103 protein-coding genes (2 of these 103 running past the window's edge) are annotated in these 112,716 nt (G+C 67.7%); 45 read left to right on the forward strand and 58 right to left on the reverse strand.

Going from position 1 to position 112,716, the window contains the following annotated elements; genetic code table 11:
• Nucleotides 1-142, forward strand: the end of a protein-coding gene (locus LCM32_RS03160) for a helix-turn-helix domain-containing protein (RefSeq protein WP_224819594.1). 1,178 nt of this gene lie to the left of the window's left edge; only the last 142 of its 1,320 coding nucleotides appear in the window; its start codon lies off the left edge, out of view; it ends in the stop codon at nt 140-142.
• Nucleotides 143-190: 48 nt separating this feature from the next.
• Here the strand turns inward: LCM32_RS03160 and LCM32_RS03165 are convergent, their stop codons facing one another.
• On the reverse strand, nt 191-1,102 hold the full coding sequence (locus tag LCM32_RS03165) for a hypothetical protein (protein ID WP_224819595.1): 912 nt from the start codon (nt 1,100-1,102) through the stop codon (nt 191-193).
• Between the two features lie 347 nt (nt 1,103-1,449).
• On the opposite strand from LCM32_RS03165, the gene LCM32_RS03170 reads away from it, so the two are divergent.
• The 4 genes from LCM32_RS03170 (at nt 1,450) to LCM32_RS03185 (ending at nt 6,187) form a co-directional block, all read left to right on the forward strand.
• On the forward strand, nt 1,450-1,818 hold the full coding sequence (locus LCM32_RS03170; protein WP_224819596.1) for a response regulator transcription factor: 369 nt from the start codon (nt 1,450-1,452) through the stop codon (nt 1,816-1,818).
• A gap of 10 nt (nt 1,819-1,828) precedes the next feature.
• Nucleotides 1,829-2,296: a hypothetical protein gene (locus tag LCM32_RS03175; RefSeq protein WP_224819597.1), complete on the forward strand. Its 468-nt coding sequence runs from the start codon at nt 1,829-1,831 to the stop codon at nt 2,294-2,296.
• Complete coding sequence (locus tag LCM32_RS03180) at nt 2,297-4,978, forward strand: ATP-binding protein (RefSeq protein WP_224819598.1); 2,682 nt, start codon at nt 2,297-2,299, stop codon at nt 4,976-4,978.
• 72 nt (nt 4,979-5,050) lie between these two features.
• Entirely contained in the window at nt 5,051-6,187 is a 1,137-nt protein-coding gene (locus LCM32_RS03185) for a FliM/FliN family flagellar motor switch protein (protein ID WP_224819599.1), read from the forward strand.
• 141 nt (nt 6,188-6,328) lie between these two features.
• On the opposite strand, the gene LCM32_RS03190 is transcribed toward LCM32_RS03185, so the two are convergent.
• From LCM32_RS03190 to LCM32_RS03205, 4 genes are all read right to left on the reverse strand, one after another.
• Nucleotides 6,329-6,748 carry a TIGR01244 family sulfur transferase gene (locus LCM32_RS03190; RefSeq protein ID WP_224819600.1) on the reverse strand — a complete coding sequence of 140 codons (420 nt, stop codon included), beginning with the start codon at nt 6,746-6,748 and terminating at the stop codon, nt 6,329-6,331.
• 10 nt (nt 6,749-6,758) lie between these two features.
• Nucleotides 6,759-7,193, reverse strand: coding sequence for a DUF6691 family protein (locus tag LCM32_RS03195; protein ID WP_224819601.1), 435 nt, complete (start codon nt 7,191-7,193; stop codon nt 6,759-6,761).
• The gene (locus LCM32_RS03200; RefSeq protein ID WP_224819602.1) at nt 7,193-7,618 is read right to left on the reverse strand and encodes a YeeE/YedE family protein; all 426 of its coding nucleotides are present in this window, start codon (nt 7,616-7,618) and stop codon (nt 7,193-7,195) included. The genes LCM32_RS03195 and LCM32_RS03200 overlap by 1 nt, the downstream gene beginning before the upstream one ends.
• A 78-nt stretch (nt 7,619-7,696) precedes the next feature.
• Nucleotides 7,697-8,560, reverse strand: a complete 864-nt coding sequence (locus LCM32_RS03205) for an MBL fold metallo-hydrolase (RefSeq protein WP_224819603.1) — start codon at nt 8,558-8,560, stop codon at nt 7,697-7,699.
• 346 nt (nt 8,561-8,906) lie between these two features.
• Here LCM32_RS03205 and LCM32_RS03210 point away from each other — a divergent pair, with 346 nt between their 5' ends.
• Both LCM32_RS03210 and LCM32_RS03215 read left to right on the forward strand, forming a co-directional pair.
• On the forward strand, nt 8,907-9,122 hold the full coding sequence (locus LCM32_RS03210) for a hypothetical protein (RefSeq protein WP_224819604.1): 216 nt from the start codon (nt 8,907-8,909) through the stop codon (nt 9,120-9,122).
• Between the two features lie 214 nt (nt 9,123-9,336).
• The gene (locus LCM32_RS03215; protein ID WP_224819605.1) at nt 9,337-11,355 is read left to right on the forward strand and encodes an enoyl-CoA hydratase/isomerase family protein; all 2,019 of its coding nucleotides are present in this window, start codon (nt 9,337-9,339) and stop codon (nt 11,353-11,355) included.
• A gap of 6 nt (nt 11,356-11,361) precedes the next feature.
• On the opposite strand, the gene LCM32_RS03220 is transcribed toward LCM32_RS03215, so the two are convergent.
• Nucleotides 11,362-11,577, reverse strand: coding sequence for a hypothetical protein (locus LCM32_RS03220; protein WP_224819606.1), 216 nt, complete (start codon nt 11,575-11,577; stop codon nt 11,362-11,364).
• Between the two features lie 146 nt (nt 11,578-11,723).
• On the opposite strand from LCM32_RS03220, the gene LCM32_RS03225 reads away from it, so the two are divergent.
• Entirely contained in the window at nt 11,724-11,984 is a 261-nt protein-coding gene (locus LCM32_RS03225; protein ID WP_224819607.1) for a DUF2312 domain-containing protein, read from the forward strand.
• Between the two features lie 292 nt (nt 11,985-12,276).
• On the opposite strand, the gene LCM32_RS03230 is transcribed toward LCM32_RS03225, so the two are convergent.
• Nucleotides 12,277-13,152, reverse strand: a complete 876-nt coding sequence (locus tag LCM32_RS03230) for a hypothetical protein (RefSeq protein ID WP_224819608.1) — start codon at nt 13,150-13,152, stop codon at nt 12,277-12,279.
• Nucleotides 13,153-13,332: 180 nt separating this feature from the next.
• Between LCM32_RS03230 and LCM32_RS03235 the strand changes: the two genes are divergently transcribed.
• Nucleotides 13,333-14,964 (forward strand): ABC transporter permease, encoded by a 1,632-nt coding sequence (locus LCM32_RS03235; protein ID WP_224819609.1) that lies wholly within the window; start codon nt 13,333-13,335, stop codon nt 14,962-14,964.
• 112 nt (nt 14,965-15,076) lie between these two features.
• Here the strand turns inward: LCM32_RS03235 and hypE are convergent, their stop codons facing one another.
• The 20 genes from hypE to LCM32_RS03335 all read right to left on the reverse strand — a co-directional run bounded on the left by hypE (nt 15,077) and on the right by LCM32_RS03335 (nt 35,014).
• Nucleotides 15,077-16,120, reverse strand: a complete 1,044-nt coding sequence (hypE, locus tag LCM32_RS03240) for a hydrogenase expression/formation protein HypE (protein WP_224819610.1) — start codon at nt 16,118-16,120, stop codon at nt 15,077-15,079.
• Complete coding sequence (gene hypD / locus LCM32_RS03245) at nt 16,117-17,268, reverse strand: hydrogenase formation protein HypD (protein ID WP_224819611.1); 1,152 nt, start codon at nt 17,266-17,268, stop codon at nt 16,117-16,119. The genes hypE and hypD overlap by 4 nt, the downstream gene beginning before the upstream one ends.
• Nucleotides 17,269-17,270: 2 nt before the next feature.
• Complete coding sequence (locus LCM32_RS03250; RefSeq protein WP_224819612.1) at nt 17,271-17,561, reverse strand: HypC/HybG/HupF family hydrogenase formation chaperone; 291 nt, start codon at nt 17,559-17,561, stop codon at nt 17,271-17,273.
• 2 nt (nt 17,562-17,563) lie between these two features.
• Nucleotides 17,564-19,036 (reverse strand): sigma-54-dependent transcriptional regulator, encoded by a 1,473-nt coding sequence (locus LCM32_RS03255; protein WP_224819613.1) that lies wholly within the window; start codon nt 19,034-19,036, stop codon nt 17,564-17,566.
• Entirely contained in the window at nt 19,036-19,977 is a 942-nt protein-coding gene (hypB, locus tag LCM32_RS03260; RefSeq protein ID WP_224819614.1) for a hydrogenase nickel incorporation protein HypB, read from the reverse strand. Before hypB ends, LCM32_RS03255 begins: the two co-directional genes overlap by 1 nt.
• Nucleotides 19,977-20,318, reverse strand: coding sequence for a hydrogenase maturation nickel metallochaperone HypA (gene hypA / locus LCM32_RS03265; protein ID WP_224819615.1), 342 nt, complete (start codon nt 20,316-20,318; stop codon nt 19,977-19,979). The genes hypB and hypA overlap by 1 nt, the downstream gene beginning before the upstream one ends.
• Nucleotides 20,311-21,102 carry a hydrogenase expression/formation protein HupK gene (locus tag LCM32_RS03270; RefSeq protein ID WP_224819616.1) on the reverse strand — a complete coding sequence of 264 codons (792 nt, stop codon included), beginning with the start codon at nt 21,100-21,102 and terminating at the stop codon, nt 20,311-20,313. The genes hypA and LCM32_RS03270 overlap by 8 nt, the downstream gene beginning before the upstream one ends.
• A gap of 110 nt (nt 21,103-21,212) precedes the next feature.
• Nucleotides 21,213-22,052: a [NiFe]-hydrogenase assembly chaperone HybE gene (gene hybE, locus LCM32_RS03275; protein WP_224819886.1), complete on the reverse strand. Its 840-nt coding sequence runs from the start codon at nt 22,050-22,052 to the stop codon at nt 21,213-21,215.
• Nucleotides 22,053-22,084: 32 nt separating this feature from the next.
• Nucleotides 22,085-22,903, reverse strand: coding sequence for a hydrogenase expression/formation protein (locus LCM32_RS03280; protein ID WP_224819617.1), 819 nt, complete (start codon nt 22,901-22,903; stop codon nt 22,085-22,087).
• 1 nt (nt 22,904) lies between these two features.
• Entirely contained in the window at nt 22,905-23,309 is a 405-nt protein-coding gene (locus LCM32_RS03285; protein ID WP_224819618.1) for a hydrogenase accessory protein, read from the reverse strand.
• A 10-nt stretch (nt 23,310-23,319) separates the two neighbouring features.
• Entirely contained in the window at nt 23,320-23,640 is a 321-nt protein-coding gene (locus LCM32_RS03290) for a HypC/HybG/HupF family hydrogenase formation chaperone (RefSeq protein ID WP_224819619.1), read from the reverse strand.
• A gap of 4 nt (nt 23,641-23,644) precedes the next feature.
• Nucleotides 23,645-24,253 carry a HyaD/HybD family hydrogenase maturation endopeptidase gene (locus tag LCM32_RS03295; RefSeq protein ID WP_224819620.1) on the reverse strand — a complete coding sequence of 203 codons (609 nt, stop codon included), beginning with the start codon at nt 24,251-24,253 and terminating at the stop codon, nt 23,645-23,647.
• A 604-nt stretch (nt 24,254-24,857) separates the two neighbouring features.
• Nucleotides 24,858-25,601, reverse strand: a complete 744-nt coding sequence (gene cybH, locus LCM32_RS03300; RefSeq protein ID WP_224819621.1) for a Ni/Fe-hydrogenase, b-type cytochrome subunit — start codon at nt 25,599-25,601, stop codon at nt 24,858-24,860.
• The gene (locus LCM32_RS03305) at nt 25,598-25,798 is read right to left on the reverse strand and encodes a hypothetical protein (protein ID WP_224819622.1); all 201 of its coding nucleotides are present in this window, start codon (nt 25,796-25,798) and stop codon (nt 25,598-25,600) included. Before LCM32_RS03305 ends, cybH begins: the two co-directional genes overlap by 4 nt.
• An 11-nt stretch (nt 25,799-25,809) precedes the next feature.
• A complete protein-coding gene (locus LCM32_RS03310) occupies nt 25,810-27,603 on the reverse strand; it encodes a nickel-dependent hydrogenase large subunit (RefSeq protein ID WP_224819623.1) in 1,794 nt (597 codons plus the stop codon).
• A gap of 3 nt (nt 27,604-27,606) precedes the next feature.
• Nucleotides 27,607-28,704 (reverse strand): hydrogenase small subunit, encoded by a 1,098-nt coding sequence (locus LCM32_RS03315; RefSeq protein WP_224819624.1) that lies wholly within the window; start codon nt 28,702-28,704, stop codon nt 27,607-27,609.
• Between the two features lie 201 nt (nt 28,705-28,905).
• Nucleotides 28,906-31,239, reverse strand: coding sequence for a carbamoyltransferase HypF (gene hypF, locus LCM32_RS03320; protein ID WP_224819625.1), 2,334 nt, complete (start codon nt 31,237-31,239; stop codon nt 28,906-28,908).
• A 9-nt stretch (nt 31,240-31,248) separates the two neighbouring features.
• Complete coding sequence (locus LCM32_RS03325; RefSeq protein ID WP_224819626.1) at nt 31,249-32,679, reverse strand: nickel-dependent hydrogenase large subunit; 1,431 nt, start codon at nt 32,677-32,679, stop codon at nt 31,249-31,251.
• Nucleotides 32,676-33,668: a HupU protein gene (locus LCM32_RS03330; protein WP_224819627.1), complete on the reverse strand. Its 993-nt coding sequence runs from the start codon at nt 33,666-33,668 to the stop codon at nt 32,676-32,678. Before LCM32_RS03330 ends, LCM32_RS03325 begins: the two co-directional genes overlap by 4 nt.
• Entirely contained in the window at nt 33,665-35,014 is a 1,350-nt protein-coding gene (locus LCM32_RS03335) for a sensor histidine kinase (protein WP_224819628.1), read from the reverse strand. Before LCM32_RS03335 ends, LCM32_RS03330 begins: the two co-directional genes overlap by 4 nt.
• 432 nt (nt 35,015-35,446) lie before the next feature.
• On the opposite strand from LCM32_RS03335, the gene LCM32_RS03340 reads away from it, so the two are divergent.
• The 13 genes from LCM32_RS03340 to cynS all read left to right on the forward strand — a co-directional run bounded on the left by LCM32_RS03340 (nt 35,447) and on the right by cynS (nt 50,437).
• Nucleotides 35,447-36,463, forward strand: a complete 1,017-nt coding sequence (locus LCM32_RS03340; protein WP_224819629.1) for an ABC transporter substrate-binding protein — start codon at nt 35,447-35,449, stop codon at nt 36,461-36,463.
• Between the two features lie 91 nt (nt 36,464-36,554).
• Entirely contained in the window at nt 36,555-37,382 is an 828-nt protein-coding gene (locus LCM32_RS03345; RefSeq protein WP_224819630.1) for an ABC transporter permease, read from the forward strand.
• A gap of 4 nt (nt 37,383-37,386) precedes the next feature.
• The gene (locus LCM32_RS03350; RefSeq protein ID WP_224819631.1) at nt 37,387-38,175 is read left to right on the forward strand and encodes an ABC transporter permease; all 789 of its coding nucleotides are present in this window, start codon (nt 37,387-37,389) and stop codon (nt 38,173-38,175) included.
• Nucleotides 38,176-38,188: 13 nt separating this feature from the next.
• Nucleotides 38,189-39,250, forward strand: a complete 1,062-nt coding sequence (locus LCM32_RS03355) for an ABC transporter ATP-binding protein (protein WP_224819632.1) — start codon at nt 38,189-38,191, stop codon at nt 39,248-39,250.
• Entirely contained in the window at nt 39,247-40,566 is a 1,320-nt protein-coding gene (locus tag LCM32_RS03360; protein WP_224819633.1) for an amidohydrolase family protein, read from the forward strand. The genes LCM32_RS03355 and LCM32_RS03360 overlap by 4 nt, the downstream gene beginning before the upstream one ends.
• A 9-nt stretch (nt 40,567-40,575) precedes the next feature.
• On the forward strand, nt 40,576-41,475 hold the full coding sequence (locus LCM32_RS03365; protein ID WP_224819634.1) for a nucleoside hydrolase: 900 nt from the start codon (nt 40,576-40,578) through the stop codon (nt 41,473-41,475).
• Entirely contained in the window at nt 41,469-43,316 is a 1,848-nt protein-coding gene (locus LCM32_RS03370; protein WP_224819635.1) for an adenine deaminase, read from the forward strand. The genes LCM32_RS03365 and LCM32_RS03370 overlap by 7 nt, the downstream gene beginning before the upstream one ends.
• Before the next feature lie 138 nt (nt 43,317-43,454).
• The gene (locus LCM32_RS03375; protein ID WP_224819636.1) at nt 43,455-43,964 is read left to right on the forward strand and encodes an RrF2 family transcriptional regulator; all 510 of its coding nucleotides are present in this window, start codon (nt 43,455-43,457) and stop codon (nt 43,962-43,964) included.
• Nucleotides 43,965-44,465: 501 nt separating this feature from the next.
• On the forward strand, nt 44,466-46,934 hold the full coding sequence (gene nirB / locus LCM32_RS03380; protein WP_224819637.1) for a nitrite reductase large subunit NirB: 2,469 nt from the start codon (nt 44,466-44,468) through the stop codon (nt 46,932-46,934).
• Complete coding sequence (gene nirD / locus LCM32_RS03385; RefSeq protein WP_224819638.1) at nt 46,931-47,275, forward strand: nitrite reductase small subunit NirD; 345 nt, start codon at nt 46,931-46,933, stop codon at nt 47,273-47,275. Before nirB ends, nirD begins: the two co-directional genes overlap by 4 nt.
• A gap of 35 nt (nt 47,276-47,310) precedes the next feature.
• Nucleotides 47,311-48,150, forward strand: coding sequence for a formate/nitrite transporter family protein (locus LCM32_RS03390; RefSeq protein ID WP_224819639.1), 840 nt, complete (start codon nt 47,311-47,313; stop codon nt 48,148-48,150).
• Nucleotides 48,151-48,214: 64 nt separating this feature from the next.
• The gene (locus LCM32_RS03395) at nt 48,215-49,939 is read left to right on the forward strand and encodes a bifunctional protein-serine/threonine kinase/phosphatase (protein WP_224819640.1); all 1,725 of its coding nucleotides are present in this window, start codon (nt 48,215-48,217) and stop codon (nt 49,937-49,939) included.
• Between the two features lie 30 nt (nt 49,940-49,969).
• Entirely contained in the window at nt 49,970-50,437 is a 468-nt protein-coding gene (cynS, locus tag LCM32_RS03400; RefSeq protein WP_224819641.1) for a cyanase, read from the forward strand.
• Between the two features lie 81 nt (nt 50,438-50,518).
• Here the strand turns inward: cynS and LCM32_RS03405 are convergent, their stop codons facing one another.
• The 14 genes from LCM32_RS03405 to LCM32_RS03470 all read right to left on the reverse strand — a co-directional run bounded on the left by LCM32_RS03405 (nt 50,519) and on the right by LCM32_RS03470 (nt 68,782).
• Entirely contained in the window at nt 50,519-52,441 is a 1,923-nt protein-coding gene (locus tag LCM32_RS03405) for a cache domain-containing protein (protein WP_224819887.1), read from the reverse strand.
• A gap of 60 nt (nt 52,442-52,501) precedes the next feature.
• Nucleotides 52,502-53,656, reverse strand: coding sequence for a sigma-54-dependent transcriptional regulator (locus LCM32_RS03410; protein WP_224819642.1), 1,155 nt, complete (start codon nt 53,654-53,656; stop codon nt 52,502-52,504).
• Between the two features lie 89 nt (nt 53,657-53,745).
• Nucleotides 53,746-54,495: an SURF1 family protein gene (locus LCM32_RS03415; protein WP_224819643.1), complete on the reverse strand. Its 750-nt coding sequence runs from the start codon at nt 54,493-54,495 to the stop codon at nt 53,746-53,748.
• A 5-nt stretch (nt 54,496-54,500) separates the two neighbouring features.
• On the reverse strand, nt 54,501-54,929 hold the full coding sequence (gene cyoD / locus LCM32_RS03420; RefSeq protein ID WP_224819644.1) for a cytochrome o ubiquinol oxidase subunit IV: 429 nt from the start codon (nt 54,927-54,929) through the stop codon (nt 54,501-54,503).
• Nucleotides 54,929-55,552 carry a cytochrome o ubiquinol oxidase subunit III gene (cyoC, locus tag LCM32_RS03425; RefSeq protein ID WP_224819888.1) on the reverse strand — a complete coding sequence of 208 codons (624 nt, stop codon included), beginning with the start codon at nt 55,550-55,552 and terminating at the stop codon, nt 54,929-54,931. Before cyoC ends, cyoD begins: the two co-directional genes overlap by 1 nt.
• A gap of 2 nt (nt 55,553-55,554) precedes the next feature.
• Nucleotides 55,555-57,549 (reverse strand): cytochrome o ubiquinol oxidase subunit I, encoded by a 1,995-nt coding sequence (gene cyoB / locus LCM32_RS03430; RefSeq protein WP_224819645.1) that lies wholly within the window; start codon nt 57,547-57,549, stop codon nt 55,555-55,557.
• Entirely contained in the window at nt 57,539-58,633 is a 1,095-nt protein-coding gene (gene cyoA, locus LCM32_RS03435; protein ID WP_224819646.1) for a ubiquinol oxidase subunit II, read from the reverse strand. Before cyoA ends, cyoB begins: the two co-directional genes overlap by 11 nt.
• Before the next feature lie 661 nt (nt 58,634-59,294).
• Nucleotides 59,295-61,499, reverse strand: a complete 2,205-nt coding sequence (locus tag LCM32_RS03440; RefSeq protein ID WP_224819647.1) for an NADP-dependent isocitrate dehydrogenase — start codon at nt 61,497-61,499, stop codon at nt 59,295-59,297.
• Between the two features lie 104 nt (nt 61,500-61,603).
• A complete protein-coding gene (locus LCM32_RS03445; RefSeq protein WP_224819889.1) occupies nt 61,604-62,386 on the reverse strand; it encodes an ABC transporter ATP-binding protein in 783 nt (260 codons plus the stop codon).
• 5 nt (nt 62,387-62,391) lie between these two features.
• Nucleotides 62,392-63,435, reverse strand: a complete 1,044-nt coding sequence (locus LCM32_RS03450) for a FecCD family ABC transporter permease (protein WP_224819648.1) — start codon at nt 63,433-63,435, stop codon at nt 62,392-62,394.
• Entirely contained in the window at nt 63,432-64,493 is a 1,062-nt protein-coding gene (locus LCM32_RS03455; RefSeq protein ID WP_224819649.1) for a FecCD family ABC transporter permease, read from the reverse strand. The genes LCM32_RS03450 and LCM32_RS03455 overlap by 4 nt, the downstream gene beginning before the upstream one ends.
• Nucleotides 64,490-65,470: an ABC transporter substrate-binding protein gene (locus LCM32_RS03460; protein ID WP_224819650.1), complete on the reverse strand. Its 981-nt coding sequence runs from the start codon at nt 65,468-65,470 to the stop codon at nt 64,490-64,492. Before LCM32_RS03460 ends, LCM32_RS03455 begins: the two co-directional genes overlap by 4 nt.
• A gap of 61 nt (nt 65,471-65,531) precedes the next feature.
• Entirely contained in the window at nt 65,532-67,619 is a 2,088-nt protein-coding gene (locus tag LCM32_RS03465; RefSeq protein ID WP_224819651.1) for a TonB-dependent siderophore receptor, read from the reverse strand.
• Nucleotides 67,620-67,699: 80 nt separating this feature from the next.
• The gene (locus LCM32_RS03470; RefSeq protein WP_224819652.1) at nt 67,700-68,782 is read right to left on the reverse strand and encodes a siderophore-interacting protein; all 1,083 of its coding nucleotides are present in this window, start codon (nt 68,780-68,782) and stop codon (nt 67,700-67,702) included.
• A 393-nt stretch (nt 68,783-69,175) separates the two neighbouring features.
• Here LCM32_RS03470 and cysG point away from each other — a divergent pair, with 393 nt between their 5' ends.
• From cysG to LCM32_RS03495, 5 genes are all read left to right on the forward strand, one after another.
• Nucleotides 69,176-70,561: a siroheme synthase CysG gene (gene cysG / locus LCM32_RS03475; protein ID WP_224819653.1), complete on the forward strand. Its 1,386-nt coding sequence runs from the start codon at nt 69,176-69,178 to the stop codon at nt 70,559-70,561.
• A gap of 368 nt (nt 70,562-70,929) precedes the next feature.
• Nucleotides 70,930-71,430 (forward strand): YbjN domain-containing protein, encoded by a 501-nt coding sequence (locus LCM32_RS03480; RefSeq protein WP_222492485.1) that lies wholly within the window; start codon nt 70,930-70,932, stop codon nt 71,428-71,430.
• Between the two features lie 87 nt (nt 71,431-71,517).
• Complete coding sequence (proC, locus tag LCM32_RS03485; protein ID WP_224819654.1) at nt 71,518-72,333, forward strand: pyrroline-5-carboxylate reductase; 816 nt, start codon at nt 71,518-71,520, stop codon at nt 72,331-72,333.
• A complete protein-coding gene (locus LCM32_RS03490) occupies nt 72,326-72,664 on the forward strand; it encodes a tRNA-binding protein (protein WP_224819655.1) in 339 nt (112 codons plus the stop codon). Before proC ends, LCM32_RS03490 begins: the two co-directional genes overlap by 8 nt.
• A complete protein-coding gene (locus LCM32_RS03495; protein ID WP_224819656.1) occupies nt 72,661-73,617 on the forward strand; it encodes a 2-hydroxyacid dehydrogenase in 957 nt (318 codons plus the stop codon). Before LCM32_RS03490 ends, LCM32_RS03495 begins: the two co-directional genes overlap by 4 nt.
• A gap of 202 nt (nt 73,618-73,819) precedes the next feature.
• Here the strand turns inward: LCM32_RS03495 and LCM32_RS03500 are convergent, their stop codons facing one another.
• The 3 genes from LCM32_RS03500 to trpS all read right to left on the reverse strand — a co-directional run bounded on the left by LCM32_RS03500 (nt 73,820) and on the right by trpS (nt 79,114).
• The gene (locus tag LCM32_RS03500; protein WP_224819657.1) at nt 73,820-74,410 is read right to left on the reverse strand and encodes a thymidine kinase; all 591 of its coding nucleotides are present in this window, start codon (nt 74,408-74,410) and stop codon (nt 73,820-73,822) included.
• A 276-nt stretch (nt 74,411-74,686) separates the two neighbouring features.
• On the reverse strand, nt 74,687-77,956 hold the full coding sequence (carB, locus tag LCM32_RS03505) for a carbamoyl-phosphate synthase large subunit (RefSeq protein WP_224819658.1): 3,270 nt from the start codon (nt 77,954-77,956) through the stop codon (nt 74,687-74,689).
• Between the two features lie 132 nt (nt 77,957-78,088).
• Nucleotides 78,089-79,114, reverse strand: coding sequence for a tryptophan--tRNA ligase (trpS, locus tag LCM32_RS03510; RefSeq protein WP_224819659.1), 1,026 nt, complete (start codon nt 79,112-79,114; stop codon nt 78,089-78,091).
• Between the two features lie 111 nt (nt 79,115-79,225).
• Here trpS and LCM32_RS03515 point away from each other — a divergent pair, with 111 nt between their 5' ends.
• Nucleotides 79,226-79,912 carry a rhomboid family intramembrane serine protease gene (locus LCM32_RS03515; RefSeq protein WP_224819660.1) on the forward strand — a complete coding sequence of 229 codons (687 nt, stop codon included), beginning with the start codon at nt 79,226-79,228 and terminating at the stop codon, nt 79,910-79,912.
• A 25-nt stretch (nt 79,913-79,937) separates the two neighbouring features.
• On the opposite strand, the gene LCM32_RS03520 is transcribed toward LCM32_RS03515, so the two are convergent.
• The 4 genes from LCM32_RS03520 to LCM32_RS03535 all read right to left on the reverse strand — a co-directional run bounded on the left by LCM32_RS03520 (nt 79,938) and on the right by LCM32_RS03535 (nt 87,158).
• On the reverse strand, nt 79,938-81,584 hold the full coding sequence (locus LCM32_RS03520) for a phospholipase D family protein (protein WP_224819661.1): 1,647 nt from the start codon (nt 81,582-81,584) through the stop codon (nt 79,938-79,940).
• A 74-nt stretch (nt 81,585-81,658) separates the two neighbouring features.
• Nucleotides 81,659-83,197: a murein biosynthesis integral membrane protein MurJ gene (murJ, locus tag LCM32_RS03525; protein WP_224819662.1), complete on the reverse strand. Its 1,539-nt coding sequence runs from the start codon at nt 83,195-83,197 to the stop codon at nt 81,659-81,661.
• Nucleotides 83,194-85,956 carry a [protein-PII] uridylyltransferase gene (locus LCM32_RS03530; RefSeq protein ID WP_224819663.1) on the reverse strand — a complete coding sequence of 921 codons (2,763 nt, stop codon included), beginning with the start codon at nt 85,954-85,956 and terminating at the stop codon, nt 83,194-83,196. The genes murJ and LCM32_RS03530 overlap by 4 nt, the downstream gene beginning before the upstream one ends.
• A 23-nt stretch (nt 85,957-85,979) precedes the next feature.
• Nucleotides 85,980-87,158 carry a penicillin-binding protein activator gene (locus LCM32_RS03535; RefSeq protein WP_224819664.1) on the reverse strand — a complete coding sequence of 393 codons (1,179 nt, stop codon included), beginning with the start codon at nt 87,156-87,158 and terminating at the stop codon, nt 85,980-85,982.
• Between the two features lie 88 nt (nt 87,159-87,246).
• Between LCM32_RS03535 and rsmI the strand changes: the two genes are divergently transcribed.
• The 3 genes from rsmI (at nt 87,247) to gshB (ending at nt 89,789) form a co-directional block, all read left to right on the forward strand.
• Nucleotides 87,247-88,134 carry a 16S rRNA (cytidine(1402)-2'-O)-methyltransferase gene (gene rsmI / locus LCM32_RS03540; protein ID WP_224819665.1) on the forward strand — a complete coding sequence of 296 codons (888 nt, stop codon included), beginning with the start codon at nt 87,247-87,249 and terminating at the stop codon, nt 88,132-88,134.
• Between the two features lie 52 nt (nt 88,135-88,186).
• Nucleotides 88,187-88,603, forward strand: a complete 417-nt coding sequence (locus LCM32_RS03545; protein WP_224819666.1) for a YraN family protein — start codon at nt 88,187-88,189, stop codon at nt 88,601-88,603.
• A 250-nt stretch (nt 88,604-88,853) separates the two neighbouring features.
• The gene (gshB, locus tag LCM32_RS03550) at nt 88,854-89,789 is read left to right on the forward strand and encodes a glutathione synthase (protein WP_224819667.1); all 936 of its coding nucleotides are present in this window, start codon (nt 88,854-88,856) and stop codon (nt 89,787-89,789) included.
• Nucleotides 89,790-89,932: 143 nt separating this feature from the next.
• On the opposite strand, the gene LCM32_RS03555 is transcribed toward gshB, so the two are convergent.
• The 4 genes from LCM32_RS03555 to cobU form a co-directional block, all read right to left on the reverse strand.
• The gene (locus tag LCM32_RS03555) at nt 89,933-91,447 is read right to left on the reverse strand and encodes a YifB family Mg chelatase-like AAA ATPase (protein WP_224819668.1); all 1,515 of its coding nucleotides are present in this window, start codon (nt 91,445-91,447) and stop codon (nt 89,933-89,935) included.
• Nucleotides 91,448-91,510: 63 nt separating this feature from the next.
• Nucleotides 91,511-92,386: a glutathione S-transferase gene (locus LCM32_RS03560; RefSeq protein ID WP_224819669.1), complete on the reverse strand. Its 876-nt coding sequence runs from the start codon at nt 92,384-92,386 to the stop codon at nt 91,511-91,513.
• Nucleotides 92,387-92,558: 172 nt separating this feature from the next.
• The gene (locus LCM32_RS03565) at nt 92,559-93,131 is read right to left on the reverse strand and encodes a histidine phosphatase family protein (protein WP_224819670.1); all 573 of its coding nucleotides are present in this window, start codon (nt 93,129-93,131) and stop codon (nt 92,559-92,561) included.
• Complete coding sequence (gene cobU, locus LCM32_RS03570) at nt 93,119-93,646, reverse strand: bifunctional adenosylcobinamide kinase/adenosylcobinamide-phosphate guanylyltransferase (protein ID WP_224819671.1); 528 nt, start codon at nt 93,644-93,646, stop codon at nt 93,119-93,121. The genes LCM32_RS03565 and cobU overlap by 13 nt, the downstream gene beginning before the upstream one ends.
• A 100-nt stretch (nt 93,647-93,746) precedes the next feature.
• On the opposite strand from cobU, the gene LCM32_RS03575 reads away from it, so the two are divergent.
• From LCM32_RS03575 to LCM32_RS03600, 6 genes are all read left to right on the forward strand, one after another.
• Nucleotides 93,747-94,625 (forward strand): RNA polymerase factor sigma-32, encoded by an 879-nt coding sequence (locus LCM32_RS03575; protein ID WP_224819672.1) that lies wholly within the window; start codon nt 93,747-93,749, stop codon nt 94,623-94,625.
• A gap of 193 nt (nt 94,626-94,818) precedes the next feature.
• Complete coding sequence (gene coaBC, locus LCM32_RS03580; protein ID WP_224819673.1) at nt 94,819-96,021, forward strand: bifunctional phosphopantothenoylcysteine decarboxylase/phosphopantothenate--cysteine ligase CoaBC; 1,203 nt, start codon at nt 94,819-94,821, stop codon at nt 96,019-96,021.
• Nucleotides 96,018-96,494: a dUTP diphosphatase gene (gene dut, locus LCM32_RS03585; protein WP_224819674.1), complete on the forward strand. Its 477-nt coding sequence runs from the start codon at nt 96,018-96,020 to the stop codon at nt 96,492-96,494. The genes coaBC and dut overlap by 4 nt, the downstream gene beginning before the upstream one ends.
• 10 nt (nt 96,495-96,504) lie before the next feature.
• The gene (locus LCM32_RS03590; RefSeq protein ID WP_224819675.1) at nt 96,505-97,581 is read left to right on the forward strand and encodes a HesA/MoeB/ThiF family protein; all 1,077 of its coding nucleotides are present in this window, start codon (nt 96,505-96,507) and stop codon (nt 97,579-97,581) included.
• A 22-nt stretch (nt 97,582-97,603) separates the two neighbouring features.
• Complete coding sequence (locus tag LCM32_RS03595; protein WP_224819676.1) at nt 97,604-99,628, forward strand: M3 family metallopeptidase; 2,025 nt, start codon at nt 97,604-97,606, stop codon at nt 99,626-99,628.
• A gap of 206 nt (nt 99,629-99,834) precedes the next feature.
• Nucleotides 99,835-101,142 (forward strand): short-chain fatty acid transporter, encoded by a 1,308-nt coding sequence (locus tag LCM32_RS03600; protein ID WP_224819677.1) that lies wholly within the window; start codon nt 99,835-99,837, stop codon nt 101,140-101,142.
• Nucleotides 101,143-101,296: 154 nt separating this feature from the next.
• Here the strand turns inward: LCM32_RS03600 and LCM32_RS03605 are convergent, their stop codons facing one another.
• From LCM32_RS03605 to LCM32_RS03620, 4 genes are read right to left on the reverse strand one after another with little or no spacing between them, the layout of a single operon-like run.
• Complete coding sequence (locus tag LCM32_RS03605; protein ID WP_224819678.1) at nt 101,297-102,793, reverse strand: phosphomannomutase/phosphoglucomutase; 1,497 nt, start codon at nt 102,791-102,793, stop codon at nt 101,297-101,299.
• Nucleotides 102,794-102,818: 25 nt separating this feature from the next.
• Complete coding sequence (gene kdsA, locus LCM32_RS03610; RefSeq protein ID WP_224819679.1) at nt 102,819-103,652, reverse strand: 3-deoxy-8-phosphooctulonate synthase; 834 nt, start codon at nt 103,650-103,652, stop codon at nt 102,819-102,821.
• Between the two features lies 1 nt (nt 103,653).
• Entirely contained in the window at nt 103,654-105,726 is a 2,073-nt protein-coding gene (locus LCM32_RS03615) for a capsule biosynthesis protein (RefSeq protein ID WP_224819680.1), read from the reverse strand.
• Nucleotides 105,704-106,363 carry an ABC transporter ATP-binding protein gene (locus LCM32_RS03620; protein ID WP_224819681.1) on the reverse strand — a complete coding sequence of 220 codons (660 nt, stop codon included), beginning with the start codon at nt 106,361-106,363 and terminating at the stop codon, nt 105,704-105,706. The genes LCM32_RS03615 and LCM32_RS03620 overlap by 23 nt, the downstream gene beginning before the upstream one ends.
• Before the next feature lie 257 nt (nt 106,364-106,620).
• Between LCM32_RS03620 and LCM32_RS03625 the strand changes: the two genes are divergently transcribed.
• The 3 genes from LCM32_RS03625 (at nt 106,621) to LCM32_RS03635 (ending at nt 108,536) form a co-directional block, all read left to right on the forward strand.
• Nucleotides 106,621-107,229, forward strand: a complete 609-nt coding sequence (locus LCM32_RS03625) for a uracil-DNA glycosylase family protein (protein WP_224819682.1) — start codon at nt 106,621-106,623, stop codon at nt 107,227-107,229.
• A complete protein-coding gene (locus LCM32_RS03630) occupies nt 107,226-108,041 on the forward strand; it encodes an SseB family protein (RefSeq protein WP_224819683.1) in 816 nt (271 codons plus the stop codon). Before LCM32_RS03625 ends, LCM32_RS03630 begins: the two co-directional genes overlap by 4 nt.
• Before the next feature lie 183 nt (nt 108,042-108,224).
• Entirely contained in the window at nt 108,225-108,536 is a 312-nt protein-coding gene (locus LCM32_RS03635) for a hypothetical protein (protein ID WP_224819684.1), read from the forward strand.
• 57 nt (nt 108,537-108,593) lie between these two features.
• Here the strand turns inward: LCM32_RS03635 and LCM32_RS03640 are convergent, their stop codons facing one another.
• Nucleotides 108,594-109,049 (reverse strand): low molecular weight protein-tyrosine-phosphatase, encoded by a 456-nt coding sequence (locus LCM32_RS03640; RefSeq protein WP_224819685.1) that lies wholly within the window; start codon nt 109,047-109,049, stop codon nt 108,594-108,596.
• A gap of 41 nt (nt 109,050-109,090) precedes the next feature.
• Here LCM32_RS03640 and LCM32_RS03645 point away from each other — a divergent pair, with 41 nt between their 5' ends.
• From LCM32_RS03645 to LCM32_RS03655, 3 genes are all read left to right on the forward strand, one after another.
• Nucleotides 109,091-109,777 (forward strand): NAD-dependent deacylase, encoded by a 687-nt coding sequence (locus LCM32_RS03645; protein WP_224819686.1) that lies wholly within the window; start codon nt 109,091-109,093, stop codon nt 109,775-109,777.
• A gap of 87 nt (nt 109,778-109,864) precedes the next feature.
• Nucleotides 109,865-110,737, forward strand: coding sequence for a 50S ribosomal protein L11 methyltransferase (locus LCM32_RS03650; protein ID WP_224819687.1), 873 nt, complete (start codon nt 109,865-109,867; stop codon nt 110,735-110,737).
• Between the two features lie 125 nt (nt 110,738-110,862).
• A complete protein-coding gene (locus tag LCM32_RS03655) occupies nt 110,863-111,222 on the forward strand; it encodes a hypothetical protein (RefSeq protein WP_224819688.1) in 360 nt (119 codons plus the stop codon).
• Between the two features lie 131 nt (nt 111,223-111,353).
• Here LCM32_RS03655 and LCM32_RS03660 read toward each other — a convergent pair whose 3' ends face one another.
• Nucleotides 111,354-111,563 carry a DUF1127 domain-containing protein gene (locus tag LCM32_RS03660; protein WP_222489267.1) on the reverse strand — a complete coding sequence of 70 codons (210 nt, stop codon included), beginning with the start codon at nt 111,561-111,563 and terminating at the stop codon, nt 111,354-111,356.
• A gap of 421 nt (nt 111,564-111,984) precedes the next feature.
• Between LCM32_RS03660 and ruvC the strand changes: the two genes are divergently transcribed.
• Together ruvC and ruvA are read left to right on the forward strand one after the other, a co-directional pair.
• Nucleotides 111,985-112,479: a crossover junction endodeoxyribonuclease RuvC gene (gene ruvC / locus LCM32_RS03665; protein WP_224819689.1), complete on the forward strand. Its 495-nt coding sequence runs from the start codon at nt 111,985-111,987 to the stop codon at nt 112,477-112,479.
• Nucleotides 112,476-112,716: the 5' end (the start) of a Holliday junction branch migration protein RuvA gene (ruvA, locus tag LCM32_RS03670; RefSeq protein WP_224819690.1), read on the forward strand. The gene runs 458 nt beyond the window's last position; only the first 241 of its 699 coding nucleotides appear in the window; its start codon is at nt 112,476-112,478; its stop codon lies off the right edge, out of view. The genes ruvC and ruvA overlap by 4 nt, the downstream gene beginning before the upstream one ends.

Here is a 112,716-nt window from a genome sequence, read left to right on the forward strand (position 1 = left end):
GGCGCATATGCTGATCCTGCCCCGGGTGCCGGGCCCGAACGAGGCGGAAGAGGCACCGCGGGTGGGGGTCACCTGCCGGATCTGCCCGCGCAGCGACTGCCCCGGCCGGCGCGAACCCTCCCTAATGGGAGACGCCGCCTGACATGGGTCAGGCGGCGTCTGGAAATCCGGGCAAGAAGAGCAGGGCGCGTCAGAAGGAGGTTGGCTGGGCCGTCCCGTTGTCGAAGTCGATCTTCCACGAGCTACGGCTATCAAAGCAATGGGCGCCGCCGCCGTTGCTGAGCATGAAGCTGTCGCAGCCTTCGGCATTGGCCTCGGTCAGCGCCTTGACCGCCACGCCCCAGCGGGGGTCGCTCGACGACAGCGGCTGCAATTGGCCGTTCTGATAGATGCTGTAGGCCTGCGTGCCCCAGCCGATTTCCGAGCTGTCCGAGGCCCAGATCAGGCGGGTGCCGTGCTGGCCGTCGGTGTGGAAGATGAAATAGCGGCTGCGGTCGGCCCCGTCCTCGTTGCTGGGCAGCATGTAGAGCATGTAGGCGCCGGTCTTGCGGTAATCCACGCCGGACTGCGTCTCGAGGATGTTGGCCTGGTGGTGATAGCCGTGCGGCGTGTACTCTGGCACCATGGCGAGCGGCACCAGCTGGCAGCTGAACTCGGTCGCGAATTCGTCGAGCTTGGTCCCGTTGGTTTCCGAGACCACCATGCGGAAGGGCTGGTCCTGCCGCACGAGGCCGCAGGTCTCGGCCGAGGCGCGGGCCTGCCAGAGCCGCCCGCGGTCGAGCGGCCAGAGCATCGCGCAGGAGCCGACGGCGGTGCCGTCGATGGTTTTCATCGGGTCACAGGTATCCGTCGGCTTCTTGGGCCGGATATAGGGCTGGATCGAGGCCAGCGAGCTGGAATCCATCGGCACGATGGTCCCGTCGATCAGGGCCACCTGCCGGACATGTTGCATCGTCGTGAACGCCCAATGCGCGGCAATGCCGAGGGCAAGGCCCGCCAGCAGGACGATACGCAGCGACAGTTTGCCGGCCCGAGGCGCGCTTTCCTGCGCGGCTTTGGCCTGCTTATCAAACTGAGCAAGGAACTCTTTGTTCGACAGCATGTTCGTAGGTCTCTCTTCTTATTTTTCCCGGGGGAGTGCTCGGATTGGGGAGTGCTCTATGGGAAACATTCTATTTACGATTGAGTGAAGAGAAGGGCTGCAATCAGGCTCTTTTGAGGCATGTTTCACATCGTGGACCATCTGGTGGGCCACCTCGCGGGCCAGCGTGTCGCACGAAGTGGTCGGGGAGACGGCGCATCCCCGCGGAGGCGCGTCCCCCGCGCGCGGTAAAGATTGGTAAAGAAAATGCCTTTCGCCGCGCAATCTTTGACACTCCGCGCGCGACAGGCGATATTCCGTCAGATAATAAGAACATGATATGACACGCTCATTAGGGGGAGGGCCGGATGAGCAAAAATGTTCTCGTGATCGAGGATGAGCCCAATATCATCGAGGCGATCGGGTTCATCCTGTCGCGCGATGGCTGGCGGGTTGCGACGCATTCGAACGGGGAGGACGCCGTGGAAGCGGTGCGGAGCCGGATGCCGGATCTCGTTATTCTGGACGTGATGCTGCCGGGGCGGTCGGGCTATGACATCCTGCGCGACCTGCGCGGGGCAGAGGCCACGGCGGGGCTGCCGGTGCTGATGCTGACGGCGCGCGGCCAGAACCGCGACCGCGAGATGGCCGAGGCCGCGGGCGCCAGCCGTTTCATGACCAAGCCGTTTTCCAACTCCGAGGTGCTGGCCGCCGTGAACCAGCTGATCGGCGCCTGAGGACCCTGCCATGAGCAGTCGCCAGACCGTCTTTCTCGAACGCCAGAGCTATCGGCTGCGGCGGCGCGGGGATGCGATGCGGCTGCTGCCGGTGCTGGGGATCATCCTGATGATGTTTCCCCTGCTCTGGACCGAAGGCCCCGAGGGCATGCCGGTCAGCCGGGCGATGATGTATATCTTCGGGGTCTGGGCCGGGCTCGCCGTGACGGCGGGCCTGTTGTCGCGCGGTCAGGCCGGGGCGCGCAGTGCGGCGCTGCCGGCGGACGGGATACTGGCCGGGATGTCCAAGGCGCCGCTGCCGCCCGAGATGCGCGACCTGCTGCCCGAGGACGGCCCCCATGGCGGGGTCGATCTGGGCGGTGCGGGCATCGACACGCCCGGCCAGCGCAATGACCACGGCGAGGCGGCGGCCGAGGCGGGCCAAAGGAAGAGGGCAGGGGAGAACCCGACGTCCGGCCCCGGGGCGGACCGGCGCTAGATGGCTTCGCTCAATCTCCTGCTGTCGGTCTCGCTCGTCTACGTGGCGTTGCTGTTCCTCGTGGCCTTCGCGGCAGAGCGCGCCGCGCTCAGGGGGCGCGTCGGCTGGCTGCGCTCGCCGATGGTCTACACGCTGTCGCTCTCGATCTATTGCACCGCATGGACCTTCTACGGCGCCGTGGGCTACGCCGCGCGCTCAGGGCTGGAATACCTGACGATCTACGTCGGGCCGTCTCTGGCGATGATCGGCTGGCTCTGGGCCGTGCGGAAGATGGTGCGCATCGGGCGCAGCCAGAAAATCACCTCGGTCGCGGACCTGATCTCGTCGCGCTATGGCAAATCGACCCGGCTGGCGGTCTTCGTCACGATCATGGCGGTGGTCGGCACCACGCCCTACATCGCGCTGCAACTGCAATCGGTCACGCTGTCCTTTGCCGCCTTCGCCGCGATGGACCCAAAGGCCACGCTGCCCGGCGGCAGCAGCACCGCGCTCTGGGTGGCGGCGGGGCTGGCCTTCTTCACCGTTCTCTTCGGCACCCGGAACCTCGATGCGAACGAACGCCACCACGGGGTCGTGATGGCTATCGCGGTGGAGGCGGTGGTGAAACTCTGCGCCCTCGTTGCCGTGGGGGTCTTTGTCGTCTGGGGCCTCGGCGGCGGGCTGTCCGAGACGCTGGCCCGGATCGACGCCTCGCCCATCGGCCGGTGGGAGATGGTGAACGGACGCTGGGCCGGTCTCATCTTCCTCTCCGCCGCTGCCTTCCTCTGCCTGCCGCGGATGTTCCAGGTGCTGGTGGTCGAGAACGAGGACGAGCGCCACCTGCAGACCGCCACATGGGCCTTCCCGGCCTACCTGATGGTGATGAGCCTCTTCGTGGTGCCGATTGCCGTCATGGGCCTCGACCTGCTGCCGGAAGGCTCCAACCCCGACCTTTTCGTGCTGACCCTGCCGCTGCATGACGGGCGCACCGGGCTGGCCATGCTCTCCTTCATCGGCGGCTTCTCCTCGGCCACCTCGATGGTGATCGTGGCCTCCATCGCGCTCTCGACCATGGTGTCGAACCATATCGTGATGCCGATCTGGCTGCGGGTCACCGGGGGCGGGGCCGTAGTCTCGGGCGATGTGCGCCACGTTGTGATGCTGGCGCGCCGGGTCTCGATCGTGGGTGTCGTCCTGCTGGGCTATATCTACTACCGCGTCTCGGGCGGGGGCGAGGCGCTGGCCGCCATCGGGCTGATCTCCTTCTCGGGGGTTGCGCAGTTCCTGCCCGCGCTCGCCGGGGGCATCTTCTGGCGCGGGGCCACGCGTAATGGCGCCATGACGGGGCTGATCGTGGGTTCCGCCCTCTGGACGTGGTGCCTCTTCCTGCCGGGCTTCGGGGACGGGGTCGTGATCCCCGTCCATGTGCTGGAGAGCGGGCCCTTCGGCCTTGTCTGGCTGCGCCCCGAGGCGCTCTTCGGGATCGAGGGGATCGACCCGCTGGTGCATGGCGCGCTCTGGTCGCTGTTCTTCAACACGGTCTGCTTCGTCACCGTGTCGCTGATGGGCTTCCCCACCCCGGTGGAACGCCTGCAGGGCGCGCAGTTCGTCAACGTCTACCAGTATTCCGAAAGCCCGGGCCGCGGCACCGCAGGGCCGGTCCAGACCGAGGACCTGCTGATGATGTCGCAGCGCATCCTTGGCCCGGCGCAGGCGCAGGCGCTGTTCCTGCGCGAGGCACAGGCGCAGGGGCTGGCGGGCTATTTGCCGGACCCGACGCCGGGCTTCCTGCAGGCGCTGGAGCGGGAACTGGCGGGCTCGGTCGGGGCGGCCACGGCCCACGCGATGGTGGGCCAGCTGACCGGCGGCGCCGTCGTCTCGGTCGAGGACCTGATGGCTGTGGCGGATGAAACCGCGCAGATCATGGAATATTCCAGCCAGCTTGAAGCCAAGTCGCAGGAACTCTCCCGCACCGCCCGCCAACTGCGCGCCGCAAACGACAAGCTGACCCAGCTGTCGCTGCAGAAGGACGCCTTCCTCAGCCAGATCAGCCACGAACTGCGCACGCCCATGACCTCGATCCGCGCGTTTTCCGAGATCCTGCGCGATGCCGACGGGCTCAGCTCCGCGCAGCGGCTGAAATATTCCTCGATCATCCATGACGAGGCGGTCCGGCTGACCCGGCTGCTGGACGACCTGCTGGACCTCTCGGTGCTGGAGAACGGCCAGATCAACTTGAACCTGACCGAAGGCCGTCTCTCCAGCCTGATCGACCACGCGATCTCCGCCACCGGCGGCGCGGCGGACCGGCTGCGCATCCGGCGCAACCGCGTGGCCGAGAGCCTGCTGCTCACCACCGACCGCGACCGGCTGGGGCAGGTCTTCATCAACCTGATCGCCAATGCGGCCAAGTATTGCGACGCCGAGCGCCCTGAACTTGCGATCCATGTCCGGCAGCGCGGCGGTACGCTGATCGTCGATTTCATCGACAACGGCACCGGCATCGAGACCGACCAGCAGGCGGTGATCTTCGAGAAATTCGCCCGTATCGGCGAGCAGAAGGCGGGCGGGGCGGGGCTTGGCCTCGCGATCTGCCGCGAGATCATGCAGCGGCTCGGCGGGACCATCGGCTATCTGCCGGGGCAGGGCGGGGCCGCCTTCCGGGTGACGCTGCCGCTGGCCCGCGCCATGGCGGCGCAATAGGCAGGTAAAGCCAATCGTAACCATCCCTGTCCTAGGCTGGCGCGAATGCCCGCGTCAGTTCTGGCGGAGATTATGGGAAACAGGTCGTCCAACGCCATCCTGCGTCGCAAGACCCTTGCGGCGCGCGAGGTCCACCAGGCGCGCGTGCTGTCGCCTGAGAAGGCCTTGCGCCTTGCCCTCGCCCGCGCGGCGGAGGAGGCGCTGGATTTTGCCCTCGCGGTGGGGGACATCACCGTCGAGGCGCAGCCGATGGAGGAGGCCGTGGCCGATCTGCCCGACGCGGCGCTGACCCTGCTGCTGGAGGGGGAGGGCGGGGGCGCCGGGGCCATGAGCCTCGATTTCGCGCTGATGTCGGCCCTCGTGGAGGTTCAGACCATGGGCCGCCTGCAACGCGCCCCGCCCGAGCCGCGCCGCCCGACCCGCACCGATGCCGCCCTCACCGCCCCGCTGGTGGACGCCGCCTTTGCCCAGCTGGAGGAGCTTCTGCAGGGGGCGGAGGCGGGTCACTGGCTGTCCGGCTATCGGTTCGGCGCGATGATGGAGGGGCCGCGGATGCTGGGCCTCGCCCTCGACACCGGGACATATCACCGCCTGCGGCTCACCCTCGATCTGGGCGGGCAGCGGGAGGGTCAGATGCAGCTTCTCCTCCCGGAGCGGGAGAAACCCCGCGGTCCGCAGGGCGCGGGGGAGACGGCGCAGGAGGCGCCGCTGGCGCATGTCATCGGGCTGGCGCAGGCCGATCTGACGGCGCAGCTGCACCGCCTGTCGCTGCCGTGGAACGCCCTGCTGAAGCTGAAGCCCGGCGATGTGCTGCCCGTCCCGCGCGAGGCGCTGTCGCGCACGGTGCTTCTCGGGCCGGGGCAGGTGCGGATCCTGACGGTCAAGCTCGGCCAGATCAACGGCTACCGGGCCGTGCGCCTCTCGGCCGGGGAGACCCCGCGCGCCGCCCGGACGCTGGCCAGCCAGCACGTATCGCCCGAAGACACATTCGATCCCCCGCCCGTCGACATGCCCGAAGAGCCCATGCCCGTGCCCATGTCCGAGCCGGAGATGCCAGAGCCGGAGCCGCCGCCCTTCGCATCGCGGGTCGAGGCGCTGCCGGATCTGCCGGATCTCTCCGATCTTCCGGGGCTCGGCCCCGAGGAGGCGGAGGAGGAGGCGTTCCCGATGGCGGGGTTCCCCATGGCGGACCTGCCCGATCTGGACTGACCGCAGGGAGGGGGCGCACGGGGCAGGGCCGTCCGCTGTCGGACCCGCCCGGAATGTCAAACGCCCGGCCCTTGTCTGGGTCCGGGCGTCAGGGTCTGCTTTGATCGGCCACCGCTGCGCGGTCTCGGGCGGGCGCGGGGCTTAGCCCTGTTCCAGCCGCGGGCGCAGCTGCGACAGGTCGTAGCCCGCCTTGGCAGTTGCCATCAGGATGTCATCCGCAGGCACGCCCTGTGCCGCCTGGCCCAGCGACCAGATCACCGAGCAGCGGGTGCCGGAGGCGCAATAGGCCAGCACGGGGCCCTCGGCCTCTGCCACCAGCGCCTCCTGCTTGGCGATGTTCTCGGGCGTCATGGTCTGGTGCGTCAGGGGCAGGACCACGAAATCGAGGCCCGCCGCCTGTGCCGCCTCGGCCATGGCCGCGGCCCGCAGTTCGGGCGGGTTCTCTTCGTCGGGGCGGTTGCAGATCACGCGGGTGAAGCCTGCGGCCTTGATCGCCGGCAGGTCCTCGGGGAGGATCTGCGGGCTCACGGAATAGCGGGGGGTGATGTGACGAGGTTCCATGCGCCAAGCCTTATTCAGCAGGCACCGCCCTGTCCAGACGGCTCCGCAAGGCGGGCGTCGCGAGCATGCCGAGACCCATCGCGATGACGAAGACCACGCCGCCAAGCCCGTTGTAGGACAGCGAGGCGATCGCGGGCCCTGGGCAGAGGCCGGCCAGCCCCCAGCCCATGCCGAAAAGCGTCGAGCCGAGGATCAGGTTGCGGCCCAGCTTGGGCGAGGGTTTCGCCGGGAAGCTGCCGCCGGCCACCGGGGCCTTGGCGCGCTCGACGATCAGCCAGGCGATGGCCATGGGGATCATCGCGCCGCCCATGACGAAGGCCAGCGTCGGATCCCATGCGCCGAAGACATCGAGCCAGCCCTGCACCTTGGAGGTGTCGGTCATGCCCGAGACGTAGAGGCCGGTGCCGAACAGGCCGCCGGCGAGGAAGGCAAAGAGGTTGCGCATCAGATCACCCCCAGGATTTCACGGAAGAGCGCGACGGTCAGACCGCCTGCGAGGATGTAGAACACGGTGGCCACGATCCCGCGCAGCGACAGCCGCGAGATGCCGCAGACCCCGTGACCGGAGGTGCAGCCATTGGCGAACCGCGTGCCGACGCCGACCAGCAGCCCCGCGATGGCGATGACCACGAAATTGGAGGTCAGGTGCGTGTCCACCCGCCCGAAGAGCGGGGTCAGCACCAGCGGCAGCAGGAAGACCGCGGCGAGGAAGCTGATCCGCTCCGCCGCCGTGTCGCGGCCCGAGCCGTCCACGAGACCGCCGATGATGCCCGAGGCACCCATGATCCGTCCGTTGAAGAGAAGGTAGACCGCGCCGCCCGTGCCGATCAGCAGCCCGCCCAGAAGACCGAGAATCCAGTCCATTGGCATGAGGGAATTCCATGTATTGGAGGGGGGAGGAGGCAGGCGCCCGTGGCGTCTGCCCCCGAGAGGGAGGGAAGGGGGCGGTCAGAGCTTGTTGACCGGCACCTTCAGGAAGACATCGCCCTTTTCGTCTGCGGGCGGCATCTGGCCCGCGCGCATGTTCACCTGCAGCGAGGGGATGATCAGCTTGGGCATGGCCAGCGTCGCATCACGGGCGTCGCGCATGGCCACGAAATCCTCGGCCGACTTGCCTTGGCCGACGTGGATGTTGAGCGCCTTCTGCTCGCCCACGGTGGTTTCCCAGGCATAGTCATCGCGGCCCGGCGCTTTGTAATCATGGCCCACGAAGATCCGCGTTTCATCGGGAAGCGACAGGATTTTCTGGATTGATTCGAAGAGCGTGGCCGAAGACCCGCCCGGAAAGTCGCAGCGCGCGGTGCCGAAATCGGGCATGAAGAGCGTATCGCCTACGAAAGCGGCATCGCCGATCACATAGGTAAGACACGCCGGCGTATGGCCCGGTGTATGCAGCACGTCGCCGCGCAACTGCCCGATGTGGAAGCTGTCGCCCTCGGCGAAAAGCGCATCGAACTGCGAGCCGTCGCGCTGGAACTCGGTGCCCTCGTTGAAGACCTTGCCGAAGGTGTCCTGCACGATGCGGATGTTGTCCCCGATGCCGATCTTGCCGCCCACCTCGCGCTGGATGTAGGGCGCGGCCGAGAGGTGGTCCGCGTGGACGTGGCTTTCGAGAAGCCATTGAACGTCAAGGTTGTTTTCCTTGACGAATGCGATGATCGCATCCGCCGAACGGGTGTCCGTGCGGCCGGAGGAATAGTCGAAGTCCAGAACCGAATCGATCACCGCCGCGGCGCGGCCTTCGGGCTCGCGGACGACGTAGGAGATCGTGTTCGTGGCTTCGTCGAAGAAGGCGTGAACAATGGGTTTCATGGTGATGTCCTCTGCTTTGCATCTACATATATAGAAAATGGCATATGATGCAAGGGATCTTTGCTTAAGTGCTTGTTAGCCGTTCTGAATACATCGCGTCGACGCGGCTGCCGGATGCTGCGCCGCGGCTTGGCAGGGCGACGCCGAGTCGCGGCTTTATACAAGGCTTTCAACGAAATGGACGGTTGGCAGAACAAAATATGATCCGTAGTCTGTCCCGGTCATGTCACGCACGGGCTGGCACCGGGTTCGAGGAGGGAACCCCTGCCACATTGCTGTTGCGTCGTGATCGGATCCCCGGGGGTGACGACGTCCGGGGGCCATTTGGTCAAGGGGAGGAACTTTGATGACTCATGCAGAACTCGAAACCCGGCTGTCGGAGCTGAAGTCGCAGATCGCCAATGCCGCGCCCGGTGCGCGCCATGTCCATCTCGACGGGCTCAACAAGTTGGTGACCGATTTTTCGCATCACGGCACCGAGGTGCCCTCGCATCTGCGCCGCCTGCAGGACGAGTTGACGAACGAAGCCATCGAGGCCCGGTTCGACAACCTGCCGGTGTGACCTATCTTTGCCCTGACGGGCGAAACCTGACGTTGTGACCTTGCGCCGCCCGTCTCTATGACGGGCGGTTTGCTTTTGTTTTCACATCAAATTTTTCATCTGCTGCAACCGGGTCTTGCCATTCAGGGTTGTATGAACAATTCTTGCGCGACCGAGTTGAAGCGTTCCGGGGCAACAGGAACGAAGACGGGATGGGGCAAAATTGGCAGCTAGCGTGACTTTCCGGATCGAGGACCGCATCGCGATCATCTCGCTTGCGAATCCGCCGATCAACGCGCTGACCCCCCGGATGCGCAACGCCCTAGCCGAGGCGCTCGACCGGGCCGAGGCCGAGGACTGCCGTGGCGTGGTGATCGAGGGCACGGAGGATGTCTTTGCCTCCGGGCTCACGCTCAATGAATACGACGATGGTTTGCAGGATATCTCGCTGGCCGAGCTGAACCGCCGGGTCGAGACCTTTCCCAAGCCCGTCGTGGTGCGGCTCGCCGGGCTGGTGAGCGGCGGCGGGCTGGAGCTGGCACTGGCCGCCCATTGGCGCGTCGGCACGGAAACCGTCCGCCTTGCCTTGCCGGACCTCGGCATCGGGCTGATCCCCGGGGCAGGGGGCACCCAGCGGCTGCCGCGTCTCGTCGGCGGCGAGGCGGCGCTGAACCTCATCCTTTCGCGACAGGCGGCCGGGCCCAGCTGGCCGGCCTTCAAGCTGGTAGTGGACGAGGTGCACCGCGCCGAGACCGCCCACAGGGCCGCGGTCGATTCCGCCCTGCGTCTGGCCGAGCGTGGCGACTGGCCCCTCAGCGCCGAGCGCACCGGCGGTCTGGAGGAGGGCGATGCCTTCCGGCAGGCGGTCGAGAAGCGCCGCGCGGCCTACCTCGAGGCCAATCGCCGGGCCGAGCTGGAGGTGGTGAACTGCGTCGAGGCGGCGCTGCTTATGCCCTTCGAGGCCGGGCTCGAGCTGGAGGCGACGATCTACGAGGAGCTCGTGGACAGCAACCATTCCGCCGCCCTGCGCCATGCCCGCAAGGCCGAGCGGCGTGCGGCCTCCATCGCGATGAAGCAGCGCAGCAACCCGCTGACCACCGTCGGCGTGGCCTATGCCGGGCCGCTGGCCGCGCAGGCCGTCGCCGAGATGCTGGTGGCCGGGCTCTCGGTCAAGCTGGCCGACCCGGATCAGCGCGCCCGCGAGACGCTGGTCCGCGCGGTGACCCGCGAGCTGGAGACCATGGCAGAGGCGCGCAGTTCCGGCGCCGGTCTGGAGCCGGGCGAAGTGCTGCGCCAGTTGCAGATGTCGCCGGACATGTCGTCGCTGGCCGGGCAGAGCGTGCTGGTCGAAGGCGCCCCCGACACCGAGAAGGCCAAGCGGGCGGCGCTCTCCGCGCTCTCCATGCTGGGCCGGGTGCTGGGCGGGCCGCCGCCCATCCTCTCGCTGACCCACCACCTTGACGTGGCCGCACTCGCCCCGGCGCCATTGAAGGGCAAGGTCGCGGGCCTGTCGCTGGCGCACCGGTCGTTCCCGGCGCCGCTGGCGGAATTCTCCGCGCCCAAGGGCGAGGAGGAGGCGCTGGTCAACGGCGCGGTCCGCTTTGCCACCGCGCTCGGGCGGCGGGCGGTGCGGCTCTTCCCGACGCCGCAGGCGGCCTCGGCCAGCATGGTTCTGACGGCGGCGCTGCTGGCGGCGGCCGATGCGCTGACCGCGCGGGGGATCGAGCCCGGGCAGGTCGATGCGGCGATGCGCAGCTGGGGGATGCGGCGCGGGCCCTACCAGATGATCACGGAATTGCCCGCCGACGTGCTGTCCCGGGCGCGGATCGCCTTTGGCGATCTCGACGGGCTGTCTCTGAAGCGGCTGGCCGAGCGGGGCGGCGTGGTGCCGGAGCCCTCCCCGGAAGACCCGCAGCCCCTCGTGGGTCTGGCCCCGGGATCGGGCGAAGACGGCGCCTGGACGCCGGTGGACGTGCGCCGGGCCTGTCTCGCGGCGGTGGTCAACACGGGCACGGGTCTGCTGGATCAGGGGCTCGTGGCGCGGCCGCTGGTGCTGGATGCGGTGGCGCTCATGGGGCTGGGCTATGCCCCCAGCACGGGCGGGCCGATGAAGGCGGCGGAACTGCGCGGCCTCTTCGAATACGTCAAGCGCTGCCGGGCGCTTGCGCCGCTGAACCCGCTGCTCTGGACGCCGCATCCGCTCTTGGTGAAGCTGCAGCGCGAAGGCGTGGTCTTCGACCGGATGAACGGCTGACCCGGGTCAGCCCAGGGCGATGCCCGCGATCACGATGATCAGCCCCATGACCGAAAGCAGCAGAGAGCCCAGGTTCAGGGGGATCACCTTCCGGATCACCTCGCGCAGCGCGTCGTCGTCGAGGCCCGCCCGGCGCGCCCGGCTGACCTTCACGATGGCCCAGATGAGCCCGACAAGGCCGATCAGCGAAAGCGCGGCGCCGCCCCAGATAAGCGTTTGCATGTGGTCTCGTCCCCTGTCTCGTGAGCTTTCCCCGCGCCTAAAGGATCGGCCCCGTCCGCGCAAGCCTGCCGGGACGGGCTGCCGGGACTTGCCGTGGCCCGCGCGGACGGCTAGCTAGGGGCACTCAGGCAAGACAGAGGTGTGCGATGGAAGACGACGCAATCGAGGCCAACTACCGCGTGACGGCGGGCGAGCTGCGCCAGTTCATCGAACGGTACGAGCGGCTGGAGACCGAGAAGAAGGACATCGCCGAGCAGCAGAAGGAAGTCATGGCAGAGGCCAAGGGCCGCGGCTACGACACCAAGGTCATGCGCAAGGTGATCTCGCTGCGCAAGCGCGACAAGGACGACATCGCCGAGGAAGAAGCGATCCTCGAGATGTACAAGGAAGCGCTCGGCATGAGCTGAGCCACCGCCCCGCGATGAAGCGCAAAGGCGCGATCTCCTCCTGGAGACGCGCCTTTTTTCGTGGCCCGACCCGACCGAGGCGCGCGCGGGCCGCAAAACAGCACAATCAAGCCCCCGTGCCCCCAAGGCCGCGCGCCGCACCCACCACCGGGGCGGCCCCCTTCGGGACCCCATTTGATTTCCGTTTCGCAAATATCCTCGGGGGGTGGGGCGCAGCCCCGGGGGGGCAGACAGCCCCCCAGCACCATCGTGGCCTCCACCCGGTGCGACAGGCTCACCCCGTCGCCCCCGCTCAGGTCGACAGGAACCGCACGCCCTCCATGGCCGCGATCCGGGCGCAATCGGCGTCGTATTCCTCCGTCAGGTCCTCGATCAGCTGCTCGTCCCAGCCCGGCAGGTCCAGTTCCTCCTCCAGCGCGCCTTCCAGCGCGTATTTGTCGAGGAAGGCCGCCATGACCCGGTGCTTCTGGGGATCGTTCAGGTTCGGATGCGCCTTCAGGTAGGCGCGGAACCGCTGCATCCCCTCGCGGCTCATGATCTCGATCAGCAGGTCGAAGCCGCCGGTGATCTTCTGCCCCGTGGGCAGGTCGGCCATGGCGCGGATGATCTGCGCCCAGAGGAAGGGCGTGTCCTCATTGCTCCAGACCGTCAGCTTCAGCCGGGGCACGTAGCCCTGAATGCGCTCGATCATGTCGGACCAGCGCAGCTGCATCGGGTCGTAGCCCGAGAGGAACGCCGCAAGGTCGTCATCGGGCGCAAGGTTGAAGAGCGCGGGCAGGAAGGTCGCGGGGTTGCGCAGCGCGAGGAAGAGATGGATCTCGTCCTCGGGGAAGAGCGCGCAGAACTGGCGCAGCTTCTCTTCCGCCATCGGGTAGAGCCCGCCGGGCCCCACCGCCAGCTTGGGCACGCAGAAGAAGTTGTCGTTCGACAGCACCATGCGGCTGCCTTCCTCCTCCTCGAGGATCGCGTCCAGCAGGATGCCGCGCGCCCCCAGCGTCGGCGGCGCATAGGCCAGCCCGTGCAGCGCATCGCGCAGCAGACGGCGGTACTTGGAGGGGCCGGGGATCAGGACACCGCGCTGCAGGAACTCCTGCTTGTTGCGCAGCAGGGTCTTCATCAGCCGGTCCTCGTCCGTCGCATGGGCGCCTGCGTGAAGAATGATCTGCATCTGTCGTCCTGAACCTACACGTACCTCGGCGCAGGATAGAGCCCTGCGCTGGACAGGGAAAGCGGATTGCGGCTAGACGGGAGCATGGTCTCGAACGTGTCGCCGCAACCCCACGATCCAACCTCTCAAGGACCCGGTCCGGGGGCCGGGGGCGCTGCCCCTGCTCGCCGCCTGACGGGCGTGCCCTCGCTCTGGTCGGCCGGGGCGGTGGTCATTGCCGTGATCGTCATCCTGCCGATCCTCTCTGTCCTCTGGATCGCGCTGACGCCGACCTCGGCCAACATCTGGCCGCACCTGATCCAGACGACCCTGCCGCGCTATCTCAAGAACACGCTGATCCTGATGGGGGCGGTCGGGCTGCTGACCGCCATGGTGGGCAGCGGGGCGGCATGGATCGTCACGCGCTACCGCTTCCCGGGTGATCGCTGGCTGGAGTGGCTGCTGCTGCTGCCGCTGGCAATCCCGGCCTATGTCGGGGCCTATGCGCTGGTGGACCTGCTGGAATACGCAGGCCCCGTGCAGACGTGGCTGCGCGGGCTGATGGGCTGGAAGACGGCGCGGGACTACTGGTTCCCCGAGATCCGCTCGCTGGGGGCCGCGATCCTCGTGCTCTCTGCTGCCCTCTATCCTTACGTCTACCTGCTGACCCGCGCGGCCTTCCGCGAACAATCGGGCGGGGGCGAGGAAGTGGCCCGCTCGCTCGGCGCCGGGCCCTTCGCCCGGTTCCGCCGGATCGGCCTGCCGCTGGCCCGTCCCGCGATTGCCGCCGGTGTCGCCGTGGTGATGATGGAGACGATCAACGATTTCGGCACGGTGGATTACTTCGCGGTGCAGACGCTGACCACCGGCATCTTCTCCACGTGGCTCGACGGGAACAACGCCAGCGGCGCGGCGCAGATCGCCTGTGTGATCCTCACCATGGTGATCCTGCTGGTGCTGCTGGAAAAGGGCTCGCGCCGGCGCAGCAAGTTCTACAACCTCGGCAGCCGCCACCGGCCCGTGACCCGCGTCCGCCTCACCGGGGTGGCGGCCTGGGCCGCGACGGCGCTCTGCGCGCTGCCGGTCCTCGCGGGCTTCGTGCTGCCGGCGGGCGTGATCCTCAGCCATGCGGTCGACCATGCGGGCGCCTGGACCGACCCGGCGCTGCTGAGCGCGCTTCTCAACACCCTGGCGGTGGGCGGCATCGCGGCGGTGCTGACGGTGCTGGCGGCGGTCTTCCTCGTCTACGGCGTGCGCCTGTCGGGCCACCGCCTGCCGCGCCTGCTGATGCCGGTGACGACGATCGGCTATGCCGCGCCCGGCGCGGTGCTGGGGGTGGGCATCCTGATCCCGCTGGCGCAGCTGGATCACGGGTTGGCGGATTTCGTCGAGGGTACGTTGAGCGTGGACATCGGCCTGATCCTCACCGGCTCGGCCTTCGCCCTCGTGCTGGCCTATTGCGTGCGCTTCTTCGCCATCGCGCAGGGGGCCTCGGATGCCGCCATGGGGCGGGTGTCGCCCTCGCTGCCCATGGCCGCGCGTTCGCTGGGGCGCAGCCACCGCAACGTGCTGGGGGCGGTCTATTTCCCGCTGATCCGGGGCACGCTGGCCTCGGCGCTGCTGCTGGTCTTCGTGGACTGCGTGAAGGAACTGCCCGCCACGCTGCTGCTGCGGCCCTTCAACTACGACACGCTGGCGACCCGGGTGCATGAGCAGGCCAGCCTCGAGAGGCTGGGGCAGGCGGCCCCGGCGGCGATCCTCGTGATTGTCGTGGGGCTGGTGGCCGTGGGCCTGCTGGCGCGCTCCAGCCGCGAGAACTGGGGCCGGGACTGATCCCTGCGCGGGCCGGGCACGGCGCGCATCCCTCAGCTTGAAACGTCAGGAGCCGCCCGGTGGATGCGCCGGGCGGCTCCGTCCTGCGCAGGCCTGTCCCGAAGGACCCGCCTCAGCAGATCCGTGGCAGCTGTTCGCCGACCAGCATGTCCACGATCCGCTGCCCACCGAAGGCCGTCCTCAGCACCACGGGGACCGGGCCGCGCGGGCCCGCCCGGCCCACGATTGCGGCTGTCCGGCCTGCGTCCATGGCCTGCATCGCCTCCAGCGCTGCCTGCGCCTGATCCGCCGGCACGAAGAGCGCCAGCGTTCCCTCGTTGGCGAGATAGAGCGGGTCCAGCCCGAGGATCTCGCACATGCCCTTCACCTCTGCGCGCAGCGGCAGGGCCTCTTCCTCCAGCGTCACGGTCACGCCCGCCGCCTCGGCCATCTCGTTCAGGGTCGAGGCCAGCCCGCCGCGGGTCGCGTCACGGGCGGCGCGGGTGCCCGGGGCTGCGGCCAGAACCGCCTCGATCAGGTGGTTGAGGCTCTGGCAGTCGCTTTCCAGCGGGGTGGAAAGCGCCAGATCACCGCGCGCGGCAAGGATCGTCGCGCCGTGATCGCCCAGCACCCCGTTCACCAGCACCACGTCGCCCTCGCGGATGTCTTCCGCCGCCATGTCGCGGCCCGCGGGGATGACCCCCACGCCCGAGGTGGTGATGAAGACCGTGTCACAGGCGCCCCGGCCCACCACCTTGGTGTCGCCGGTGACGATGCGCACGCCCGCCGCCGCCGCCTCGCGCGCCATGGAGGCGACGATGCGGCGCAGCAGCGCGATCTCGGTGCCTTCCTCGATGATGAAGGCCGCCGACAGCCAGAGCGGCTTGGCGCCGCCCACGGCGAGGTCATTGACCGTGCCGCAGACCGCCAGCTTGCCGATGTCGCCGCCGGGAAACTCCACCGGCGTCACCACGAAACTGTCGGTGGTGAAGGCCAGCCGCGCGCCGGGCTCCTGCAGGGCCGCATCCATCAGCCGCGCCTGATCTTCCGAACCGGGGGGCTGGAAGACGTCCGTAAAGACCTCTTCGATCAGGTCGCGCATAGCACGCCCGCCGCCGCCATGGGCCAGCGTCACCCGGGCATCGCGCAGGCGGGAGGGTTTGGCAGACATGTTCATTCCGCAGCCTCCACCGAGAGGCGCGCTCCGCCATAGGTCCAATAGGCCGCGCAGGCCCCTTCGGAGCTGACCATCAGCGCGCCGAGCGGCGTGTCAGGGGTGCAGCCCCGGCCGAACTGCGGGCATTGCGTCGGCTTCATCCGGCCCGTCATGACGGAGCCGCAGGCACAGCCCTCGGGCTCCGGCGTGGGGGCACGGCCCCCGGCCTTAGCATAGCCGATGCCGAATTTCTCCTCCGCGTCCCACGGGCGGTAGGCGGCACGGATGCGCAGCCCGCTGGCGTCGATCTCTCCCAGACCCCGCCATTCGAAGCTGGGGCGCTTTTCGTAAACGTCCTCGATCGCGGCAAGGCTGACGGCATTGCCGTGTTCGGGCACCACGCGGGCGTATTGGTTCTCGATCTCGGCGCGACCCTCGGCCAGCTGGGTCAGCACCATGAGCACCGATTGCAGCAGGTCCAGCGGCTCGAACCCCGCCACGACCAGCGGCTTGCCGTAGTCCTGCGCCACGAAGTCGAGCGGGTGGATGCCGATGACCATCGAGACATGGCCCGGCCCGACGAAGCCGTCGAGCAGCATATAGGGATCGTCCAGCAGCGCCTTGATCGGCGGCGGCACGGTGATGTGGTTGCAGAAGACCGAGAAGTTGGTCAGCCCCTCGCGGGCCGCCTGCTGGATCGAAAGCGCGGTGGAGGGCGTCGTCGTCTCGAAGCCGAGGCCGAAGAAGACCACCTCGCGGTCGGGATTGCGCCGCGCCAGTTCCAGCGCGTCGAGCGGGGAGTAGACCGTGCGCACATCGGCGCCATCGGCCTTGGCCTGCAACAGCGACTTCTTCGTGCCGGGCACCCGCATGGCATCCCCGAAGGTGGTGAAGATCACCTCGGGCTTCTCGGCGATCTCGACGCATTCGTCGACGCGCGCCATGGGCAGGACGCAGACCGGGCAGCCGGGGCCGTGGATGAACTCGATCCCCTCGTGCACCAGCTTGTCGAGCCCGTAGCGGAAGATCGCGTGGGTGTGTCCGCCGCAGATCTCCATGATGCGCACCGGCTCTGCCTTGGTGGCGCCCAGCCGGTCGGCCATGGCGCCAATGGCGGCGATCAGGGCCTTCGCGGCCTTGGGATCGCGGAATTCCTCGACATAGCGCATGGTCAGCCCCTCCCTGCGAGGGCGCGGTCGCCCTCGGCCATCTGGTCCAGCGCCTCCTGCGCCTCGCCGAGCGAACGCAGCGCCTCCAGCGTCTCGGCGGCCTCATGTTCGTCGATGACGGCCATGGCAAAGCCCACGTGGATCAGCACCCATTCGCCCACGAGGTCCTCAAGCGGGCCGGTGACCACCGGGGCAAGGCTCACCTCGCGGCGCACGCCCGAAACCTCGGCCATGCCCATCTGGCGGGCGGCGTCGGTGATGGCGGTGATCTGGCCGGGAATTCCCAGACACATGGCTACTCCTCCTCTGAAACCGTGGCGTGGGGCTCGATCCCGTAGCGGTCGAGCTTGGCGCGCAGGCCGACCCGGGACAGGCCCAGTTCGGCCGCCGCGCGGGACTTGTTCCACTTCAGCCGGGTCAGCGTCTCGCCAAGGATGCGCATCTCGATCAGTTCGACGCGGTCCTTGAGCGTGCCGTCCATCTGGCTGAAATCGGGTAGGGGCTGGCGTTCGCCCGCCCGCGGGTCGCGCGATTGCAGGATGTGGCGCGAGATCAGCTCGGCCCCCAGCGTGACCTCCTGCGCGAGGATCAGCATCCGCGTCACCTCGTTGCGCAGCTCGGGCAGGTTGCCGGGCCAGTCGTAGGCCTCGAGGAAGAGCAGCGCCTCGCTGGAGAGCCCGCGCACCGGCTTGCCATGCTCGGTCGCCGCCTCCTGCAGGAACCGCTCTGCCAGCAGGGGGATGTCGTCGGCCCGCGCCCGCAGCGGCGGGATCGTCAGCTCTGTCACGGCAAGCGCGTAGTAGAGATCGTTGCGGAACGCGCCCTCGGCCACCGCGCCGCGCAGGTCCACATGGCTGCCGGTGATGATCCGGGCCGAGGTCGTCAGCTGTTCGTGGCTGCCGATGGGCTGGAACGCCCCGGTGGTGGCCACGCGCAGCAGCGCCATCTGCATGTCGGCGGAAAGCGTGTCGATCCCGTTGAGGAAGATCGTGCCCCGGTCGGCCTTCTGCAGCAGGCCCGCGCGGGCCTGTGTCTGGCCGGGCAGGGCGCCGCGCCGCGCGCCGAAGAGTTCCGCCGCAAGCGCCTGATCGTCGAGGCCCGCGCAGTTGATCTCGTGGAACGGGCGGTCCGCGCGGAGCGATCCGTAGTGGATCGCGCGGGCCAGATCGGTCTTGCCGGTGCCCGGCTCGCCGGTGATCAGCACGGGCACGTCGAAACTGGCGAAATGCCGGGCCAGCGCGATGGTGCCGTTCAGGGCGGAGTTCGGGCCTCGCAGCACTTTGTCGAAGCCAAGACCCGCCTGAAGCAGTTGCCGACGCTCCTGCGTGCGGGCATTGGCGGCGGTGCCGAGGTAACGCATCTCCAGCGTCATGCGTTCATGATCGCGGGCCAGTTCGAACAGCTTGGCCGCGTTCTTGACCGCCATCAGCAGCTGGTCGGGATGCCAGGGCTTGGTGATGAACTGGTAGATCCCTGCGTCGTTGATCGCCTGGATCATGTCGCCGGTCTCGGTATAGCCGGTGACGATGATACGCACGGTTTCGGGCCAGCGGTCGCGGACCTCGGTCAGCAGTTCGATCCCGGTCTTGCCCGGCATCCGCTGGTCCGAGATCACGACCTGCACCCAATGCTCCTCCATCAGGCGCCAGGCCGCATCGGCGTCATAGGCCTCGAGGACGGTGAAATCGTCCTCCAGTGCCATCCGCATGGCGGCGACGGAATGGGGCTCGTCGTCGATGACGAGGATGGTGGGCAGGGTCTCGGCCATTATTCCGCTGCCTTCTCCGCGGTGCCGCGTTTGGCCGTGGCGTTGCGCGCGAGCCAGTCCAGCCACTCCGGCAGGCCCTCGCCGGTGCGGGCCGAGACGCGGATCACCTCGATCAGTGGGTTCACGCGCTTCAGGTTCGTCTCGTAGAGGTCGAGGTCCACGTCGCAATGGGGCGCAAGGTCGACCTTGTTCAGCAGCGCGATCCGCGCGGCGGTGAACATGTCGGGGTATTTCAGCGGCTTGTCCTCGCCCTCGGTGACCGAGAGGATGGCGACCTTGGCATCTTCGCCCAGGTCGAAGGCGGCGGGGCAGACGAGGTTGCCCACGTTCTCGATGAAGAGGGTGGAATTGTCGTGCAGGTGCAGATGCTCCATCGCGTGGCCCACCATGTGCCCGTCGAGGTGACAGCCCTTGCCGGTGTTGACCTGCACGGCGGGCGCGCCGGTCTCGCGGATGCGGTCGGCGTCGTTGGTGGTCTGCTGGTCGCCCTCGATGACGGCCACGTCGCCCATCTGGGCGTCGGCCATCGCGCGGATCGTGGCGCAGAGCAGCGTCGTCTTGCCCGACCCGGGCGAGGAGACGAGGTTGACGGCATAGACCCCCTGCGCGGCAAGGCGCGCGCGGTTGCCGGCGGCATAGCGGTCGTTTTGCGACAGGATGCCGGTCTCGATCTCGATCAGCCGTTCCTGCGACATGCCCGGCACCTCGGTGCCCGCGATGCCCTGGCCGAAGTGGATGTCGCCGTGGGAATGGTGATGGTGGTGGTGGCCGTGGCTGTGATCGTGGGAATGGCCGTGATCGTGATCGTGCCCGTGATCGTGGCTGTGCCCATGCCCATGGCCGTGATCATGCTCATGGTGGTGATCATGGGCGTGGCCGTGAGAGTGGCCATGGGTGTGGCCTTCGACGGTGGACCCGCTGCATCCGCAAACCGTGCACATCAGATGACCTCCATATCCTTGATCTGCAATTCGTCGCCCCCCTGGGGCAGAAGTTTCCCGCCGCCGCAGTCGGGGCAGGGATCGAGCCGGTTCTCGATCTCCACCTCCGTCATGCAGTCGTAGCAGAGCGCGCGGCCCGGCTGGTCGATGATCTCCAGCGTCGCGCCTTCGGCCTTGGAGCCGCGCATCACCACGTCCCAGGCGAAATGCATCGCGGGTTTCTCGACCCCGGCGAAGCGGCCGACGGTCAGGCGCACGCGGGTGACGCGGGAAATGTCGGGCGCGGCGGCGGCCTGTTCGACCACCCGGCGTATGCCCTCGCACAGCGACATCTCATGCATGGGCCGCCTCCGGCTGAACCAGTTTCACGGGGCTGCAGGGGTCGAGGACCTCCAGCAGCAGGCCGCCCAGAAGGGCGCGATCGGCGGGCAGCGTGGCAAGGCTGCGTTCCAGCACGCCGCCCTTGGACAGCAGGCTGTCAGTGGGGGTGACGCGGGCGAAATGCGTGACCACGCCGTCGCTTGTGCCGATCCGCATGGCATAGGCGCCCCGCGCGGCAGGCACCAGCCCCTCGCCCGGAACAGGCGCCTGTGCGGGCGGCAGGCTGCCCCTCAGCGCGGCCTCGATATCATAGAGCCGGGCCGCGGCACGCCAGAGCGGCCCGCGCCCGTGGCGCTGCGCCAGCCCGGTCAGCGCCGGATGCGCGATATGGCGGGCGGCGACGGAATTCTCGACCGGGGCTTTGCCCCAGATATTGCGGGCACTGACCGCGGGCAGGCCCTCGGCCACGGCCTCGCCGGGGGCAAAGAGGCTGGCAAGCCGGGCCAGAACCGGCGCCACGCCTTGGCCCGAGACGAGGAAGGCGGCCAGCGCCCCGGCAGTGTCCGGCGCGCGGCCCGCGGGGCCGAAGACGGCCTGCGCCACGGCGGCGCGGTCACTCTGCCAGTCGTCGGGTAGGCGCACGGCGGGCATCTGCATCAGCCGCGGCAGGCCGAGGTGGAATTTCATCAGGTGATCGCGGATCACCTCCTGCCGGATGCCATCGGCATCGGCAGGCTGCCCGAGGGCCGCGGCAACGGCGGCCCCCTGCGCGGCGCGGCAGAGCGCGAAGAGACGCGGAAGCAAAACCGCCGCCTCCCCCACGGAGCGGCCAATGACCATGCGAGCCACGGGGAGGCGCGGCCCACTGTCGGCACGCAGCGGGAGGGGAGGACAGAGGGAGGCGGCGGCCTTGCTCATTCGGCGGGCGCTCCTGCGCGCGCGCCTATCTCGGAAGACGTCTCGGGGGTATCGTTCGTGTCGGGATCGGAGGCGAGCCCGGCGGTCAGCACGGCACGGCGCGTGGGCGCCTGGCCCATGGCGGAGGGGGCCTCCGCCTCCGCCTCTGCGGCGGCGGCCTCTGCGGCCGCGATGGTGGCGATCTCCTCTTCCCGCGCGGCCCGGATGTCGGCGCTGCGGTCGGTCTCGGCCCGGTTCTCGGGATCGAAGAGCGCGGCCATCACGGCGCGGGCCACGTCGGTGGCATCCTTGTGGCGCTGGAAATCCCCCATCGGAGAGAAGAGCGAACAGGCCTTGTAGCCCCCGGTGGCGGGACGGCTGTTGTGGATGAACTCGTAGTCGCCGGAGGGGAAGGCGATCACCTCCTTCGCGCCGGCGGTCAGGTGATCCCAGCTGTCGCCATCGGGCATCAGCACGAGGTTCATGAACCACGGCGAGATCAGCACGCCGAGGAATTGCCCTTCCCAGAGCCGGAAGCCCACGGCCTCCACGTGCAGCGCCTTGTTCACGAGCGGCACGTCGCGCATCTTGGAATGCCAGACCTCGGTGAAGTCATCGACCAGCCGGGCGGTGGCGGCGTTGATCCGCGTGGCCTCGCGCATGGCGTCGGCGCCGGGGTCTTCCAGCACCATGAACTGTTCCTTCGGGGCCGAACACGTCGGGCAGGACCAATCCCCGGGCAGCGCCGTGAAGGGCGTGCCCGCGTCGATCTGGCGGCTGTCGTCGCCCTCTGCCGGATCGTAGGGCGTCCAGCAGACCTTGCATTCCATCACGGCCTGCGGGCTGATCTTGTCCATCGCGCCCAGGAAGGAGCCTTCAAAGGTCGTCTTCACCGGATCGCCTCCGCCACTTCGCGGATACGCTCCGCGCTGTCGGACAGGTCCTCGCGGGCGGCCAGCACCACCTCGGGCATGGGCGTGATCTCGTAGGTGTCGAGGATCAGCTGATCGGTCGAGTTGTAGAACTGCACGTGCCACGTCCGGGGCAGGGCGGTCGCCCGGATGCGGCAGTTGCCATACCCGCGCGACAGGATGTCGACCGAGCCCTCGCCGAGGCGGGCCTCGAGCCACGCAAGGTCCTCTTCCGTATGCGGCAGCAGCGAGAGGTTGATCACATGCAGCGGGGCCTGCGGATTGGCGGAATGCTCCGTCAGCTCCGCTAGCAGCGAGGGCGCGTTGACGACGCCTGCGCCGGGTTTGTCGCCGGTGGCGGGGCGGAAGGGCTCATGGGCGCGGGTCAGCGCATCACTGGGCACCTGCGCCACCTCGACGGCATCGACGCCGACGGCGGAGAGGACCCAGATGCCCGCAAAGACGCTTTCCTGCACGCGCAGCGCCGGGATGCCGCGGACTTTCACGGCCACTTCGCCCTCGCCCAGCGTCTCGGCCAGCACGCGGCGGCTGTCGGCATCCAGCGTCGAGAGGTCGAAGCGTTCCGCCGCGCCGCCTTCGGCCACGCGATCCGCCGCATCGGCCAGCTGCGCCAGCAGGTCGAGCGCGCCCTTGGGGGCATGCTCCACGTCGGGCAGATGCGCGGTATAGGTGCGCATGTCCTGCGGCAGCTGCATGTATTCCAGCTCCTTGCCGTCCTCCGGCTCGGGTTGGGAGCCGGGGCCGTAGCCGGTGGGGGGCAGGTGGAAGTTCTGCATGTCAGGCCTCCTCTTCGTGGGCTGTGGGCTGCGCCGCGAGGATGCGCGGGATCCGCGCGATGTAATCGTCCCAGTCGCGCACGCGGGCGATGCCGCCGACAAAGACCCCGTCGCGGAAGAAGATCAGCGAGGGCGTTTTGAGCACGCGGGTCTCCTCGCGCAGGCGGGTCTCGATCTCATCCCCCGCCACGGCGCAGTCGAAGGCGCGCTGGAAGGCGATGTGCAGCTCGGGCAGGATGATCGCCACGTCGGGCGTTTCCAGGTTGCGGGCCGCCTCGCCGGGGACAAAGACCACATGGGCGCCGGGCGCTTCGGCAAAGCTTTCGAGCGCGGCCCAGTCGGTGAGGACGGGATAGCCCATCTCGGCGGTCAGGCGCGTGACGAGCGGGTGTTGCGGTGCGGACATCGGGGTCTCCTCAGGCGGTCGTCTTGCCCGCGGCGGCCGCCGCGGCGAGATGGGGGGGCAGGCTGGGGCTGCGGGCGTCGAGATCGGCAAAGGCATCTCCCAGATCGCCGCCCTCCATCAGGCTGCGCAGCCCGCCGAGCGCGTCGCGGATCAGCCGCGCCTCGTCCCATGTGATGACCTCGCGGGCGGTGCCGAGGAAGGTCAGCACCCATGTGCCGGGGGCCAGCGGGCCGGTGAGCGACAGGTCGATCAACTCCTCGCGGTCCCCGTCGAGGGCCGTGGCCGCGATGCCGTCGACCGAGAGGACCTTCATCGGGATGCCAAGACACATGGGCCTATTCCGCCGCCGGGAAGAAGCGCGCGTCGCCGATCCGGCAGGCCACCTCCTCGGAGGGGCGGCCGCCTTCGTAGACGTCGCGGTGCAGCGCCGGATCGGCCAGGTCGTTGGTTGCGGTCTGGCCCTCGGTGGCCGTGATGCCGCGCGCGGCCAACCAGTCGCGGGCGATGGCCACGGCCTCGGGGATGCGGGCCGCCGTCTGCGGGCGCAGGCCGCCGCCGAAATCCTCCAGCTCCACCGGCTGGCAGCCGATCAGCACAATCTGCTCCGGGCAGTAGCCCATCAGCTGCGCCGTCGCGACCACGTCCTGAAAGCCGGTCTGGTGCAGAGACATCTTCTTGGCGCCCATGAAGGAGGGGACGTCCTCGCCCTCGACCACCTTCATGGTGCCGGGGGGCAGGCCGTAGTCCACCGCGTCGAAGACGACCATGATGTCGGCCTCCTCGAGGAAGGGCAGCAGGTAGAGCCCCTGCGTGCCGCCGTCGAGAATGGCGACCTCCGGCCCGTAGGCCAGCGTCCGGGCGACATGTTCGACGCAGCGAACGCCGAAGCCCTCGTCTGCCCAAAGCACGTTGCCGATGCCCAGGATAAGCGCCTTGTGCGCCATGATGTCCCTCCCTTGGTGGCGTCGCCGGACTGCGCCTTGGCAGGCTGCTTTCCGGTCTCTGCTGATTTCGAAAATAGGCTTGGCGGTCGGCTGGCGCAGCGATTCCTGAGTTTGCGGTGTATTTTATTCAAGTCTCTGATTTTGAAGGATTTATGTGGATTTTGCTGCGTTGCGGCAATGAGTGATATGCAAATCAAGTATTCAATATGTGCGCATGAGTGGAAAGTAAGTTTGCATGATGCGCTTTGGCGTCGCCAATCTGGCGCCACAATGACCTGTCATTCTGATCACTAACTTGCCACGGAGCCACGATTTTTCGCCGTTCCTGCGCGCCCGGAACCAAGAGGGGAGCCGCGCATCGACGGCGCGCGCGGAGGCGATCCGGAGCTCTCTGGCCACCACTTTATGGTAGCGAAACTCGTCCCTCCCTCGCGAGGGACCGCCCAGCCTCACCAAATCGCCGCCGCGTGGGGGCCTGCCTACGATGCGCGGCGGCCTGCGGCCTTGTTCCGCGCGGGGGGCGATGTTTTGGTGTGGGCAGACAGGCGCACAACGGAAAAGGGCGGGCCGAAGCCCGCCCTGTCTCAAACCCCGCAAGAGGGCTTCAGTCCTCGTCGTCCTTGAAGGTCCGCGTGCCCGAGATCATGGTCGAGACCATCGACTGCCGGGACATGATGTCTTCGCGGATCGCGGCATAGATGTGGATCATCATGAAGATGAGGATCGCGTACATCCCGAGGTGATGCAGCTGGTGCAGCACCATCGAATTGCCGATCCAGTCCCGCAGCGGGCCGAAGACGAGGTCGAAGATGCTGCCTTGCTGCGCGCCCTCGGCATAGAGCGCCATGCCGGTCACGATCATGAAGCTGAGCCCCACGGTCATGAAGAAGAACATGGCGATCTGCGCCAGCGGGTTGTGGCCCACGTATTTCTTGGGCGTCTTCTCGAGGAAGGCGTACCACTTCATCTCGTGCCAGACCTCGACCCACCAGGATTTGCGGTGCAGCGGCAGGATGAACATCTGCTTGGCGTGGTGGTTGCCCACGAAGGCCCAGTAGATGCGCCCGAAGAAGCCCACGGTCATGATCATGCCGGCGGCGAAATGGGCAAAGCGGATATAGCCGAAGACGAATTGGTGCGTCGCCTCGGCGATCTGCATCGAAGGCGGCGGGGAGCCGATGAACCAGCCGGTCACGATCAGGACCATGATCGCGGCGGCGTTGATCCAGTGCCACAGCCGGACCGGGGCCTCGTAGACGTAGACGCTGGTGTCGCGCCGGATCGTCGCGTGATCGGCCTCGGTTGCATCCCCGGTGAGCCGGATGGCCTTGGGGGAGGGGCTGGTCATTTGCCCCCCTCCCGGCGGCGGATCAGCAGGTAGGCGGCGATGCCCACCGCCGCCAGCAGGGCCAGCGGCCCGAGGTGGGCGGCAAGGTGGCTCGCCTCGTCGTGGGTCGCCTCATGCAGCCCGTGGGCCTGTGCCGCCAGCGGCAGCGTGGCGAGTGCGGCGGTGATCGCCGCGCCTTTGCTCAGTTTACGCATCATGGTCTCCTCCCTCAGCGCACCTTGACGGTGGTCAGTTCCTCGCCGTCCGGCGACATCACGTGGGTCGAGCAGGCAAGGCAGGGGTCGAAGCTGTGCAGCGTGCGCAGGATCTCGACCGGCTCTTCCGGGCGCTCCATCGGCGTGTTCATCAGGCTGGCCTCGAAGGCCCCGATGTTGCCCGAGGTATCGCGCGGGCTGCCGTTCCATGTGGTCGGCACGACGCATTGGTAGTTCTCGATCCGGCCGTCCTTGATCTTGATCCAGTGGCCAAGCGCGCCGCGCGGCGCCTCGGTCATGCCCACGCCCATGGCTTCCTTGGGCCAGGTCGAGGGGTCCCACTTCTCGATGTTGGCCGTGCTCTCGTCGCCATTCTTGATGTTGGTGATCAGCTTGTCGAAGAAATGCTGCTGCAGGCGCGAGCAGTATTCCGACTCCAGCGCGCGGGCGGCAGTGCGCCCCAGCGTCGAGAAGATCGCATCGAAGGGCAGGTCCATCGCGCGCAGCAGCCCGTCGACCTGATCCTTGATGTCCTCGTGCCCCTTGGCATAGCCGATGATGTAGCGGGCCAGCGGACCCACCTCCATCGCGTGACCCTTCCAGCGCGGCGCCTTGATCCACGAGTATTTCGCGGCCTCGTCCAGCTCCTGGATATTGGTCCGGGTGCCCTTGGCGTTCGGGCCCAGTTCGTACTGTGCCTCGGTCACGCCGTCCCAGGGGTGCAGGCCCTTGCCCGGCTCGCCGTAGGTGTACCACGAATGGTCCACGAACTCCTGGATCTGCTCCGGGTCGCGCGGATCGACATCATGCACGACCGAGAGGTCGCCGTTGATGATCGCGCCGCGCGGCAGGTGCAGCTGCTCGGGGCTGAAATCGTTCGGATGCTCCGGGATATCGCCATAGGCGAGGCAGGCCTGCGAGGAGAGCCCGCCGCCGTAGAGCCAGTTCTTGTAGAACCCGCCGATGGCGATCACGTCCGGGATATAGACATTGCGGTTGAAGTCGAGCGATTGCTGGATGATCGACTGAACCATGTTCAGGCGCTCCATGTTGATCGCCCCGACCGCGCCCGTGGAATGGACGTTGATCGGGCAGGGGACACCGCCCACCAGCCAGTTCGGATGCGGGTTCTTGCCGCCGAAGATCGTGTGGACCTTCACGATCTCCTTCTGGAGATCGAGCGCCTCAAGGTAGTGGGTTGTGGCCATCAGGTCCGCCTCGGGGGGCAGCTTGTAGGCCGGGTTGTCCCAGTAGCCGTTCTTGAACAGGCCCAGCTGGCCGCTTTCCACGAACTTCTTCAGCCGGTTCTGCACGTCGCGGAAATAGCCCGGCGAGGACATCGGGTGGTTCGGGCCGACCATCTGCTGCAATTCGCTGGTGGCCTTAGGATCGGCCTTCAGCGCGTTGACCGGGTTCACCCAGTCGAGCGCATGCAGGTGGTAGAAGTGCACCACGTGGTCGTGGATCTGCAGCGCGAGCTGCATCAGGTTGCGGATCGAATTCGCGTTGTCGGGGATCTGTATGCCAAGCGCATCCTCGACCGAGCGGACCGAGGTCAGCGCATGGGTCCCGGTGCAGACGCCGCAGATGCGTTCGGTGAAGGCCCAAGCGTCGCGCGGATCGCGGCCCTTGAGGATCACCTCAAGCCCGCGCCACATGGTGCCGGTCGAGACGGCGTTGCGGATCACGCCCTGATCGTCGACGTTCACCTCGCAGCGCATGTGGCCTTCGATCCGGGTGACGGGATCGACGACGATGCGACGGCCGGAATTGTCCAGCTCGAAGCCATTGGGGGTCTGGATGACCATGGCTTACACCTCCTCCTTCGCGGACTTGCGGTCCTGCGTCTTCTTCTGTGCGGATTTCAGCGCCGAGACGGCGGCGTGCAGCGCGATGCCGCCACCCACCACGCCCGCGGCGGCAAGGCCGATCTGGTCGGCGTTCTTCTCGACCCCGAACTGGGTCAGGTCGGTGACACGGTTGTAGAAGCTGCCCTGATCCCAGAAGCCGTCCTCGGAACAGCCGATGCAGCCGTGGCCGGACTGGATGGGGAAGCTGACGCCCTCGTTCCAGCGCACGGTGGAACAGGCGTTGTAGGTGGTCGGGCCCTTGCAGCCCATCTTGTAGAGGCAATAGCCCTTGCGCGCGTTCTCGTCGTCCCATTCCTCGACGAACTGGCCGGCGTCGAAATGCGGACGGCGATAGCATTTGTCGTGGATGCGCTGCCCGTAGAACATCGCCGGGCGGCCCTGACGGTCAAGCTCGGGCAGGCGGTCGAAGGTCAGCATGTAGGTGATCACACCGGTCATGACCTCGGCGATCGGGGGGCAGCCGGGCACCTTGATGATCGGCTTGTCGGTGATGACCTTGTGCACCGGCACGGCGCGGGTCGGGTTCGGCTTGGCCGCCTGCACACAGCCATAAGAGGCGCAGGCGCCCCAGCTGATGATTGCCTTGGCGTCCTTGGCCGCGTGGCGCAGCTGCTCGACGAAGGGCTTGCCGCCGACGATGCAGAACATGCCGTCCTCGTTCAGGGGCGGGTTGCCCTCCACGGCGAGGATGTAGTTGCCCTTGTACTTCTCGATGGTCTCCTGCAGCGCCGCTTCGGCCTGATGCCCTGCGGCGGCCATCAGCGTGTCGTCGTAGTCGAGGCTGATCATCGACAGGACCACGTCCTTGGCCAGCGGGTGGGCCGACCGGATGAAGCTCTCGGAGCAGCAGGTGCATTCGAGGCCGTGCACCCAGATGACGGGCGTCCGGGGCTTCGTTTCCATCGCGTGGGCGATCTTGGGCACGAAGGCGGGACCGAGGCCAAGGGCGGCGGCGGTCAGGGAACAATATTTCATGAAGCTGCGGCGGGTGATCCCCTGCCGGCGCATCACGTCGTAGAAGGTTTCGATCTGGCTCAAGCTGCGTCTCCTCCGAATTCGGGCGGGGGCCCTGCGCTGGTTCGGGCATCATGCAGCGGCATACCTTGGTGTGCTGAGGGAAAAACGCGGTGGCGCGTGAGGTGATTTACTTGCTTGTAAATCAATAGCTTGTGCTGAAAGTGTCCGCTTTTCTGCGCCCGCAGCGTGGTCAGGCCACAGCCGTCGCTTCCGGGGCAGTGGTCAGGCGCTTTCCAGCCGCGCCAGAGCGATCACCGCCTGTCCGAGCGCCAGCCCGCCGTCGTTCGCGGGCGTCTCGCGGTGGATCAGCAGCGGCAGATCGGCAAGCGCCCGGGCCGTGAGGTCGAGCAGCAGCGCATTCTGGTAGCACCCGCCGGAGAGTGCCACGGCCCGCGCCGCACCGCTCTCCACGAGCGCCCTCGCACGGCTGGCAAAGGCCCGCGCCAGACCGGCATGGAACCGCGCGGCGCGGACCGGATCGGGGCTCCTGTCGGCGAGCAGGGCGTGCAGCATCGGGGCGGGGTCGATCTTAGACTCATTGCCGAAGTCATAGCCCGGATCGCCAGCGGCCAGCGCCGCACGGCCCTCGGGTTGGCAGGCCAGCGCCTCCAGCCGCATGGCGGCCTCGCCCTCGAAGCTCTGCCGCGCGGGGCAGAGCCCGAGGAGCGCCGCGACCGCGTCAAAGAGCCTTCCCGCCGAGGAGGAGAGCGGCGCGTTCATCCGCGCCGCCTGCCGGGCGAGCGCCAGCGGATGCGACGCCAGATGCGCCTCGGCCGCGATCCCCGCCTGATCCAGCCGGGCGAGCGCGTTGCGCCAAGGCTCCTGCGCGGCCCGGTCGCCGCCAATGAGCGGCGCGGGGGTCAGGTGGGCGGTGCGGGTGCAGTCCTCGTAATCCCCCAGCAGCAGTTCGCCGCCCCAGAGCGTGCCATCCGGCCCCAGCCCGGTGCCATCCAGCACGATCCCCGCCACCGGCCCGCCGTCGCGCGGCCAGAGGTTCTCGGCCAGACAGGCGGCGAGGTGGGCGTGGTGATGCGCCACCTCGATCACCGGCAGGGGGCTGGCATGGGCGTGCTGCGTGGCGCGGTAGCCGGGGTGCAGGTCGCAGGCTACGGCCTGCGGACGATGGTCGAAGAGCTGGCTGTAGTCCTGTTCGGCCTGAAGGAAGGCCTCCCACGTCAGGGCCTCGTCGAGTTCGCCGAGGTGGTGGCCCAGCAGGGCCTGCCCATTTTTGGTCAGGCAGAGCGCGGCCTTCATCTGCCCGCCCATGGCCAGCACCTGCGCGTGGGGCAGGCCCTCGGGCAGGGGCAGGGTGCCGGGCACCCGTCCGCGAGCCCGGCGCAGGATCATCGGGCCCTGCGGGGTGATCCGCTCGACGCTGTCATCCAGCCTGCGGGCGATGTCGCGGTCGTGCAGCAGGAAGGCATCGGCGAAGGGCGCTAGCATCTCGCGCGCCTCCGCATTGTGGATCGCCATGGGCGCGCCCGAGAGGTTGCCGGAGGTCATCACCAGCGGCCGCCCCACCGCATCGGCCAGCAGCCAGTGCAGCGGCGTGGCGGGCAGCATCCAGCCCAGCGTGGACTGCCCGGGGGCGAGGGCCTCGGGCAGGGGCGTGCCCACCTTTTCCAGCAGCAGGATCGGCGCGGCGGGATCGGCTAGGCGGTCCGCTTCCTCTGCATTCAGCGCGGCGTGGCGGCGGATCAGGTCGAGCGGCGCCATGAGGGCGAAGGGCTTGGCCGGGCGGTGCTTGCGGGCGCGAAGCCGGTCGATCGCCTCGGCGTTGGTCGCGTCACAGGCGAGGTGGAACCCGCCGAGGCCCTTGATGGCGAGGACCTGCCCCGCGCCCAGCAGGGCGGCGGCGCGGGCGAGGGGGCTCTCTGCCGCGCCCGGTGCCGGATCGGGGCCCTCCAGCCAGAGCTTCGGCCCGCAGTCCGGGCAGGCCACGGGCTGTGCGTGGAAGCGGCGGTCGGCCGGGTCATCGTATTCGGCCCGGCAGGCGGGGCAGAGCGGGAAGGGCGCCATCGTCGTCTGCGCCCGGTCATAGGGCAGGCCGGTCACGATGGTGAAGCGGGGCCCGCAGTGGGTGCAATTCGTGAAGGCATAGCCCGCGCGGCGGCCCGTGCTGCGGACCTCGGCAAGGCAGGCCGGGCAGGTGGCCGCATCGGGCGTCACCCGCGTCTCGGCCCCCGCCGCGCCCGAGGCGGCGATGATGAACCCCTCGCTGGCGGGCCGCTCCGCCGCCGCGCTTTCCACCGCGTCGATCCGGGCGAGCGGCGGGGCTTCGGCGCGCAGGGCCGCCTCGAAGGCGTCGAGGTTCGGGCCCGCGACATGGATCAGCACGCCCTCGGCATCGTTCAGCACCTCGCCCGCCAGCCCCATGCGCCGGGCCAGTTGCCAAACGAAGGGCCGGAAGCCCACGCCCTGCACCTGCCCACGCACGCGGATGCGGCGGGCGGCGGGCGCGCCGCCTGCCGGCTCGTCCTCGGTGTTGCCGGGGGCCGATGTGGGGGCCGGCGTCGGGGGCTGTGTCTCGCCGGAGGTCTTGGGCGGGCGGGTCATTGCTGGGCCTCAGTGCACCGTGCAGACCATGCAGGGGTCAAAGCTGCGCACGATATGCTGGACGGAGAGCGGGGTCTCCTCGCCCTCGGCCACCTCGGCCCCGACCAGCGCCATTTCCACCGGGCCGGGCGTGCCGGTGGCATCGCGGGGCGAGAAGTTCCACGTCGTCGGCGCGACGATCTGGTACGACGCGATCCGCCCGCCCTCGATCCGCAGCCAATGGCCCAGCGATCCACGTGCGGCCTCCACCAGCCCGGCGCCGCTCCCGGCCTTCACAGTGGGCTGCTCGCCCATGAAGCGCGCATCGGGATCGAGCGCCTGCACCCAGCTTTCCAGCAGCAGCTGCAACCGGGCGATTTCCAGCAGGCGGCCCGCGATCCGGGCGCGGGTGGAGCCTTCGGCGGCGAGCACCTGTGCCAGCGGGTGTCCGTCGATGGCCTGCCGGGCCAGCGCGCCCACCTCCACCACGCGGGTGTCGAGGCGCGGGGCCTTGCACCAGCTGTAGGCGCCCTCGCGCATGTCCTCGTCAGGCAGGGTCTGGCCCTGCGCAGGATGCGCGGTGTCGCCCAGCATCCATGCGTGGCTGAGGTCTTCGCTGATCTGGCCCGCGTCGTAGGGGCCGGTCATGCCGTTCTCCCACAGGCCCGGGGCCATGGCGCGGCCGCCCTCCAGCGGGTAGGCCCCGAAGGAGAGGTAGCGGCGCGGGCCGAAGCCGCCGCGCTCCAGCCCCAGATCGGTGGAGATCGCGAGGAAGAGACCGGCGTCGCCCGTCTCCCATGCCTCCAGCTCCACTAGCGTCGAGAGCCCGGCGAAGGCCTCCACCGGCGCACCGAAGAGCCCGTCTTCGAGGTAGCGGCGGAAGCTGCGCAGCGTGGCCAGCATCCGCACCCGGTCCTGTGCGGCGGGCGCGCGGGTGACGCCACCGGGCTGGATCGCCAGCGTATGGGGCCACTTGCCCCCCAGCGTGCCCGCGATGTGGAAGAGACGCGCGCGGGCCTCGGCGGTGGCGCGTGCGGCACTGCCCTGAAGCGCGGTGAACCGCTGCACGGCGCGGTCATGCCATGTGCGGCCCGCATAGGCGGGGCGGGCGAAGTCGGGCATGAAGAAGAGGTGGAAATGGGTCACATGGTCGGCCATGTTCTCGACCCCGTGCAGGATCGCCGCCGCAAGCGCGCCTTGTGCGGGCATCCGGGCGCCCGAGGCCTCGGCCAGGGCAAAGGCCGCCGCGGCCGACTGGCTGACGGAACAGATGCCGCAGATCCGCGGCGTCAGGGTCAGCGCATCGCGCGGGTCCTTGCCGGGCAGCATCATCTCGAACCCGCGGAAAAGGGGCGAGTTCGCATACGCCGCCGCCACCTGACCGTCGCGGATGTCGAGCTTGATCTCGAGATCGCCCTCGACCCGGTTGAAGGGCCCGACGAGGAGTTGCCGTTCGCTCATTTGCCGCCCTTTCCCGCGCCGGGGGGGATCTTCAGGCGGTCGGAATGGGCGTTCACGTCGATCCGTTTCGGCGTGGCGGCCTTCGACAGCGATGCAAGTGCCATGAACCACGCTTTGGGCATGTCCGAGGGCAGGCCAATGGGGATGCCCGCGAGGGTCGGCGTCTCGGTGAAGGGGTGGCGGGGTTCCTCGAACTCGGGCGCGGTGCAGTTGATGCAGGGGTAATTCCCCCGCGTGCAGGAGCCCGCGCCGTTCCATGGCCGGATGTTGCAATCCGCATGGGCCTGCGTGCCGACGCAGCCGAGGTGCTCCATCATGCAGCCCATTTCCGAAAGCTCGCGGGCCGAGGCCTTGTACTCGTAGAACTCGTTCTTGGTGCAGGCATGGTGCACGAGGTTGTCGGCATAGAAGCGCGGACGGCCCAGCGGGTCGAGGTCGGCTTCGGCCAGACGGTCCTCGGCCAGCAGCAGCAGCGTTTCCGAGACCCAGTCGGGATGGGTCGGGCAGCCCGCCACGTTGATCACCGGGCGGCCCGAGCGGGCGCGGAAATCACTGGGCAGGGCGCCGCCCTTGAGCTTGCCGTCATAGGCCAGCCCCACGGCGCCGGCGGGGTTGCCGCCCGCAGAGGTCACGCCGCCATAGGCCGCGCAGGTGCCCACGGCCACCACGTCGCGCGCCAGCGGCGCGAGGCTGCGCACCCAGTCGAGCATCGGCCGCCCGGTGCCTGCCAGCATGTGATAGCGCCCGGTGCCCTTGGGGCCCGTCACGATGGAGCCTTCGACGCAGAGCACGTCGAGCGTTTCCTCCCCGGCCTCGATCCGCTCCAGCAGGCGGCGCACCTCGGCCCCGGTCTCGACCGAGATCGAGGGATGCCAGAGCAGGTCGATGCCCGCGTCGGTCAGCAGGTCGAAGATGTTTGGGTCCTCGGCGCAGAGCAGCGACATGGTACAGCCGCCGCAGCCTGCGGATTGAAGCCACAGAAGGTTCACGTGTCCTCCGGTCGGTCTGGAGTGCCTGTTGCGTCGCCCGGGCGGGCGGGATCGGCCCCGGTGCCAAGCGGCAGGGCAAGACGGAAGTCGCCCCCGGGCCCGGGGCCCAGCGTCAGGGCGCCGCCGTGTTCCTCGGCGATCTTCGCGCTGATCGAGAGGCCGAGGCCGGTGCCCTGTCCCACGGGCTTGGTGGTGAAGAACGGATCGAAGATCGCGGCGCGGTTTTCCTCGGCCACGCCGGGGCCGGTGTCGCGGACGGTCAGGACGGCGCGGCCATTCTCGATACCGATCTCGACGCTGACGGCGGCATCGTCGAGGCCCTGCACCGCGTCCATGGCGTTCTGGATCAGGTTCATGACGATCTGCTGGATATGCCCCGGCGTGCCCTGCACCTTCAGCGAGGTCATGCCGGTGAAACTGGTGGTCAGCCCGCTTTTCGAGCCACGCTCGACCCAATGCGCCGCGACCCGGGCCAGCTCCACGAGGTCGAAGACCGAGGCCGTGCCGGAGCCTTCGGCCGAGAGCCTGCGCAGGTCGGCCACGATGTCGCGCACCCGTTCGGCCCCGTCGCGGGCCCCGTCGATCGCCTGCCGCAGGTTGCGCAGGGCCCGGTCGAGCTTCAGCTCCTCGCGCAGCGAGACCAGTTCCTCCCGCGAGGCCCCGGACTGGACGCGGTCGAAATAGGTCTCGAACCGGCCCACGTAGCGTTCCAGCGCGTGGGCATTGGCATAGACGAAGGAAATCGGGTTGTTCAGCTCATGGGCCACGCCTGCCAGCAGGCGGCCCAGCGAGGCGAGCTTCTCGTTGCGCACCAGCTGCATCTGCGCCTGTTGCAGGGCGCGGTGGCTTTCCTCCAGTTCAGAATAGGCGCGGCGCAGCTCTCCCAGCGGGCGGCCCACGAGGACGGCGCCGATCAGCCGGTGCCGGTCGTTGATCCGGGCAGAGAGGGTGAACTCGAAGGGCGAGGGGCCCTCGATGGTGATCACGTTGGCCTCGAACCGCGTGTTCGAGAGCGTCAGGCGCAGGTCGGTCAGGGCCTTGGCGATGGCCTCGGCCCGTTCAGTGCGGAAGATCTCGGCCACGGGGCGGCCTACGAGGTCGGAGGCCGCGCGCCCGGTGACGGTGCAGAGCGAGGCGCTGACCTCCTCGATGGTGCCGTCGCGACCGACCACGGCCATGATCTCGCTGACGCTGTCGAGGACCGAGGCGATGAAGCGGCGCAGCTCGTGCAGCTCTTCGCCCTGCCGTTCCAGCTGCTCCTGATGGGCGACCAGATCGGCATAGGTGCGGTCCACCGCGGCTAGCACGTTGACCCAGGCCTCGTCGCTGAAATCGGCAGCGTCCATGGATGTGTCGGTCCCGGGACCCATCGTTGCCCTTTCCCTCAGCTCCCCGCCCCATTCAATCGGCGGGCGCCGTCGCGGTCTACAAGATGTAGCCCCTCGCGCGCGGGAAATCTATGGGCGCGCCATGTGGGGGCCTTGCGGGAGGGCGTGGGCGGTGTGGCCGGGGCCGTGCAGGGCTGTCGGACGGGCGGGCGGCGACAGGGGCAGGGGGTAGGGCAGGGCGATGCAGTCGTGCGGGGTGGAAAGCTGCCGTAGGGGCAGGCTGGCGCAGTGAACGATATTTGACCATTTGTGCGCCAACAAAAAAGAATCCTTCTGACACGAGGCGCGGCTTGACTTGATGGCGGCGCAAACGGCTCTACTGAAGGCATCCCGAAACGCCGGGGCGACGCTGCCCCGGTTTCACTCACGCTTACTGGACAGGTTCGCGCCATGAAAAACCTTCTCACGGTCTCCCTCCTTGCCCTGACTGCCTCGGCAGCTGCCGCGCAGGCGGAAACGCTCACCATTTCGTGGTGGGGCTACAACGGCGACAAGCTCAACGCACTGCTGATCGAACCCTTCAAGGCCGAATGCGGCTGCGATGTGGTCTTCGAGACCGGCAACAACGCCGACCGCCTCGGCAAGCTGACCGCCCGCGGTGGCAAGGGCGTCGACCTGATTTACCTCACCGACAGCTACAGCCAGATCGGCATCGAGAACGGCGTCTTCCAGGAGTTCGACCGCTCCAAGCTGACCAACCTCGACGAGCTCTACGAAGTGGCTCGTGATCCGCAGGGCGGGTTCGGCCCGGCCTACACCGTGGGCCGCATCGGCATCGTCTACGACGCCGACAGCGTCGAGCCGATCACCTCGTGGAGCGACCTGTGGCGGGCAGACCTGGCCGGCAAGCTGTCGCTGCCGAACATCACCACCACCGCGGGCCCGATGGTCGTCGTGCGCGCCGGTGACATTGCAGGCACCGACGCCTACGAGGATGCCGACCCGGCCTTCGCCAAGATCGAAGAGCTGAAGCCGAACGTGGTGAAGAACTACAACACCGGCTCCGAGATGGTGAACCTTGCCTCCACCGGCGAGATCTCGGTGACCATGACGCAGGACTTCACCCTGCGCTCGCTGAAAGAGGCCGTGCCGGGCATGACCTGGGCCACGCTGGACGATGGCGACATCGCGGTGCTGAACACCGTGAACATCCCCACCGGCGCCGAGAACCCCGAACTGGCCTACAAGTTCGTCGACTTCCTGCTGTCGCACGACGTGCAACAGGCACTGGCCGCGGCCGGTGTCGATGCGCCGATCAACAGCACCGTGGAACTGGCGCCGGAACAGGCCGCCATGTGGACCTACGGCGAAGAGGCGATCAACAGCCTGAACAAGATGGACTACGCCAAGATGAACGCGGCCAAGACCGAATGGATCGACCGCTGGAACGAAATCTTCGGCATGTAATCCGGGCACAATTCGCCTAGACTAACCGGGCACGGCGTTTCCAGCGCCGTGCCCTTCGCTCTTGATACGAAGACCAAGAAAGGCACCCCCAATGCCTCGCAAGCTGCGGCCATGGCTCCTGTCCGCTCCGGCGCTCCTGCTGGTGCTGCTGTTCCTCGGCCTGCCGGTGCTCTCGACACTGGCCACCACCTTCGGCGACCCCAAGGGGCCGCTGGCGCAATATGCCACCTTCTTCAACTCGCGCTTCCGGATGACCGTGCTCTGGCGCACGATGGAGGTGGCGCTGATCACCACCGCCGTCTCGGTCGTGGTGGGCTTCATCACCGCATGGGTGGTGGCACAGGCCCCTGCCCGGATGAAGAGCCTGCTGATCATCGCCGCCGTCTTCCCGCTGCTGACCGGCGTCGTCGTGCGCAGCTTTGCCTGGCTGGTGATCCTCGGCAAGAACGGCATCCTGAACGATTTCCTGCTCTGGATCGGGGTGATCAGCGAGCCGCTGTCGATGCTCTACACCAAGGGTTCGGTCATCGTGGCGATGATCTACCTCTTCGTGCCGCTGATGATCCTGACCCTCGTGGGCGTGCTGGAAGGCATCCCGCAGGACCTGACCGATGCGGCCGCCAGCCTGGGCGCCAAGCCCGGCGCGGCCTTCCGTCAGGTGGTGCTGCCGCTGGCGGTGCCCGGCCTGATCGTGGGCTCGGTCCTCGTCTTCACGGGCTCCTTCACCTCCTACGCCACGCCGCAGCTTCTGGGCGGCGAGGGGCAGATGATGATGGGCACCTTCCTCTACCAGCGGGCCATGGTCACCTTCGACTGGGTCGGCGCCTCGACCATCGCCGCCGTCATGGTGGTGGTGACCCTGACCACCGTGCTGATCATGTCCAAGATCGCGCGCCGCGTGAACCCGATGGCGGGGTGAGAGCATGAAACAACGTATCCATCCCCTCCTGATCGCCTTCGCGGTGCTGGTCTTCTTCTTCCTGCTGGGGCCGCTGGTGATCATCCTCGGCTCGGCCGTGTCGGACACCAACTACCTGACCTTCCCGCCGCAGGGGCTGACCCTGCGCTGGTTCACCAACATCTTCGAGATCTCGGCCTTCGTGCGCACCATGAAGACCAGCTTCCTGCTGGCGGTGGGGGGCACGGCGCTCTCCATGGCGATCGGCATCCCGGCGGCCTATGCGCTGGCGCGGTTCCGGTTCCAGCTGCCCGCCTTCCTCGGCAACATCTACGTGCTGCCGATCCTGATCCCCGAGATCGTGCTGGGCTTCTCGCTGATGAAGACCGTGGCCATCGGGGCCGATGTCCCGATCATGCTGGCGCTGCTGCTGGGCCACGCGCTGATCGTGCTGCCCTATTGCGTGCGCGTCGTGGGCGCCTCGCTGAACTCCTTCGACTTCTCGATCGAGGAGGCGGCCGTCTCGCTCGGCTGCCCCCGGTGGAAGGCCTTCTTCACCGTGGTGCTGCCCAACGTCCGCGCGGGCATCATCGCGGGGTTCATCCTCGCCTTCATCACCTCCCTCAATGACGTCTCGGTCTCGATCTTCCTGACCGGCCCCGGCGTCTCCACCCTGCCGATCCAGCTTCTGGCCCATATGGAGCAGTTCTTCGACCCGACGATCGCGTCGGTCTCGGTTCTGCTCATGGGCGTGACCGTGGCCGTCATGGCCATTGTCGAGCGCACGCTCGGCCTGACTTTCCTGACAAAGTGATGGGCGTTACCACATGACCGTCTCCCTCTCTCTCGACAACGTCACCGCCCACTACGGCAGCACCAAGGTGCTGGAAGACCTCTCGCTCCACGTGGGCGAGGGCGAGCTGGTCTCGCTTCTGGGCTCCTCCGGTTGCGGCAAGACCACCACGCTGCGCCTCGTGGCGGGCTTCCTTGAGCCGACCTCGGGCAGCATCAAGCTGGGCGAGCGTGACCTGACCCGCCTGCCGGCGCACGCCCGCAACATCGGGCTGGTGTTCCAGACCTACGCGCTCTTCCCGCATCTGACCGTGCGCGACAACGTGGCCTTCGGCCTGAAGCAGCGTAACGTGGGCGCGGCGGACCGCCGCAAACGCGCCGACGACATGATCGAGCGTGTCGGCCTCGGCCACCTCGCCGACCGGCACCCGGCCAACCTCTCGGGCGGTCAGCGTCAGCGGGTGGCCCTTGCCCGGGCCCTCGTGATCGAGCCGCCGCTGCTAATGTTCGACGAGCCGCTCTCGAACCTCGACGCCAAGCTGCGGGTCGACATGCGGGTCGAGATCCGCCGCCTGCAACAGGCCAACGGCACCACCGCGCTCTACGTCACCCACGATCAGGAAGAGGCCTTCAGCATCTCCGACCGTGTGGCGATCATGAACGCGGGCAAGATCATGCAGCTGGACACGCCCGAGGTGCTCTACTCCCGTCCCGCCAACGCCTTCGTGGCGGATTTCGTGGGCTTCGAGAACATGATCCCCATGCGCGCGATCTCCGAGGCCGGCGATGCCGTGCGGGCCGAAATGGCCGGCGGCGCGACCATCGACCTGCCCAAGGACAAGTTCACCGTGCCCGCGCAGGACTTCATCCTCGCGACCCGGCCCGAGGGTCTGCTGGTGGCGGCAGAGGGGCAGGGCGTGCCGACCAAGCTGGGCCTGCGCACCTACCTTGGCCGCGCCTACCAGTACCAGTGCGATACGCCGGCGGGCGAGATCAAGGCCAACGGCCCGCTCTCGCAGCCCTTCGAAAGCGGCAGCGCCGCCGTGCTGGTGCCCCAGCCCGAGCAATGCTGCCTGCTGCCGACGGAGGCCGCGTGACCCTTCTGACCAACGCCCGCATCCTGACCATGGATGCGGGCCTGACGGAGCACGAGGCCGGCTGGCTTCACATCGAGGGCGACCGGATCGTCGCCCTCGGCTCCGGCACTCCGCCTTCGGATGTTCCTGAGGGCGAACGGCAGGACATGGGCGGTGACCTGATCCTGCCCGGCATGGTCAACCCGCATTGCCACATGCCCATGACGCTGTTCCGGGGTCTGGGCGAGGACGTGGACGACCGGCTCTTCCGCTATATCCTGCCGCTGGAACGCGCCCTCGTGGATGCCGAGGTGGTGGAGATCGGATCGCGCCTCGCCGCGCTGGAGATGATCCGCGGCGGCGTGACCACGGTGGCCGACATGTACTACTTCGAGGACCGCATCGGCGCGGTGCTGAACGAGGCGGGGATGCGCGGTGTTCTGGGCCAGACGCTGGCCGATTTCGCTGCCCCCGATCACGGCTCGATGGACGAGGGCTTTGCCCGGCTCGATGCGCTTGCCGACCTCTATGCCGATCACCCGCTGATCACTGCCTCCGCCGCGCCCCATGCTCCCTATTCCACGGGGCTCGAGACGATGACCCGCGTGGCCGCATGGAACGCGGACAAGGGCCTGCCGGTGCAGATGCATCTGGCCGAGACCAAGCCCGAACTGGAGTGGGCCGAGAAAACCCACGGCTGCACCACGGTCGAGGTCGCGGATCGTGCGGGCCTGCTGACGCCGCACCTCGTGGCCGCGCATTGCATGTATCCGACCGGGGCCGACATGGATCTGATGGCCGAACGCGGCGTGAACGTGGCCTACAACGCGCGCTCCAACGGCAAGGCCGGGCGGGGCGTGGCCCCGATCACCGCCCTGCGCGCGCGGGGCATCAAGGTGGGCATCGCCACCGACGGGCCGATGTCGGGCAATACGCTCGACCTCTTCAGCCAGTTCGGCCCGGCGACCATGTTCCAGAAGATCGCCGCCGGCACCCGGGGCGCGCTGCCCTGTGTTGACGTGATCCGCATGGCCACGATCGAGGGCGCGGCGACGCTGGGAATGGCCGACAGCATCGGCTCTCTCGAACCCGGCAAGCAGGCGGATCTGATCCGCATCTCGCTGGACGATCCGCGCCTGCACCCGATCTACGACATCTATTCCATGCTCACCTATGCCACGATGCCGTCAGACGTGCGCGCGACCATGGTCGCGGGCCGCTGGCTGATGCAGGACCGTGCAGTCACGACGGTGGAGGGGCCCAAGGCCCTCGCCGATGCGTTGCAGGTCGCGCGCCGCTTCAAGGCGCGGATCGTGGAAATCGACAAGACCACTTGAGGGAAGACCATGCCCGCCATCATCGACACGGACCCCGGCATCGACGACGCGATTGCCATCCTCCACGCCCTGCGGGTGCCCGATCTGGACATCCTCGCGCTGACCACCGTGGCGGGCAATATCGGCCTCTCGGTCACCACCGGCAACGCGGGCCGCATCGTGGCCTGCGCGGGCGTGCCCACGCCGGTGCACGCGGGCGCTGCCGCACCGCTGGGGCGCGAGCCGCGGCCTGAGACCGGGGTGCATGGCACCGATGGTTTGGGCGGCGTGACCTTCCCCGCGCCTCTGGCAGCGCCTGCGAGCGCTGATGCCGTGGCCTATATGGCGCAGGCGCTGATGGCAGCGGAGGCGAAGACCATCGACCTGCTCTGCCTCGCGCCGCTGACCAACGTGGCGCTGCTGCTGCGTCACCATCCCGAGGCCGCCGCCCGCATCCGCCGCATCATCGCCATGGGCGGCGCGGTGGATGAGCCGGGAAACATGGGCGCGGACAAGCGGGCCGAGTTCAACCTCGCCCATGATCCCGAGGCGGCGGCAGAGGTGCTGCACGCGGGGCTCGACCTTGTGCTGATCCCGCTGGATGCCACCCGCCAGTTCCGCGCCAACGCCGAATTCATCGCCCGCCTGCGCGAGGTGGGCACCGCGCCTGCCGTCGCCTGCGCCGATCTGATCGAGGCCTATTTCGCCCAGACCGAGGCGCAGACGCAGGTCCGCGAAAGCCGCCCGCTGCACGATCCCTGCGTGCCGCTCTACGCGCTGCACCCCGATCTCTTCCGGCTTGAGACGCGGTCGCTTCAGGTGGAGCTGGACAGCGGCGCCCTCGTGCCCGGCCCCTACCAGATGCAGGTGGCCATGGGCGTCGATGCCGACTTGCTGCGCGATGCGCTTGCGGAGGGGCTAGCATGCTGAAGGACATCACCGCCGCCAACGAGGCTGATCTGCGCCGCGAGTTGATCGAGGTCGCCCTGCTGCGCCGCCCGGCGGATACGCTGATGCGGGTGGGGGCGCTGCTGGACACCAACACCGGGCTCTGGCGCGAGGACATGGAGCTGGCGCTCTACGGCGGGCGCATCGCCTATGTCGGTCCGCGCGGCTCCTACCGGGGCGATGCGGCGGGGACGGTGGACAAATCCTCGCTGCTGGCGGTGCCGGGTCTGGGCGAGGTGCACAAGCACATCGAAAGCTCGCACGTCACGCCGGAATACGAGGCGGCGCTGGTGATCCCGCGCGGCAACACATGGACCTGCGAGGCCAGCCACGAGTTTTCCAACGTGGTGCCCGACCGCACGCTCGACTTCTGGCTGGCGCCGCGCCGGGCCGGATCGCCGCTGAAGATCTTCCCGCTGCCCGGTTCCGCCGTGCCGCCGACCGCGTGGGAACATGGCGCGCATCTGGAGGGCGTGGACCAGACCCGCTTCCTGAGCGAGAGCCTCGCCTGTCCGGGCCTCGACGAGGTGATGGACTGGCCCGCCGTGCGCGACCGCGACAACCCGGCCCATGACCGGCTGTGGTCGATGATCCGGGCCACATGGGAGGCCCGCGCCGTGGTCGAGGGCCATGCCGCCGGCATCCGCGACCTGCCCAACATCAACGCTTTCGCCGCCTCGGGCATCGCCTCGGATCACGAGGCCTGGACGCCCGAGGAGGCCTTCGACAAGTTGCAGGCCGGGCTCTTCGTCGAGATCCGCATCCACACCGGGCCCGAGATCATCAAGGGCCTGCTGGAGATGGGCCTGACCGACTGGAGCCAGGTGGCGCTTGCCACCGACGACCGCCCCGCGCAGGAGGTGCTGGCCACCGGCGCGACCGACCGCAACGTGCGCATGGCGATCGAGGCCGGGCTGTCCCCCGAACAGGCGATCCAGCTGGTGACGATCAACCCGGCCCGCCACATGCGGCTGACGCCCTGGGTCGGATCGCTGGCGCCGGGGCGGTTTGCCGATATCGTGCTGCTGTCCGATCCGGAAAAATTCGTGATCGAGGAAGTCTGGGCCGAGGGGCGCCGCGCCTCCAAGGGCGCCGACTACCTGCTGCGGGTGCCGCAGATCGACTGGCCCGCCTGGGCGACGCAGAGCGTGAACATCGGCCGCTCCCTGACGGCCGGGGATTTCGTGATCCCCGCAGAGCCGGGCCGCGAGACGATGCAGGCCGCCGTCCTGCGCCCCTTCCACTGGACCGACGATTTCCTGACCTTCGAGATGCCGGTGGCCGAGGGCGCGGTGCAGCGCGACGCGGATCGCAACCTGACCAAGTTCGCCATCGTGGATCGCTACTCGGGGCAGGGGGCGGTGTCGAAGATGTTCTGGCTCGGCTGCGGCCCGCGGGACGCGGATACGGCGCTCTGCTGCTCCATGGCCCATGACAAGCATAACATCTGGTGTGTCGGCTCCTCCGACGCTGCCATGGCGCAGGCGGTGAATGCTTGTGCCGAGATGGGCGGCGGCTGGGTGCTGGTGCATCGCGGCGACGTGGTGGCAAGCGTGCGCTATGAAGTCGCGGGCCTGATGACCGCACGCCCGGCGCAGGCGCTCGCCGCCGATATGGAGGCGCTCTATGCCGCGGGCGCAGAGGTGGAGTGGATGTTCGAACCCTCCTTCCACCCCCGCTGGGCCGCAGGCTTCCCGGAACGGCTGGCCTTTGCCACGCTGACCTGTTCGCCGTGGCGCTGGAACCTCGTGGCGCCGTCGGACCATGCCCCGCAGGGCCTCGTTCAGGTGCAGACCGGCGAGACCCATCCGGTGGTCTGGTAAACGCTCTTTCCGGGATGCCAATTCAGTGACCAACCTCCGCCTCAGACCCTGAGGCGGACGCCTGCGCGCCTTTGGCGGATTGACGGGCGAGTTAATAATTCACAGAATAGGAATTATTTGCACGCAGTTGATATCACCATGCATCTCTCGAAGTTCACCGACTACGCCCTGCGCGTCTGCCTCTATCTGGGCGCCCATCCCGAGCGGCTGGTGCCGATCTCGGAAATGGCGCGTGCGCACGACCTGTCGCAGTCGAATCTCATGAAAGTGGTGCACCAGCTGGTCGAAGGCGGCTTCCTCAGTTCCACGCGCGGGCGCTCCGGCGGCATTCGCCTTGCCCGTCCCGCCGAGGAAATCCGGCTGGGCGCCGTGGCGCGCTACATGGAAAGCGACGGGGCGATGGTCGATTGCTCCTCCTGTATCCTGCGCGGCTCCTGCGGGCTGGTGCCTGCGCTGCACGAGGCGCGGATGGCCTTCTTCGCGGTGCTGGACAGCCAGACGCTGGACCGGGCGGTGAAATCTCATCCCCGGATGCTGCCGATCCTGCGCTCGGCCGCCGACAAGCAGGGCAGCGGCGCCTGTGGTGCCGCGCCCGCTACGGCACCGGCGCGCCCGCGCCGGGTCGAGGACCCCACCCCGGTCAAGTGAGTCGCCCCGGATGCGTCGGACCCCGCCTATGAGTCGGGGCCGACTCACGCGCCGACTCGGCCCTTTCACGACAGTCTGACAGCCGATGCTGCCTGCGCGGGGCAGGGGCGCGGGGGGGCTGATCGCCCGCGCCATTCCACCAGTGCTGGCCGGACGGGCGGGGTTTTCCGGCGTTTGATCAAAATTTGACCGCAATTCGTACGCTTTCCGCGGCGGCACCGAAATTTCACGCCGCAACTGCACATGACGCTTGTGCGAAAATACATGCTATGTCATTGCATGTATCAATCGAGGTGGAAACGCTTCCACCTACCAGCCGCAATGGCGCGGCCATTTCCGTCAAATCGCCCGTATCGGGCAGGCAGCAACGATGCTGCAGCTTCGTACCGACAGACTCGGTTCGTGGGAAAGCTGTGCATCCAAGTCTTTGCTTTTCCTGACAGAAATCGCCGCGGCCCGGACACCCGGTTCGCTCAGCCCCAAGCAGACCGGAGACTTCACATGTCCAGGCAACGACTCGTCATCATCGGTAACGGCATGGCCCCCGGCCGGATGCTGGAACATCTCTTCGAAGCCAGCGATCAGTTCGACGTCACGATCTTCAACGCGGAATCCCGCGTGAACTACGACCGCATCATGCTCTCCCCGGTGCTGTCGGGCGAGAAGAGCTTCGATGACATCGTGATCCACGACGACGCCTGGTACGCCTCGCACGGCATCACCCTGCACCGGGGTCAGAAGGTCGTCTCCATCGACCGTGACGCGCAGACCGTCACCAGCGAGGGCGGCATCACCGCCGCCTATGACAAGCTGGTCATCGCCACCGGCTCCAACCCCTTCATCATCCCCGTGCCCGGCCACAAGCTGTCCGGCGTGGTGGCCTACCGTGACCTCGACGACGTGCAGGCGATGAAACGCGCCGCGGCACTCGGCGGGCGTGCCGTGGTCATCGGCGGCGGCCTGCTGGGCCTTGAAGCGGCGGCGGGCCTGAAGGCGCAGGGCATGGAGGTGACCGTGCTGCACCTGATGCCCACCCTGATGGAGCGTCAGCTGGACCCGGCGGCAGGCTACCTGCTGCAGAAGGAACTGGAAGGCCGCGGGATCGAAGTGCGCTGCGGTGCCAACACCAAGCAGATCCTCGGTGACACGCAGGTCGAAGGCGTTGAGCTGGAAGACGGCACCGTGATCGAGGCCTCGCTGGTGGTCATGGCCGTCGGCATCCGCCCGAACGTGCAACTGGCCCAGGAGGCCGGTCTCGACGTGGGCCGTGGCATCGTCACCGGCACCGACATGAAGACCTCGGACGCCAACATCTACTCCGTCGGTGAATGCGCCGAGGTGGACGGCCGGGTCTATGGCCTTGTCGCGCCGCTCTACACCATGGCCAAGGTGGCCGCCGCCCATCTGGCCGGTGCCACGGACGCCGCCTTCGCCCATGCGGAAACGCCCACCAAGCTGAAGGTCACCGGCGTGAACCTCTACTCGGTCGGCGAATTCGGCGACGGGCCCGAGCTGGAGGACGTGGTCCTGCGCGATGCCAAGCGCGGCACCTACAAGCGCGTGATCCTGAAGGACAACAAGGTCGTCGGTGCCGTGCTCTACGGCGATGTGGCCGATGGCATGTGGTACAACGAGCTGCTCAAGTCCGCAGACTGTGTCGAAGCCATGCGCGAGACGCTGATCTTCGGTCAGGCGCACCAGGGTGGCGGCGCGGCAGCGGACCCGCTGGCGGCGATCTCGAACCTGTCGGACGACGCGGAAATCTGCGGCTGCAACGGCATCTGCAAGGGCCAGATCGTCAACGCGATCAAGGACAAGGGCCTGACCTCGCTCGCCGAAGTGCGCGCCCACACCAAGGCCTCCGCCTCCTGCGGGACCTGCACCGGGCTGGTCGAGGGCGTCATGGCCCTGACCCTGGGCGACACCTTCGCCAAGAAGGCCGAGGGCATGTGCGGCTGCACCGATCTGGGCCATGGCGACGTGCGCCGCCTGATCGTGGCCAAGGGGCTGAAATCCATCCCCGCCGTGATGCAGGAACTGGAGTGGAAATCCTCGGGCGGCTGCGCCAAGTGCCGTCCGGCGCTGAACTACTACCTCCTGTCCGACTGGCCGGGCGAATACGTCGACGACCAGCAGTCGCGCTTCATCAACGAGCGCGTGCACGCGAACATCCAGAAGGACGGCACCTATTCGGTGGTTCCGCGGATGTGGGGCGGCATGACCACCTCGGACGAGCTGCGTGCCATCGCGGACGTGGTGGACAAGTTCAACATCCCCGACGTGAAGGTCACGGGCGGTCAGCGGATCGACCTGCTGGGCGTCAAGAAAGAGGACCTGCCCGCCGTCTGGAAGGACCTGAACGACGCCGGCATGATCTCGGGCCACGCCTACTCCAAGGGTCTGCGCACGGTGAAGACCTGCGTCGGCTCCACCTGGTGCCGCTTTGGCACGCAGGACAGCACCGGCCTCGGCATCAAGCTCGAGAAGTTCATGTGGGGCTCGTGGACGCCCGCCAAGGTGAAGCTGGCGGTCACCGGCTGCCCGCGCAACTGCGCCGAGGCGACCTGCAAGGACATCGGCGTGATCTGCGTCGATAGCGGCTACCAGATCGTCTACGGCGGTGCCGCCGGCCTGCACATCCAGGGCACGACCGAACTGGGCACCGTGAAGACCGAGGACGAGGTGATCGAGATCGCCGGCGCCATGACCCAGATGTACCGCGAGCAGGGCTTCTACCTCGAGCGGATTTACAAGTGGGCCGACCGGGTCGGCTACGACACCGTCAAATCCGTCATCTTCGACGATCTGGAGAGCCGCCGCGCCTACTACGAGCGCTTCGTCTACTCGCAGCAATTCGCACAGGTCGACCCCTGGTCCGAGCGTGTCTCGGGCGTCGACAAGCACGAGTTCAACCCGATGGCCGTCTTCGGCCTGCCCAACGACACCACCGTCCAGGAGCCCGCAGAATGAACGCCTCTGTCCAGAACACCGATCTCGACTGGCGCCTGATCGGCACCATCGACGACATCCCCGCCCAAGGGGCGCGCTGCGTGAAGAATGGCGAGACCACGATCGCCGTCTTCCGGACCGCGGACGACCGCATCTTCGCACTTGAAGACAAATGCCCGCATCGCAACGGGCCGCTCAGCCAGGGGATCGTGCATGACGGTTGCGTCACCTGCCCCCTGCACAACTGGGTCATCTCGCTCGAAACCGGCACCGCGCAGGGTGCGGACGAGGGCCGGACTGCCTCCTTCCCTGTCCGCCTCAGCGGTCGGGACATCTACCTCAACCTGAAACCTGGCGCCTGATCTCAGGCCCGCACTCTCTCGAAAGGACTACGACAATGGCGTATATCGCTCCGAAGGAATTCGCGGCCAAGATGGTCGACGCCGGCGAATCCAAGATCTTCATGTCCACCAAGGACACCCTGATCCGCGCTTACATGGCGGGTGCCATCCTGGCGCTTGCCGCGGCCTTCGCCGTGACCATCGCGGTCAACACCGGCAACTTCCTCGTCGCCTCGCTGCTCTTCCCGGTCGGCTTCTGCATGCTGTACCTGATGGGCTTCGACCTGCTGACCGGCGTCTTCACCCTGGCCCCGCTGGCCGTCATCGCCAAGCGCCCGGGCTGCACCTGGAAAGGTGTCTTCCGGAACTGGGGCCTCGTGTTCTGCGGCAACTTCGCAGGCGCCCTGACCACCGCCGTCTTCATGGCGATCATCTTCACCATGGGCTTCAGCGAAGAACCCAACGCCGTCGGCCAGAAGATCGGCAAGATCGGTGAGGCCCGGACGCTGGGCTACGCCGCTGCGGGCTCGGCCGGCATGCTGACCGTCTTCATCCGCGCCGTGATGTGCAACTGGATGGTTTCCACCGGTGTCGTCGCCGCGATGATGTCGAACTCCACCGGCGGCAAGATCATGGCCATGTGGATGCCGATCATCGTCTTCTTCTACCTCGGCTTCGAGCACTCGATCGTGAACATGTTCCTGTTCCCCTCGGGCATCATGCTGGGCGGTCAGTTCACCTGGGTCGACTACTTCGCCTACAACGAGATCCCCGTTGTTCTGGGCAACCTCGTCGGCGGCCTGACCTTCGTGGGCGGCATGATCTACGCCACCCACTTCAAGGAATCGCCCAAGCGCAACGCCACCACCGACGTGACCGGCCTGCCGGCAGAATAATCTCCCCTCCCTTGGCCCCGCTTCGGCGGGGCCTCTTTTTTCTTTCTTCACCGGAGACGATCCCATGCCAAAGGATACCGTTGCCCGCCCGTGCCTCACGGTGACGCTCGGCCAGTATTCCGGCGCGGGGCGCAAGCCGGAGAACCAGGATTTTCACGGCGCGCTGATCCCCTCGGGCAGCCCGCTGGCGCTGAAAGGGATCACCCTGGCCGTAGCCGACGGGATTTCCTCCAGCGCGGTCAGCGGGCAGGCGGCAGAGACCGCCGTAAAGGCCCTGCTGGACGATTACTACGCCACCCCCGACGCCTGGACGACGCGCACCGCCGCGACCCGCGTCATCGCCGCCACCAACGCCTGGCTGCATGGGCAGAACACCTCCGTCGCCGATGTGAACGCAGGCCACGTCTGCACCCTCTCGGCGCTGATCCTGAAGGGGCGCGAGGGCCATGTGCTGCATGTGGGCGACAGCCGCGTGGCGCGGCTCTCGGGTGCCGGCCTCGAGGCGCTGACCGAGGATCACCGGCTGGTCCTCTCCTCGACCGAGAATTACCTGGCCCGCGCCATGGGCGCCGCCCGCGAGGTCGAGGTCGACTATCGCCGCGTGCGCCTGAGCGAGGGCGATGTCTTCGTGCTGACCACCGACGGCGTGCATGAGTTCATCACCGCCCGTGACGTGGTCGCGGCCCTTGCCGCGCCGGACCTCGACACCGCCGCCCGGCGGCTGGCCGATGTGGCGCTGGAACGGGGCAGCGACGACAACCTGACGGTGCAGCTGCTGCGGGTCGAAAGCCTGCCCGAGGCCGGGGCCGAGCTGTCGCTGGACGCCGCCCGCCTGCCGGTGCCGCCGCTGCCGAAGGCGGGGCAGGTGATCGACGGCTTCCGCATCCTGCGCCCGCTGCACCAGACCGCCCGCAGCCACGTCTACCTTGCCGAGGACGGGCAGGGGCAGCGCGTGGCGCTGAAGATCCCCGCCAGCGAGATGGCGCTGGACACCGATTACCTGCGCCGCTTCGTGCTGGAGGAATGGATCGCCCGCCGCCTCGCCTCGGCCCACGTGCTGCGCGCGGCAGAGGCGCCGGCAAACCGCAGCGCGCTCTACGTGGTCACCGAGTTCGTCGAGGGCCAGACCCTGCGCGACTGGATGGCCGACCACCCGCAGCCCGATCTGGCCCTGGTGCGCGACATCGTCACCCAGATCGCCACCGGCCTGCGGGCGTTTCACCGCCGCGAGATGCGGCATCAGGATTTGCGGCCCGAGAACGTGATGATCGACCGGACGGGAACGGTAAAGATCATCGACCTCGGCTCTGCCTCTGTTGCGGGGGTAGAGGAAGCCGCGCCGGGCCTGTTGGGGGACATGCCCGGCACCTATCAGTACACCGCGCCGGAATACCTCTCGGGGCAGGGGGCGACGTGGCGGGCGGATCAATACGCCCTCGGCGTCATCGCCTACGAGATGCTGACCGGGCGGTTGCCCTACGGGGCGCAGGTGGCCCGCGTGCGCAATGCGCGCGATCAGGCCCGCCTCAGTTACACGCCCGCGCGGGATGCCGAAAACGGGCTTCCCGACTGGATGGACGTCGCGCTGAAACGCGCGGTGCATCCCGATCCGGCCCGCCGCTACGAGGCGCTTTCCGAATTCGTCGCGGACCTGCGCCGTCCGGGCTCCGGCTACCGGGCGGGGCGCCACGTGCCGCTGGCAGAACGCAATCCGGTCCGCTTCTGGCAGGCGGTCTCGGCGGGGCTGGCGCTGCTCTGCGTCGTGCTCATGACCCAACTGGCGGGCTGATCCGCCACCAACATCGCAGGAGGACAAGAGATGAAAGACATGGCACAAGCCGAAACCCTGACCCGCGAGGACGTCACCGCGCTGATCCTCGCCTCCAAGAAGGCGGCGCTGCAGACCTGGGAAGGCATCGCCGAGGCGATCGGCATGTCCCCGGTCTGGACCCACTCGGCCTGCATGGGGATGAACGCCTTCCCGCGCGACAAGGCCGATGCGCTGGTTGCGCTGTTGGACCTGCCGGAGGCGGCCGCCGACCTGCTGGTGGAAAGCCCCACCAAGATCTGGGAACAGACTGTTCCGACCGATCCCTGCATCTATCGCCTCTACGAGATCGTCGGCGTCTACGGCCCCACGATCAAGGCGCTGATCCACGAGGGCTTCGGCGACGGCATCATGTCGGCCATCGACTTCGACATGCAGGTCACCCGCGTGCCGCACGAAAAGGGCGACCGGGTTAAGATCGAGATGTCGGGCAAATACCTGAGCTACAACGCCTGGTAAGCGCCCCGACGCGACCGCCGGCGGATGGGGCCCGCCGGCGGTCCATTTGTCTGCACTGACCTGCCGCCGTGCGCGGGCGGGTCAATAGGTGTCGTAGTCCTGCGCCAGATCGGCCTCGGGCAGGAAGATGGTGAAACGGCTGCCCGTGCCGGGCGTGCTGTCCACCTCGATCCGCCCGCCCGCGCGGCTCACCAGCGTCTGGCTGATGGAAAGGCCAAGCCCCGTGCCCTGCGCCTGCTTGGTGGTGAAGAACGGATGGAAGATGCGCTGCATCGTCTCCGCCTCCATCCCGGTGCCGGTGTCCTCCACCGTGATCTCGACCCCGCCCGGCGCCTCCGTCACGCCCAGTGACAGCACACCGCCCTCGGGCATGGCGTGCACGGCGTTGAGGATCAGGTTCACCATGATCTGCTGCAATTCCGTCCGGGCGATCAGCACGCGGCGGGTGCTTTCCAGCGCGGTGCGCAACTCCACGCCCGCACTCTCCGTCTGGTGCCGCGTCAGCACGAGGCAGTCACGCACCACCTCGTCAGGGCGGATCGCATTGGCCGCGCCGGAGTAATCCTCCGGCTTGGCAAATTGCAGCAGCTTTGAGACGATCGCCCCGATGCGATAGACTTGGTCGTCGATCAGGTCGAACTCGGTCTTCACGGCGTCGGCATGATCGTCCAGCAGGGCGCGTGCCACGTCGAGGTTGCCCTGGATGACCGCGATCGGGTTGTTGATCTCATGGGCGACCGAGGCGGTGATCTCGCCCACGGCGGCCAGCTTCTCGGAGAGGATCAGCCGTTCGGTGGTCTGTTCCAGCTTCTCGTTGGCGGCGCGCAGGTCGCGGGTGCGGTCCTCGACCTTCTGTTCAAGGCTCTCGGCCCAGTCCCTGAGCTGTCGGTCGCGCTCCTGCACCTGATCCAGCAGGTCGTCGAGGTGGCCAGCCACCTGCGCGATCTCGCCGCTGTCGTCCTGCGGGCCGTTGCGGGCCTCCATCTCGCCGGCCTCGACCCGGGCCATGGTCTGGGTCATCCGTTCCAGCGGGCGGAAGATGCGCCCGGCCCATTGCAGGAAGATCGGCACCGACAGCGCGGCGATCAGCAGGAAGAGCACGGTAACCGTGAGCACCGAATTCGCCTTGGCCTGCAGGAAGGGCGCCTCGAGGAAGCCGACGTAGAGCATGCCCACCCGTTCGCCGAAACTGTCGGTGATCGGCTGATAGGCCGAGATGTACCAGTCGTTCACCACGAAGGCCCGGTCGCGCCAGACCTGACCCTCGCCCAGAACCCGCTCGCGCACTTCGGCGGAGACGCGGGTGCCAAGGGCGCGGACGTTCTCGAAAAGCCGCACATTGGTCGAGACGCGCACATCGTCGAGGAAGAGCGTCGCGGTGCCCTGCGAGCCTTCGGGCAGGCTGCGGTCGCGGTAGACGAGGGCGTTGATCGTGTCGATGAAATCGAGGTTCCGGTTCAGCAGCCGCCCGCCCACCAGCGCGCCCATCCGGCCGCCGGGCATTGCCACGGGGGCTGCGGAATGCACGACCATGCCGCGATCCTCCACGGGTCGGTCGGTGGGCACGGCGTTGCGGGTGGGCACCATGGGGATCGCGGCGCGGCGGGCAAGGCCGGGGGCGAGCGCTTCCAGCGAGGGGGCGGGCAGCACGTCCACCGCGCTGCGGGCCTCGCCGTTGAGGGCCGCGCGGACCACTGGCCAGTCGCGGGGGGCGAAGCCGCGGGCGGTGCGGCTGCCATCGGTGACATAGAGGAAATCGAGCGAGAGTCGCCGCTTCTCGGCTTCCAGCAGGGCGGTGAAGGCCTCGGGATCGTCGAGGGCGTTGTGCAGCGCGACGGACTGGGCGATGGCATCGAGCCGCTCGCCGGAGCCCTCGATCAGCCGCCCGAGGTATTGCTCGGCAATGGTCAGGTCGCCGTTCACCTTGGTGATCAGGATGTCGTCGATCCGGCCGGACCAGCGGATCATCGCACTGCCGAGCATCATGGGCAGCAGCACCAGCATCGGCAGCAGCGCAATGACCAGAAGCCGGACGCGCAGGGAGCGGAAGAGACGGTCCACCTGTCAGACGCCGAGGTCGGCGCACCTCTGGTCCAGCGCAGCGCGCGACAGGCCGAGGCGGCGGGCGGCCTCGTCCCGGTCGCCCGCGGTCTCTGCCAGCACCCGGCGCAGGCGCTCTGCCCCGGGCAGGGTGAGCATCTCCAGCGGCAGCTGACCAAGGATCAGTGCCCGGTCGATGAAATTGCGCAATTCCGGGATGTTGCCGGGCCAGTCGTGGGCCAGCAGCGCATCCCGCGCGGCGGCATTCAGCGGCAGGGGCTGGCAGCGGTGGTGATGGGCGAGGTCTTCCATCAGCAGTTCGGCCAGCACCAGCACATCCTTGCCTCGGGCGTTCAGCGGGGGCAGGACGACCTCCTCGGCCTCCACCTCACCGGGCAGGGCGGCGGGATCGCGGGGGCAGAGGATCGGGCGCAGCCCGGCCGCGGCCAGTTGCGCCATGAGCGCGGGGGAGGGGTGTTCCACCAATGCGGTGCCACCCTGCGCGGCGGCCAGCAGGGCCGCGCCCGGCAGGCCCGCCAGATGCAGGAAGGGACGGCCCGCGCGGGGCGAGGCGCGGTGCAGGGCGCGGGCGGCGGCCGCCTGTCCCGTCCCGGGCGCCCCGGTGAAGAGCACGGGACCGTCGCGCCGGGCCAGCTCTGCCAGCCGGGCATGCAGCGCGGCGATGGCGGGGGAGGTGCCGCAGAGGTCATGCTCGCAGGGGGCGGCGCCCATGGCCTGCTCATGGCGCAGCAGCAGCGCCTCGCGCCGCAGCTGCGCATCGGTCAGGCAGCGCCGCACGGTGTGGAGCAGCTGGCTGGTGCGGAAGGGCTTCAGCACGAAATCGGCCGCCCCGTGGCGCAGCGCCTCCTCCGCGCGGTCGAGATCGGCATAGGCGGTGATCAGGATCGTCTCGGGGGCATCGGCGCGGGCCTGCAGCGCGGAGAGCCACTCCTGCACCCGGCGGCCGGGCAGGAGGGTCGCGAGCAGCAGGATGTCATAGCGCTCGCGCTCCAGCATGGGCGTGGCCTCGGCGGTTTCGGCGACATGGGCCACGGCGCGGCAACAGGGGGTCAGCGCCTTGACGAGGAAGTTGCGCATGCCCGGCTCGTCCTCGACGATCAGGATGCGTGCCTCGTGCAGTGGATCGAAAGCCTGCGTCTCACGCGTTCCGTCTGGCACGATGCTCCTCCATCTTCCCGATCCGCATACTGGCAAAGAAAAAGGGGGCCTTACAGCCCCCTTTTGCGTTCGTCCAGCGATGCGCCGTTTCAGCGGCGGACCTCGCTGCGGATGAACATGCCCCATGCGAAGAGCACGAGGGCGGCAAGGGCGAACCACGTCAGCGCATATTGCAGGTGCGCGTTGCGGAACTGGATCACCGTCTGGCCGCCACGGGGCCATGCCTCGGGCGCGCCACGCTCTTCGTCGACGAAGTAGGGCGCGGCATTGTCGAAGCCCTTGGTAGCGGTGATCGAGGCGATGTCGCGACGATACCAGAGCTGGTTCTCCGGGTCGTTCGCCCGGGAGAAGAGCCAACCCTTGTCCTCGGGCATCCGCAGCAGGCCGGTCACCGTCACCTCGCCCTCGGGGGCCTGCCGGGTGGCGGGCGCCTTGAGACGCTCGGGGACCATGCCGCGGTTGACCATGACGATGGTGCCATCGTCGCGCGCCAGCGGGGTCATCACCCAGTAGGAGGGGCCGAGGTCAGAGGGCACGTAGATCTGCACCTCCTCGTCGTTGAGGAAGGTGCCGGTCAGCTCGACGCGGGTGTACTCGCTGGCCTCTGCACTGATCGCGGGCCAGTCGGCGGGGCCGGGGGCAGGGATCGGATCGGCATGCACGCGGGCGTCCACGCGCTGGATCAGGTCCTCTTTCCAGCCCAGCCGGTGCACCTGCCAGACGCCGAGGCTGACGAAACCGGCGAGCCCTGCCGCCGCGACCAGCGAGACGAGCAGGGTCAAAACGAAGCGCAGCCCCCGTTGGGGGGCTGCGGCGTTGGTGTCATGCGGCTCTGCCACTGGGGTCACCCCTGGGTGCCCGGCTCGGCCGGCGTTGCGGCCGGGTCGTCGACGGGGGTGTGCCCTTCGTGACCGTGGCTGCTGCCCGGCATCTCCATGTTCGGAGACATCTCGTGCATGGGCATCATGTTCTCGTTCATGTTGTGCATGACCCAGAGCGAGCCTGCCAGCACGATGCCGAGGATGACGACCGAGAAGACCGTCGCGGCCATGGTCCAGCCTTCTTCCACCGAGGAGTTGATGTGGAGGAAGTAGACCAGGTGCACGATGATCTGGACTGCGCCGAGGCCCATGATGATGCCGACCAGCGTGTTACGCGGCAGGTCGACTTCCAACATGACGAGGGCGAAGGGGATGATCGTCAGGAAGGCGGCAAGGCCGAAACCGACCATCAGCCGGCCCATGGTGCCGTGGGAATGTGCGTGATCACTCATCAGACAAGCCTCACCAGATAGACGAAGGAGAAGACCCCGATCCAGACCAGGTCGAGGAAGTGCCAGAACATCGACAGCGTCGAGAGGCGCTGCATGTTGGCCGAAGTCAGACCCTTCCAGTTCAGCTGGATGGTCAGCGTGACCAGCCAGATCAGGCCGCCCGTCACGTGCAGGCCGTGGGTCCCTACGAGCACGAAGAAGGACGACAGGAAGGCCGACCGGTCAGGGCCCGCACCGATGTGGATCAGGTGATTGAACTCGTAGATCTCCATGGCGATGAAGCCGAGACCCAGGAGGCCGGTCACGATGAGCCAGAGGGTGGTGCCCTTCAGGTCGTGAGCTTCGGCGCGCAGCATGGCGATACCGAAGGTGATCGAGGAGAACAGCAGCAGCGCGGTTTCCCAGGCCACGAAGCCGGGCTCGAACAGGTCATGCGGGGCAGGGCCACCGGCATAGCCATAGCCGAGCACGGCATAGGTGGCGAAGAGGCACCCGAAGATGATGCAGTCGCTCATCAGGTAGATCCAGAACCCGATGGGGGTCGGGCTGGCGTGGGCATGGTCCGCCGTGTGGGCGGGGCCGGCCGGACCCTCGATCCGGCCGGTGAGCGGGGTATCCAGCATGGTCATGCCAGGGCTCCCTTCTGTTCTTGCTTGGCGATATCGGACTCAGGGATCCAGTAATCGCGGTTGTAGTTGAACGTGTGGGCGATCCCGATCGCGAGGCAGGCGAAGAAGGACACGATGGCAAGCCACCAGATGTACCAGACCATCGCAAAGCCGAGCACGAGCGCGAAGGCTGCAATCAGAACGCCGCTGGCGGTGTTCTTGGGCATGTGGATCGGTTCGTAGATTTCCGACCACTGGAAGCCTTCCTGCTTCATGCGCCACCATTCGTCACGACCGCGGACATGCACTTCCTGCGGGAAGTTGTAGGGCGCGGGCGGGCTTTGCATGGCCCATTCCAGCGTCCGGCCGTTCCACGGATCGGGACCACAGGCGAGCGCCTTGCGGTTCTTGATCGAGACGAAGAAGCCGATGAAGGTCGAGGCAATGCCAAGCGCGATCAGACCGGCGCCGAAGGCGGCGATGACGAAGTAGATCTGCCAGGCGCTGTCCATGTAGGCGTTCATGCGGCGGGTCACGCCCATCAGGCCGAGCGCGTAGAGCGGCATGAAGGCGAAGTAGAAGCCGATGCACCAGAACCAGAAGCTGCGCTTGCCCCAGCGGTCGTCGAGCTTGAAGCCGAAGGCCTTGGGCCACCAGAAGGTGACAGCAGCCATCACGCCGAACACCACGCCGCCGATGATCACGTTATGGAAGTGCGCGATCAGGAACAGGGTGTTGTGCAGCTGGAAGTCGACCGGGGGAACGGCCAGCAGAACGCCGGTCATGCCACCGATGGTGAAGGTCACGAGGAAGCCGACGGTCCAGAGCATGGGCACTTCGAACCGCACGCGGCCCTTGTACATGGTGAACAGCCAGTTGAAGATCTTCACACCCGTCGGGACGGCGATGATCATCGTCGTGATCCCGAAGAAGGTGTTCACATTCGCGCCCGAGCCCATCGTGAAGAAGTGGTGCAGCCACACGACGAAGGACAGGACCATGATGCAGGCGGTTGCCCAGACCATCGTCTTGTAGCCGAACAGCGGCTTGCCCGAGAAGGTCGACACGATTTCCGAGAACACGCCGAAGATCGGGATGATCAGGATGTAAACCTCGGGGTGGCCCCAGATCCAGATCAGGTTCACGTACATCATGGCGTTGCCGCCCATGTCGTTGGTGAAGAAGTGGGTGCCGAGGTAACGGTCGAGGGTCAGCAGCGCCAGCGTCGCGGTCAGCACCGGGAAGGCGGCGACGATCAGGACGTTGGTGCACAGCGTGGTCCAGGTGAAGACCGGCATGTCGAAGAGCTTCATGCCCGGCGCGCGCATCTTGAAGATGGTCGCGACGAGGTTGATGCCCGACAATGTCGTCCCGACACCGGCGATCTGCAGCGACCACAGGTAGTAGTCCATGCCGGGCCCGGTCGAATAGTCGGAGCCGGACAGCGGCGGGAAGGCCAGCCAGCCGACACGGGCGAATTCACCGACGAAGAGCGAGATGTTCACCAGCAGGGCACCGGCCACCGTCATCCAGAACGAGAAGTTGTTCAGGAAGGGGAAGGCCACGTCGCGCGCGCCGATCTGGGCGGGCATGACGTAGTTCATGATCCCGGTGACGAAGGCCATCGCCACGAAGAAGATCATGATCACGCCGTGGGCGGTGAAGACCTGGTCGAAGTGGTGCGGGGGCAGGTAGCCCTCGGCGCCGCCGGCGGCCATGGCCTGCTGGGCGCGCATCATCAGCGCGTCGGCAAAGCCGCGGACGAACATGATGAAGCCGAGGATCATGTACATGATCCCGATCTTCTTGTGGTCGATCGTGGTGATCCAGTCCTTCCACAGCGGCACCCAGAGGCGATACTTGGTCAGGATCGCCAGCAGGACGAGACCGCCGAGGACGATGGCGCCGAAGGTGCCGACGAGGATCGGCTCGTGGTAGGGGATCCAGTCGAGGGTCAGGCGGCCGAAGAACGGCGTCCAGACCTCGGCCGGTTGTACGGCATCAGTAGCCATTTTGCGCATACTCCTTGGCGGCGTCAGAGGGGTGCGCCGTCTTGTTGTCTTCGTTCATCGACATGTCGTCGTGACCGTGGCCATGGCTCTCGCCTTCCGACGCGGGGTCGAAGGGGATCGGGTTGCCGAAGCCGTCGATGCGGCGGTAGCGGTCGTATTCGTAGGCCGCACCGTTGCCGAGGCCCTCGAGGCCGCCGCCGCCCTGCATGTCCTGCATCATCATGTCGCCCATGCAGACCTTGCCGTCCTGCACGCACAGGCCGACGATCCGCTGGAACAGGCCGTCCTCGACGTCCGAGTAGTAGGACACGGGGGCGTCGATGGTGGGCGCTTCCAGTTCAAGGTAGCTGGCGCGCGTCAGCGGGCTCTCGGCCCCTTTCGCAGAGGCCACCCATGCCTCGAAGTCCGCGTCGCTCATCGCCTTGGTCTCGAAGGTCATCTGCGAGAAGCCCGGGCCCGAGTAATGCGCCGAACGCCCTTGGTAGATGCCTTCGTGATCCGCGACGAGGTGCAGCTTGGTCTGCATCCCGGCCATGGAATAGACCATGCCGCCGAGGGCAGGGATCGACAGCGTGTTCATCACGGTGGAGGAGGACAGTTTGAACTCGATCTGGCGGTTCGCGGGGATCGCCAGTTCGTTCACCGAAGCCACGCCGTACTGCGGGTAGATGAACAGCCACTTCCAGTCGAGCGACACGGCCTGAACCTCGATCGTGTCCTCTGCGGCGAGGTGTTCGATCGGCTTATAGGGGTCGAGGCGGTGCGTGTAGATGTAGGTGTAGACGCCGAGCGCCGCCACGATCAGGATCGGAACGCCCCAGATGACCACTTCGAGCGAGGTGGAATGCTCGAACTCGGGATCATAGTCGCTCTGGTCTTCGCGACGTGCGCGGTACTTCCAGGGGAAGTAGACCGACATGATCAGCACGGGGATGATCACGATCAGCATCAGGAGGGTCGAGATGATCAGTAGATTGCGCTGTTCGAGGGCCACCCAGCCCGACGGATTCAGCACGTCATACTGGCATCCCGAGAGCGCCAGCACAGCCAGCAGCAAAGGCGGGAGTTTTAGTCGTCTCAGCAATGTCTGTCTCTTCTTGTCCGGCCACGGCGGAACCAGTCCGTCTGCCCGGAATGGAGGGTTCAGGGCGCGTCGCATGGGGAGGGGCGCGTCCGCGGAATGGGCGTGGAATAAGCGCCGCGGCGCAGAAACCGAAGGCGTCAATCGGCCGCAACTTCGCCGTAAGGGCCTAGGCTCTCTCGGTTTTGAATTTTGATCACACCGCCGTGAGGCCTTTGCGATCGCAGCAATGGATGCCCATATCTGGGGATGGTTCGCAGAAGGCATCTCTGAAACTCTTGTTTTATTGACGCAAACAACTACCCCTCAGCGGCCCCCTTGTGCCGGGGGCGGGGGCGGCGCTGCGCGGGGACTCGGATCGCGATCACGATCGCCTCAAAGAGCTTCCCGAAATCGTCATACCGAGACTTCCGTGGCTGCATGGGAGATCCGCCCCCCGGGCGGGCAAATCTTCAACCATAGGTGGAAAGCATCCCGAAATGCGGCGTGTGAGTCGTGCGCCCGGCGCCGTGGCGGCGCGAGTCAGGGGCACGTCCAGGCCCTCGCGATCAGGGCGTGGGCACGAAAAACCCCCGCCGGCAGGACCGGCGGGGGTGCGTCTTTCAGGCGATGGGGCAGGGCCCGATCACAGGGCCCGATCACTGGGCCCGATCACTGGGCCCGATCAGCCGATGATGCCGTTCAGCGTGGCCGAGGGACGCATCACCGCGGCGGTCTTCTCCGCGTCGGTGTGGTAGTAGCCACCGAGGTCGGCAGGGGCGCCCTGCACGGCCGCGATCTCGCCGGTGATGGCCGCTTCGCCCTCGGTCAGCGCCTTGGCGATCGGGGCGAAGTGGGCGGCCAGCTCGGTGTCGTCGGTCTGGGTGGCCAGAGCCTGTGCCCAGTACATCGCGAAGTAGAAGTGGCTGTCGCGGTTGTCGGGCTCACCCACCTTGCGCGAGGGCGACTTGTTGTTGTCGAGGATGCCCTGCGTTGCCACGTCCACGGCCTTGCCCAGCACGCGTGCCTTCTCGTTGCCCTTGGCGTCGGCCAGGAACTTGAGGCTTTCCCCCAGTGCACAGAACTCGCCGAGGCTGTCCCACCGCAGGTGGTTCTCTTCCTGCAGCTGCTGGACGTGCTTGGGAGCCGAGCCGCCTGCACCGGTCTCGAAGAGACCGCCGCCCTGCATCAGCTTCACGATCGAGAGCATCTTGGCCGAGGTGGCCAGCTCGAGGATCGGGAACAGGTCGGTCAGGTAGTCGCGCAGCACGTTGCCGGTGATGGCGATCGAGTTCTCACCCTTGGTGATGGTCTCGAAGGTCTTGGTGGTCGCCTTGGCGGGGGACATGATCAGGAACTTGTCCGCGACGCCCTTGGCCTCGAGGATTGGCTTCACGTATTTGATCAGTTCCGCGTCGTGGGCGCGGTCCTCGTCCAGCCAGAAGATGGCCTCGCAGCCCTCTGCCTTCTGACGTTCGATGGCCAGGTTCACCCAGTCCTCGATCGGTGCCTTGCGCGCCGAGGCCGAGCGCCAGATGTCACCGGCTTCGACCTTGTGGCTGTGCAGCACGGTGCCGTCTTCCAGCACCATCTTCACGGTGCCGTCTTCCGGGATCTCGAAGGTGGTGGGGTGCGAGCCGTATTCTTCGGCCTTCTGCGCCATCAGGCCGATGTTCTGAACGGTGCCGGCGGTGGCCGGGTTCAGCTTGCCGTTGGCTTTGAAGAACTTGATCGTCTCGTCGTAGACCGGCGCATAGGAGTTGTCGGGGATGACGCAGACGCAGTCATGCTCCTTGTTGTCCGGGCCCCAGCCCTTGCCGCCGGCGCGGATCAGCGCGGGCATCGAGGCGTCGATGATGACGTCGGAGGGCACGTGCAGGTTGGTGATGCCCTTGTCCGAGTTCACCATGTACATCGGCGGACGGGCCGCGGTGCACTCGTCGATGGCGGCCATGATCTCTGCGTTGTCCTTCACGCGGGCCAGCAAGTCGCCGAGGCCGGAGTTCGGGTTCACGCCGAGGGCTTTCATCTCGTCGCCGAACTTGTCGAAGACGGGCGCGAGCCATGCCTTGACCGCGTGGCCGAAGATGATCGGGTCCGAGACCTTCATCATCGTCGCCTTCATGTGCAGCGAGAAGAGGACGCCTTCGTCCTTGGTCTTGGCGATCTCTTCGGCGATGAAGGCATCGAGGGCCTTGGCCGACATGAAGGTCGCGTCGACGACGGTGCCCGCGGGGTAGGAGACGCCGTCCTTCAGGACGGTCTCACCCGATGCGGTTTCCAGCACGATCTTGGCGGTCGCGGCGCCGTCCAGCGTCGCGGACACTTCGTTCGAGCAGAAATCGCCGCCCGACATTGAGGCCACGCGGGTCTTGCTGTCGGACACCCACTCGCCCATGCGGTGCGGGTTCGCCTTGGCATAGTTCTTGACGGCCACGGCGGCGCGGCGGTCAGAGTTGCCTTCGCGCAGCACAGGGTTCACAGCGGAGCCCTTGATGGTGTCGTATTTCGCGCGGATCGCCTTCTCCTCATCGGTCGAAGGCTCTTCCGGGTAGTCGGGAAGGGCATAGCCCTGCGACTGCAGTTCCTTGATCGCGGCGACGAGCTGCGGGACCGAGGCCGAGATGTTCGGCAGCTTGATCACGTTCGCCTCGGGGGTCTTCACCAGTTCGCCGAGGATCGCAAGGTCGTCGGGCTGGCGCTGATCTTCCGTCAGGTGGTCCGGGAAGGTCGCGATGATGCGCCCTGCCAGCGAGATATCCTTGGTGCCCACCGAGACGCCTGCCGCTGCGGCGAAGGTCCGGATAATGGGCAGGAGCGAGGCGGAGGCCAGCTCCGGCGCTTCGTCCACCTTGGTATACACGATATCGGGGGTGTTCGGTTCAGCCATGTTCTCCAAGCCTTTCTTGAGCCTGCAACGGCTCTATCCGACCCTGTCGCTCAGGTCTACTGTCTGGGGGCGGGGATGCGACAATTCCCACGCAAAATGGCCGATCAGAGGGGCACGACGACCGGGGAACCGCTCTCCGGATCGGTCAGGATGCGGCAGGGAAGGTCGAAAACTGCCTCTACCGTCCGATTTGTGATCACATCCTGCGGTGCGCCCTCCGCGACGATCCGTCCGGCGCGCAGGGCGAGGATGTGATCGGCGAAACGCGCGGCCATGTTGAGGTCGTGGACCACCACGATCACCGTCTTGCCGCGCGCCTCGGACTGGTGGCGCAGCAGGCGGAAGATGTCGATCTGGTGGCGCGGGTCCAGCGCGCTGGTGGGTTCGTCCAGCAGCAGCGTTTCACTGTCCTGCGCCAGCAGCATGGCGATCCACGCCCGCTGCCGTTGCCCGCCCGAGAGCGCGGTGACGGGGCGGTGGGCTAGGGCGCTCAGCCCGGTCTCCTCCAGCGCGGCCTTGGTGGCGGCCTCGTCCTGTGGTTCCCACTGGCGAAAGAGCCCCTGATGCGGCGTGCGCCCCTGCGCCACGAGGTCCTGCACCGTCAGCCCCTCGGGCGCGATCGGGTGCTGGGGCAACAGGCCGATGCGTTTGGCCCGCGCCTTGGGCGCCAGCGTGGCAATATCGGTGCCCTCCAGCAGGACCCGGCCCGCAGTGGGCGTGACGATCCGGGCGAGGGCCCGCAGCAGCGTGGATTTCCCGCAGCCATTGGGCCCAAGGATCATCGTCACCTTGCCCTGCGGCAGGCTGAGAGAGAGCCCGTCGAGCACCCTGTGCCGGTCCAGCGTGACGCTGAGCGCCTCGGTTTCCAACTGGGCGGTGCGGGTCATGTCCTTCATGAGGCGTCCTTTCGGGCGGGGCCACGGCCCTGTCGGCGGATTTGCCAGATCAGCACCGGCGCGCCGCAAAGAGCGGTGAAGATGCCCACCGGCAGTTGCGTCGGCGCGAAGGCGAGGCGCGCGGCCAGATCGGCGGCGGTGAGGAAGGTGGCGCCGAGCAGGGCGCTCAGCAGCAGGGCGGGGCCGCCGCCCGCCAGCCGCCGCGCCACCGGGCCCGAGACGAAGGCCACGAAGGCGACCGGCCCCGCGACATAGACCGCAAGCGCCGTGGCCAGCACGCCGATCAGCGCGGCGGCAGCCCGCAGGCGGGTCAGTGGCAGGCCCAGCGAGGTTGCCACCTCGGCCCCGAGCGCAAGCCGCGCCATGCCGCGTTCCAGCAGGGCGGCGGCGACGAGGAGGGCCGTGATCACAGGCAGGCCGAGGGTGAGTTCGCTGGGCCCGACGGCGTTGAGCGAGCCCGCGAGCCAGCGGTAGGCGGCCTCGGCCTCCATCCCCGTGGCGCGGGTCAGCAGGTAATCGACAGCGGCATAGAGCATCAGGCCGATGCCCACGCCCACGAGGACGAAGCGCAGGGGCTGCAAGCCGTCGCGCCACGCAAGGGCTGTGATCACAAGCGCCGTCAGCGCCACGCCGGCCACTGCGCCGCCGGCCGCGGCGAGGCCGGTTGCCCCCAGCAGGACGACGCTGGCCACCGCGCCGAGCGCGGCCCCCGCGCTGAAGCCGATCAGGTCGGGGGAGGCGAGGTCATTGCGGCTCAGCGTCTGGAAGAGCGCGCCCGCAAGGCCGAAGCCCGCCCCCGCGATCAGCGCCCCGGCGATCCGGGGCAGGCGCAGGCCGGTGACGATGAATTCCGCCATCGGGTCGGGGTCCGCCCCGAAGGCGCCCGCGATCTGCGCCATCGTCAGGGGATAGTCGCCGCGCATCGTCCCCCAGAGCGCGATGCCCGCCAGCAGCACCAGCAGCAGCGCCGCGGTGCGCAGCGCGGCCACCCGCAGGCGGAGCGAGAGGACGGGGGTGCGGAGGGTGAGGCTGCGGCTCATCCGCGGGGCCTCCGCCGGGCGACGGCGACGAAGACCGGCCCGCCGAGCAGGGCCATCATGATGCCGGCCTGCACCTCGCCCGGGGGCAGGATCACCCGGCCCGCCGTATCCGCCAGCAGCAGCACGGCGGGGCCGATCAGCAGGGTCGCGGGCAGGGCCCAGACGAGGCGCGGGCCCACGAGGGCGCGGGCAAGGTGCGGCGTGACGAGGCCGAGGAAGCCGATCGGGCCCGCGAGCGCCGTGGCCGCGCCCGCCAGCACCACGGCGGCGGCGAGGGCCAGCAGGCGGGTGCGGGCGGGATGGGCACCAAGGGCACCGGCTGTCTCCTCGCCAAGGGCGAGGCTGTCGAGACCGCGCAGCGAGAGGAGCGCCAGCAGCAGGCCCACGAGGAAGAAGGGCGCAAGCTCCGCCAGTTGCGCGGCGCGGGTGCCGCCGCCACTGGCCAGCGAGCCGACCATCCAGAAGCGGTAGACCTCCAGCGTTTCCTGCGAGGACAGCAGGATCGCCGTGGTGCCCGCCCCCGCAAGCGCGCCGACGGCAACCCCGGCCAGCACCAGCCGCGCGGGGCCGGAGTGGAGCGGGCCGCTGAGCCCCAGCGGGACCACCACCGCCGTCACCACAGCGGCACCGGCCAGCGAGGCCCAGCCAAGCGCCACGGTGCCGCCAAGCCCGAAGGCCCAGACCGCGATCACCACCGCCAGCCCGGCGCCGTTGGCCATGCCGAGGATGCCGGGATCGGCCAGCGTGTTGCGGGTGACCGATTGCATCATCAGCCCGGCGGTCGAGAGCGCGGCCCCTACCGCCAGCCCGGTCACGAGGCGCGGCAGGCGCAGCTCGCGGATCACCGTGGCCTCGGGCGAGAGCACCGTGGGATCGGTCAGCGCCACCCAGACCTGCGCCGGCGTGATCGCCCGCGCGCCGATCATCAGCGCGGCGAGGCAGGCCAGCAGGAGGAGCAGGCAGGCGAGCGCCAGCCGGGCGAGGCGGCGCTGCCGCGCCAGGCTGCGCAGGTCGCGGGGGGAGGCCCCCCCCGTGGCGCTGAGCCCGGTGGTGCTCATGGTGCGAGGCCGGCCTCGACGCTGGAGGGCACCGGCGTGGCGGGATCGCCGTCCATCGCGGCCTCGATCATCGGCACCATCTGGTCCAGCACGTAGGGCAGGCTCAGCAGGCTGGCGTGGGAGTAGGCCGAGGCCAGCATTGCGTCCACCGCCACCTCGCGGCCCTCGGTATGGGCGCGCAGCTCGGGGCGCAGGGCGAGGCCGCGGATCGCCTCGACATTCGCGGGGCTCACGAACCAGAGCAGCAGGTCCGCATCCAGCGGCGTGAGGTCCTCGTTCGAGAGCGTCATGGCGAAGGCCTCGGCGCCCGAAACATCGTCCACCGCCTGCGGCGTGCGGAAGCCGAGCGTGGTGAGGAACATCGAACGGATGTCCTTGGAGGTATAGGCGCCCGGGGCGTCATGGTAGAGATAGGCGACCGTGGCCGTGGCGCCCTGCCAGTCGGGATGGCTGGCGCGCAGGGCGGCGGTGCGGTCCTCTATGGCCGTCACCTGAGCCTCCGCCTCGGCGGCGTGGCCGGTGATGAGGCCGGTGGTGCGCGCCAGCAACTGCCACGGCATGCCGTAATCCTCGTAGCCCTCCAACGGGGGCACGACGGGGGCGATGCGGCTGAGCATCTCGTATTGCTGCCGCGAGATGCCGGACCACATCGCCTCGATCAGGTCGGGCTTGAGCGCGGCGATCTGTTCGAAGTTGATGTCGCCCTTCAGCAGCGCGGGCCGGGCCTCGCCGAGGGCCTCCTGCGCCCAGGGCCAGACACCGCTTGGCTGGTTGCCGAACCAGTCACGCAGGCCCACCGGCGTCACGCCGATGGCCAGCAGGTTGTCGTGGTTCAGGAAGGAGAGCGTGACCACGCGCTGCGGCTGCGCGGGGATTTCGGTGGTGCCGTACTTGTGGGTGACGGTGAGGGGGAAGTCCTGCGCGGCGGCCGACAGCGGCGCCAGCAGCAAGGCGAGAAGGGCAAGGATGCGGGGCATTGGGGTCTCCGGGTGAGCGGAAGGAAAGGGCGCCCGCCGGTGAGGGCGGACGCCCGGAGCGTCAGAACTTCGTCGTCAGAGTCAGGGCGGCGGTCCGGCCTTCGCCGATGTAGCAGGCGCCCGAGCCGCAGGAGTTGACGTAGTATTCATCGGTCAGGTTACGCACCGTGAAGGCCGCATCGAACCGCTCTGTCTGGTAGCCGATCATGGCATCGTAGAGCGTGTAGGACGGGGTCTTCTGCGCGTCCGCGCCATCCCAGGCCGCGCCGACGTAGCGCACGCCTGCGCCGAAGCGCCAGCCGGGCAGGGCCTCGGGCGTGTAGTTCACCCAGAGCGAGCCGAACTTCTCGGGCACGGTGGCGATCCGGTAGCCATCCGCATTCTCGGTATCGAGCCAGGAGAAGCCGAAATCGACCGAGACCTCGCCGAAGTCATGCTTGGCCCCCAGTTCGAGGCCCTTCACGTTCGCCTCGCCGATCTGCTTCTGGAAGGTCGGGTTCTCCGGGTCGGTGATGGCAAGGTTCGACTTCGTCAGGTCGAAGGCCGCGACGGTGAAGATCGAGCGGGTGCCGGGCATCTGGTACTTCACGCCCACTTCCCACTGACGGCCCTCGGTCGGCTCGAAGGGATTGCCCTCCGCGTCCGATCCGGTGACCTCCTGGGTGAAGCTCTCGGCATAGGAGAGGTAGGGGCTTAGGCCGTTCGGGGCTTCGTAGAGGATGGCGAAGCTCTTGGACCAGGCGTCGTCCTCGGCATTCACGGTGCTGTCGGTGAAGGTGCCCGCGGTCTCGCCGGTTTCGATGTGGCTCCAGCGCAGGCCGAGGTCGAGGTGTAGCCGCTCGCCGAAGGTGGCGCGGTTGGTGGCATAGACGCCGTATTCCTCCAGCGTGGAGGCCGGATAATCCGTCAGCTCGATGTCGGGATAGCCCGCGTAGACCGGGTTATACGGGTCAATCGGCGCGATCTGTTCGCCATAGCCATAGTCGCTGTCATAGAGGCCGCGGGTATAGGAAGCGCCCAGCAGGGTCTTCATCCGTACGCCGTTCAGCGCCCATTCGCCTTTCAGGTTCACGTCCGCGACGGTGTCTTCCAGCGTGTTATGCGCGGAATAGAAGCTGCGGTTGATCGTGCCATCCGCGTTGTAGCGGTAGTTGCCGAAGTTGTCGTAGGCCCACCAGGCGTGGTTGTAATCCGACTCCGACTCGTGGTGGCGCAGGCGCGCGTCCAGCGTCCAGCCGTTCTCGAAATCATGTTCGACCATGGCGGTGATCGAGGTCTGCTCGGTGTTCAGCTTGTCGAAGCCCGGCTCGCCCACGAAGAGGCTGTCGGGAAGACGCCCGCCGTAGGGCGAGTCGTAGAGTGTGCCCCAGGCCGAGGCGAACTGGATCAGCGGCTGGGTCTCGGTCTTCTGGTAGTTGAAGAGCAGCTTGACCGTCGTCCGGTCCGTCGCGCGCCACGCGATGGAGGGGGCGAAGGCGAGGCTGTTGTCCTGCGTGTGATCGACCTGCGTGTCGCTGTCGCGCCAGAGCCCGACGACCCGGTAGGAGAGCCGCCCGTCCGAGAGCGTGTCGGAGAAGTCGACGCCGATCTGCTTGCGGTTATGGGAGCCGTACTGGAGCTGCACGATATTGTCCGAAGGCGCGCCCGCGATCTTCGACGTCGTGTCCACCACGCCGCCGACCGATCCATTGCCATAGAGCGCCGAGGCCGGGCCCTTCAGCGCCGCGACGCTGTCGAGCAGGAAGGTCTCGGGCTTGGTGTCGTTGTAATAGCCGAACCGCGATTGCAGCCCGTCGTGGTAGGTCGAGGGGGCGAAGCCCCGGATGTTCGACCAGTCGGAGCGGTTGTCGAGGCCCCATTGGCCCGCCACCACGCCCGGCGCATATTGCAGCGCCTGTTCGACGCTGGTCGCGCCGCGTTCGGTGATCTGCTCCTGCGTGATCACCGAGACCGACCGCGGCGTTGCCATGATCGTCTCGCCGGTCTTGGTCACCCCGGCGGTGTCCTGCGGAATGGAGGGTCCGAAGAAACCTTCGCCTGCCGTGTCCCCCGACTCGACGGTGATGGTTTCAAGATTGATGGTCTCCTGCGCGGCAACGGCCTGCGCAGTGACCAGGAACGACAAAAGCGTCGCCTGTCCCAGCTTCACTGTGGTTCTCCCCTGAGAGTGTCTTACCTGGCGGGAAAGCTGGGTGGTACAGGGGGCGGTAGATTAACTGACTTTAATAGTCAAGTATCCGCGGGGCTGCGGGTCCAGTAGCCTGCGATATAGTGTTGCGCGCGCGGCACGGCCCAGTCGGTGCGCACCAGTTTGCGCAGGCGTTGGGCATCCGACATCTCTCCGGCGAACCAGATGTGGGTACCGGGGCCGCGCGCTGCAGCGGCCTCCTCCAGCGCGGCGGCGGCGCGTTCGCCCCGGCTGCGCAGCAGCAGCGTGAACCGGTCGATGTGGCGCGCGGGCAGGCTATCCGCCGCGTCGGGGTCCGCCAGTTCCAACAGGATCAGGGGCGCATCGCCATAGGCGGCCGCGTCGAGGCTGCGCACCATGGCGGGCAGGGCGGTTTCATCCCCGGCCATGATCAGATCCGCCGTGGGGGCCAGCCAGCCGCCGCCGGGGCCGGTCAGGCCGATGGTCCGGCGATCCTCGGTGCCCGCCACCAGCCCCTCGGCCCAGTGACAGGTCGGGCCGTTGCCGTGGGTGTAGACATCGAACTCCAGCCAGCCCGCCTCGGTATCGAGCGCGATGATCGTATAGGCGGGGGTATGGAGCCGGTCCGCGCCCTCGGGCCAGACGGTGCGGGCATCAGCGCCCACCACGGGCCAGACGGGCACGCGGCCGGGGCCGGGCAGGCAGAGCCGGAAGTGCAGCCCGGTCTCCGCCAGCGGCGCCAGCCCGGTGCCCGTGAGGCGAATGCGGATGTAGTCGCGCGACACGCGGCGGGCCTCCGCCACCTCCAGCAGGTGGAAGTTGCGCGGGTGCACGCCCACGGCCCGCGTCGCGTCGTCGGACCAGCTGAGGTCCTTGATCGGCAGATCCCCGGCGTGGTGCTGAAGGAAGTGCAGGACCATGTCGCGCATCACCTGCAACATGCCCTCGTCCGCGGCGTTCAGATGCAGGTCCAGCCTTGTGTCCCCGCCCTGCGCCGCCATCCGGCCATAGCCGGTGTCGCAGTCGAGGGCCTGCGCATCGCCTGACATCTGCAGGCCATGCTCTTCGCCCGCGTGGCGCAGCGCGGCCAGCAGCGCGCGCCCGTCCGTCGTGCGACAGGAGGCGCTGAGAGCAAAGGAAGACTGGGGCGACTGCGCGTTCATGGCCGGGTCCTTTCGGAGGCAAAGAGCAAACGGGGGAGGCGCCCCCATGCGCGCTTGCCTGATCGGGACCGGGCTGGCTGAGGCCCTCCTACAATTTCCGACTGATTTGGTCAATCATTGCGCCGCGCCAGAGGCGGACCGCTGCCAAGAGCCTCTCTGCCCGCCTTCGGGCCGGGTGGTTGCTGAAAAACCATGCATCCATGACGCATCTATCGGCTTCGGCCACCGTTGAGGGTCAATTCCCTTGCGCGACTCGCCTCATTGGGGGCAGATGGACCCAGCGGCAACGGCGCCGCCGATTTCCCTACATGACGGGACCTATGAGCAAAGCTGCTCGATCCTCCGCTTCTCGCGGTGATCGGCGGCTTTTTGGCATTTGAACGGTGGTGCGATATGAAAAACTTTCCGATGTTCCTGCGGATGAACGGCCGGCGCGTGGTGATCTGCGGCGGGACCGAAGAGGCGGCGCGCAAGGCCCGCCTGATGCTCAAGACCGAGGCCGAACTGGTCATCGTGGCCGCCGCGCCCGAGCCGGAACTGGCCGCGCTGATCGGCAATGGCCGTGCCACCGGTGTGGCCTCTGCCACGCCTGAGACCTTCGAGAACTGCGCCCTCGTCTTCATCGCCACCGGCGACGAAGATGAAGACCTGCGCCTGCGCGCCATGGCGCGGGCCGCAGGCGCCGTGGTCAACGTGGTTGACCGGCCCGAGTATTGTGACGCCTTCACCCCCTCCATCGTGGACCGCGACCCGGTCGTCGTCGCCATCGGGACCGAGGGCGCGGCCCCGGTGCTGGGCCGGTCGATCAAGACGCAGGTGGAGGTGATGCTCTCGCCCCGTCTCGGCGGCTTCGTGGCGCTGGCCGGCCGCCTGCGCGATGCAGTGGCCGAGGCGATCCCGCAGGCCCGCCGCCGTGCCTTCTGGGAAGCGGCCTTCACTGGCGCGGCCTTCCGCGCCCATCTCGCGGGCCGCGAGCGGGAGGCCGCCGCGCTGCTGAAAGAGGCCATCGCCACCGGCGAGGCCCCCGAACCCGCGGGCCACATCGCCCTCGTCGGCGCGGGCCCCGGTGCGCGCGACCTGTTGACGCTGCGCGCGGTTGAACGTCTGCAACAGGCCGATGTCATCTTCTACGACCGCCTCGTGGACCCGGAGGTGCTGGAACTGGCGCGCCGCGATGCGGACCGGGTCTTTGTCGGAAAGGAAGTAGGCGCCTGCGCCTGGCCGCAGGACAAGATCGACCGTCTGATCGTCGCCGAGGCCAGCAAGGGCCGCCGCGTGGTGCGGCTGAAATCCGGCGATCCGTCGATCTTTGGCCGGGCCACCGAAGAGATCGAGGCCGCCCGCGCCGCAGGGATCGAGATCGAGATCGTGCCCGGCATCACCGCCGCCTCTGCTGCCGCCGCCTCGCTGCTGCGGCCCCTGACCGAGCGGGGCGAGACCGATACCTTCGCCGTCTCCACCGGCACCTGCCGTCCCGGCGATGCCAACCCGGATCGTGCGCGGCTGGCCCATCCCGGCACCTCGATGGCCTTCTACATGGCGGTCGAGAAGGCGGGGCAGGTGCAGGGCGACCTGCTGGCCGGGGGCGCGCCCGCGGCCTGCCCGGTGGATATCGTCGCCTCCGCCTCTACGGTGAACGAGCGCCACGCCAGCACCACGCTGGGCGACCTCGCCGCCTGCATCGAACGCGAAGGCCTGAAGAGCCCGGCGATCCTCTTCGTGCGCTATCCCAAGTCGCTGGCAGCGCAGATCGAGGCCGCAGGCCGCAGCGCCGCATAACAACATCTAGAGGCAGAGGGTCCGCAGAGGCCCGGGTGGAAACCGTCGAGGGGGCCGCGTACCGAAAGGGCGCGGCCCTTTTGCCGTGAAATGCGCTTGAAACGCGGGATTTTCGAGGGGAAGCGCACGGGCAGGCGCTAAAGCGTCCCGGCGACAAACGGCTGCCCGAAGTCGCGTCTATTCATGTGCCTGCAAAGATATCTTTCCACAACTTATTGAGTTTGTCCCCAACAAATTGCTTTACAGGCCCTGTCATCGCCAGCACCATATTTGGTAAGGGAGCGGGGAAATCGCCCTGTCCCTAGAGCAGGCACCTAGCGCTTGGGGCGCTACCCGTCCCGGCGCTACAACAGAAATGAGGTGGCGCCATGGCTATGGCTGAAACGTTCCAGACGGAAGAAGTTCATCCGATCGACATCGTCGAGACTCTGGCCGAATTCAACGAATGGGAATTCGACCGGATCGCCGATGATCAGATCGCCATGGCGGTCGAAGGCCAATGGCGCACCTATTCCGTGACCCTCGCCTGGTCCCCCTACGACGAGACCCTGCGCCTTGTCTGCACCTTCGAGATGGAACCGCCCGAGGATAAGGAAGCGGGCCTCTACGAACTGCTGAACAAGGTGAACGACCAGTGCTGGGCCGGGTCCTTCACCTACTGGACCGAGCAGAAGATGATGGTCTTCCGCTACGGCCTGCTGCTGACCGGCGGCCAGATGGCCTCGCCGGAACAGATCGACATGCTGATCCGCGCCTCCGTCGGCTCGGCCGAGCGCTACTACCCCGCGTTCCAGCTTCAGGTCTGGGGCAACCGCACCGCCGAGGAAGCGCTGCAGGTCGCCATTGCAGAGGCCTACGGCCACGCGTAAACATTTTCCCCGTACCCGTCGCCCCGGCCCGCGCATCCGCGCCCGCCGGGGGGGCGCGACCTGAAACGGCGAGCGACCGGGGGAAATATGACACTAGAAATCGTTGCTGAACGCGGCCTTGTGCTTCTGGGCTGCGGCAAGATGGGCAGCGCCATGCTGGCCGGATGGCTCGAGGGCGGGCTGCCTGCCACCTCCGTTTGGGTGATCGACCCGAACCCCTCCGACTGGCTGAAATCCACCGGCGTCCACATCAACACCGAGGTGCCTGCCGCGCCTGCCGTCGTGCTTGTGGCGGTGAAACCGCAGATGATGGGCGCGGCCCTGCCGACGCTGGCGGCCATGGGCGATGGCGACACGCTGGTGATCTCCGTCGCCGCCGGGACGCCGATTTCCAAGTTTGCCGAGGTTTTCGGCGCGCAGACGCCGATCGTCCGCGCCATGCCGAACACGCCCGCCGCCGTGGGCCGGGGCATCACGGCGATCATCGGCAACGCCAACGTCAGTGAGGCGGGGCTTGATCTGACCGAGGCGCTGCTCTCTGCCGTGGGGCAGGTGGTGCGGCTGGAGGAGGAAAGCCAGATGGATGCCGTCACCGGCGTCTCCGGCTCCGGCCCGGCCTATGTCTTCCACCTGATCGAAACGCTGGCCGCCGCGGGCGAGGCACAGGGGCTTTCGCCCGAACTGGCACTGCAACTGGCGCGCGCCACGGTGGCCGGGGCCGGGGCACTGGCCGAAGGCGTGGACGAGACGCCCGCGCAGCTCCGCATCAACGTCACCAGCCCCAACGGCACCACGCAGGCCGCGCTGGAGGTGCTGATGGACGAGACCGACGGCTTCCCCGCGCTGCTGAAGCGCGCGGTGAAGGCGGCGACGGAGCGATCGCGGGAACTGGCGAATGGCTGACATCTCCTTCGACGACTTTCTCAAGGTCGATATCCGCGCGGGCCGCGTGCTGCGCGCGGAGCCCTTCCCCGAGGCGCGCAAGCCCGCCATCAAGATGTGGATCGACTTCGGCCCCGAGATCGGCGAGCGCAAGACCTCGGCGCAGGTGACGAAACACTACACGCCCGAGAGCCTGACCGGCCGCATGGTGATGGGCGTCGTGAACTTCCCGCCGCGCCAGATCGGGCCCTTCATGTCCGAGGTGCTGGTGCTGGGCGTCGCGGACGCCGAGGGGGGCATCGTGCTGCTGGCCCCCGATCAAGAGGTTGCCCCCGGGGAGCGGATGCATTGAAACGGATCCTGATCACGCGTCCCCTGCCGGCCGCTGTCCTCGCCCGTGCCGAGGCCACCTATGACGTGGAACTGCGCGAGAAGAACGAGCCCATGAAACGGGCCGAAATGCGGGCCTCGCTGGCGCTCTACGACGGGGTTCTGATGACCCTTGGCGACAATTACGGCACCGAAGTTCTTGCAGATTCCGAACATCATCGCTGCAAGATCCTGTCGAATTTCGGCGTAGGCTTTAACCATATCGACATTTCGGCCGCCGCCGCCTCGGGCATCACCGTGACCAACACGCCGGGCGCCGTGACCGATGCCACCGCCGATATCGCGATGACGCTGATCCTCATGTCCTGCCGCCGCGCGGGCGAGGGCGAGCGTCTGCTGCGTGCCGGGCACTGGCAGGGCTGGTATCCGACCGAACTGCTGGGGCTGCATGTCACGGGCCGCACCGTCGGCATCGTGGGGATGGGCAACATCGGGCAGGCCATCGCGCGGCGCTGCCACCACGGCTTCGGCATGACGGTGAAGTACTTCAACCGTTCCCCGAAAGACGTTGGTTTCCCGGCAGAAAAGGTCGAGAGCCTGACGGATCTGGCGGGATCGGTCGATATCCTCGTCGTGGCCGTGCCGGGCGGGGCGGACACGCGCCACCTGATCAATGGGCAGGTGCTGGCCGCGATGCAGTCCCATGCGCATCTGGTCAACATTGCCCGGGGCGAGATCGTCGAGGAGGCTGCGCTGATCGCGGCGTTGGAGGCCGGGCAGATCGCCGGCGCCGGGCTCGACGTCTACGAGTTCGAACCGGAGGTGCCCCTGGCCCTGCGGAGCCGCGAGAACGTCACGCTGCTGCCCCACCTGGGGACCGCCAGCGAGGAGGTCCGCACGGACATGGGGATGATGGCGCTCGACAACCTCGACGCCTTCTTTGCGGGCGAGACGCCTCCCAACGCGGTGAGCTGAGCGCGGGTCACCGGAAAATGCACATTTTCCGGGCCGTTTTCTTCGAAGAAAACGGTTTGGCTTGAGGGCGGGGCGCCTGTGAAAGGCGCCTTGCCCGCCGGTGAGACCGGGGGCGCCCCGCTGTGAGCGGGGACTGCCACCGCAGCCGGGCAGGAAGATTTTTCGAAAAATCTTCCCAAAATTCTTCGAAGAATTTTGGGCGTTACGCCTCGGCGGTATCGCCCATCTCTTCACGCCAGTGGCGGCGGCAGAGGGAGACATAGGTCTCGTTCCCACCGATCTGCACCTGTGCCCCTTCCCGCAGGGCCTTGCCGCTGCCGTCCCGGCGCACGACCATCGTCGCCTTGCGCCCGCAGTGGCAGATCGTGCGCACCTCGCGCATCTCGTCGGCCAGTGCCAGCAGCGCGGCGGAGCCCTCGAAGAGTTCGCCCAGGAAATCGACCCGCAGCCCGTAGCACATCACCGGCACGCGCAGGTCGTCCACGGCGCGGGCCAGCTGCCAGACTTGATCGCGCTCGAGGAACTGGGCCTCGTCCACGAAGACGCAGGCGCAGGGGCCCGTGGCCAGCCGGTCGCGGATGCGGGCAAAGAGGTCCTCGCCGGGGCCGAAGGTCTCGGCCTCGGCGCCGATGCCGATACGCGAGCCGATCCGCCCCGCGCCCGCGCGATTGTCGAGCCGTGCGGTCAGCAGGAAGGTCTGCATCCCCCGTTCGCGGTAGTTGTGCGACGCCTGCAGCAGGATCGTCGATTTGCCCGCGTTCATGGTTGAATAGTGGAAGTAGAGCTTGGCCATGGGCAGGGCATAGCCCCAGAGCCGCAGGGCTGTCCAGATCGCTTGAGGCCTCCGATCCGCAGCTGTGGCGCCGCGGCGGGGGCAGGCGCGGACCCGGCGACCGGACCGCGCCCGCGCGGCCTCAGATCAGCGGCACGAGCGGCACGTCGCAGCCCGCCAGGGCCATCAGTCCGAGGAGCAGGCCAAGGCGCGTGAGAAGGGACATGAGAGAACTCCGAATGCAGAAGGGGCGCCCCGAAGGACGCCCCTGAAGTCTGTGCGATCTTCCGACCGGGGTCAAATCGACTGCAGGCTTTCCACTTCGATCTCGCCCTCGATCCGCGACTGCATCGCCTGAACGGCGGCTTTCGCGCCAGCCGCGGTGGTGAAGTAGGGGATCTTGTCGTAGAGCGCCACGGAGCGGATCTCGCGGCTGTCGGAGACCGACTGCGCGCCTTCGGTTGTGTTCAGCACGAGGGCGATCTGGCCGTCCTTCAGCTGATCCACGATGTTCGGGCGGCCTTCGTAGACCTTGTTCACCGTTTCGCAGGCCACGCTGGCCTCTTTCAGCCAGGCAGCGGTGCCGCGGGTGGCGACGATGGTGAAGCCCATGCCGTCGAGGCCCTGCGCCGCTTCCAGCATCGCGGGGGTCTTGTCTTCGTCCCGGATCGACAGGAAGACGCGGCCTTCGGTCGGCAGGTCGGTGCCGGCGCCCAGCTGGGCCTTGAGGAAGGCGCGGGCGAAGGTGCGGTCATAGCCCATGACTTCGCCGGTGGAGCGCATTTCCGGCCCGAGGATCGTGTCGACGCCCGGGAAGCGGGCGAAGGGCAGCACAGCCTCTTTCACCGCGAAGCCGTCGATCTGGGGATCGATCAGGTCGAAGTTGCCCAGCTTCTCGCCGGCCATGACGCGGGCCGCGATCGAGGCGATGGGCGAGTTCACGGCCTTGGCCACGAAGGGCACGGTCCGCGAGGCGCGCGGGTTGACCTCGATCAGGTAGATCTCGCCGTCCTTGACCGCGAACTGCACGTTCATCAGGCCGACGACGCCCAGTTCCAGCGCAAGCGCGGTGGACTGGCGCTTCAGTTCGGCGATGATCTCGGGGGCGAGCGAGTAGGGGGGCAGCGAGCAGGCGCTGTCGCCCGAGTGCACGCCAGCCTCTTCGATGTGCTGCATCAGGCCCGCCACATGCACGTTCTCACCGTCGCAGAGCGCGTCCACGTCCAGTTCCGTCGCATTGGCGAGGTAGCTGTCGAGCAGCACGGGGCTGTCGCCCGAGACGACCACGGCGTCGCGGATGTAGCGCTTGAGGCCTTCCATGTCGCGGACGATCTCCATCGCGCGGCCACCGAGGACGTAGGAGGGGCGGATCACCAGCGGGAAGCCGATGTCGCCCGCGATCTCCAGCGCCTCTGCGTCGGAATGCGCGATGCCGTTCTTGGGCTGCTTCAGGCCCAGACGGTTCACGAGGTCCTGGAACCGCTCGCGGTCCTCGGCCAGGTCGATGGCGTCGGGCGTGGTGCCGAGGATCGGGATCCCGGCCTCTTCCAGTTGGTTCGCCAGTTTCAGGGGCGTCTGGCCGCCGAACTGGACGATGACGCCGTGCAGCGTGCCCTTGGACTGTTCGACGCGGAGGATTTCCATCACGTGTTCGAAGGTCAGCGGCTCGAAGTAGAGCCGGTCCGAGGTGTCGTAGTCGGTCGAGACGGTTTCGGGGTTACAGTTGACCATGATGGTCTCGTACCCGGCATCCGTCAGCGCGAAGCAGGCGTGGCAGCAGCAGTAGTCGAACTCGATCCCCTGACCGATCCGGTTCGGACCGCCGCCGAGGATGACGACCTTCTTGCGCTCGGAGGGGCGCGCCTCGCATTCCACCTCGCCCATGACGGGCTCTTCGTAGGTGGAGTACATGTAGGGCGTCTGGGCCTCGAACTCGGCCGCGCAGGTGTCGATCCGCTTGAAGACGGCGGTGACGCCGAGGTTGTGGCGCGCACGGCGCACGTTGTCTTCCTCGCGGCCGGCCAGCTTGGCGAGGCGGGCGTCGGAGAAGCCCATCATCTTGAGCTTGCGCAGGCCTTCCTCGGTCACGGGCAGCCCGTTGACGGCCACTTCGGCCTCGGCGCGCATGATTTCGCGAATGCGGTCGAGGAACCACGGGTCATAGGAGGTGGCGGCGGCGATCTCGTCGTTGCTCAACCCGTGGCGCATCGCCTGCGCGATGACACGGATACGGTCCGGGGTCTGGGCCGAGAGCGCCTTTACCACGGCGGCCTTGTCGGGCGCGCCGGCGATCTCGATCTCGTCGAAGCCGGTCAGGCCGGTTTCCATCGAGGTGAGGGCCTTCTGCATCGACTCGTGGAAGGTCCGGCCGATGGCCATCGCCTCCCCCACAGACTTCATCGCGGTGGTGAGATGCGGCTCGGAGCCGGGGAACTTCTCGAAGGCGAAGCGCGGGATCTTGGTGACGACATAGTCGATGGTCGGCTCGAACGATGCCGGCGTGACCTTGGTGATGTCGTTGTCCAGCTCGTCCAGCGTGTAGCCCACGGCCAGCTTGGCCGCGATCTTGGCGATCGGGAAGCCGGTGGCCTTGGAGGCAAGCGCCGAGGAGCGCGACACGCGCGGGTTCATCTCGATCACGACCATGCGGCCGTCTTCGGGGTTGATCGCCCACTGCACGTTCGACCCGCCGGTTTCCACGCCAATCTCGCGCAGCACGGCGATCGAGCCGTTGCGCATGGCCTGGTATTCCTTGTCGGTCAGCGTCAGCGCGGGGGCCACGGTGATCGAGTCACCGGTGTGCACGCCCATCGGATCGACGTTCTCGATCGAGCAGACGATGATCGCGTTGTCCGCCTTGTCGCGGACGACCTCCATCTCGAATTCCTTCCAGCCGAGGAGGGATTCGTCGACGAGGATCTGCCCCACGGGCGAGGCTTCCATGCCCGAGCGGCAGAAGTGTTCGTAATCGTCGCGGTTGTAGGCCACGCCACCGCCGGTGCCCCCGAGGGTGAAGGCGGGGCGAATGATCGCGGGCAGGCCGATGTGGTCCAGCGCGTCGATGGCATCTTTCAGGCCCGAGGCGATGTCATGCTTGCCGTTGGCCATCTTGGGTGCGGTGACGATGGTCGCCTTGGGGTTTTCCAGCCCGATGCGGTCCATGGCTTCGCGGAAGAGCTTGCGGTCTTCGGCCATCTCGATGGCGTCGCGGTTCGCGCCGATCAGTTCGACGTTGAACTTCTCCAGCACGCCCATGTCGGCCAGTGCCAGCGAGGTGTTGAGGCCCGTCTGGCCGCCCATGGTGGGCAGCAGCGCGTCGGGGCGCTCTTTCTCGATGATCTTGGCGACCACTTCAGGGGTGATCGGTTCGATGTAGGTCGCATCGGCAAGGCCCGGATCGGTCATGATCGTGGCCGGGTTCGAGTTCACGAGGATGACGCGATAGCCTTCTTCGCGCAGGGCCTTGCAGGCCTGTGCCCCCGAGTAGTCGAATTCGCAGGCCTGCCCGATGATGATGGGACCTGCACCGATGATCATGATCGATTTGATGTCTGTTCTCTTCGGCATGTCCTGTACCCCGGCGGCAAATTGATGCGGGTTATAGTCAAAGCCCCCCCGGGCGCAAGGGGCCGCGGGCAGGGTCGGGGGCCTCGTTGTGCCCCCTGTGATTTATTCTGTCCCCCGAGGGGGATGCAGGCCTTATCCGTGGACCATGCCCACGATCTCCAGCGTGCGTTTGAGCACGGGCTGGGCGATTTCGCGGGCGCGGTCGGCGCCACGGGTCAGAATCGAGTCGATTTCCTCGGGCGCTTCCATCAGCCGCGCCATCTCGGTCGAGATCGGCGAGAGCTTGGCCACGGCGAGGTCGGCGAGCATCGGCTTGAACTCCGAGAACTGCTTGCCGCCCACATCCGCCAGCACCTGCTCGACCGTCTGGTCGTTCAGCGCGGCGTAGATGTTGACGAGGTTGCGGGCCTCGGCGCGTTCCTTCAGGCCCTCGGTCTCGGAGGGCAGGGCCTCCGGGTCGGTACGGGCCTTGCGGATCTTGTTGGCGATTGCATCGGCGTCATCGGTCAGGTTGATCCGGCTCATGTCGGAGGGATCGGATTTCGACATCTTCTTGGTGCCGTCGCGCAGCGACATGACGCGGGTGGCCGCGCCTTCGATCACCGGCTCGGGCAGAGGGAAGAACTCGGTCCCGTAGTCGTGGTTGAACTTGATCGCGATGTCGCGGGTCAGTTCCACGTGCTGTTTCTGGTCCTCGCCCACGGGGACGTGGGTGGCGTGGTAGAGCAGGATGTCCGCCGCCATCAGCGCCGGATAGGCAAAGAGGCCGAGCGAGGCGTTCTGGCTGTTCTTGCCCGCCTTGTCCTTCCACTGGGTCATGCGCTGCATCCAGCCCATGCGGGCGACGCAGTTGAAAATCCACCCCAGCTGGGCGTGTTCACCCACCTGGCTCTGGTTGTAGAGGATCGATTTTTCCGGATCGACGCCCGAGGCGATGAAGCCGGCGGCCAGTTCGCGGGTCTGGCGGCGCAGGGCGTCGGGGTCCTGCCAGACGGTGATCGCGTGCATGTCGACCATGCAATAGATCGTTTCCATCCCCTGATCCTGCGCATCGGCAAAGCGTTTCAGCGCACCGAGGTAGTTGCCAAGGGTCAGCCCGCCCGAGGGCTGGATGCCCGAAAAGACGCGCGGGGTGAACTGGGGGGCGGCCTCGGTCATGCTTTGGTCCTGTCTGGTGTCACGGGCTGGTCTGGATTTTCTGCCGCACCTCGCTTACCCATGCCCCCAATTATCGTCAAGGCGCACAGCGCCCTTGCAGAGGAAGAGCCCATGTATCAGTCCGGCCAAGAGAGCCCGATCAACCCGCTGCCGACTGTCGTGCTGCTGCTCTTCGCAGGCATCATGGCGATGGAGGTCGTGCTCAGCCTCGGAAGCTGGGGCGTGGTGGGCGGACCGCAGGCGATCGGCTGGCGCCTGACGGCGATCCAGCGCTTTGCCTTCTCGGGCGAGATCTTCGACTGGATGGTGGAAAACCGGCGCTTCCCGGCGGAACACCTGCTGCGCTTCGTGACCTATCCCTTCGTCCATCCCGCCTTCACCTCCGCGCTCTTCTCGGGCGTCATGCTGCTGGCGCTTGGCAAATGGGTGGGCGAGGTGATCCACGGGCTGGCCCTGATCGTGGTCTTCTTTGCCTCGGCCATCGTGGGGGCCGTGGCCTACGGGTTCTTCACCGAGGACCCGATGCCGCTGATGGGGGCCTTCCCGCCGGTCTACGGGCTGATCGGGGTCTTTACCCACCTGATGTGGATCCGTCTGGGCCAGATCGGCCAGAAGCAGGCCCGCGCCTTCACCCTGATCGGGATGCTGATGGCGCTGCAACTGCTCTTCGGCCTTATGTTCGGCGCGCATTCCGACTGGGTCGCGGATCTCGCGGGCTTCGTCACCGGCTTCGTGCTGACGCCGCTGCTGGTGCCCGGTGGCTTTGCCGCGCTGCTGGCCCGCCTGCGGCGCGAGTGATCCGCGCCGCACGGTCCCGCGACCGTCAGAACATCGCCGCCGGCACGATCGGCACGTAGCGGGCGAAATGGCGGTTGCGCGTTTCCGGGAAGGGCATGGCGAACCCGTCCCGGTCGTCGGGCTGACGGGCTGCATTGGCCAGCGCCGCCTCGCGCCATGTGGTGACCCGGTCCACCGGCTTGCCCTCGCCATGGGCGCCCAGCCAGTTGCTCGCCAGCCGCTCGCGCAGGGTGCGGATCGCCTCTGCATCGTGGAACATGACCGAGGCCTCGCTGTCCCAGAGCATCGACCGTCCGTTCAGGTTGGCAGAGCCCACGATCCCGGTGTGATCATCCACCAGCGTCACCTTGGAATGAACGTAGACGATGCCCGCGCCCTCCACCGGCAAATGCTCGCCCTCGGGCGCCCTGCGCGGCTGCACCGGCGAGACCACCGTCATGCGGCGCCCGAAGGCCTTGCGCAGGATGCGCAGGCAGCGCAGTTGAAGCGCCTGCCCGTGGCGGGCATCGACACTGTAGTGGCCTTCGAAGATCACCCGCTCCGGCTCCGTCGGCAGGACGAGGACCAGCTCCAGCTCCGGTGACCGGGCGGCGGCCCCGGCGAGGGCGCGGGCCAGGGGCTCGTGGCGGAAGAACTGGGTCTCGACGTAGATGTACCGCTCGGCCCGCTCGAAGGCGGCCAGATGCGCAGTCACATGTTCCGACACCGCCGTTTCGGGCGAGAAGCGGAACGGACCGGGGCAGCCGACGGAGAGGGTGCGCAGCAGGCTGGGGGCATGGGGCTTGCCCGCCGCGGCCTCGTCGATCCGGCGTTCGATCCAGGGATCGGGGATGATGTCGAGGGCGTCTTCCTCCATGGAGCCCGCCTCGGCCGAGAAGACGGTGCCGCCGTTGTGGCGCGCGCGTTCCCAGCAGGTCGCGAAGTGGCTGCGAATCTGCGGCACGATCTCGCCCGTCACCTGCATCGAGACGTCATGCCATGTGTCGCGCGGGCGCTGGTCGTGGTCCGGCCCGTCCCAGCGGCGTTCGTCCACGTCGATGCCACCGATGATCGCGCGGGCGCCATCGGCCACCGCGAACTTCTGGTGCAGGGTCACGGGCGCGATGAACCAGTCGCCGCCAAGGGCGCGGTGCTGCAGCGGCGTCAGCGCATGGCCGGGCGCGCGTTTCAGACTGCGAAGATTGGATTTCACCTTGGGCAGGAAAATCCATTCATAGAGCGGCGCGGGGCGGCATTCGTGGATCGCGGCGATGATCTCGGCCTCGGGCGGCAGGCGGGCGGCAAAGATGCGCGCGCTGGCCCATGTGCCGCGGTGCAGGTCGGCGGTGAAGACCGGATCGAAATCCGCCAGCAGCAGGCGGATCTTCACGCCCTTGCGGGCCACATGATCCAGCAGGTCGGCCCATGTCACGAGGTCCAGCGCAAGCGCCTCGGCGCTGCGCAGGGCGGTGCGGGCATCGAAGATGCGGAACGACAGCAGCAGTTCACGCTCCGCCGAGAGGGCGAGGCGCTCCAGCTCCGGGAACATCTCGGAGGCGGTGATCAGAGGCGCGAGCAGCGGCACCTCGGGCGCGGGCACGGCGGTGGCCGTGGCGCTTTCCGTTTCCTGCCGAAACACGCGGGCCAGCCGGTGGGCAAGGGAGGAGGGGAGGGGCAGTTGTCTGCGGGTCATGCGGGGCTTTGGCCTCTGCTGTCTGGGTCGACCAGACAACGCCCCAGCCCCGCATTTGTTTCCCGCGAAGTGACTCAGCGCCGCACGGCGGCGCGGAAGTCCTTGAGACGGAAGGCGCCTATCAGCTGGCCCGCAGCGAAATAGACCACCGATCCCCAGAGGATCAGCAGCAGAACGCCGAGGTAGCGCAGGCCGGGGGTGTTCAGCCAGCCATGCAGCACCATGTAGCCCGGCCAGAGCGCGGCGCCCATGATCAGCGCGGCCGCGGTGATCCGCCAGATGCGGCGGCGGAACTGCGCGTCGAAGCGGGCGACCTCGCCCATGCCGCGGCTGCCGATGACCAGCAGGCCCACCATGGCCCAACCGGCCGCCGTGGTGGCAAGCGCGGTGGCCAGCCAGCCCAGAACCGGGGCAAGGCCCACGGCGATTAGGGCGTTCACCCCCATCGCCGCAAGGGCATAGTGGAACGGGCGCCGGGTGTCCTCGCGCGCGAAGAAGAGCGGTTGCAGGATCTTCTGGAGCACGAAGGCCGGCAGGCCAAGGCCATAGATCGCCACGGCCATGGCAATCGCCTCGCTGTCGGTGCGCGTTGTTGCGCCGCGCTCGAAGAGGACGGCGACGAGGGGCAGGGGGATCACCACCAGCGCCACGGCGCAGGGGATGGTGAGGGCGAGGCTGATCTCACCCGCCCGCGACAGCGCATGGCGCGCGCCGGTGTCGTCCTTCGCCTTCAGGCGGCGCGAGAGGTCGGGCAGCAGCACGACGCCCACGGCGATCCCCACCACGCCGAGGGGCAGCTGGTAGAGACGGTCAGCGGCATAGAGCCAGCCCACCGCGCGGTCGAAGTAGGAAGCAACCTGCTGGCCCACCAACAGGTTGATCTGCACCACGCCCCCGGCAAGGGCGGCGGGAATGGCGATCCGCACGAGGCGCTTCATCTCGGGCGTCAGGCGCGGGCGGCGGGGCCGGATGCGCAGGCCCGCGCGGCCCACGGCAGTCCAGACCAGCGCCATCTGCGCGACGCCTGCCACCGGGATCGCCCAGATCAGCCATTGCGCCACGTCCCCGCCCACGAGGATGCCGATGCCCATGGAGGCGACGAGCAGCACGTTCAGCAGCACGGGCGCGGCGGCGGCGGCGGCAAAGCGGCCGGAAGCGTTCAGCACCCCCGACAGCAGCGCCGCGATGGAGATGAAGAGGATGTAGGGGAAGGCGATGCGCCCGAAGTCCACCGCCAGAGGGAACTGCGCCTGCCCGGCAAAGCCGGAGGCGAGGGCAAGGATCAGCCACGGCATGGCCAGCTGCGCCACCAGCGTCAGCAGGATCAGCACCATGGCCAGCCCCGAGAGCGCCTGCGAGGCAAAGCCCTCGGCGTCCTCCTCGCCTTCGAGCTTCTTCGAGAACATCGGCACGAAAGCCATGTTGAAGGCGCCCTCGGCAAAGAAGCGGCGGAACATGTTGGGCAGCCGGAAGGCCACCACATAGGCCTCGTAGGCCGGGCCCGTGCCCAGCCATGCGAGGATCATCGCGTCCCGGACAAAGCCCAGCACCCGGCTGAGCATGGTCCACATCCCGACGGTGAAGAGGCCCGAGGCCAGCCGGATCGGCTTCAAGACCGGGCCCTTTCCTGACCATCCTGGATGGCCTGTTGCAGGGCTTTCTCAAGCGCGCGGCGCTTGCTCTCGGAGTGGAGTTTCAATCCGAACACGTCCTTGACGTAGAAGGTATCCACCACCTGTTCACCGAAGGTGGCACAGACGGTCTGGAAGATCTGGATATGCGAGGCGGCCAGCGTCCGGGACAGATCGTAGAGCAGGCCGGGCCGGTCGCGGGTGTCCACCTCGATGATCGTGTAGATCTCGGAACCCTCGTTGTCGAAGGCGATGGAGGTGTTCACCCGGAAGGCGCGTTCGCGCTTCTTGATCTTGTCGCGGTCCTTGATCGCCTCGCGGGCCACCACTTCGCCCTTGAGGGTCTTGTGGATCATCTGGGTCAGGCGTTTCAGGCGGCTGGCCTCGTAGGGGTGTCCGTCCTGATCCTGTATCCAGAAGGCCGCCGTGGCATAGCCGTCCTTGGAGGTGTAGGAGCGCGCGTCCACCACGTTGGCCCCCACGAGGGCGAGCGCCCCGGAGAGGCGCGCGAAGATGCCCGGGTGGTCCGCCATGGCAAAGAGCGCCCGGGTCGCGTCGCGGTCCTCGTCCGGGTGCAGGTCGATGGCGATCTCGTCGGGGCCGAGGTCACGCAGCATCCGGGCGAATTCCACATGCGCGGTGACATGCAGGCCCTGCCAGTAGGGCGGGTAGTGCCGCTTGACCTCGACGGCGAGGTCCTCCTTGGGCCAGTCCTTCAGCGCATCGCGCAGCGAGGCCACGGCCTCTTCGCCGCGCCGGGTGCGGTTCAGCTCTTCCAGCCCGGTTTCCATGGCCCGCTTGGTCTGGCGGTAGAGCGAGCGCAGCAGCGCCGCCTTCCAGTTGTTCCACGTCGTCGGGCTAACGCCGCGGATGTCGCAGACCGTCAGCACCGTCAGCAGGTCCAGCCGCTTGACCGTCTGCACCGCCTTGGCGAAGTCGCGCACGGTGCGGGGGTCCGCGATGTCGCGTTTCTGCGCCATGTCGGACATCAGCAGGTGATAGCGCACAAGCCATTCCACGGTGGCGGATTCCTCGGGCGTGAGGCCGAGGCGCGGGGCCACCTTGCGGGCGATCTTGGCGCCGAGGACAGCGTGATCCTCGTCCCGGCCCTTGCCGATGTCATGCAGCATCAGCGCGACGTAGAGCACCTTGCGGTTCACCCCGTCGGCGAGGATCGTCGAGGCGACGGGCAGTTCCTCGCGCAGCTCGCCATGTTCGATCTGGGCCAGCGTGCGGATGCACTGGATGGTGTGCTCGTCCACCGTGTAGGCGTGATACATGTTGAACTGCATCATCGCCACGATGGGCTCGAACTCGGGGATGAAGGCGGCCAGCACGCCGAGCTCGTTCATCCGCCGCAGCGAGCGTTCCGGGTTGCCGTGCTTGAGCAGGAGGTTCAGGAAAATCTCCTGCGCCTCTGGATCGTTGCGCATGTCCTCGTCGATCAGCTTCAGGTTCGCCGAGACAAGGCGCATCGCATCCGGATGGATCAGCAGCCCGGTGCGCAGCCCCTCGTCGAAGAGCCGCAGCAGGTTCAGCTTGTCCGCGAGGAAGGCCTCCTCGTCGCCGATCGCCAGCCGGTTGTGGACCGTGGCATAGGGCGGCTTGACCTTGGGCGCCCGCCGGAACAGCCGCTGCAGTAGGGGCTCGGTCTTGACGTGGGTGGCTTCCAGCTTGGTCAGGAAGATGCGGGTCAGGTCGCCCACCTGCGTGGCATGGCGGAAGTAGGCCTGCATGAAATGCTCGACCGCGCGGCGCCCGCCCTTGTCGACATAGCCCATGCGTTCGGCCACCTGCACCTGCATGTCGAAGGTGAGCTGGTCCATGGGCCGTTCGGCGATCAGATGAAGGTGGCAGCGCACTGCCCAGAGGAAATCCTCGGCGGCGCGGAAGGTGCGGTATTCCTCGTCCGTGAAGACGCCAAGCCGCACGAGATCCTGCACCGATTGCACCCCGTGGACATACTTGGCGATCCAGTAGAGCGACTGCAGGTCGCGTAGGCCGCCCTTGCCCTCCTTCACGTTGGGTTCCACCACGTAGCGCTGGCCGCCCTGTTTGCGGTGACGCGCGGCGCGTTCTTCCAGCTTGGCCTCGATGAAATCGCTTTCCGTGCCGCTGAAGAGCTCGGTCCAGAGCCGGCTTTCCAGCTCCAGCCCCAGCTTGCCGTCGCCGGCCAGCAGGCGGGATTCCATCAGCGCGGTGCGGATCGTGTAATCCTCCGCGCCCATCTTCAGGCAGTCCTTGATGGTGCGCGAGGAGTGGCCGACCTTCAGGTGCAGGTCCCAGAAGATGTAGAGCAGGGTCTCGATCAGGCTCTCGAGCCAGGGCGTGATCTTGTTGTGGGCGAGGAACAGCAGGTCCACGTCGGACTGCGGTGCCATCTCGCCCCGGCCATAGCCGCCCACGGCGCAGACCGCGAAGACGGTGGGCTTGCCCTTCTCCTGCGGGGTGATGTGGTGGACCGTCGCGCTCAACGCGGTGCGGATCACGCAGTCCATCAGCCAGGAATAGGCCGCCGTGGTGGCGCGGCTGTCGAAGGGATGGGCGGCGAAGGCCTCGGCGATGGTGGCGCGGCCCGTGGTCAGGGCCTCCTGCAGCATCGGGACGAGCGCGTCGCGGAAGGGCTTGCCGCCGCCGGTCTCCTCAAGGGCCTTCGCGATACGGGCGTCCATTGCGCCCTGATCGAAAATCGTTTCGGCCGGACAAATCAGATCGTCCGGCCGTGCCATGGTGAGTGTCATCTAGGTGGTCGTCTCCGAGAGGATCAGAAGCCGAAACCGCCGAAGGCGCGCGGGGCGGCGTCGATCACAACGACCTGGCCGTCCCGGACCGTCGCCACGGCGAGGCCACGTTCGTTGGTGCCGTTGCCCAGCAGGCGGAACACGCCGCCCACGCCCTGGAACCCGGCGGATTGGGTCAGCGCCTGGCCGGTCAGCGCGTCGCCGCGGCCCTGTTTCACCAGCGCGCCGATGGCCGCGATGCCGTCATAGGCGAGCGAGCCGATCGGGTGCGGCTGGCCCCCGTAGGCGGCCGCGTAGCGCGACGAGAACTGCTGCGACAGGTTGGGGTCGGGCATGGCGAACCAGCCGCCCTGCACACCGGGCAGCTCCAGCGTCTGGGGCGGGATGTCCCAGCGGGTCAGGCCGATGAACTGCGTGGCGGCGGGCGAGACGCCCTGTTCCGGCAGCAGCTGGCTGAAGAGCGGCAGCGCGCCCGAGGTATCCGCAGTCAGGAAGATCGCGTCGGCGCCCTGGTCCACGGCGGATTTCACCCGCGGCACGGCGCTCATCACGCCCTGCTGCGAGAATTCGTAGGTCACGTTGGCGGCGACGTTCACGCCGGCGGTCTGCGCGGCATTCGCGATCGCCTGCTGGCCCAGCTGGCCGGCGAGGTTGGTGGAGGAAACCACCACGATGTTCTGCTTGCCCTGGCTGCGGGCGAACTGGGTCAGGCGGTTGGCGGTATTCTGGAACGTCGGGCCGAGGATGAAGACGTTGCCGCCCGCCACGGTGGGGTTGTTCGAGAAGGCCAGCACGTTGACGCCACGTTGCGCAGCGACGATGCCCACGGCATTCGCGCTCTCGCCGTAGACCGGGCCGAGGATGATCTTGGCGCCGTCGTCGATCGCCTTGGAGGCGACGCTCTGCGCCGTGGCGGCATTGCCGGCGGTGTTGTAGACCCGCAGGTCGATCTGCACGCCGTCCAGGTCGTTCGCCGCAAGGCGGGCCGCGTTTTCAAGGCTTTGCGCCAGAACGTCATCGCCCGCGCTGCCGGACCCGCGGGGCACGAGAAGGGCGACGGGGACGGGGGCAGAGGTGTTGATCGACGGGCCCGTGGACCCCCCGCTCATGGAGACCGGCTGACAGGCGGCCAGCGTCAGGGCGGCGACGCCCGCGGTGAGGCTGGCAAACGCCTTGCGGGCGGCGCGCGGAAGGGCGAACATGGGAGACTCCTCGGATCCGTGGCTCGGGTCGGCCCCTAGGGGGCGTATCTCCAGAGGATAATAGACGCATCGTAAACGGGGTCCAGCGATGAATGGCACAGTTTCCAAACCGGCGGGTGCCCACCTGCCGCAGTCCCTTGCGCCCGGGCTCTACCTCGTGGCGGTGCCTATCGGCACGGCACGGGACATCACCCTGCGGGCCCTCGACATCCTCGCCAGCGCCGATGTGATCGCCGCCGAGGACACCCGCTCCATGCGCCACCTGCTGGAAATCCACGGCGTGCCCTTGGGCGACCGGCCCCTGCTGGCCTACCACGACCACAACGGCGCGCAGGTGCGCCCCAAGCTGCTGCAGGCGCTGGCCGAGGGCAAATCGGTGGCCTATGCCTCCGAGGCCGGCACGCCCATGGTGGCCGACCCCGGCTTCGACCTTGCCCGGGCGGCCCGGGCGGAGGGGTGGGCCGTGACCTCGGCCCCCGGCGCCTCCGCCGTGATCACCGCGCTGACCCTTGCCGGGCTGCCCACCGACCGCTTCCTTTTTGCAGGCTTCCTGCCCAATGCCAGCGGCCAGCGGAAATCGGCGATGGCGGAGCTGGCGGGCGTGCCCGCGACGCTGGCCTTCTACGAATCCCCCAAGCGCATCGCCGCCATGCTGCGCGACGCGGCGGAGGTCCTGGGCCCGGACCGGCAGGCTGCGGTCTGCCGCGAACTGACCAAGAAGTTCGAGGAGGTGCTGACCGGTACGCTTGAGGAACTGGCCGCCACCTGCGCCGAACGCAGCCTCAAGGGCGAGATCGTGGTGCTGGTGGATCGCGGAAAGAAGGCAAATGTTAGCGAATCTGACTTAGACCAGATCCTGTCCGAGGCGCTGGAGGATATGAGCGTGCGGGATGCGGCGGATATGGTGGCCTCGGATACCGGGCTGCCGCGTCGCAAGGTCTATCAGCGGGCGCTCGCGCTCGAGAAGGCGAAGTAGCCGCCCCGGGCTTGGGAAAGGCCCGGCAAGGCGCAGCAAGGGACATCGGATCATGAGCTATTCTGCCCCGTTTGATGTGACCGAAGCCCGGCAGGTATCCCCGACGCGGCGCGCCCGGGGACAGGGCGCTTATGCGGGAGGGCTGGCGGCGGAGGAGACCGTACTGCGAGCGTACCAGCGCGGGGGATCGCGCCTGCTCGCGCGGCGGTTCCGGGGCCGGGGCGGTGAAATCGACCTTGTCCTGCGCGATGCCTCCGGGCTCGTCTTTGTCGAGGTGAAGCAGGGCCGGGATTTCGACCGGGCCGCGAGCCGATTGCGCCCGGCGCAGATGCGGCGCATCGAGGCGGCGGCGCTGGAATACCGCGGCCGCTACCGCGACGCGGATTTCATAGACATGCGGATCGATGTTGCCCTCGTGGACGGGCAGGGCGCGGTGCAGATCCTCGAAAACGCCTTCGCTTATTGCTGAGACGCATCTGGCGGCGACGGGCCGGGTCCGCGAAAGGGTGCGGATCGCAAAACGCTGCAGGGGGCGCCGGGGCCGTTTTACAGGCGGTACAGTCTCTTCTGACCCCTGACCTTCTGCCCTGCCTCGCGCCGCGCGCCTGTCTCCCGGGCAGGGCCCTCCGCCGGGGCGCCGCTTCTCACCCCGCCCCATTGCACCCCCGGTGCACTTCGGCCAATAGTCTCTCCGAACCATCCTGACGAGGAGAGTGCGCATGAAAGTCGCCATCCAGATGGACCCGATCGGGCCCATCAACATCGACGCCGACACCACCTTCCGGCTCGCGGAGGAAGCGCAGGCCCGCGGGCACGAGCTGTTCTACTACACCCCGGACAAGCTGGCCTATGAAGAGGGCAAGATCACCGCGCGCGGCTGGCCGCTGACCGTGCAGCGGGTGCAGGGCGATCACTTCCGCCTCGGCGAGGAACAGGTCGTGGACCTCTCCACCTTCGACGTGGTCTGGCTGCGGCAGGACCCGCCCTTCGACATGTTCTACATCACCACGACGCATCTGCTGGATCGGATCCATCCCAAGACGCTGGTGGTGAACGATCCCTTCTGGGTCCGGAACTACCCCGAGAAGCTGCTGGTCCTTGACTTCCCGGAGCTGACCCCGCCGACGACCATTGCCCGGGACATCGGCACGATCCGTGCCTTCAAGGAAAAGCACGGCGACATCATCTTGAAGCCGCTCTACGGCAATGGCGGTGCGGGCGTCTTCCGGCTCACCGAGTCGGATCGCAACCTGTCGTCGCTGCATGAGCTCTTCACCGGCTTCTCGCGTGAGCCGCTGATCGTGCAGAAATACCTTCCGGCGGTCTCCAAGGGCGACAAGCGCGTGATCCTCGTGGACGGCGAACCCGTCGGCGCGATCAACCGCGTGCCGGCCGAGGGCGAGACCCGCTCGAACATGCATGTGGGGGGGCGTCCCGAGAAGGTGGCCCTGACCGAGCGCGATCTCGAGATCTGCCGCACCATCGGCCCGCGGCTGAAGGAAAAGGGCCAGGTCCTCGTCGGCATCGACGTGATCGGCGACTGGCTGACCGAGATCAACGTGACTTCGCCTACCGGCATTCAGGAGCTGGAGCGCTTCGACGGCACCAATGTCGCGGAGCTGGTCTGGCAGGCGATCGAGGCCAAGCGGGCCTGATCGTTTCGTCAGCGCCGCTTTTCGCAGGTGCTGGCAAGCTGTTGATAAGATAAGGGAAAGGCCGCCTTCGGGTGGCCTTTTCGCTTAATGGGCCTGTGCCTCCGCGCCAGCCATTTCCAGGCACCCCGGCACCCCGCTCAGGTCTATTCCGGGGCCTCCGTCGCCAGCCGGAAGCTGAGCGCTTCGGCGACATGAGGGGCGCGGACATCGGGCTCCTCCGCGAGGTCGGCGATGGTGCGCGCCACGCGCAGGACGCGGTGATAGCCCCGCGCCGTGAGGCGGAACCGCTCCGACGCGCGCAGGAGCAGGGCCTTGCCCTCGGGATCGGGGGTGGCGATCTCCTCCAGCACCTGCCCCTCGGCGTCGGCATTCTGGCGCAGTTCCGGGTGGGCGGCGAACCTTTCTGCCTGCCGGGCGCGGGCGGCGGTGACGCGGGCGGCGACCTCGGCGGAGCCTTCTGCGGCGGGGGGCAGGTCGAGGTCATGAACGGCGACCGGGGGCACCTCGACCCGCAGGTCGAACCGGTCCATCAACGGGCCGGAGACCTTGCCGAGGTAGTCGCGCCCGCAGTCCGGCACCCGGGCGCAGGCCCGTTCCGGATCGGCCATGTGCCCGCAGCGGCAGGGGTTTGCGGCGGCTACCAGCAGGAAGCGGCAGGGATAGCGCACGTGGGCGGCGGCACGGCTGACCATGACCTCGCCGGTTTCGACCGGCTGGCGCAGGGTGTCGAGGACCGCACGCCCGAACTCGGGCAATTCGTCGAGGAAGAGCACCCCGTTGTGGGCGAGCGAGACTTCCCCCGGTTTCGACCCGCGCCCGCCGCCGATGACGGCGGCCATGGTGGCGGTGTGATGCGGGTTGCGGAACGGGCGCTGGCGGGAGAGGCCTCCTTCGGGCAGTGCGCCGGCGATGGACTGGATCATCGAGGTCTCCAGGGCCTCCTGCGGGGAGAGGTCGGGCAGCAGGCCGGGCAGCCGGGCGGCGAGCATGGATTTGCCTGAGCCGGGCGGGCCGGAGAGAAAGAGGTGATGGCGTCCGGCGGCGGTGATCTCCAGCGCGCGCTTGGCCCGTTCCTGCCCCTTCACATCGCGCAGGTCGCGGAAGCTGGCGGGGGCGGTTACCTCGCCCGGGCGGGCGGCGGGCAGTTCCTGCTGACCGGTGAGGTGACGCACGAGGGCAGGCAGATCGGGCGCGGCGATGATCCGCGTGCCCGCGCTCCATGCCGCCTCGGCGCCGCAGGCGGCGGGGCAGAGCAGGGCGCGGTCCTCCTCGGCGGCGGCGAGGGCCGCGGGTAGGGCGCCGGGCACCGCGACGAGGGTGCCGTCGAGGGTGAGTTCGCCAAGCGCTACGTGGGTTTCCAGCATGTCGGGGGGGAGGATGCCGATGGCCGCCAGCAAGGCAAGCGCGATGGGCAGGTCGAAATGGCTGCCCTCCTTCGGCAACGAGGCGGGCGAGAGGTTCACGGTGATCCGCTTGGTCGGCAGGGCAATCCGCATTGCCTGCAGCGCGGTGCGCACCCGGTCGCGTGCCTCGGAGACGGCCTTGTCGGGCAGGCCGACGAGGGCAAAGCCCGGCAGCCCCGGCGTCAGGGCGCATTGCACCTCGACCAGCCGGGCCTCGATCCCGTCGAAGGCCACGCTGTAGGCCGTCACCGCCATTCCGGCGCCTCCCCTGCTGTCGGGGCAGGGGAGGGCCGAAAAGGTTGGTTAATCGTTAACGCTTCAGCCGAGCAAGGCCATGGTCGCGGGCCATGCGGCGGGGTCGTTCACCGTCTTGTCGCGGCAGGTGGGGTTGCAGAAGCCGATGACCTTGCCGTCGATCTCGGCGAAATCGGTGACCGGGTCGCCGGAATAGGGGCAGGTCTCGTTGATCGAGGGGCCGCTGCCGACGGCCCGGGCGGGGATCGGCGCGGGCCCGGGCCAGGGGCCGGTGGGCAGCGGCTTGGCATAGGGCACGGGATCGTAGGTGACGGTCAGGCCGAGCGAGCGCCACTGGCGGAACTTCTCTTCCTCCAGCGTGAGGCGGACATAGGCGGCGGCCTCCTCGCCCACGGGCAGGGCATAGCCCGCGATCCGCGCCGCGACCGGGGCATAGAAGACATCGGCCAGCGAGTAGCGGCCGAAGAGCCACGGGCCCTCGGCGCCATATTGACTGCGCGCCAGCGACCAGAGCTCCTGCAGGCGGTCGAGGTCCTTCTGCACGGCCGGGGAGACCTCGAAGCCCTTGTATTGATAGAGCAACTGGCAGGGGCATTCGTTGCGCAGGGCGGTGAACCCGGCGTGCATCTCGGCCACCAGCCAGCGGGCAAGGGCGCGGGCGGCGGGGTCTTCGGGCCAGAGACCGGCCTCGGGGTGACGTTCGGCCAGCATCTCGGCCATGGCGAGGGTTTCGCCCAGCACGATGCCCTCGGGGCTGCGCATCACGGGGACGAGGCGGGCAGGGGCGAGGCCGGCCTCGGCGAGGTCCTGCGCCATGGTGCCGGAGTAGAGGCCGATCATCCGCGAGGTGACGGGCAGGCCGAATTTCACGAACATCAGCCAGCCCCTGAGGGACCAGCTGGAGAAGGCGCGATCGGCGATGAAAAGCTCGTAGGTCATCGGAAACTCCCTGTGGAATGATCCCTGTGGAATATCCGGAAGGCTAGCTTTTGCTGCAGCGCCGCAAAAGCGGTCTTTCGTGGGGCGTCGCATCACGGAGCGTGATGGATAGGGCGGCGCGCGTCACGGGGACTGCGGCTGCAGGCCGGGGCCCCTTGTGGCCGATCCCGGGTCAGGGGGCGTGATTGATCCGCACCAACTCCCACCCGGCGGAGGTCTGGCGCAATTCGGTCGCCGAGAGCGGATCGACGCTGTGGCTGATGGCCTCGCGCGCGGGCAGGCCAGTGGCATGGGCGACATGGCACAGGATCGCGCCCATATGGGCGACGATGACGAGATCGCCGGGCGTGGCGAGAAGGGCATCGACGGCGCGGCAGACCCGCGCGGTCAGCGCCTGCCAGCTTTCGCCCCCGGGCGGGCAGGCGCTGCCGGGATCGGTCCAGAAGGCGCGGGACAGGTCGGGGTGGCTTTCCATCAGCTCGCCCGCGCGGCGCATCTCCCAGTCGCCGAAGTGCATTTCCCGCAGGGCGGGATCATGGGGCAGGCGGGCGCGATCCCCCTGAAGGACATCGGCGGTGGTGACGGCGCGGGTCAGGTCGGAGGAGACGATGCGGGCCTCGCCGGGCAGCCATTGGGAGAGCCGGGCAATGCGCGCGGTATCCGACAGATCGGCGGGCAGGTCGGTCCAGCCGACCATGCCGCGGGCATGGGTGGGGCCGTGGCGGACCCAGATCAGCCGTCGCATGGCGCCCCCTTCAGCACGCGCGGCAGGCCCACGGTGACCTGAACCACCGTTTCCGCCGCCTGCGCCAGCCGGATGTTGAGCCGCCCCTGTGCCTCGCGGAAGCGGCGGGCGAGGGCATTGTCCGGCACGATCCCTTGGCCCACCTCGTTGGAGACCACGCAGACCTGCGCCGGGCAGGTGACGAGCGCGTCGATCAGCGCGTCTTCCTCGGCGGCCAGATCGTGTTCGGCCAGCATGTGGTTGGTCAGCCAGAGCGTCGCGCAATCCACCAGCACCGCGCGGTCGGCGGGCAGGGCGCGCAGCGCCGCGGCAAGGTCGAAGGGCGCCTCGCACAGATCCCATGCGGCGCCCCGGCGTTCGGCATGGGCGGAAATCTTCTCGCGCATTTCGTCATCCCAGATCTGGGCCGTGGCGATATAAGTCAACGGTTTGCCCGTGTTTTTTATGGCGTTTTCGGCGTAAGCGGACTTGCCCGACGCCGCGCCACCGATCACCAGCAGAAAAAAATTGCTCATATTTTCCATTCTTTGGTGAACCAAACCGCCGTCTCGTGCGTTCCGCAGGTGTAGCACAAATCAAAGGGCGCTCCATGCGTCCAAGACACCGGGGGGTGCCATGCCGCTGGATAATCCGAACGACCTGTCCCTGTCACGCCGTGCCATGAAGGCCGAACTTCTGGATGCGGAGACCGAGCTGGAACTGGCGCGCGCCTGGAGGGACCGGCGGGACGAAGCGGCATTGCATCGCCTCGTGACCGCCTACATGCGACTGGCCATCTCGATGGCCTCGAAGTACCGCCGATATGGTGCCTCGATGAACGACCTGATCCAGGAAGCGGGGCTTGGCCTGATGAAGGCCGCCGACAAGTTCGACCCGGATCGCGGCGTGCGTTTCTCGACCTACGCCGTGTGGTGGATCAAGGCCTCGATCCAGGACTTTGTGATGCGGAACTGGTCCATGGTGCGGACCGGCTCGACCTCGTCCCAGAAGTCGCTGTTCTTCAACATGCGACGGGTACAGGCCCGTCTGGAGCGCGAGGCGCAATCGCGCGGTGAAACGCTGGACGGCCACCAGATGCGCCACATGATCGCCACCGAAGTGGGCGTGCCGCTGCGCGACGTGGAGATGATGGAGGGCCGCCTGTCAGGCTCTGACTTCTCGCTGAACGCGACCCAGTCGGCCGATGACGAGGGCCGCGAGTGGATCGAGACGCTGGAAGACGACGGCGTGCAGGCGGCCGAAAGCGTGGCAGAGGATCACGACCGTGGCCTGCTGCGCGGCTGGCTGGCGCAGGCCATGTCGGACCTCAATCCGCGCGAACAGCTGATCGTGCGCGAACGCAAGCTGCGCGACGATCCCCGCACGCTGGAAAGCCTTGGGACCGAGCTGGGCCTCAGCAAGGAGCGGGTGCGCCAGCTGGAGGCCGGGGCCTTCAAGAAGATGCGCCGGATGCTGGAACAGAACGGCACCGTGGCGCACGATCTGCTGCACTGATCGCGCGGACATCCCGTCCCGCAGCCGAAGGCCCCCTCGGGGGCCTTTGTTGTTTCTGTCGTCTCCGGGGCAGGGCCGCTGACCCCGCGACGCCCCGCGCCGGACAAGGCTTGTCGCTTGTCTCTCCCGGGGCTTGCCCCTATCGTCCGCCCGCATCCGGCCCGTTGGGGGGCCGTCGAAAAGGGGGCGAGCCTTGCTGACATCCAAGCGCATCCTGCTGGTCATCGCGGGCGGTATCGCCGCCTACAAGTCGCTCGACCTGATCCGCCGCCTGCGCGAACGCGGCGCCAGCGTCACGCCGGTGCTGACCAAGGCGGCAGAGGAGTTCGTGACGCCGCTCTCGGTCTCGGCGCTGGCCGGGGCTAAGGTCTATCGCGATCTCTTCGATCTGACCGACGAGGCGGAGATGGGGCATATCGAGCTCTCCCGCTCTGCCGACCTGATCCTCGTGGTGCCGGCAACGGCGGACCTGATGGCGCGGATGGCGACCGGGCGGGCGGATGACCTTGCCTCGACCCTGCTGCTGGCCACCGACACGCCCGTCATGGTGGTGCCCGCCATGAACGTGCGGATGTGGACCCACCCGGCCACGCAGCGCAACCTTGCCACGCTGAAGGGCGACGGCATCGCGGTTGTCGGGCCGGTCGAAGGCTCCATGGCCTGCGGCGAGTTTGGCCCCGGCCGGATGAGCGAGGTGCCCGAGATCCTTGCCGCCGTTGAGGATTTCTTTGCCGAGGGGCCGCTGAAAGGCCGTCGCATCCTCGTCACCTCCGGGCCCACGCATGAGCCGATCGACCCGGTGCGCTACATTGCCAACCGCTCCTCCGGGGCGCAGGGCACGGCGATTGCCGCGGCCTTGGCCGCGCTGGGCGCAGAGGTGGTCTTTGTCACCGGCCCTGCCGACGTGCCCTCGCCCGCGGGTGTGCAGGTGGTGAAGGTGCAAAGCGCCCGCGAGATGCTGGAGGCGGTGCAGGCCGCGCTGCCCGTGGAGGCGGCCGTCTTTGCCGCCGCGGTGGCGGATTGGCGCGTCGCCTCTGCCAGCGGGTCCAAGATCAAGAAACAGCCGGGCGGCGCGCTGCCGGTGCTGGAGTTCGCCGAGAACCCCGACATCCTCGCCACCGTCAGCCAGATGGGGCCGGGCCGTCCGCCGCTGGTGGTGGGCTTTGCCGCCGAGACCGACGACGTGGTGGTCAATGCCACCGCCAAGCGCGCGCGCAAGGGCTGCGACTGGATCGTCGCCAATGACGTGCGCCCCGAGACTGGGATCATGGGCGGTTCCGAGAACGCCGTGATCCTGATCACCGACCAAGGGGCCGAGGACTGGCCCCGCATGACCAAGGAGGCGGTGGCCACGCGCCTTGCCGCCCGCATCGCCGAGACGCTGGAGACCGAATGACCGCCCCCATCCCCGTGAAGCTGCAACGCCTGCCCGAGGCCGACGCCACGATCCCGCTGCCCGCCTACGAGACGACCGGCGCCGCGGGCGCCGACCTGCGCGCCAACCTGGCCGAGGCCGACCGCGCGGCGGGCATCACGCTGGCCCCGGGCGCGCGCGCCCTGATCCCCACCGGCCTGCGGCTGGAGATCCCCGAGGGCTACGAGATCCAGATCCGCCCGCGCTCCGGCCTTGCGCTGAAGCACGGGATCACCCTGCCGAACACGCCGGGCACCATCGACAGCGACTATCGCGGCCCCCTCGGCGTGATCCTGATGAACGCGGGGCAGGAGCCCTTCACTGTCGCCCATGGCGACCGCATCGCGCAGGCCGTGCTGGCCCCCGTGGTGCAGGCGGCCTTCGCGCTGGTCGACGAGGCCCTGAGCGAGACCGTGCGGGGCGAGGGCGGCTTCGGCTCCACCGGGCGGGGCTGAGGCAGGGCGGATGGCGCTGATCCTCGGCCTCTGCGTCCTGCTCTACGCACTGGCGGCGCTGCTGCGCCTGCCGCCCGCGCTGCGGTGGGCGCTGCCGCTGGGGCTCTATGCCGTGACGCTGCTGATCCATGTGACCCTTCCCGAAGGCCATGTCCTGCGGGCCGCCACCGGCGGCAGCGCAGTGCCGTGGCTGTTCCTCGGCGCGATTGCCGCCGTGGTGCTGATCTACCGCGAGGGCCTGCGCCGCCTGCGGGCAAAGGTCGCCGCCAAGGATGCCGCAACCGCCGCCGAGGCGCCCGAGCAGGGCCCGTTCAGCGCCAGCGAGCTGGACCGCTATTCCCGCCATATCATCCTGCGTGACATCGGCGGCACCGGGCAGCGCCGCCTGAAGGACGCCCGGGTGCTGGTGATCGGGGCCGGGGGGCTGGGGGCGCCCGCGCTGCTCTACCTCGCCGCCGCGGGCGTGGGCCGCATCGGGGTGATCGACAACGACGTGGTGGAGGGCACCAACCTGCAACGGCAGGTGATCCACCGCGACGCGGACATCGGCACGCCCAAGGCGCTGTCCGCCGCGCGGGCCATGGAGGCGCTGAATCCCTTCATCGAGGTACGCCCCTACAACCGCGCCCTGACCGAGGAGATCGCCGCCGATCTCTTTGCCGACTATGACCTGATCCTCGACGGGACCGACAATTTCGCGACCCGCTACCTCGCCAACCGCGTGGCGGTGGCGCAGGGCAAGCCGCTCGTCTCGGGCGCGCTGTCGCAATGGGAGGGCCAGGTCAGCACCTATGACCCCGCCAAGGGCGCGCCCTGCTACCAGTGCATCGTCCCACAGGAACCGCCCGCCGAACTGGCGCCGGCCTGTGCCATCGCGGGCGTGCTGGGGCCGCTGCCCGGCGTCGTCGGCTCGATGATGGCGGTGGAGACGGTCAAGCTGATCACCCGCGCCGGGCAGGACCTGCGCGGCCGGATGATGATCTATGACGCGCTCTGGAACGAGACCCGCCAGATCACCCTCAAGCCACGGACGCATTGCCCGGTTTGCGGAACCGGGGGGCTGGCGAAGCACACGACATCACACTAACTTTTGAGCAAAGGAGCACAGCATGACCAATCCACTGCTCACGACCTGGGACACCCCTTTCGACATCGCGCCCTTCGACCAGATCAGCGATGACGATTTCGCGCCCGCCCTTGATGCGGCGCTGGCCGAGAACCGCGCCGAGATCGACGCGATTGCCGCCTCCGACGAGGCCCCGACCTTCGAGAACACGCTGGCCGCCATCGCCGCCTCGGGCGAGGCGCTGGACAAGGTTCTGTCGGTCTTTTTCACCGTGGCGGGGGCCGACAGCAACGAGACCCGCGAGGCGCTGCAACGCGAGTTCTCGCCCAAGCTGGCGGCGCATTCGTCGGAATTCTATGCCAACAAGGCGCTGTTCCAGCGGATTCAGACCCTCTGGGACACGCGTGAGAGCCTCGAACTGGAGGCCGATGACGCCCGCCTGCTGGAGCTGACGCACCGCGATTTCGTGCGCGCCGGGGCCGCGCTGGAGGGCACCGAGGCCGAACGGCTGAAGGAGGTGAAATCCCGCCTCGCCGTGCTGGGCACGCAGTTCACCCAGAACCTTCTGGCCGACGAACGCGGCTGGTTCATGGAGTTGAGCGAAGACGACCTCGCCGGGCTGCCGGATTTCGTGATCTCCTCCGCCCGGGCTGCGGGCAAGGAGAAGGGCGTCGCGGGCCCCGCGATCACCCTGTCGCGGTCGCTGATCGTGCCCTTCCTGCAGTATTCCACCCGCCGCGACCTGCGTGAAAAGGCGTGGCGCGCCTGGACCTCGCGCGGGGAGATGGCCGAGGCAACGGACAACCGTGCCATCGCGGCCGAGATCCTCGCCCTGCGGGACGAGCGGGCCAAGCTTCTGGGCTACGAGAACTTCGCCGCCTACAAGCTGGAAACCGAGATGGCCGGCAATGCGCAGAATGTGCGCGACCTGCTGATGCAGGTCTGGAAGCCCGCCAAGTCGCAGGCCGAGGCCGACGAATGGGTTCTTGGCCAGATGATGAAGAACGACGGCGTGAACGGCGCGCTGGAGCCATGGGACTGGCGCTTCTACTCCGAGAAGCGGCGCAAGCAGGAGCATGACCTCGACGAGACCGCGCTGAAGCCCTACCTCCAGCTCGATCGGATGATCGAGGCGGTTTTCGACACGGCGCACCGGCTCTTCGAGCTGAACTTCCGGCCGCTGGACCTGCCGCTCTACCATCCTGATTGCCGGGCTTGGGAAGTGACCCGTGGCGGCGAACATGTGGGCGTCTTCATCGGGGACTACTTCGCCCGCGGATCGAAACGTTCGGGCGCGTGGTGTTCGGCGATGCGCAGCCAGGCCAAGAAGCCGCGCGTGCAGACGCCGATCGTGATCAACGTCTGCAACTTCGCCGCGCCGCCGGAAGGGGAGCCTGCGCTGCTCTCCTATGACGATGCGCGCACGCTCTTCCACGAGTTTGGCCATGCGCTGCACCAGCTGCTCTCGGACGTGAGCTGGGAGCGCTATTCGGGCACCTCGGTCGCCCGGGACTTCGTCGAATTGCCCAGCCAGCTTTACGAGCACTGGCTGGAGGTGCCGGAGGTGCTGCAACGCTTCGCCACCCATGCCGAGACCGGCGAGGCGATGCCGCAGGACATGCTGGAGAAGGTGCTGAAGGCTGCGACCTACGATCAGGGCTTCCAGACCGTGGAATACGTCGCCTCGGCGCTGGTGGACCTCGAGTTCCACGATGGCCCGCCGCCCGCCGATCCGATGGCCAAACAGGCCGAGATCCTCGCAGGCATCGGCATGCCGCACGCCGTGGTCATGCGCCACGCGACGCCGCATTTCGCCCATGTCTTCTCGGGCGACGGCTATTCGTCGGGTTACTACAGCTACATGTGGTCCGAGGTGATGGACGCCGACGCCTTCGAGGCCTTCGAGGAGGCAGGCGACGCCTTCGACGCGGCCACGGCCCATGCGCTGCAGGAGAACATCCTTTCCAAGGGCGGATCGGTCGAGGCAGACACGCTCTACATCGCCTTCCGCGGCCGTCTGCCGGGGGTCGAGGCGCTGTTGAAGGGACGCGGGCTTCTGCCCGTCTGACAGCGTGCCTGACACCGCGCCCGACGGCGTGGGTGTTACCCCATTTCAGGGGGGTAAGGGTTTGAAATCTCAAGGCCGGGCCAGAGTGCCCGGCCTTTGTGCACCATTGCATACCTGCATTGACGAGGTTGCACTTTACACCACACAGGCATGCTTCAGGGTGGCCGGGACGAGGCAGGAGACCTCGTCCGCGAGAGGAGCTATCCATGTTGAATTTCATCGCCCGGCCGATGGTCCGGGTCGTGGACCGGTACCTGCCGGATCCCTATATCTTCGTCATCATCCTGACCGTCGTCGTCATGGCCGCGGCCATGCTCTTCGAGGGCCATTCGCCCATGGCCGTGGCCACCATGTGGGGCGACGGCTTCTGGGCCCTGCTGCAATTCGCCATGCAGATGGTTCTGGTGCTGGTCACCGGCTACATGATGGCCTCCACCCCGCTGGTGCGGAAGGGGCTGGCCAAGCTGGCCGGGCTGACCAGCAGCGCCGGCGGTGCGATCCTGCTGGTGAGCGTCGTCTCGCTGGCGGCGAGCTGGATCAACTGGGGCTTCGGCCTCGTGGTGGGGGCGCTCTTTGCCAAGGAGATCGCCAAGCAGGTGCGCGTCGATTACCGGCTGCTGATCGCCTCGGCCTATTCCGGCTTCATCGTCTGGCACGGTGGCCTCGCGGGGTCGGTCCCGCTGGCGATCGCCACGGCGGGCCATCCCTTCGAGGCGCAGATCGGCGTGATCGGCACCTCGCAGACGATCTTCTCCTTCTTCAACCTCGCCATCGTCGTGGCGCTCTTCATCGTGGTGCCGCTGGTGAACCGGATGATGCTGCCCTCCGAGGCGGACAGCGTCTTTGTCGATCCGGCGCTGCTGGAGGAGAAAGAGGTGAAACAGCCCGAGGTGATGACCCCGGCCGAGCGGCTGCAGAACTCGATGATCCTGACCGGGCTGATCGGCCTCGCGGGCGTGGCCTACCTGATCCAGTACTTCCTCGGCGGCGGCACCCTGACGCTGAACATCGTGAACTTCCTCTTCCTGATCGTGGCGATCATCCTGCACGGCACCCCGCGCAACCTGCTGGCCGCACTGGAAGAAGGGGTGAAGGGCGCCTCGGGCATCGTGATCCAGTTCCCGTTCTACGCGGGCATCATGGCGATCATGGTGAAATCGGGCCTCGCGGCCTCGGTCTCGGAATGGCTGGTCTCGCTGGCCTCGCCGGGCAGCTTCCCCTTCTTCGCCTTCATCAGCGCGGGGATCGTGAACTTCTTCGTCCCCTCGGGCGGCGGACAATGGGCGGTGCAGGCGCCGGTGATCCTGCCCGCAGCCGAGGCGCTTGGCGTCGATGCGGCGCGCGCGGCCATGGCCGTGGCCTGGGGCGATGCCTGGACCAACATGGTGCAGCCCTTCTGGGCGCTGCCGATCCTCGGCATCGCGGGGCTGAAGGCCAAGGACATCATGGGCTTCTGCACGCTGCACCTGATCCTGTCCGGCGCGATCATCGCCCTGGGGCTGACGTTCCTGTGACCCTGCGGGCGGGGAGGGGGCGCTGCCCCCTCTTGGCCTGCGGCCAATTCACCCCCGGGATATTTTCGGCAAGAAAATGGATCGGGGGGAGGCGCTGAAAATGGAAAAGGCCGCCCCGGGGGGCGGCCTTTGCGTTTCTGGGTCGGGGCGGGGATCAGAAGGTCTGATCGTAATCGCCGACGGCGGGTTCGGTGCGGATCACGTCGTCGATCTCCTTGAAGATCGCGCGCAGTTCCTCTTCGCTTTCCGAGCTTTCGCAGACCACGACGAGGTTCGGCGTGTTCGAGGAGGCCCGCACAAGGCCCCAGGAGCCGTTGTCGAGGATGACGCGGGCGCCGTTCACGGTGACCACTTCCTTGATCGCGCGGCCGGCGAAGCTGTCCCCGGCCTCACCCTTGGCGACGAGTTTCTGCACGAGGCGCTCGAGGATGTCGTATTTCTCGGTATCCGCGGCATAGGGCGACATGGTCGGCGTCGACCAGGTCTTGGGCAGGGCCTTGCGCAGGTCCGACATCTGCATGTCGGGGTTGCGGTCCATCAGTTTGCAGATCTCGACCGCGACGCGCATGCCGTCGTCATAGCCACGGCCCACCGGCTCGGCCATGAAGTAGTGGCCCGACTTCTCGAAGCCCGCCAGTGCACCCAGCTCGTGCACGCGGCGCTTCATGTGGGAGTGGCCGGTCTTCCAGTAGTCCGCCTTGACGCCATTCGCCTTCAGCTCGGGGTCGGAGGCGAAGAGGCCGGTGGATTTCACGTCCGCCACGAAGGTCGAGCCGGGGTAGAGCTTGGAGAGGTCGCGGGCCATGATGACACCGACCTTGTCGGCGAAGATTTCCTCGCCCTCGTCGTCCACCACGCCGCAGCGGTCGCCGTCGCCGTCGAAGCCGAGGGCAAAGTCCGCACCGGAGGCCTTCACGCTGTCGGCCATGTCATGGAGCATCTCCATGGCCTCGGGGTTCGGGTTGTAGTTCGGGAAGGTGTAATCGAGCGTGTTGTGGCTCTCGACGACCTCGACGCCGAGGCGTTCGAAGAGCGCCGGCGCATAGGCGGCGGCGGTGCCGTTGCCGGTGGCGCAGACGACCTTCAGCTTGCGGGTCATTTTGAAGTCACCGACGAGGTCGTCCATATAGGCATCCCAGACGCCTTCGACGAATTCGTAGGAGCCGCCCTCGCGGGCCTCGCCCTTGCCTTCCAGCACGATGTCTTTCAGCTCGCCCATCTCGTCCGGGCCGTGGGTCAGGGGCATGTCGAAGCCCATCTTCACGCCGGTCCAGCCGTTCGGGTTGTGCGAGGCGGTGACCATGGCCACGGCGCAGCCGCCGAGGTGGAACGAGGAGAAATAGGCCATCGGCGTGATGCAGGGGCCGATGTCCTTCACCTTGATGCCGGCCTGCATGAGGCCGAGGATCAGGGCGTTCTTGATCGCGAGGGAATAATCCCGGTAGTCGTTTCCGACCGCGATGACCGGCGCGACGCCGCGCTTGATCATCTGGGTGCCGAGGCCGAGGCCAAGGGCGGTCATGCCGGGCAGGTTGATCTCTTCGGGGTATTTCCAGCGGGCGTCATATTCCCGGAAGCCCGTCGGCTTGATCATCGGATCGCGCAGGAATTCCCAGGTGTTCGGCGTCACGTCGGCAATGGGTTTCGTCACTTCTGTCTCGCTTCAATGTTTTCTTTTACAAACGGATCGGATCCGCCTTGGCCAGACGGTCGAAGGCCATCAGGCTGGCGATGAGTTTGTCCATCTCATGTAACGGGATCATGTTCGGCCCGTCGCTCGGCGCGTTGTCGGGATCCTCGTGGGTCTCGATGAAAACCGCGGCGATGCCCAGAGAAACGGCAGCCCGCGCCATGACGGGCGCGAATTCGCGCTGTCCGCCGGAAGAGCCGCCCTTGCCGCCGGGCTGCTGAACGGAATGCGTCGCGTCCATCACCACCGGGTAGCCGGTCTGCGCCATCTGGGGCAGGCCGCGCATGTCGGCGACGAGGGTATTGTAGCCGAAGGAGGTGCCGCGTTCGGTCAGCAGGATGCGTTCGTTGCCGGTGGAGGCGATCTTGGCCGCCACGTTGGGCATGTCCCACGGCGCGAGGAACTGCCCCTTCTTGACGTTGATCGCGGCCCCGGTTTCGCCCGCGGCGAGCAGCAGGTCGGTCTGGCGGCAGAGGAAGGCGGGGATCTGCATCACGTCCACGACCGACGCCACGGGGGCGCATTGCGCCTCGCTGTGGATGTCGGTCAGGACGGGGACGCCGAACTTTTCCTTCACGCCCGCGAGGACCTCGAGGCCCTTGTCCATGCCAAGCCCGCGCTTGCCCGAAAGCGAGGTGCGGTTGGCCTTGTCATAGGAGCCCTTGAAGATGAACTGCGCGCCGTGGGCCGCGCAGATGTCCTTCATGGTGCCTGCGATCATATGGGCGTGGTCTGCGCTTTCCAGCTGGCAGGGGCCCGCGATCACTGTCAGCGGGGCGTCGTTGCCCACCGAGAGCGCGCCAATCTCTACTGTTTTCATATCAGGAGGATACCTGTTCCCTCAGAATCGATGCCGTGAGCGAGATCATCAGGTAAATCCCGGAAAAGATCAAAAACGCCAGAACGGTGTTTTCGAACGCCCTCGGATAGGAGGGGTCTTCCGGGGGGACCGGACGCACGCTGGTGGTGAGGTAGCGCACCTGACGGTTCGCTTCCAGTTCCGTCTGCTTCTCGTTCTGGAGCGCCGATTGCAGGAACAGGTCCGCGGTGGCCAGATCCGCCTGTGCCATCTGGATTCGCGCCGCTTTCTCGGCAAGCGAAGAGTCGCCGGTGGTGGCGTCGGTCATCTTGGCGTTGAGGTCGTCAAGCATGCCCTGCAGCCGGTCCACGTCCCCGCGCGCGCCCTCGACCCGGGCCGAGTTCGGCCGCGCGTTGTCGAGCAGCGCCTGCAGTTGCAGCTGCTTCTCCTGAAGCTGGACCTCGATATTGTTGATCTGCGCCCGCAGGCCCGCGATGATCCCCTCCGGGTCCACGACAGAGCCTTCCTGCAACTGGACCAGCGCCTCCTGCGCCTCCCGGCGTTCGGCCTTGGCCCGTTCGAGGCTTTCGCGCGCGGTGGCCATGCCGTCCTCGCGCTTGCGGCGGCTGAGTTCGTCGACGCGGTCCTCGGCATAGCCGATCAGCGCTTCAGAGAATTGCGAGGCCACGGTGGGATCGGCGGCGACCACCTCCATGCGGATGACGCCCTCGGTCGGGTCGTAGCCGATCTTCACGTCCTTCTTGTAGACCTTGTAGGCCTCCTCGTTCGAGGGATCGGGGCTCAGGCGCTGGATCGGGTCGATCCAGGGCTGGCTGAAGTGGCTCTTGAAGCCGACATCCCGGTCCAGCCGGACCATGGCGTCCTTGGACTGGAGGTAGGATTGCACCGCGATGCTGTCCTGGTTCGTGGCGAACTGGGTGCCGGAGAGCAGCCCGCCGAGGCCGCCGCCACCCTGGTTGTCGGCCTGAAGGATCAGGAACTCGGACTTGGCGGCATACATCGGCGTGGCGACGCCGTAGAAATACCAGCCCGCGAGGATCGTGGGCGCGAAGACGAAGAAGGCGAGCCGGGTGAAGAGCAGGGCCGTCCGGCGGCGGCGGCGCTTGGCGATGTCCTTCTGGATCTCGCCGATCTCGCGCATGCGGCGCTGCATGGGCGAAGCAACCTCGGTCGAGGGCAGGAACTGGGCGTCCTGCTTGCCGGCCTCGACGGTCTGGGGCAGTTGCACCCGCGGCTCGGTGGGTTCGTCCTTCGGCTGGCCGTTGTTGACCACGAGGTCCAGCATGTTGGTGCGCGAGAACGGGTCGATCCCGCGGGCGCGCAGCTGGCGCACCGCGTCGAAGTCCGAGGTCGCGGCGAGGCCATGCTTCTGGGCCACGCGCCGGGCCATGCGCAGCTGGCGGCCGGTGAGGCCTTCCTTGCGGATCGTGTCGATGTCCTGCTCGACCTTCACCCCGTGGGCCGAGGTCACCTCGCCATCCCGGGGCGGCGTGGCCGGGCGGGCGGCGGGCTTGGCGGGTTGCGTTCCCGGGGTGGCGGGCTGCGGACGGGCGGCCTGCGCGGCGGGGCGCGTGGGCTGGACCGGAGCCTGTGCGGTGGCCTGCGGTGTGGGGGGCGTTTGCGCCTGAGCCTGAGCCTGAGCCGGGGTCAGACGGCGCACTTGCACCGTCGCCGGGCGGACGGGCTGGCTGGGGGCCGCAGGTGTCGCGGGCGCCGCGGGGCGCGGAGGCACGGCGGCGCGGGGCGTCCCTGCCGGGGCCTCGGGTGCCTTGGCCTCGGCCGGCGGGGCGGGCTGTTCCGAGGGCGGCGCCTTTGCGGCGGCGGGCGGGGTCTTCGTCGCCTTCGCCGTCTCGGCCCGTTTCATCAGCGCGGCCCGCAGCTCCACCGGAGAGGCGGGGCGGTTCGAGGCGGGTTTCGCCTCACCGGCCGGAGGGGTCTCCACAACGGCCTCTGCGGTGCTCTCCGGCTCGATCGGCGGGATCTGGGGCGCCTCGGCGGCACCGGGCTTGGCGCTGCCTTCGGACATCTCGCCACGGCGGAGACGGAATTTCTTAGCCTTGGGTTTCGTAGTCATAGAGTTGCTTCGCTTCTTCCAAGGTGTCGAACATATGCAATTGGCCGTTCATGAGAACAGCGGCCTCGCTGGCGAATTTCTGCAGGACCTGCGGCTGGTGCGAGACGATGACCACGGTGGTCGTCGCCAGCCGCTCGCGCAGGATTTCCCCGGCCTTGCGGTTGAACTCCACGTCGGTGGAGGAGGGCATCCCCTCATCGATCAGGTACATGTCAAAGTCGAGCGCCAGCATCAGGGCAAAGCTGAACCGCGCCCGCATGCCCTGCGAATAGGTGCCGATCGGCTGCTCGAAGTAATCGCCGAGGTTGCACATCCAGCGGCAGAAGGCCTCGACGTAATCCGGGTCCAGCCCGTAGAGCCGCGCGATGTAGCGCGAGTTCTCGAAGGCGGAGTGGCGCGAGATGACGCCGCCCATGAAGCCGAGGGGGAAGGAGATCTTGCACATCCGGTGGATATGTCCCTCGTCGGGTTTCTCCAGCCCGGCCATCATGTTGATCAGGGTCGTCTTGCCGGTGCCGTTGGGCGCCAGAATGCCGAGCGAACGGCCAAGCTCGACCCGGAACGAGACCTGGTCGAGGATCACCTTGCGCTGTTTGCCTGTCCAGAAGGACTTGCTGACGTTCTCGAATTCGAGCATTCGACGCTCCGGCTCTACCCTGCGTCCCCTTTGGCGAGGATCTGCTGTGGCTGCCCCATGGCACCTATTATGCGGCAGGAGTGTGCCGTATGCCAAGTTATCGCGGCGAAATTGTGGCTTGGTTAACCAAAGACCGCAGCAATCCTGTGACATCTCGGGGATTGTTTCGCCGGCCGGGGGCTCTTGCGCAGGTTGCCGGGGGCCTTGCGCCCGGTGCCCGCGCTTGACCTGCTGCCGCGCCGGTGCAACCTGACGCCATGCCAGATGACAGCCCTGCTCTCGTGCCCCCGCTGGTGGAGGAGATCCGCGCCTGCCGCGCCTGTGCGGCGCGGTTTGCCGCAACGCGTACCGCCCACCGGGCGCGTCCGGTGGTCTGGTTCCGGCCCGGGGCGCGGCTGCTGGTGGCGGGACAGGCGCCGGGGATGCGGGTGCATGAAAGCGGCAGGCCCTTCGACGACCGCTCCGGCGACCGGCTGCGGGACTGGATGGGGATCGACCGCGACACCTTCTATGACCTGACGCGGGTGGCGGTGGTGCCGATGGCCTTCTGCTTCCCGGGCTATGACGCCAAGGGATCGGACCTGCCGCCGCCGCCGGTCTGTGCCGATCTTTGGCACGAGAGGGTCATGGCCGCGCTGCCGGGCCTCCGGCTGAAACTGCTGATCGGGGGCCATGCGCATCGCTGGCACCTTGGCGGGCGGATGGGGGTGACGGAGCGTGTCATGGGCTGGCGCGACCATCTGCCGGACGTCCTGCCCTTGCCTCATCCGTCGTGGCGCAATACGGCTTGGCTTCGCAGAAACCCATGGTTCGAGGACGCGCTGCTGCCCGTCCTGCGGCAGAAAGTGCAGGAGGCGCTGCAATGACAGACACACCCGAGGCAGAGCTGACCCCGCTGGATCAGGCCCATGCCGCGATGGAGGCCGCCCCCGAGGACGACGCCGCGCGGCTGCGATTCTACGAGCGGCTGGCCGACAACGAGCTGTTCCTGATGCTGACCGAGGAGGCCAAGCCCGAAACCGTCAGCCCGCATATCTTCGACCTCGGCGAGGGTGAGCAGGTGGCGCTGGTCTTCGACCGCGAGGAACGGCTCTCGGCCTTCAGCCCGGTGCCGGTGCCCTACGTCGCGTTGTCGGGCCGGGTGATCGCCGCGGCGCTTGCGGGGCAGGGGATCGGTCTGGGGGTGAACCTCGGCGTGGCGCCTTCCTCGATCCTGCTGCCACCCGAGGCGCTCGGCTGGCTGTCCGAGACGCTGGGCCATGCGCCCGACGAGATGGAGGCCCGGATCGCCGAGGTCCATGCCCCGGGCAAGCTGCCCGAGGTGCTGCTGCAGGGGCTCGACGTGAAGCTGGCGATGGCGGCGGGCCTTGCGGTCTCCGCCGTGCTGGCCGAGGTCGTCTATGACAGCGGTGCGCGCGGCCACATGCTGGGCTTCATCGACGTGAAAGACGGGGCCGAGGCGCCGCTGGCCAAGGCCGCGGGCGAGGCGCTCGCCTTCTCTGGCATCGACGCGGGCTGGATGGATGTGGGCTTCTTCGCGGCCGAATCCTCTGTCGGTGCGGCACTGCTGCGGCGTGGGCTGAAGGTCGATCTGCCCGAGCCCGAGGTCCAGTCACCCGCCCGGGTGGAACGCATCGCCCCCGGCTCTGACCCCGACAAGCCGCCGATCCTGCGCTAAAAGCTGAGGAGTCCGCTCTGCCGTCCCACAAGCGATTGTGGGGCGCTTGGCCTGCTGACAATTCTGTCAGATTTTCACGCCGCGCGTTGAAAAAAGACTGGAAATACGGTAAGAAGCGACCAGTTCCTAAAGTGGGGCGGGACCGGGGAAAACATCCGGGCCGCAGTCGAGCAGAGGCAGAAAATGAACAAGACCATCCTGGGGGCCGCCGTTCTGGCGATGACCCTCGCCAACGTCGCTACATCCGCAAACGCCGGTCCGATCAGCCGGGCCTGCATGAGCTCCGACCGGGGCGCCCGGTCGTCGGGGCTGTGCAGCTGCATCCAGAAGGTCGCCAACAAGACCCTGAACTGGACCGATCAGCGCGAAGCGGCCAAGTTCTTCCGTGAACCGCAGCGGGCGCAGGATGTGCGCATGTCCACGACCGCGCGCGACAACGAGTTCTGGTCGCGCTACAAGACCTTCGGCGAGGCCGCCGAGCGCACCTGCAGCTGATCCGACGACGCCCCCGCCCCGGGGGCGTTTTCATGTCCGGGGTCCGTTGCGCCGCGCTCAGAGAGACGTGAGCAGCCCACGTGCGGCGGCTTCGATCAGATCCAGCGCGCCATCGAAGTCGCGCGTGTAATAGGGATCGGGCACCGCGGTGACGCCGGTCTGGGGCGCGTACTCCATGAAGAGCCGCAGCGCCGCGCCGGTGCCGGGATCGAGCGCGCGCAGATCCGCGAGGTTCTTCTCGTCCATGGCGAGGATCAGGTCGAAGTCCTTGAAATCCTGCACCTTCACCTGCCGTGCGCGCAGCGACGACAGGTCGTAGCCGCGCTGTTTCGCGGCCCGTTGCATATGGCCATAAGGCGGCTCGCCCACGTGCCAGTTCCCCGTGCCCGCACTGTCGAGCTCCAGCGCCCGGCCCTCGGCCATGCGCTGGACGACACCCTCCGCCGCCGGAGAGCGGCAGATGTTTCCGAGGCAGACGAAGAGGATGCGGGGTGGTTTTGCGGGATCGGACATGATGTTGTGATAGGGCAGCACCAGCGTGGGGAAAAGACCTGATGGAGAAGATCGTCATTCTGACCGGGGCAGGGATCTCGGCGGAAAGCGGGCTCGGCACCTTCCGGGGGGCGGGGGGCCTGTGGGAAAACCACCGGGTCGAGGACGTGGCCACGCCCGAAGCCTTTGCTCGCGATCCCGCGCTTGTGACCACCTTCTATAACCAGCGCCGCGCCGGCGCCGCGTCGGCAAAGCCCAACGCGGCCCATGCGGCGCTCGCCCGGTTGCAGGCGGAGTATGACGGTGAGGTCGTCATCGTGACGCAGAATGTCGACGGGCTGCACGAGGCGGCCGGGGCGACGGTTCTGCACATGCACGGCCAGCTGGATCAGGCGCTCTGTGCCGGATGCGGGCATCGCTGGCCCGCGCCGATGGAGATGGCGGTGGGCGAGGTCTGCCCGGCCTGCAAGGGCCCGCACGGGCGGCCCGACATCGTCTGGTTCGGCGAGATGCCCTATGACATGGACGAGATCTTTGGCCATCTGGTGAGCTGCGGCCTCTTCGCGGCGATCGGCACCTCGGGGCAGGTCTACCCGGCCGCGGGCTTCGTGCAGGAGGCCGATGCCGCGGGCGCCCACACGGTCGAGCTGAACCTCGATCCCTCATCGGTGGTGTCGCAATTCGCCGAGACCCGCTTTGGCCCGGCGACGCAGACCGTCCCTGCATGGGTGGCGGGACTGCTGTCCTGATACGGGCAGGACAGCCCCGCCAATGCGCAGGCCCTTGACCTTAAGGCCCGTGCCGCCTAACCGGGCCGAAACCCGCAGGAGCACGCCATGACCACCTTCACCGCTTTCACCACCCTTCCCGGCAAGGCCCAGGCCGAGGGCCTCGGCGAAGCCATGGAGCGTCTGGAGCCGGAACCCTATGGCGTCGGTGTCTTCGAGCTGGAGGATGACTCGGGTCTCTGGGAAGTTGGTGGCTATTTCACCGATGCGCCCGACGAGGCCGGTCTGGCCGTGCTGGCCGCCGCCTTCGGCGCCAAGCCCTTCGCCGTGTCCGAACTTCCGGAAACCGACTGGGTCGCCAAGGTGAAGCGCGAACTGGCGCCGGTGCAGGCGGGCCGCTTCTTTCTCTATGGCTCCCACGACGCCGACAAGGTGCCCGAGGGCGTCGAGCCGCTGCTGATCGAGGCCGCCATGGCCTTCGGCACCGGGCACCATGGCACGACGCTGGGCTGCCTGCGCGCGCTCGACCGGCTGGCGACGGAAGGCTTCTCGACCGACCGCACCGCCGACATCGGCTGCGGCACCGCCGTGCTGGCCATGGCCGCCGCGCGGATCTGGCCCGGGGTGCCGATGGCCTCCGACATTGACCCGGTGGCCGTGGAAGTGGCCGAGGCGAACCTCGCGGCCAACGACATGGCCGGCACCGTGACCTGCCTCGAGGCCACCGGCTTTGACCATCCGCAGATCGCGGCCGGCGCGCCCTATGGCCTGATCTTCGCCAATATCCTCAAGGGCCCGCTGGTGGAACTGGCGCCCGACCTCTCGGCCCATCTGGCGCCCGGCGGTCACGCGATCCTCTCGGGCATCCTGAACGAGCAGGCGGAAGAGGTGAAAGCGGCCTATGGGGCGCAGGGCTGTGCGCTGCACTTCGAGGAAGTCATCGGCGACTGGACCACGCTGACCCTGACCAAGGCGGCCTGATCCGCCGCCCGGCCCGGGCGTGGCCTGACGCTGATCCGATTCAGGGCCCGGGCAATCCCTATTTTGGCCGCAATCGTCGCCGATAAAGCCCCCTGACCGGTGGGGGCCGGCTCGAAGAGGTCAAAATGGGTAGCGTCAAGACAACGCGCTCCTTCGAGGAGCGCATCCGGTCCATCGACCGGAACCGCCAGACAATGGATGCCAACGGCTATCGTGCGGTCATGGGCCGGGACGGGCTGTTGCAGATGAAGGCCAAGCGGCGCATGCCGCGGCTTATGCTGCCGCTGCGGCTTCTGCTTGCGGCGGCGATCATGGTCACCGTCTTCAAGGTGTTCCTGCTGCTGCGGCTGGGGGAGGGGGAGTATCTTGCTCATCTCGACAGCCTGCACGCGGGCGGCATCGTCGAACGGGCCGGGGCCTGGGTGATGCAGGCGGATGTGGTCACGCTCTGGCTTGCGCAGCTGTTCGCGCCCATCGTGGGCTGATCCCTCGGCACATCCCAAGGCTGAGACATCAAAAAAGCCGCGTCCCTAGTGGGCGCGGCTTTTTCGGGTCCGGCGGGCCATCTGAAGTGGCGCTATCCGGAAATCTGCCTGTCGGTCCTGCGGACAGACCATCAGCGGAAAACGCTGACGCGGTCGATGTCGCCGCGGGTCAGGCCGATATCGTCGAGTTCACGATCCGAGAGCTTCGACAGGGCGTTGCGGGTCACGCGGGCGTCGTTCCAGTCGGAGATTGCGGCGAGCAGCGTCGAGATGGCGCGGCCCATGCGGCCATAGAGGGCAGCGGAGTCGGTTTTCGGGGCGGCGATGTAGAAGGCACCCATGGTGTCAGTCCTTGTGTATACGGGTTGATCTTTTGTCTGAGCGGCAAATATTTCGAGCATGCACAAAAAACAAGCGGAGGCTTTTGCAAAGCCCCGTTGCGTTTTGTGCATAGCTAAATTCTGATATAAACACCTGAAAAAGTTATGAAAACTTTGTGCGATCTGGATGAACTTCGTGTCGCAAAACCGTTGCAAGGGGTCGCTCTGACCGGGGCGCACGCAAGATTTCACCAGATTTGAGCGGGAAATGAAGGAAATTTGCTTGACAGGCTTTGTGTCGCATCGGGCTTGGCGCGTGTTCTCCTTTCGTGCTACTTCTGGCGGAGAGCAAACAAGATGTTGCGGATCTGCCGCAGTCCGGCACGGGCCGGGCGCGGGATCGGCGGCGCAGAAGCCGGAATCGGCGGGCAGGGCAGGTGCGATGCGTGTGATGGGAATCGATCCCGGTCTCAGGAACATGGGCTGGGGCATGATCGAGATGGACGGCAGCCGCCTGCGCCACCTCGGAAACGGCATCTGTCACGGCGAGGGGGGCGAGATGGCCCAGCGTCTGCATGCGCTGCATATCGGCCTGACCGCCGTCATCGCGGAGTACCAGCCCGAGGCGGTCGCGATCGAGAATGTCTTCGTCAACAAGGACGCCGTGGGGACGCTGAAGCTGGGGCAGGCGCGGGGCATCGCGCTGCTGGTCACGGCGCAGGCCGGGCTGCCGGTGGGCGAATACGCCCCCAACGCGGTCAAGAAATCCGTGGTCGGCGTCGGCCACGCCCAGAAGGAACAGGTGGCCCATATGGTCAAGGTGCAGCTACCCGGCGTTCAGCTGGCCGGTCCCGACGCGGCGGATGCGCTCGCCATCGCGATCTGTCACGCGCATCACCTCGGCTCGGCCCGGGCGACGCTGAGGATCCGCGCATGATCGGGCGGATTGCCGGGCGGCTGGATTACCGCGCCGACGATCACGTGCTGATCGACGTGAAGGGCGTGGGCTACCTCGTCTATTGTTCCGACCGCACCATGGCCGCCCTGCCGGGACCGGGGGAGGCGGTGGCGCTCTATACCGATCTGCTGGTGCGCGAGGACCTGTTGCAGCTTTTCGGCTTCCCCACGCTAGTGGAGAAGGAGTGGCACCGGCTGTTGATGACGGTGCAGGGGG

This window comes from Pseudooceanicola nanhaiensis, assembly GCF_020171315.1.
In the GTDB taxonomy this organism is placed as follows: Bacteria; Pseudomonadota; Alphaproteobacteria; order Rhodobacterales; family Rhodobacteraceae; genus Pseudooceanicola; species Pseudooceanicola nanhaiensis_A.

Excerpts from the sequence above, each read along its gene's own strand:
- LCM32_RS03600 (WP_224819677.1), top strand. The coding sequence starts at position 99,835 with ATGTTGAATTTCATCGCCCGGCCGATGGTCCGGGTCGTGGACCGGTAC.
- cysG (WP_224819653.1), top strand. The coding sequence starts at position 69,176 with ATGAAAAACTTTCCGATGTTCCTGCGGATGAACGGCCGGCGCGTGGTG.
- hypA (WP_224819615.1), bottom strand. The coding sequence starts at position 20,318 with ATGCATGAGATGTCGCTGTGCGAGGGCATACGCCGGGTGGTCGAACAG.
- cybH (WP_224819621.1), bottom strand. The coding sequence starts at position 25,601 with ATGACCAGCCCCTCCCCCAAGGCCATCCGGCTCACCGGGGATGCAACC.
- LCM32_RS03645 (WP_224819686.1), top strand. The coding sequence starts at position 109,091 with ATGGAGAAGATCGTCATTCTGACCGGGGCAGGGATCTCGGCGGAAAGC.
- proC (WP_224819654.1), top strand. The coding sequence starts at position 71,518 with ATGACACTAGAAATCGTTGCTGAACGCGGCCTTGTGCTTCTGGGCTGC.
- LCM32_RS03305 (WP_224819622.1), bottom strand. The coding sequence starts at position 25,798 with ATGATGCGTAAACTGAGCAAAGGCGCGGCGATCACCGCCGCACTCGCC.
- hypD (WP_224819611.1), bottom strand. The coding sequence starts at position 17,268 with ATGCGCTATGTCGAGGAATTCCGCGATCCCAAGGCCGCGAAGGCCCTG.
- nirB (WP_224819637.1), top strand. The coding sequence starts at position 44,466 with ATGTCCAGGCAACGACTCGTCATCATCGGTAACGGCATGGCCCCCGGC.
- LCM32_RS03655 (WP_224819688.1), top strand. The coding sequence starts at position 110,863 with ATGGGTAGCGTCAAGACAACGCGCTCCTTCGAGGAGCGCATCCGGTCC.
- LCM32_RS03190 (WP_224819600.1), bottom strand. The coding sequence starts at position 6,748 with ATGGAACCTCGTCACATCACCCCCCGCTATTCCGTGAGCCCGCAGATC.
- LCM32_RS03450 (WP_224819648.1), bottom strand. The coding sequence starts at position 63,435 with ATGAGCCGCAGCCTCACCCTCCGCACCCCCGTCCTCTCGCTCCGCCTG.
- LCM32_RS03185 (WP_224819599.1), top strand. The coding sequence starts at position 5,051 with ATGGGAAACAGGTCGTCCAACGCCATCCTGCGTCGCAAGACCCTTGCG.
- LCM32_RS03565 (WP_224819670.1), bottom strand. The coding sequence starts at position 93,131 with ATGCGACGGCTGATCTGGGTCCGCCACGGCCCCACCCATGCCCGCGGC.
- LCM32_RS03445 (WP_224819889.1), bottom strand. The coding sequence starts at position 62,386 with ATGACCCGCACCGCCCAGTTGGAAACCGAGGCGCTCAGCGTCACGCTG.
- LCM32_RS03230 (WP_224819608.1), bottom strand. The coding sequence starts at position 13,152 with ATGCAGATCATTCTTCACGCAGGCGCCCATGCGACGGACGAGGACCGG.
- LCM32_RS03365 (WP_224819634.1), top strand. The coding sequence starts at position 40,576 with ATGCCCGCCATCATCGACACGGACCCCGGCATCGACGACGCGATTGCC.
- hypE (WP_224819610.1), bottom strand. The coding sequence starts at position 16,120 with ATGAACATGTCTGCCAAACCCTCCCGCCTGCGCGATGCCCGGGTGACG.
- LCM32_RS03325 (WP_224819626.1), bottom strand. The coding sequence starts at position 32,679 with ATGAGCGAACGGCAACTCCTCGTCGGGCCCTTCAACCGGGTCGAGGGC.
- LCM32_RS03225 (WP_224819607.1), top strand. The coding sequence starts at position 11,724 with ATGGAAGACGACGCAATCGAGGCCAACTACCGCGTGACGGCGGGCGAG.
- LCM32_RS03560 (WP_224819669.1), bottom strand. The coding sequence starts at position 92,386 with ATGACCTACGAGCTTTTCATCGCCGATCGCGCCTTCTCCAGCTGGTCC.
- LCM32_RS03205 (WP_224819603.1), bottom strand. The coding sequence starts at position 8,560 with ATGAAACCCATTGTTCACGCCTTCTTCGACGAAGCCACGAACACGATC.
- LCM32_RS03165 (WP_224819595.1), bottom strand. The coding sequence starts at position 1,102 with ATGCTGTCGAACAAAGAGTTCCTTGCTCAGTTTGATAAGCAGGCCAAA.
- LCM32_RS03660 (WP_222489267.1), bottom strand. The coding sequence starts at position 111,563 with ATGGGTGCCTTCTACATCGCCGCCCCGAAAACCGACTCCGCTGCCCTC.
- rsmI (WP_224819665.1), top strand. The coding sequence starts at position 87,247 with ATGAATGGCACAGTTTCCAAACCGGCGGGTGCCCACCTGCCGCAGTCC.
- LCM32_RS03350 (WP_224819631.1), top strand. The coding sequence starts at position 37,387 with ATGAAACAACGTATCCATCCCCTCCTGATCGCCTTCGCGGTGCTGGTC.
- kdsA (WP_224819679.1), bottom strand. The coding sequence starts at position 103,652 with ATGAAAACAGTAGAGATTGGCGCGCTCTCGGTGGGCAACGACGCCCCG.
- LCM32_RS03440 (WP_224819647.1), bottom strand. The coding sequence starts at position 61,499 with ATGGCTGAACCGAACACCCCCGATATCGTGTATACCAAGGTGGACGAA.
- nirD (WP_224819638.1), top strand. The coding sequence starts at position 46,931 with ATGAACGCCTCTGTCCAGAACACCGATCTCGACTGGCGCCTGATCGGC.
- LCM32_RS03590 (WP_224819675.1), top strand. The coding sequence starts at position 96,505 with ATGGCGCTGATCCTCGGCCTCTGCGTCCTGCTCTACGCACTGGCGGCG.
- hybE (WP_224819886.1), bottom strand. The coding sequence starts at position 22,052 with ATGGACAAGATCAGCCCGCAGGCCGTGATGGAATGCAAGGTCTGCTGG.
- LCM32_RS03355 (WP_224819632.1), top strand. The coding sequence starts at position 38,189 with ATGACCGTCTCCCTCTCTCTCGACAACGTCACCGCCCACTACGGCAGC.
- cobU (WP_224819671.1), bottom strand. The coding sequence starts at position 93,646 with ATGAGCAATTTTTTTCTGCTGGTGATCGGTGGCGCGGCGTCGGGCAAG.
- LCM32_RS03620 (WP_224819681.1), bottom strand. The coding sequence starts at position 106,363 with ATGCTCGAATTCGAGAACGTCAGCAAGTCCTTCTGGACAGGCAAACAG.
- LCM32_RS03290 (WP_224819619.1), bottom strand. The coding sequence starts at position 23,640 with ATGTGTCTTGGCATCCCGATGAAGGTCCTCTCGGTCGACGGCATCGCG.
- cyoC (WP_224819888.1), bottom strand. The coding sequence starts at position 55,552 with ATGCTGGATACCCCGCTCACCGGCCGGATCGAGGGTCCGGCCGGCCCC.
- LCM32_RS03210 (WP_224819604.1), top strand. The coding sequence starts at position 8,907 with ATGACTCATGCAGAACTCGAAACCCGGCTGTCGGAGCTGAAGTCGCAG.
- LCM32_RS03455 (WP_224819649.1), bottom strand. The coding sequence starts at position 64,493 with ATGAGCACCACCGGGCTCAGCGCCACGGGGGGGGCCTCCCCCCGCGAC.
- LCM32_RS03180 (WP_224819598.1), top strand. The coding sequence starts at position 2,297 with ATGGCTTCGCTCAATCTCCTGCTGTCGGTCTCGCTCGTCTACGTGGCG.
- cynS (WP_224819641.1), top strand. The coding sequence starts at position 49,970 with ATGAAAGACATGGCACAAGCCGAAACCCTGACCCGCGAGGACGTCACC.
- LCM32_RS03195 (WP_224819601.1), bottom strand. The coding sequence starts at position 7,193 with ATGCGCAACCTCTTTGCCTTCCTCGCCGGCGGCCTGTTCGGCACCGGC.
- LCM32_RS03535 (WP_224819664.1), bottom strand. The coding sequence starts at position 87,158 with ATGTTCGCCCTTCCGCGCGCCGCCCGCAAGGCGTTTGCCAGCCTCACC.
- LCM32_RS03595 (WP_224819676.1), top strand. The coding sequence starts at position 97,604 with ATGACCAATCCACTGCTCACGACCTGGGACACCCCTTTCGACATCGCG.
- LCM32_RS03630 (WP_224819683.1), top strand. The coding sequence starts at position 107,226 with ATGACAGACACACCCGAGGCAGAGCTGACCCCGCTGGATCAGGCCCAT.
- LCM32_RS03500 (WP_224819657.1), bottom strand. The coding sequence starts at position 74,410 with ATGGCCAAGCTCTACTTCCACTATTCAACCATGAACGCGGGCAAATCG.
- LCM32_RS03340 (WP_224819629.1), top strand. The coding sequence starts at position 35,447 with ATGAAAAACCTTCTCACGGTCTCCCTCCTTGCCCTGACTGCCTCGGCA.
- LCM32_RS03390 (WP_224819639.1), top strand. The coding sequence starts at position 47,311 with ATGGCGTATATCGCTCCGAAGGAATTCGCGGCCAAGATGGTCGACGCC.
- carB (WP_224819658.1), bottom strand. The coding sequence starts at position 77,956 with ATGCCGAAGAGAACAGACATCAAATCGATCATGATCATCGGTGCAGGT.
- cyoB (WP_224819645.1), bottom strand. The coding sequence starts at position 57,549 with ATGGCTACTGATGCCGTACAACCGGCCGAGGTCTGGACGCCGTTCTTC.
- hypF (WP_224819625.1), bottom strand. The coding sequence starts at position 31,239 with ATGACCCGCCCGCCCAAGACCTCCGGCGAGACACAGCCCCCGACGCCG.
- LCM32_RS03280 (WP_224819617.1), bottom strand. The coding sequence starts at position 22,903 with ATGCAGAACTTCCACCTGCCCCCCACCGGCTACGGCCCCGGCTCCCAA.
- gshB (WP_224819667.1), top strand. The coding sequence starts at position 88,854 with ATGAAAGTCGCCATCCAGATGGACCCGATCGGGCCCATCAACATCGAC.
- LCM32_RS03625 (WP_224819682.1), top strand. The coding sequence starts at position 106,621 with ATGCCAGATGACAGCCCTGCTCTCGTGCCCCCGCTGGTGGAGGAGATC.
- LCM32_RS03515 (WP_224819660.1), top strand. The coding sequence starts at position 79,226 with ATGTATCAGTCCGGCCAAGAGAGCCCGATCAACCCGCTGCCGACTGTC.
- LCM32_RS03220 (WP_224819606.1), bottom strand. The coding sequence starts at position 11,577 with ATGCAAACGCTTATCTGGGGCGGCGCCGCGCTTTCGCTGATCGGCCTT.
- LCM32_RS03255 (WP_224819613.1), bottom strand. The coding sequence starts at position 19,036 with ATGGCCGAGACCCTGCCCACCATCCTCGTCATCGACGACGAGCCCCAT.
- LCM32_RS03520 (WP_224819661.1), bottom strand. The coding sequence starts at position 81,584 with ATGACCCGCAGACAACTGCCCCTCCCCTCCTCCCTTGCCCACCGGCTG.
- LCM32_RS03530 (WP_224819663.1), bottom strand. The coding sequence starts at position 85,956 with ATGACACTCACCATGGCACGGCCGGACGATCTGATTTGTCCGGCCGAA.
- LCM32_RS03470 (WP_224819652.1), bottom strand. The coding sequence starts at position 68,782 with ATGAACGCGCAGTCGCCCCAGTCTTCCTTTGCTCTCAGCGCCTCCTGT.
- LCM32_RS03335 (WP_224819628.1), bottom strand. The coding sequence starts at position 35,014 with ATGGACGCTGCCGATTTCAGCGACGAGGCCTGGGTCAACGTGCTAGCC.
- LCM32_RS03370 (WP_224819635.1), top strand. The coding sequence starts at position 41,469 with ATGCTGAAGGACATCACCGCCGCCAACGAGGCTGATCTGCGCCGCGAG.
- LCM32_RS03575 (WP_224819672.1), top strand. The coding sequence starts at position 93,747 with ATGCCGCTGGATAATCCGAACGACCTGTCCCTGTCACGCCGTGCCATG.
- cyoD (WP_224819644.1), bottom strand. The coding sequence starts at position 54,929 with ATGAGTGATCACGCACATTCCCACGGCACCATGGGCCGGCTGATGGTC.
- LCM32_RS03170 (WP_224819596.1), top strand. The coding sequence starts at position 1,450 with ATGAGCAAAAATGTTCTCGTGATCGAGGATGAGCCCAATATCATCGAG.
- LCM32_RS03375 (WP_224819636.1), top strand. The coding sequence starts at position 43,455 with ATGCATCTCTCGAAGTTCACCGACTACGCCCTGCGCGTCTGCCTCTAT.
- LCM32_RS03285 (WP_224819618.1), bottom strand. The coding sequence starts at position 23,309 with ATGTCCGCACCGCAACACCCGCTCGTCACGCGCCTGACCGCCGAGATG.
- LCM32_RS03250 (WP_224819612.1), bottom strand. The coding sequence starts at position 17,561 with ATGTGTCTGGGAATTCCCGGCCAGATCACCGCCATCACCGACGCCGCC.
- hypB (WP_224819614.1), bottom strand. The coding sequence starts at position 19,977 with ATGTGCACGGTTTGCGGATGCAGCGGGTCCACCGTCGAAGGCCACACC.
- LCM32_RS03310 (WP_224819623.1), bottom strand. The coding sequence starts at position 27,603 with ATGGTCATCCAGACCCCCAATGGCTTCGAGCTGGACAATTCCGGCCGT.
- LCM32_RS03555 (WP_224819668.1), bottom strand. The coding sequence starts at position 91,447 with ATGGCGGTGACGGCCTACAGCGTGGCCTTCGACGGGATCGAGGCCCGG.
- LCM32_RS03545 (WP_224819666.1), top strand. The coding sequence starts at position 88,187 with ATGAGCTATTCTGCCCCGTTTGATGTGACCGAAGCCCGGCAGGTATCC.
- LCM32_RS03460 (WP_224819650.1), bottom strand. The coding sequence starts at position 65,470 with ATGCCCCGCATCCTTGCCCTTCTCGCCTTGCTGCTGGCGCCGCTGTCG.
- LCM32_RS03640 (WP_224819685.1), bottom strand. The coding sequence starts at position 109,049 with ATGTCCGATCCCGCAAAACCACCCCGCATCCTCTTCGTCTGCCTCGGA.
- LCM32_RS03345 (WP_224819630.1), top strand. The coding sequence starts at position 36,555 with ATGCCTCGCAAGCTGCGGCCATGGCTCCTGTCCGCTCCGGCGCTCCTG.
- LCM32_RS03395 (WP_224819640.1), top strand. The coding sequence starts at position 48,215 with ATGCCAAAGGATACCGTTGCCCGCCCGTGCCTCACGGTGACGCTCGGC.
- LCM32_RS03615 (WP_224819680.1), bottom strand. The coding sequence starts at position 105,726 with ATGACTACGAAACCCAAGGCTAAGAAATTCCGTCTCCGCCGTGGCGAG.
- dut (WP_224819674.1), top strand. The coding sequence starts at position 96,018 with ATGACCGCCCCCATCCCCGTGAAGCTGCAACGCCTGCCCGAGGCCGAC.
- LCM32_RS03490 (WP_224819655.1), top strand. The coding sequence starts at position 72,326 with ATGGCTGACATCTCCTTCGACGACTTTCTCAAGGTCGATATCCGCGCG.
- LCM32_RS03635 (WP_224819684.1), top strand. The coding sequence starts at position 108,225 with ATGAACAAGACCATCCTGGGGGCCGCCGTTCTGGCGATGACCCTCGCC.
- LCM32_RS03200 (WP_224819602.1), bottom strand. The coding sequence starts at position 7,618 with ATGCCAATGGACTGGATTCTCGGTCTTCTGGGCGGGCTGCTGATCGGC.
- trpS (WP_224819659.1), bottom strand. The coding sequence starts at position 79,114 with ATGACCGAGGCCGCCCCCCAGTTCACCCCGCGCGTCTTTTCGGGCATC.
- LCM32_RS03295 (WP_224819620.1), bottom strand. The coding sequence starts at position 24,253 with ATGGCGCACAAGGCGCTTATCCTGGGCATCGGCAACGTGCTTTGGGCA.
- LCM32_RS03405 (WP_224819887.1), bottom strand. The coding sequence starts at position 52,441 with ATGCTGGTGCTGCTGCCCATGATGCTCGGCAGTGCGATGATCCGCTGG.
- ruvC (WP_224819689.1), top strand. The coding sequence starts at position 111,985 with ATGCGTGTGATGGGAATCGATCCCGGTCTCAGGAACATGGGCTGGGGC.
- LCM32_RS03175 (WP_224819597.1), top strand. The coding sequence starts at position 1,829 with ATGAGCAGTCGCCAGACCGTCTTTCTCGAACGCCAGAGCTATCGGCTG.
- LCM32_RS03480 (WP_222492485.1), top strand. The coding sequence starts at position 70,930 with ATGGCTATGGCTGAAACGTTCCAGACGGAAGAAGTTCATCCGATCGAC.
- LCM32_RS03650 (WP_224819687.1), top strand. The coding sequence starts at position 109,865 with ATGACCACCTTCACCGCTTTCACCACCCTTCCCGGCAAGGCCCAGGCC.